Annotated in this window: 96 protein-coding genes, 1 tRNA gene and 4 pseudogenes (2 of these 101 running past the window's edge); 37 read left to right on the top strand and 64 right to left on the bottom strand. The window is 70.0% G+C overall.

Annotated elements, in window-relative coordinates; genetic code table 11:
- On the bottom strand, positions 1 to 533 hold the beginning of the coding sequence (locus ACFVKT_RS32530) for an NADH-quinone oxidoreductase subunit D (RefSeq protein ID WP_385738199.1). Its footprint begins 619 nt before the window's first position; 533 of the gene's 1,152 nt are visible here — the first part of the coding sequence; its start codon is at positions 531 to 533; the stop codon falls past the left edge of the window.
- 31 nt (positions 534 to 564) lie between these two features.
- On the opposite strand from ACFVKT_RS32530, the gene ACFVKT_RS32525 reads away from it, so the two are divergent.
- Together ACFVKT_RS32525 and ACFVKT_RS32520 are read left to right on the top strand one after the other, a co-directional pair.
- Positions 565 to 1,068: a PH domain-containing protein gene (locus ACFVKT_RS32525; RefSeq protein ID WP_385738197.1), complete on the top strand. Its 504-nt coding sequence runs from the start codon at positions 565 to 567 to the stop codon at positions 1,066 to 1,068.
- Between the two features lie 20 nt (positions 1,069 to 1,088).
- On the top strand, positions 1,089 to 2,408 hold the full coding sequence (locus ACFVKT_RS32520; protein WP_385738296.1) for a PH domain-containing protein: 1,320 nt from the start codon (positions 1,089 to 1,091) through the stop codon (positions 2,406 to 2,408).
- 103 nt (positions 2,409 to 2,511) lie between these two features.
- Here the strand turns inward: ACFVKT_RS32520 and ACFVKT_RS32515 are convergent, their stop codons facing one another.
- Together ACFVKT_RS32515 and ACFVKT_RS32510 are read right to left on the bottom strand one after the other, a co-directional pair.
- Positions 2,512 to 4,110 (bottom strand): hypothetical protein, encoded by a 1,599-nt coding sequence (locus ACFVKT_RS32515; protein ID WP_385738195.1) that lies wholly within the window; start codon positions 4,108 to 4,110, stop codon positions 2,512 to 2,514.
- A gap of 246 nt (positions 4,111 to 4,356) precedes the next feature.
- Positions 4,357 to 4,723: pseudogene (locus tag ACFVKT_RS32510) on the bottom strand (esterase); the annotation flags it as partial.
- A 275-nt stretch (positions 4,724 to 4,998) separates the two neighbouring features.
- Between ACFVKT_RS32510 and ACFVKT_RS32505 the strand changes: the two are divergent.
- From ACFVKT_RS32505 to ACFVKT_RS32480, 6 genes are all read left to right on the top strand, one after another.
- Positions 4,999 to 6,795: a phosphatidylglycerol lysyltransferase domain-containing protein gene (locus ACFVKT_RS32505; protein ID WP_385738193.1), complete on the top strand. Its 1,797-nt coding sequence runs from the start codon at positions 4,999 to 5,001 to the stop codon at positions 6,793 to 6,795.
- Between the two features lie 150 nt (positions 6,796 to 6,945).
- Positions 6,946 to 7,806, top strand: coding sequence for a dihydropteroate synthase (folP, locus tag ACFVKT_RS32500; protein ID WP_385738191.1), 861 nt, complete (start codon positions 6,946 to 6,948; stop codon positions 7,804 to 7,806).
- Complete coding sequence (locus tag ACFVKT_RS32495; protein WP_385738190.1) at positions 7,803 to 8,312, top strand: nuclear transport factor 2 family protein; 510 nt, start codon at positions 7,803 to 7,805, stop codon at positions 8,310 to 8,312. The genes folP and ACFVKT_RS32495 overlap by 4 nt, the downstream gene beginning before the upstream one ends.
- Positions 8,313 to 8,599: 287 nt before the next feature.
- Positions 8,600 to 8,959 (top strand): dihydroneopterin aldolase, encoded by a 360-nt coding sequence (gene folB / locus ACFVKT_RS32490; RefSeq protein ID WP_385738188.1) that lies wholly within the window; start codon positions 8,600 to 8,602, stop codon positions 8,957 to 8,959.
- Positions 8,956 to 9,567, top strand: a complete 612-nt coding sequence (folK, locus tag ACFVKT_RS32485) for a 2-amino-4-hydroxy-6-hydroxymethyldihydropteridine diphosphokinase (RefSeq protein WP_385738186.1) — start codon at positions 8,956 to 8,958, stop codon at positions 9,565 to 9,567. The genes folB and folK overlap by 4 nt, the downstream gene beginning before the upstream one ends.
- Positions 9,568 to 9,703: 136 nt before the next feature.
- Complete coding sequence (locus ACFVKT_RS32480; RefSeq protein ID WP_385738184.1) at positions 9,704 to 10,189, top strand: DUF3180 domain-containing protein; 486 nt, start codon at positions 9,704 to 9,706, stop codon at positions 10,187 to 10,189.
- 177 nt (positions 10,190 to 10,366) lie between these two features.
- Here ACFVKT_RS32480 and folE read toward each other — a convergent pair whose 3' ends face one another.
- The 6 genes from folE to dacB all read right to left on the bottom strand — a co-directional run bounded on the left by folE (position 10,367) and on the right by dacB (position 18,179).
- The gene (folE, locus tag ACFVKT_RS32475; protein ID WP_385738182.1) at positions 10,367 to 10,972 is read right to left on the bottom strand and encodes a GTP cyclohydrolase I FolE; all 606 of its coding nucleotides are present in this window, start codon (positions 10,970 to 10,972) and stop codon (positions 10,367 to 10,369) included.
- 145 nt (positions 10,973 to 11,117) lie between these two features.
- A complete protein-coding gene (gene ftsH / locus ACFVKT_RS32470) occupies positions 11,118 to 13,145 on the bottom strand; it encodes an ATP-dependent zinc metalloprotease FtsH (protein ID WP_385738180.1) in 2,028 nt (675 codons plus the stop codon).
- A 187-nt stretch (positions 13,146 to 13,332) separates the two neighbouring features.
- Positions 13,333 to 13,893, bottom strand: a complete 561-nt coding sequence (gene hpt / locus ACFVKT_RS32465) for a hypoxanthine phosphoribosyltransferase (RefSeq protein WP_261704688.1) — start codon at positions 13,891 to 13,893, stop codon at positions 13,333 to 13,335.
- A gap of 109 nt (positions 13,894 to 14,002) precedes the next feature.
- Positions 14,003 to 15,121, bottom strand: coding sequence for a tRNA lysidine(34) synthetase TilS (tilS, locus tag ACFVKT_RS32460; protein WP_385738178.1), 1,119 nt, complete (start codon positions 15,119 to 15,121; stop codon positions 14,003 to 14,005).
- Positions 15,122 to 15,313: 192 nt separating this feature from the next.
- Complete coding sequence (locus ACFVKT_RS32455; RefSeq protein WP_385738176.1) at positions 15,314 to 16,453, bottom strand: zinc-dependent metalloprotease; 1,140 nt, start codon at positions 16,451 to 16,453, stop codon at positions 15,314 to 15,316.
- 163 nt (positions 16,454 to 16,616) lie between these two features.
- The gene (dacB, locus tag ACFVKT_RS32450) at positions 16,617 to 18,179 is read right to left on the bottom strand and encodes a D-alanyl-D-alanine carboxypeptidase/D-alanyl-D-alanine-endopeptidase (protein ID WP_385738174.1); all 1,563 of its coding nucleotides are present in this window, start codon (positions 18,177 to 18,179) and stop codon (positions 16,617 to 16,619) included.
- Positions 18,180 to 18,258: 79 nt separating this feature from the next.
- On the opposite strand from dacB, the gene ACFVKT_RS32445 reads away from it, so the two are divergent.
- On the top strand, positions 18,259 to 18,750 hold the full coding sequence (locus tag ACFVKT_RS32445; RefSeq protein ID WP_168529311.1) for an inorganic diphosphatase: 492 nt from the start codon (positions 18,259 to 18,261) through the stop codon (positions 18,748 to 18,750).
- A gap of 135 nt (positions 18,751 to 18,885) precedes the next feature.
- Entirely contained in the window at positions 18,886 to 20,547 is a 1,662-nt protein-coding gene (locus ACFVKT_RS32440; RefSeq protein WP_385738294.1) for a threonine/serine exporter ThrE family protein, read from the top strand.
- Positions 20,548 to 20,595: 48 nt separating this feature from the next.
- Here ACFVKT_RS32440 and ACFVKT_RS32435 read toward each other — a convergent pair whose 3' ends face one another.
- On the bottom strand, positions 20,596 to 21,444 hold the full coding sequence (locus ACFVKT_RS32435) for a VTT domain-containing protein (protein ID WP_385738172.1): 849 nt from the start codon (positions 21,442 to 21,444) through the stop codon (positions 20,596 to 20,598).
- A gap of 158 nt (positions 21,445 to 21,602) precedes the next feature.
- Between ACFVKT_RS32435 and ACFVKT_RS32430 the strand changes: the two genes are divergently transcribed.
- Entirely contained in the window at positions 21,603 to 21,968 is a 366-nt protein-coding gene (locus tag ACFVKT_RS32430; RefSeq protein ID WP_385738170.1) for a YbjQ family protein, read from the top strand.
- A 93-nt stretch (positions 21,969 to 22,061) separates the two neighbouring features.
- On the opposite strand, the gene ACFVKT_RS32425 is transcribed toward ACFVKT_RS32430, so the two are convergent.
- Complete coding sequence (locus ACFVKT_RS32425; RefSeq protein ID WP_385738168.1) at positions 22,062 to 22,829, bottom strand: MerR family transcriptional regulator; 768 nt, start codon at positions 22,827 to 22,829, stop codon at positions 22,062 to 22,064.
- A 179-nt stretch (positions 22,830 to 23,008) separates the two neighbouring features.
- On the opposite strand from ACFVKT_RS32425, the gene ACFVKT_RS32420 reads away from it, so the two are divergent.
- Complete coding sequence (locus tag ACFVKT_RS32420; protein WP_385738166.1) at positions 23,009 to 24,289, top strand: ion channel protein; 1,281 nt, start codon at positions 23,009 to 23,011, stop codon at positions 24,287 to 24,289.
- Between the two features lie 10 nt (positions 24,290 to 24,299).
- Complete coding sequence (locus ACFVKT_RS32415) at positions 24,300 to 25,706, top strand: glutamate decarboxylase (protein ID WP_385738164.1); 1,407 nt, start codon at positions 24,300 to 24,302, stop codon at positions 25,704 to 25,706.
- 68 nt (positions 25,707 to 25,774) lie between these two features.
- On the opposite strand, the gene ACFVKT_RS32410 is transcribed toward ACFVKT_RS32415, so the two are convergent.
- The 7 genes from ACFVKT_RS32410 to ACFVKT_RS32380 all read right to left on the bottom strand — a co-directional run bounded on the left by ACFVKT_RS32410 (position 25,775) and on the right by ACFVKT_RS32380 (position 32,893).
- Positions 25,775 to 26,938, bottom strand: coding sequence for a WD40/YVTN/BNR-like repeat-containing protein (locus ACFVKT_RS32410; RefSeq protein ID WP_385738162.1), 1,164 nt, complete (start codon positions 26,936 to 26,938; stop codon positions 25,775 to 25,777).
- Between the two features lie 182 nt (positions 26,939 to 27,120).
- Complete coding sequence (locus ACFVKT_RS32405) at positions 27,121 to 27,933, bottom strand: ABC transporter permease (protein WP_385738161.1); 813 nt, start codon at positions 27,931 to 27,933, stop codon at positions 27,121 to 27,123.
- Entirely contained in the window at positions 27,930 to 28,943 is a 1,014-nt protein-coding gene (locus ACFVKT_RS32400; RefSeq protein WP_385738159.1) for an ATP-binding cassette domain-containing protein, read from the bottom strand. Before ACFVKT_RS32400 ends, ACFVKT_RS32405 begins: the two co-directional genes overlap by 4 nt.
- A 93-nt stretch (positions 28,944 to 29,036) precedes the next feature.
- Positions 29,037 to 29,678 (bottom strand): PadR family transcriptional regulator, encoded by a 642-nt coding sequence (locus tag ACFVKT_RS32395; protein WP_385738157.1) that lies wholly within the window; start codon positions 29,676 to 29,678, stop codon positions 29,037 to 29,039.
- A gap of 63 nt (positions 29,679 to 29,741) precedes the next feature.
- Entirely contained in the window at positions 29,742 to 30,287 is a 546-nt protein-coding gene (locus ACFVKT_RS32390; RefSeq protein ID WP_385738155.1) for a DinB family protein, read from the bottom strand.
- Between the two features lie 141 nt (positions 30,288 to 30,428).
- The gene (locus tag ACFVKT_RS32385; protein WP_385738154.1) at positions 30,429 to 31,889 is read right to left on the bottom strand and encodes an aldehyde dehydrogenase family protein; all 1,461 of its coding nucleotides are present in this window, start codon (positions 31,887 to 31,889) and stop codon (positions 30,429 to 30,431) included.
- 179 nt (positions 31,890 to 32,068) lie between these two features.
- A complete protein-coding gene (locus ACFVKT_RS32380; protein ID WP_385738293.1) occupies positions 32,069 to 32,893 on the bottom strand; it encodes a helix-turn-helix domain-containing protein in 825 nt (274 codons plus the stop codon).
- A 337-nt stretch (positions 32,894 to 33,230) separates the two neighbouring features.
- Here ACFVKT_RS32380 and ACFVKT_RS32375 point away from each other — a divergent pair, with 337 nt between their 5' ends.
- Positions 33,231 to 33,746, top strand: coding sequence for an ATP-binding protein (locus tag ACFVKT_RS32375; RefSeq protein WP_385738152.1), 516 nt, complete (start codon positions 33,231 to 33,233; stop codon positions 33,744 to 33,746).
- Positions 33,747 to 33,824: 78 nt separating this feature from the next.
- Here the strand turns inward: ACFVKT_RS32375 and ACFVKT_RS32370 are convergent, their stop codons facing one another.
- From ACFVKT_RS32370 to rpmG, 5 genes are all read right to left on the bottom strand, one after another.
- On the bottom strand, positions 33,825 to 34,097 hold the full coding sequence (locus ACFVKT_RS32370) for a DUF397 domain-containing protein (RefSeq protein ID WP_385738150.1): 273 nt from the start codon (positions 34,095 to 34,097) through the stop codon (positions 33,825 to 33,827).
- A gap of 384 nt (positions 34,098 to 34,481) precedes the next feature.
- Positions 34,482 to 34,715 (bottom strand): 30S ribosomal protein S18, encoded by a 234-nt coding sequence (gene rpsR, locus ACFVKT_RS32365; RefSeq protein WP_385738148.1) that lies wholly within the window; start codon positions 34,713 to 34,715, stop codon positions 34,482 to 34,484.
- A 4-nt stretch (positions 34,716 to 34,719) separates the two neighbouring features.
- Positions 34,720 to 35,970, bottom strand: coding sequence for a GTP-binding protein (locus tag ACFVKT_RS32360; RefSeq protein WP_385738146.1), 1,251 nt, complete (start codon positions 35,968 to 35,970; stop codon positions 34,720 to 34,722).
- A complete protein-coding gene (locus ACFVKT_RS32355) occupies positions 35,970 to 36,233 on the bottom strand; it encodes a type B 50S ribosomal protein L31 (protein ID WP_385738144.1) in 264 nt (87 codons plus the stop codon). The genes ACFVKT_RS32360 and ACFVKT_RS32355 overlap by 1 nt, the downstream gene beginning before the upstream one ends.
- Before the next feature lie 5 nt (positions 36,234 to 36,238).
- Positions 36,239 to 36,403: a 50S ribosomal protein L33 gene (gene rpmG / locus ACFVKT_RS32350; protein WP_385738142.1), complete on the bottom strand. Its 165-nt coding sequence runs from the start codon at positions 36,401 to 36,403 to the stop codon at positions 36,239 to 36,241.
- 62 nt (positions 36,404 to 36,465) lie between these two features.
- Here rpmG and rpmB point away from each other — a divergent pair, with 62 nt between their 5' ends.
- From rpmB to ACFVKT_RS32335, 3 genes are all read left to right on the top strand, one after another.
- The gene (gene rpmB, locus ACFVKT_RS32345; RefSeq protein ID WP_365429668.1) at positions 36,466 to 36,702 is read left to right on the top strand and encodes a 50S ribosomal protein L28; all 237 of its coding nucleotides are present in this window, start codon (positions 36,466 to 36,468) and stop codon (positions 36,700 to 36,702) included.
- On the top strand, positions 36,702 to 37,007 hold the full coding sequence (gene rpsN, locus ACFVKT_RS32340; protein WP_365429670.1) for a 30S ribosomal protein S14: 306 nt from the start codon (positions 36,702 to 36,704) through the stop codon (positions 37,005 to 37,007). Before rpmB ends, rpsN begins: the two co-directional genes overlap by 1 nt.
- A gap of 65 nt (positions 37,008 to 37,072) precedes the next feature.
- Complete coding sequence (locus ACFVKT_RS32335; protein ID WP_385738140.1) at positions 37,073 to 37,585, top strand: hypothetical protein; 513 nt, start codon at positions 37,073 to 37,075, stop codon at positions 37,583 to 37,585.
- A 3-nt stretch (positions 37,586 to 37,588) separates the two neighbouring features.
- Here the strand turns inward: ACFVKT_RS32335 and ACFVKT_RS32330 are convergent, their stop codons facing one another.
- A complete protein-coding gene (locus tag ACFVKT_RS32330) occupies positions 37,589 to 40,144 on the bottom strand; it encodes an FUSC family protein (RefSeq protein ID WP_385738138.1) in 2,556 nt (851 codons plus the stop codon).
- A gap of 165 nt (positions 40,145 to 40,309) precedes the next feature.
- Between ACFVKT_RS32330 and ACFVKT_RS32325 the strand changes: the two genes are divergently transcribed.
- Entirely contained in the window at positions 40,310 to 40,873 is a 564-nt protein-coding gene (locus ACFVKT_RS32325; RefSeq protein WP_385738136.1) for a DUF4232 domain-containing protein, read from the top strand.
- Positions 40,874 to 41,032: 159 nt separating this feature from the next.
- Here the strand turns inward: ACFVKT_RS32325 and ACFVKT_RS32320 are convergent, their stop codons facing one another.
- Positions 41,033 to 42,148 (bottom strand): DUF2786 domain-containing protein, encoded by a 1,116-nt coding sequence (locus ACFVKT_RS32320; protein ID WP_385738134.1) that lies wholly within the window; start codon positions 42,146 to 42,148, stop codon positions 41,033 to 41,035.
- Positions 42,149 to 42,533: 385 nt separating this feature from the next.
- Here ACFVKT_RS32320 and ACFVKT_RS32315 point away from each other — a divergent pair, with 385 nt between their 5' ends.
- The 3 genes from ACFVKT_RS32315 (at position 42,534) to ACFVKT_RS32305 (ending at position 47,635) form a co-directional block, all read left to right on the top strand.
- Positions 42,534 to 44,738: an FtsX-like permease family protein gene (locus ACFVKT_RS32315; protein WP_385738132.1), complete on the top strand. Its 2,205-nt coding sequence runs from the start codon at positions 42,534 to 42,536 to the stop codon at positions 44,736 to 44,738.
- A 339-nt stretch (positions 44,739 to 45,077) separates the two neighbouring features.
- Positions 45,078 to 45,842 (top strand): Clp protease N-terminal domain-containing protein, encoded by a 765-nt coding sequence (locus tag ACFVKT_RS32310; RefSeq protein WP_385738130.1) that lies wholly within the window; start codon positions 45,078 to 45,080, stop codon positions 45,840 to 45,842.
- Positions 45,843 to 45,928: 86 nt separating this feature from the next.
- On the top strand, positions 45,929 to 47,635 hold the full coding sequence (locus tag ACFVKT_RS32305) for a bifunctional 3'-5' exonuclease/DNA polymerase (RefSeq protein WP_385738128.1): 1,707 nt from the start codon (positions 45,929 to 45,931) through the stop codon (positions 47,633 to 47,635).
- Positions 47,636 to 47,665: 30 nt separating this feature from the next.
- Here ACFVKT_RS32305 and ACFVKT_RS32300 read toward each other — a convergent pair.
- The 4 genes and pseudogenes from ACFVKT_RS32300 to ACFVKT_RS32285 form a co-directional block, all read right to left on the bottom strand.
- Positions 47,666 to 50,104 (bottom strand): annotated as a pseudogene (locus tag ACFVKT_RS32300) (tetratricopeptide repeat protein); the annotation flags it as partial.
- A gap of 441 nt (positions 50,105 to 50,545) precedes the next feature.
- Positions 50,546 to 51,532 (bottom strand): annotated as a pseudogene (locus tag ACFVKT_RS32295) (BTAD domain-containing putative transcriptional regulator); the annotation flags it as partial.
- A gap of 342 nt (positions 51,533 to 51,874) precedes the next feature.
- Positions 51,875 to 53,548, bottom strand: a complete 1,674-nt coding sequence (locus ACFVKT_RS32290; RefSeq protein WP_385738126.1) for a family 2A encapsulin nanocompartment cargo protein cysteine desulfurase — start codon at positions 53,546 to 53,548, stop codon at positions 51,875 to 51,877.
- A gap of 415 nt (positions 53,549 to 53,963) precedes the next feature.
- Positions 53,964 to 54,902: a family 2A encapsulin nanocompartment shell protein gene (locus ACFVKT_RS32285; RefSeq protein WP_385738124.1), complete on the bottom strand. Its 939-nt coding sequence runs from the start codon at positions 54,900 to 54,902 to the stop codon at positions 53,964 to 53,966.
- Between the two features lie 214 nt (positions 54,903 to 55,116).
- On the opposite strand from ACFVKT_RS32285, the gene ACFVKT_RS32280 reads away from it, so the two are divergent.
- From ACFVKT_RS32280 to ACFVKT_RS32265, 4 genes are all read left to right on the top strand, one after another.
- Positions 55,117 to 56,019 (top strand): LysR family transcriptional regulator, encoded by a 903-nt coding sequence (locus tag ACFVKT_RS32280; RefSeq protein WP_385738122.1) that lies wholly within the window; start codon positions 55,117 to 55,119, stop codon positions 56,017 to 56,019.
- Between the two features lie 201 nt (positions 56,020 to 56,220).
- A complete protein-coding gene (locus tag ACFVKT_RS32275; protein ID WP_385738120.1) occupies positions 56,221 to 57,462 on the top strand; it encodes a hypothetical protein in 1,242 nt (413 codons plus the stop codon).
- A 382-nt stretch (positions 57,463 to 57,844) separates the two neighbouring features.
- On the top strand, positions 57,845 to 58,768 hold the full coding sequence (locus tag ACFVKT_RS32270; protein ID WP_385738118.1) for a hypothetical protein: 924 nt from the start codon (positions 57,845 to 57,847) through the stop codon (positions 58,766 to 58,768).
- A gap of 351 nt (positions 58,769 to 59,119) precedes the next feature.
- The gene (locus tag ACFVKT_RS32265) at positions 59,120 to 61,381 is read left to right on the top strand and encodes a glycoside hydrolase family 3 N-terminal domain-containing protein (RefSeq protein WP_385738116.1); all 2,262 of its coding nucleotides are present in this window, start codon (positions 59,120 to 59,122) and stop codon (positions 61,379 to 61,381) included.
- A gap of 248 nt (positions 61,382 to 61,629) precedes the next feature.
- Here the strand turns inward: ACFVKT_RS32265 and ACFVKT_RS32260 are convergent, their stop codons facing one another.
- A complete protein-coding gene (locus ACFVKT_RS32260; RefSeq protein ID WP_385738291.1) occupies positions 61,630 to 62,352 on the bottom strand; it encodes an NPP1 family protein in 723 nt (240 codons plus the stop codon).
- Positions 62,353 to 63,236: 884 nt separating this feature from the next.
- Positions 63,237 to 66,035 (bottom strand): RICIN domain-containing protein, encoded by a 2,799-nt coding sequence (locus ACFVKT_RS32255; RefSeq protein ID WP_385738114.1) that lies wholly within the window; start codon positions 66,033 to 66,035, stop codon positions 63,237 to 63,239.
- 515 nt (positions 66,036 to 66,550) lie between these two features.
- Between ACFVKT_RS32255 and ACFVKT_RS32250 the strand changes: the two genes are divergently transcribed.
- Entirely contained in the window at positions 66,551 to 66,964 is a 414-nt protein-coding gene (locus tag ACFVKT_RS32250) for a hypothetical protein (RefSeq protein ID WP_385738112.1), read from the top strand.
- A gap of 180 nt (positions 66,965 to 67,144) precedes the next feature.
- Positions 67,145 to 67,600, top strand: coding sequence for an SRPBCC family protein (locus tag ACFVKT_RS32245; protein WP_385738110.1), 456 nt, complete (start codon positions 67,145 to 67,147; stop codon positions 67,598 to 67,600).
- Positions 67,601 to 67,812: 212 nt separating this feature from the next.
- Here ACFVKT_RS32245 and ACFVKT_RS32240 read toward each other — a convergent pair whose 3' ends face one another.
- Positions 67,813 to 68,259 (bottom strand): SsgA family sporulation/cell division regulator, encoded by a 447-nt coding sequence (locus tag ACFVKT_RS32240; RefSeq protein ID WP_385738109.1) that lies wholly within the window; start codon positions 68,257 to 68,259, stop codon positions 67,813 to 67,815.
- A 328-nt stretch (positions 68,260 to 68,587) separates the two neighbouring features.
- Here ACFVKT_RS32240 and ACFVKT_RS32235 point away from each other — a divergent pair.
- Positions 68,588 to 68,707 (top strand): annotated as a pseudogene (locus ACFVKT_RS32235) (STAS domain-containing protein); the annotation flags it as partial.
- A 71-nt stretch (positions 68,708 to 68,778) separates the two neighbouring features.
- Here the strand turns inward: ACFVKT_RS32235 and ACFVKT_RS32230 are convergent.
- The 8 genes from ACFVKT_RS32230 to ACFVKT_RS32195 all read right to left on the bottom strand — a co-directional run bounded on the left by ACFVKT_RS32230 (position 68,779) and on the right by ACFVKT_RS32195 (position 75,248).
- On the bottom strand, positions 68,779 to 69,009 hold the full coding sequence (locus ACFVKT_RS32230; RefSeq protein WP_385738107.1) for a DUF6479 family protein: 231 nt from the start codon (positions 69,007 to 69,009) through the stop codon (positions 68,779 to 68,781).
- A 147-nt stretch (positions 69,010 to 69,156) separates the two neighbouring features.
- Positions 69,157 to 69,831, bottom strand: a complete 675-nt coding sequence (locus tag ACFVKT_RS32225) for a DUF6766 family protein (RefSeq protein WP_385738105.1) — start codon at positions 69,829 to 69,831, stop codon at positions 69,157 to 69,159.
- A gap of 107 nt (positions 69,832 to 69,938) precedes the next feature.
- Entirely contained in the window at positions 69,939 to 70,376 is a 438-nt protein-coding gene (locus ACFVKT_RS32220; protein ID WP_385738104.1) for a hypothetical protein, read from the bottom strand.
- Between the two features lie 277 nt (positions 70,377 to 70,653).
- On the bottom strand, positions 70,654 to 72,192 hold the full coding sequence (locus ACFVKT_RS32215; protein WP_385738102.1) for an FAD-dependent oxidoreductase: 1,539 nt from the start codon (positions 72,190 to 72,192) through the stop codon (positions 70,654 to 70,656).
- A gap of 299 nt (positions 72,193 to 72,491) precedes the next feature.
- Positions 72,492 to 73,289, bottom strand: a complete 798-nt coding sequence (locus ACFVKT_RS32210) for a hypothetical protein (RefSeq protein WP_385738100.1) — start codon at positions 73,287 to 73,289, stop codon at positions 72,492 to 72,494.
- A 6-nt stretch (positions 73,290 to 73,295) separates the two neighbouring features.
- Positions 73,296 to 73,448, bottom strand: coding sequence for a hypothetical protein (locus tag ACFVKT_RS32205; RefSeq protein WP_385738099.1), 153 nt, complete (start codon positions 73,446 to 73,448; stop codon positions 73,296 to 73,298).
- A gap of 183 nt (positions 73,449 to 73,631) precedes the next feature.
- The gene (locus ACFVKT_RS32200; protein ID WP_385738098.1) at positions 73,632 to 74,516 is read right to left on the bottom strand and encodes an SDR family oxidoreductase; all 885 of its coding nucleotides are present in this window, start codon (positions 74,514 to 74,516) and stop codon (positions 73,632 to 73,634) included.
- A gap of 132 nt (positions 74,517 to 74,648) precedes the next feature.
- Positions 74,649 to 75,248 carry a flavodoxin family protein gene (locus ACFVKT_RS32195; RefSeq protein WP_385738097.1) on the bottom strand — a complete coding sequence of 200 codons (600 nt, stop codon included), beginning with the start codon at positions 75,246 to 75,248 and terminating at the stop codon, positions 74,649 to 74,651.
- Positions 75,249 to 75,678: 430 nt separating this feature from the next.
- Between ACFVKT_RS32195 and ACFVKT_RS32190 the strand changes: the two genes are divergently transcribed.
- Complete coding sequence (locus ACFVKT_RS32190) at positions 75,679 to 76,113, top strand: MSMEG_6728 family protein (RefSeq protein ID WP_385738096.1); 435 nt, start codon at positions 75,679 to 75,681, stop codon at positions 76,111 to 76,113.
- Here the strand turns inward: ACFVKT_RS32190 and ACFVKT_RS32185 are convergent.
- From ACFVKT_RS32185 to ACFVKT_RS32175, 3 genes are all read right to left on the bottom strand, one after another.
- Positions 76,091 to 76,288, bottom strand: coding sequence for a hypothetical protein (locus ACFVKT_RS32185; RefSeq protein WP_385738095.1), 198 nt, complete (start codon positions 76,286 to 76,288; stop codon positions 76,091 to 76,093). The two genes, ACFVKT_RS32190 and ACFVKT_RS32185, sit on opposite strands and share 23 nt — an antisense overlap.
- A gap of 247 nt (positions 76,289 to 76,535) precedes the next feature.
- Positions 76,536 to 77,009, bottom strand: coding sequence for a hemerythrin domain-containing protein (locus tag ACFVKT_RS32180; RefSeq protein ID WP_385738094.1), 474 nt, complete (start codon positions 77,007 to 77,009; stop codon positions 76,536 to 76,538).
- A 163-nt stretch (positions 77,010 to 77,172) separates the two neighbouring features.
- Complete coding sequence (locus ACFVKT_RS32175) at positions 77,173 to 77,715, bottom strand: isochorismatase family cysteine hydrolase (protein ID WP_385738093.1); 543 nt, start codon at positions 77,713 to 77,715, stop codon at positions 77,173 to 77,175.
- Positions 77,716 to 77,903: 188 nt separating this feature from the next.
- Between ACFVKT_RS32175 and ACFVKT_RS32170 the strand changes: the two genes are divergently transcribed.
- Both ACFVKT_RS32170 and ACFVKT_RS32165 read left to right on the top strand, forming a co-directional pair.
- Positions 77,904 to 80,201 carry a catalase gene (locus tag ACFVKT_RS32170; RefSeq protein ID WP_385738092.1) on the top strand — a complete coding sequence of 766 codons (2,298 nt, stop codon included), beginning with the start codon at positions 77,904 to 77,906 and terminating at the stop codon, positions 80,199 to 80,201.
- A 259-nt stretch (positions 80,202 to 80,460) separates the two neighbouring features.
- Positions 80,461 to 81,645, top strand: a complete 1,185-nt coding sequence (locus tag ACFVKT_RS32165) for a zinc-dependent alcohol dehydrogenase (RefSeq protein WP_385738091.1) — start codon at positions 80,461 to 80,463, stop codon at positions 81,643 to 81,645.
- 146 nt (positions 81,646 to 81,791) lie between these two features.
- On the opposite strand, the gene ACFVKT_RS32160 is transcribed toward ACFVKT_RS32165, so the two are convergent.
- Complete coding sequence (locus ACFVKT_RS32160; protein WP_385738090.1) at positions 81,792 to 82,661, bottom strand: alpha/beta fold hydrolase; 870 nt, start codon at positions 82,659 to 82,661, stop codon at positions 81,792 to 81,794.
- Positions 82,662 to 83,044: 383 nt separating this feature from the next.
- Here ACFVKT_RS32160 and ACFVKT_RS32155 point away from each other — a divergent pair, with 383 nt between their 5' ends.
- Positions 83,045 to 83,716, top strand: a complete 672-nt coding sequence (locus ACFVKT_RS32155) for a LysE family translocator (protein WP_385738089.1) — start codon at positions 83,045 to 83,047, stop codon at positions 83,714 to 83,716.
- A gap of 689 nt (positions 83,717 to 84,405) precedes the next feature.
- Here ACFVKT_RS32155 and ACFVKT_RS32150 read toward each other — a convergent pair.
- Entirely contained in the window at positions 84,406 to 84,600 is a 195-nt protein-coding gene (locus ACFVKT_RS32150; protein WP_385738088.1) for a hypothetical protein, read from the bottom strand.
- 584 nt (positions 84,601 to 85,184) lie between these two features.
- Between ACFVKT_RS32150 and ACFVKT_RS32145 the strand changes: the two genes are divergently transcribed.
- Both ACFVKT_RS32145 and ACFVKT_RS32140 read left to right on the top strand, forming a co-directional pair.
- Positions 85,185 to 85,823, top strand: a complete 639-nt coding sequence (locus ACFVKT_RS32145; protein ID WP_385738086.1) for a hypothetical protein — start codon at positions 85,185 to 85,187, stop codon at positions 85,821 to 85,823.
- 52 nt (positions 85,824 to 85,875) lie between these two features.
- Positions 85,876 to 86,493, top strand: coding sequence for a class F sortase (locus ACFVKT_RS32140; RefSeq protein WP_385738084.1), 618 nt, complete (start codon positions 85,876 to 85,878; stop codon positions 86,491 to 86,493).
- A 1,288-nt stretch (positions 86,494 to 87,781) separates the two neighbouring features.
- Here ACFVKT_RS32140 and ACFVKT_RS32135 read toward each other — a convergent pair.
- From ACFVKT_RS32135 to bldG, 13 genes are all read right to left on the bottom strand, one after another.
- Positions 87,782 to 88,426 (bottom strand): nucleotidyl transferase AbiEii/AbiGii toxin family protein, encoded by a 645-nt coding sequence (locus ACFVKT_RS32135; RefSeq protein WP_385738082.1) that lies wholly within the window; start codon positions 88,424 to 88,426, stop codon positions 87,782 to 87,784.
- Entirely contained in the window at positions 88,426 to 88,749 is a 324-nt protein-coding gene (locus tag ACFVKT_RS32130) for a hypothetical protein (protein WP_385738080.1), read from the bottom strand. The genes ACFVKT_RS32135 and ACFVKT_RS32130 overlap by 1 nt, the downstream gene beginning before the upstream one ends.
- 243 nt (positions 88,750 to 88,992) lie before the next feature.
- A tRNA-Thr gene (locus tag ACFVKT_RS32125) sits at positions 88,993 to 89,066 on the bottom strand.
- A 106-nt stretch (positions 89,067 to 89,172) separates the two neighbouring features.
- Positions 89,173 to 90,801 carry an alpha/beta hydrolase gene (locus ACFVKT_RS32120; protein WP_385738078.1) on the bottom strand — a complete coding sequence of 543 codons (1,629 nt, stop codon included), beginning with the start codon at positions 90,799 to 90,801 and terminating at the stop codon, positions 89,173 to 89,175.
- A 286-nt stretch (positions 90,802 to 91,087) separates the two neighbouring features.
- Entirely contained in the window at positions 91,088 to 92,293 is a 1,206-nt protein-coding gene (locus ACFVKT_RS32115; protein WP_385738076.1) for a DNA polymerase III subunit delta', read from the bottom strand.
- Positions 92,294 to 92,513: 220 nt separating this feature from the next.
- Complete coding sequence (gene tmk, locus ACFVKT_RS32110) at positions 92,514 to 96,035, bottom strand: dTMP kinase (RefSeq protein ID WP_385738074.1); 3,522 nt, start codon at positions 96,033 to 96,035, stop codon at positions 92,514 to 92,516.
- 154 nt (positions 96,036 to 96,189) lie between these two features.
- Positions 96,190 to 99,003 (bottom strand): type I DNA topoisomerase, encoded by a 2,814-nt coding sequence (gene topA / locus ACFVKT_RS32105; protein WP_385738072.1) that lies wholly within the window; start codon positions 99,001 to 99,003, stop codon positions 96,190 to 96,192.
- A 236-nt stretch (positions 99,004 to 99,239) separates the two neighbouring features.
- Entirely contained in the window at positions 99,240 to 99,437 is a 198-nt protein-coding gene (locus ACFVKT_RS32100) for a hypothetical protein (RefSeq protein WP_385738070.1), read from the bottom strand.
- A 394-nt stretch (positions 99,438 to 99,831) separates the two neighbouring features.
- The gene (locus ACFVKT_RS32095) at positions 99,832 to 101,358 is read right to left on the bottom strand and encodes a methyltransferase (protein ID WP_385738068.1); all 1,527 of its coding nucleotides are present in this window, start codon (positions 101,356 to 101,358) and stop codon (positions 99,832 to 99,834) included.
- Between the two features lie 284 nt (positions 101,359 to 101,642).
- Entirely contained in the window at positions 101,643 to 102,251 is a 609-nt protein-coding gene (locus ACFVKT_RS32090; protein ID WP_385738067.1) for a small secreted protein, read from the bottom strand.
- Between the two features lie 248 nt (positions 102,252 to 102,499).
- Positions 102,500 to 104,905: a sodium-translocating pyrophosphatase gene (locus ACFVKT_RS32085; protein WP_385738065.1), complete on the bottom strand. Its 2,406-nt coding sequence runs from the start codon at positions 104,903 to 104,905 to the stop codon at positions 102,500 to 102,502.
- A 318-nt stretch (positions 104,906 to 105,223) separates the two neighbouring features.
- A complete protein-coding gene (locus tag ACFVKT_RS32080) occupies positions 105,224 to 105,661 on the bottom strand; it encodes an ATP-binding protein (protein WP_365429731.1) in 438 nt (145 codons plus the stop codon).
- A 126-nt stretch (positions 105,662 to 105,787) separates the two neighbouring features.
- Positions 105,788 to 106,141: an anti-sigma factor antagonist BldG gene (bldG, locus tag ACFVKT_RS32075; protein ID WP_266457251.1), complete on the bottom strand. Its 354-nt coding sequence runs from the start codon at positions 106,139 to 106,141 to the stop codon at positions 105,788 to 105,790.
- An 80-nt stretch (positions 106,142 to 106,221) separates the two neighbouring features.
- Between bldG and ACFVKT_RS32070 the strand changes: the two genes are divergently transcribed.
- From ACFVKT_RS32070 to ACFVKT_RS32060, 3 genes are all read left to right on the top strand, one after another.
- A complete protein-coding gene (locus ACFVKT_RS32070) occupies positions 106,222 to 108,675 on the top strand; it encodes a DEAD/DEAH box helicase (RefSeq protein WP_385738062.1) in 2,454 nt (817 codons plus the stop codon).
- A gap of 185 nt (positions 108,676 to 108,860) precedes the next feature.
- Positions 108,861 to 110,024, top strand: coding sequence for a 4-hydroxybenzoate 3-monooxygenase (locus tag ACFVKT_RS32065; protein ID WP_385738289.1), 1,164 nt, complete (start codon positions 108,861 to 108,863; stop codon positions 110,022 to 110,024).
- Positions 110,025 to 110,209: 185 nt separating this feature from the next.
- Positions 110,210 to 111,907 (top strand): methyltransferase, encoded by a 1,698-nt coding sequence (locus ACFVKT_RS32060; protein WP_385738060.1) that lies wholly within the window; start codon positions 110,210 to 110,212, stop codon positions 111,905 to 111,907.
- A gap of 255 nt (positions 111,908 to 112,162) precedes the next feature.
- On the opposite strand, the gene ACFVKT_RS32055 is transcribed toward ACFVKT_RS32060, so the two are convergent.
- From ACFVKT_RS32055 to ACFVKT_RS32030, 6 genes are all read right to left on the bottom strand, one after another.
- A complete protein-coding gene (locus tag ACFVKT_RS32055) occupies positions 112,163 to 112,654 on the bottom strand; it encodes an Rv3654c family TadE-like protein (RefSeq protein ID WP_385738058.1) in 492 nt (163 codons plus the stop codon).
- Between the two features lie 95 nt (positions 112,655 to 112,749).
- Positions 112,750 to 113,226, bottom strand: coding sequence for a TadE family type IV pilus minor pilin (locus tag ACFVKT_RS32050; protein ID WP_385738056.1), 477 nt, complete (start codon positions 113,224 to 113,226; stop codon positions 112,750 to 112,752).
- The gene (locus tag ACFVKT_RS32045; protein WP_385738055.1) at positions 113,213 to 113,422 is read right to left on the bottom strand and encodes a DUF4244 domain-containing protein; all 210 of its coding nucleotides are present in this window, start codon (positions 113,420 to 113,422) and stop codon (positions 113,213 to 113,215) included. Before ACFVKT_RS32045 ends, ACFVKT_RS32050 begins: the two co-directional genes overlap by 14 nt.
- Before the next feature lie 82 nt (positions 113,423 to 113,504).
- The gene (locus ACFVKT_RS32040; RefSeq protein ID WP_385738053.1) at positions 113,505 to 114,287 is read right to left on the bottom strand and encodes a type II secretion system F family protein; all 783 of its coding nucleotides are present in this window, start codon (positions 114,285 to 114,287) and stop codon (positions 113,505 to 113,507) included.
- A complete protein-coding gene (locus tag ACFVKT_RS32035) occupies positions 114,284 to 115,159 on the bottom strand; it encodes a type II secretion system F family protein (RefSeq protein WP_385738051.1) in 876 nt (291 codons plus the stop codon). Before ACFVKT_RS32035 ends, ACFVKT_RS32040 begins: the two co-directional genes overlap by 4 nt.
- Before the next feature lie 48 nt (positions 115,160 to 115,207).
- Positions 115,208 to 115,343: the 3' portion of a TadA family conjugal transfer-associated ATPase gene (locus ACFVKT_RS32030; RefSeq protein ID WP_385738049.1), read on the bottom strand. 1,073 nt of this gene lie beyond the right edge of the window; only the last 136 of its 1,209 coding nucleotides appear in the window; its start codon lies beyond the right edge, outside the window — the gene reads right to left on this strand; its stop codon occupies positions 115,208 to 115,210.

Here is a 115,343-nt window from a genome sequence, read left to right as displayed (position 1 = left end):
GCCGGAAGGTCCTCCTTGAGGCCGCCGACCCGGTTGAACATGTAGTGCATACGCCCGCCGGAGACCTCCTCCATGACGTGCTGGAGCTCCTCGCGTTCCGTGAAGGCGTAGAAGATCGGGGTGATTCCGCCCAGCTCCAGGGGGTACGAGCCCAGGAACATCAGGTGGTTCAAGACGCGGTTCAGCTCGGCGAGCAGGGTGCGCGTCCACACCGCGCGCTCGGGGACCTCCATGCCGAGCATCCGCTCGACGGCGAGGACGACGCCCAGTTCGTTCGCGAAGGCGGAAAGCCAGTCGTGGCGGTTGGCGAGCATGATGATCTGGCGGTAGTCGCGCGCCTCGAAGAGCTTCTCGGCGCCGCGGTGCATATAGCCGATGACCGGCTCCGCGCGCTGGATCCGCTCGCCGTCGAGGACGAGCTTCAACCGCAGCACACCGTGCGTGGACGGGTGCTGGGGCCCGATGTTGAGCACCATGTCGGTGCTCTCCGCGGCGCCGCCGATACCGACCATGGTCTCCGTCGTGGGAGTCATGGGCACAGTGTCTCGTACGTACGCTTGCCAAATGGAGACGGGGAGCATGGACACCACCGGAAACACGGCGACCGAGCCGGTCTGGAGCGGGCTGCCCCGCGGGCTGCTGCGGATGCGGCGCCTGCTGCTGGTGGTGTGGCTGGGGCTGCTGACCCTCGCGGTGGGGCTGCTGCTCTGGCTGTTCGCCGGACCCCTCTGGGCCGCCTTCGCCCTGCTGCCGCTGGCCCTGCTGGCATGGGGCTGGCGGATGCTGGGGCGCAACTGGCAGTCCTGGCGGTACGCCGAGCGCGTGGACGACCTGCTGATCAGCAAGGGTGTGCTGTGGCGCGAGGAGACCGTGGTGCCGTACGGGCGGATGCAGTTGGTCGAGGTGACCTCCGGGCCCGTGGAGCGGCACTTCGGGCTTGCGAGCGTGCAGCTGCACACGGCGGCCGCGGCGACCGACGCGCGCATCCCCGGCCTCGACCCGGCCGAGGCCGAGCGGCTGCGCGACCGGCTCACCGAGCTGGGCGAGGCCCGATCGGCCGGGCTGTGACGACGCCGCCCACGGCGCCGCTGGACGCCGACAAGGGCATAGAGGACGCGAACCCGCTCATCATCGAGCGGCGCCTGCACCCGGTGACGCCCCTGCGGCGCGCGTGGGCGCCGATCGCGGTGGTCGCCGGATGGGCCGTGCACGACCCCAACCAGGCACAGGAGCAGCTCACCAAACTCGCCACCACCACGCTCCTCCTCGGGTTCGCCGCTGCCGTCCTGGGCGGCACCCTCTACGGCTTCCTGACCTGGTGGTTCACCCACTTCGCGGTGACCGACACCGAACTGCGTATCCGCACCGGCCTGTTGTTCCGGCGCACCGCGCACATCCGGCTCGACCGGCTCCAGGCCGTCGACGTCACCCAGCCGCTGCTGGCCCGTGTCGCGGGCGTCACCAAGCTCAAACTCGACGTCATCGGGACGGACAAGAAGGACGAACTGGCCTACCTGGGCGAGGCCGAGGCCCGCACCCTGCGCGCCGAACTGCTCGCCCGCGCGGCCGGTTTCGCCCCCGAGACCGCGCACGAGGTCGGCGAGGCACCCGTACGGCAACTCCTGCACGTACCGGCGGGCAAACTCGTCATCTCCCTGCTGCTCACCGGCGCCACCTGGGGAACACTGGCCGCCGCGCTCCTCGTACCGTCGCTGCTGTGGCTGGCCACCCACAGCGTGTGGACGGTCCTCGCGACCGCGCTGCCGCTGCTCGGCGCGGCGGGCGCGAGCAGCCTGGGACGGTTCGTCAGCGAGTACGACTGGACGGTGGGCGAATCGCCGGACGGGCTCCGGATCGACCACGGGCTCCTGGACCGTACGCACGAGACGGTGCCGCCGGGGCGCGTGCAGACCGTCCGGATCGTGGAACCACTGCTGTGGCGGCGGCGCGACTGGGTGCGGGTGGAGCTGGACGTGGCCGGGTCCTCCAACTCCGTGCTCGTGCCGGTCGCCCCGCGCGAGGTCGCCGAGGCGATGATCGCGCGGGTGCTGCCGGGGGTGACGGTGCCGGCCCTGTCACGGCCGCCGCGCCGGGCCGGATGGTGCGTGCCGTTCTGGTGGCGGGGGTACGGACTCGCGGTCACCGACACGGTCTTCGTGGCCCGTCACGGACTGCTGCGCCGCAGCCTCGCCCTCGTGCCGCACGCGAAGGTCCAGAGCGTACGGCTGGAGCAGGGGCCCTGGGCGCGCCTCAAGGGGCTCGCCGACGTCCATGTGGACACGGGGGCCAACAAGACGGTGACAGCGCGGCTGCGGGACGCACCCGAGGCCGCGGAACTGCTTCAGTCCCAGGCCGACCGGTCCCGCACGGGGCGGCGGGAGGCCCGGCCGGACCGGTGGATGGCATGAGTGGTCGTACGGGCTGAGTGTGGGGGTCCCACGACGTGCGGGTGGGCGGTGGCTTGTGTGCCACCGCCCACCCGCACGTCGTAGGACGACCGTTGGACCGTCGTCAGGAAACCGCGCTCCGCAGCTCCCCCATGTCGATCCGCTCGGTCTCGTCATGGACGGTCAGGTCGATGACCTGGCCGACGCCGCGAGAGTCCTCGTCCGCGGGCTTGAAGCCGGCCTCGGCCTCGGCCTTGTGCAGGGCGAGCGCCTCCTCGCCGACCACGTCCGCGAGGTCCTCGTTGTGCACCGCCTCCAGCGTGTCCGGGGACTCCTTCTGCGTACCGAAGAAGTCGAAGCCGCCCTCGACCGACGGACGCCGCTGGGGCGCGGCCGGTACGACGGCCACCGCGGTCGGCACGGTGAAGTGCCCGGCAGACGGGGCGGGCTTCACGGGCTTCACGGGCTTGACCGGCCTCGGGGGCGCCGGGCGGTCGGGGGGCGTCGGGCGGTCCGAAGGGGTCGACGGGTGCGTGTGACCCGCGGGATCCGCGCTCTCGTGTGAGGCCGAGGCGGGAGCCTCCTGCACGGGCGATGTCGGTGCAAGTGTCGGTGCCGGTGCCGGTGCCGGTGCCGGTGCCGGTGCCGGTGCAAGTGCCGGTGTCGGTGTCGGTGTCGGGGAGGGCGTCGCCTCGGCGGCCGTGCCCTCATGTCCGTCGACCGCCTCGGGCTTCCCCGCTGCTTCACCCTCCTCCGCGGGAGTGCCTTCGGACGCAGTCGCCGCGGTCTCGGCGCGGGTCTCGGTCTTGGCGTCGGTCTTCGCCTCGGCGTTCGCGTCGGTGTTCGCCTCGGTAGCGGCCTCGGCCTCCGCGGAACCGGCGTGCACCACCCGCTCGCTCGGCTCCGGGGTGTTCTCCGTCTCCGGGGCCGTCTGCGGATCCGTCTCCGGGCCGCCGCTCGCGATCCGGTTCAGCGCCGCGTTGGCCCGCAGGAAGAGCGACGAGCCGGTCGGAGAGAAGACCTCCGGAGACTCGGGGGACTCGGAGGCCTCGGAGGCGTTCGGCGCATCGGTCTCATCCTGAGCCTCATCGCCCTGGCCCTCGACGGGCTCATCGACCGCGTCGGCGTCCGGTCCGGCGGAAACCGCCTCAGAGCCCTCAGCCGCACCGGAAGCCTCAAGCGTCTCAATCGCCTCGGGCGACTCGGGTGACTCGGCCGTCTCGGAGTCCTCCGACTCCCCCGAAGCCGTCAGCTCGGTAGCCGGCTCCGAGGTCTCTATCGCGAGCAGCCGGCGCCCTTCGAGGGCGCTGGCCCGCTCCGCCTCCGCCGTGGCGTACCGCCTGAGCAGCGCCGCGTGTTCATTGCGCAGGCCCGCCAACTCGGTCCGCTTCGCACGCAGCTTGTGCTCCAGCTTGACCCGCAGCTCGCGCGACTCGTCGAGGTCCGTCTCCAGTTCGGCGACGCGCTCCTCGAAACGCCACTCGTCGCTCACTCGCGCGCGCTCGAGGTCAGCGACCTGTTTGCCCGCGGACCAGTCCCAGCGGCGCAGGACGACCGCACCGACGACCGCCGTCAGCGCGGCGCCCCCGGCCAGCCCGCGAAGCACCATCGGCTCCGTGAACAGCCAGGGCCCCACGGCGCAGACGAGCGAGACGGCCGCGATCGCCGACGGAGGCAGCAGCCTGTGCAGAGGAGGGGAATGACGGTGACGTCCACGTGGCATGGCCAGAAACTTACCGCGCGTAGGCGAATCTTGGTGCCCCGCCCGGTAAAAACACAACCAGCTCGCAGCCTTCACAGGACTCCGCAGCCCCTGCGGTCACCCGCCCCCGCTTACTTGATCAAGCCCTTCGCCCCTTTTCTCCATGGTTTTCTCCACGATGGGGAATTCCGTGAACATCACGGTGTATCCCCGAAGGCGGCCGCCCTATCGGTGAACGCGCCGCCGCGCATTCGACCGGAGATCGATAAGAAGCTCTATGAGCTCCAGCGTGTCCTGGTAGTTGGCCTCGCCCGCCCTGCTGCTGCTGACGAGGAGCGCGGTGTCCGGCGCGGGCCGGTACTTCGGGCACCACCGCAGGTCGGCGCTGTACCGCAGCTCCTCGTTCCCGTGGAGCGCAACAGCCGCCCGTGGAGTCGCCGATGACGCCCCAACCGCCGGTTTTCTCCCACCCTGTAGTGGGCCGGTACGGCGTCAGCATGACCAGGATCATCGGCTGCATTGCGCCGTCCCTGGTCAACTCATGGGCAGTCCGCGGGTAATGCGGTCCCTTGATGAGCGCCTCTGCGGTACCCGGGTATCCGGTGAGGACGGTGACGGCCGGGAAGGTACGGGTGCCTGCCGAAGAGGTCGGCCCGACTGGCGTAGAAGCGGAACGGCCCCACAGCTTCGCGAGCGCTTGCCCCGCGCTTTCCCTGACCTTTGGACCGGCTTTCCCGCAAGGAGTGAACCTGGCCCCCCAAGACACCGTCCTAGAGGGCGCAATGTCGCCGGATGCCGGAATGGCCCCGGAAACCAAGGTCTCTCGCAGAACCACAGGGTGCGATGTCTGTCAGGGTAGAGGGTGAATTGTCGGGCGGGGTTCCGGACCGAACGGGGTACGCGCGGCGGATGGTCCGTGGCTCGCTGGTCCGTGGTCCGCGTCCTGACGCGGTGCCCGCCCTGATCGCCAGGGCCTGCACGTTCGTGGGGCTCGTGGACATCGCCGCCGGGGTCTTCCCGCGCTTCAGACACAGCCGTATGCACACCGTCGCCGAGGTACTGCCGGGCGCCCTCGGCCCGTTCGCCGCCGCGCTGTCGCTCAGCACCGGCGTACTCCTGCTGCTCCTCGCCCACGGGCTGCGGCGCCGCAAGCGTCGGGCATGGCGGGCCGCCGTCATCCTGCTCCCGGCAGGCGCGGTCGCGCAGTTCGCGTACCGGCATTCGTTCCTCGGCGTCGCCATCTCGCTGGCGCTGCTCGCGCCACTGCTGCGCCACCGTGACGAGTTCACCGCCCTGCCGGATCCGCGCAGCCGCTGGCGCGCGCTCACCAACTTCGTTCTCATGGGCGCAGGTTCGCTCGTGCTCGGACTGGTCATCGTCAGCGTCCACGCGAACCGGATGATCGGCGACCCGAGCCTGGCCGACCGCATCGCCCACGTCCTGTACGGCCTGTTCGGCATCGAAGGGCCCCTCGACTACACGGGCCCCACCTCCTGGACGGTCGCCGTCTCGCTCGGAGCGCTCGGTCTGCTGACCGCGATCACCACGGTCTACCTCGCCCTCCGCCCCGAACACCCGGCCGCCCGGCTCACCCAGGACGACGAGACCCGGCTGCGCGCCCTCCTGGAGAAGCACGGCGGCCGTGACTCGCTCGGGCACTTCGCGCTCCGCCGCGACAAGGCGGTCGTCTTCTCGCCGAGCGGCAAGGCGGCGGTGACGTACCGCGTAGTGTCGGGAGTGATGCTGGCGAGCGGCGACCCCGTCGGCGATGTGGAGGCCTGGCCCGGCGCCATCGAGCGGTTCATGGACGAGGCCAAGGCGCACTCCTGGACGCCCGCCGTGATGGGCTGCTCCGAGACCGGCGGCGAGGTGTGGACCCGCGAGACCGGGCTCGACGCCCTCGAACTGGGTGACGAGGCGGTGGTGGACGTCGCGGATTTCTCCCTGGCCGGGCGCGCGATGCGGAACGTGCGCCAGATGGTGAAACGCATCGAAAGAGCCGGCTACGAGACCCGCGTACGGCGCGTCCGCGACCTGAGCGAGGGTGAGCTGGAGCGGATCCGGCGCGCCGCGGAGGACTGGCGCGGCACGGACACCGAACGCGGCTTCTCCATGGCACTGGGCCGCGTCGGCGACCCGGCCGACGGGGACTGCCTGATCGCCACCGCCCACAAGCCCGACGAGCTGCCGGACACCGCAGCGGAGCCCGGCCCGTACGGTGACCTGAAAGCCGTCCTCCACTTCGTCCCCTGGGGCACCGACGGCGTGTCACTGGACCTCATGCGCCGGGACCGCTCCGCCGACCCCGGCATGAACGAACTCCTCATCGTGGCCGCGCTCCAGGCGGCGCCCCGCCTCGGAATCAAGCGGGTCTCGCTGAACTTCGCGATGTTCCGCTCGGCGCTCGCGCGCGGCGAGAAGATCGGCGCGGGCCCCGTGCTGCGCGTCTGGCGAAGCCTGTTGGTCTTCCTCTCCCGCTGGTTCCAGATCGAGTCCCTGTACAAGTTCAACGCCAAGTTCAGCCCGCGCTGGGAGCCCCGCTTCGTCGTCTACGGCTCCTCCCGCGACCTCCCCCGCATCGGCCTCGCCGCCATGCAGGCGGAGGGCTTCGTCAGCCTCGCCCTGCCACGCCTGCTGCGCCGCCGGAGGGCGGCTCCGCGTCCCTGCGCGCACGCGGCGGCGGAGCGCGGGGTCCGGGCGGCGTAGGGCGGCCCATGACCCGGGCGGGCGGAGGGGAGACGGGGGCCGCGAAGCGGTCAAAAGACCCCTGCCCTCGGCGACCCGTACCCGCCGGCCGGGAGCAGCCCTTGTCCACAGGGGCGAAACCGCCCCCGGCCAGAGGCCTAGGCTGGACGTATGAGCATTGAGCGCGGGCGCGGCCAAGTCGCGGGACTGCCGACGTGGGACCGCTGCGCGGTCATGGGAGTCGTGAACGTGACCCCCGATTCCTTCTCCGACGGAGGCCGCTGGTTCGACACCACGGCAGCCGTCAAGCACGGCCTCGGCCTGGTCACCGAGGGCGCCGACCTGGTGGACGTCGGCGGGGAGTCCACCCGCCCCGGCGCCAGCCGCGTCGACGAGGCGGAAGAGCTCAAGCGTGTCATCCCCGTCGTGCGGGAACTGGCCTCCGAGGGCGTCACCGTCTCCGTGGACACCATGCGCGCCAGCGTCGCCGAGCAGTCGCTCGCCGCAGGCGCCGTCCTCGTCAACGACGTCAGCGGCGGCCTCGCCGACCCCGCGATGATCCCGGCCGTCGCGGCGACGGGCGCCCCCTTCGTGGTCATGCACTGGCGCGGTTTCCTGGCCGGCGGAAACGTGAAGGGGGTGTACGAGGACGTGGTCTGCGAAGTCGTGGACGAGCTGCACGCACGCGTGGAGGCCGTGCTGGCCGGCGGCATCGCCCCCGACAAGATCGTCGTCGACCCGGGCCTCGGCTTCTCCAAGGACTCCGAGCACGACCTGCTGCTCCTGGCCCACCTCGACCGCCTGCGCGAACTCGGCCACCCCTTGCTGGTCGCCGCGTCCCGCAAGCGTTTCCTGGGCCGCGTACTGGCGGGCCCGGAAGGCGCCCCGCCGCCCGCCCGCGAACGCGACGCCGCCACCGCCGCCGTCTCCGCCCTCGCCGCCTACCAGGGCGCGTGGGCCGTCCGTGTCCACGAGGTCCGGGCCACCGCCGACGCCGTGCGCGTCGCGAGGGCCGTAGAAGGAGCCCGGTGAGCGCCCCCCGTACCGACGTCGAGCAGGTCGAGCTCGCCAACACCGCCTTCTACGAGGCTCTGGAGCGGGGTGACTTCGAAGAGCTGTCGTCGCTCTGGCTGGCCCCGCTGGACACGGCCGACGAGGTCGTCGAAGGCGGCCCGGAGGACGAGGGCGGCCCTGGAATCTCCTGTGTCCACCCCGGCTGGCCCGTCCTCAACGGCCGCGGCGAAGTGCTGCGCTCGTACGCGCTGATCATGGCGAACACCGAGTACATCCAGTTCTTCCTCACCGACGTGCACGTCTCCGTCGTCGGCGACACGGCGCTGGTCACCTGCACCGAGAACATCCTCAGCGGCGGACCCGCTCCCGACGACAGCGACGAGCTCGGCCCGCTCGTCGGCCAGCTCGTCGTCGCCACGAACGTGTTCCGCCGCACGGCCTACGGCTGGAAGCTCTGGTCGCACCACGCCTCCCCCGTCCTCGCCGAGTCGGGCGAGGAGGAGGACGAGGACACCCCCGGCTGAGACAAGGACACCCCGGTTGACACGGGGACACCCGGTCGGGTGGGCGGGCGGTCCGCGAGCACCAAGGCGTGGTTGGAATCACGTACCCCTGGGTAGGGGCGGCTACCAACCCGTGAGCCGCCGTGTTCCCCAAGGGAAACACCCGATGAAGCCTCATGACCGCCGACCGGGCGGGCGGCCCCACGGACCAAGACTGTCAGTGGCCGCAGGTAGATTCGTTTGAGGCCGGTGTACCGACCGCACTCGGTACATATCTGCCCCTACCGACGATTGCAGGAGTGATTCGCGTGGATCGTGTCGCGCTGCGCGGCCTCAAGGCCCGCGGGCACCATGGCGTCTTCGCCAGGGAGCGAGAAGAGGGCCAGACCTTCATCGTGGACCTGACGCTGGGCCTGGACACCCGAGCGGCCGCGGCCGACGACGACCTGGCGAAGACCGTGCACTACGGCGTCGTGGCGGAGGAGGTCGTGGCCGTCGTCGCGGGCGAGCCCGTCGATCTCATCGAGACGCTGGCCGAGCGCATCGCCCAGACGTGCCTGAAGCACGACGGGGTCCAGGAGGTCGAGGTCTGCGTCCACAAACCGGACGCGCCGATCACGGTGCCCTTCGACGACGTGACCGTCACCATCATCCGGAGCCGAGTATGACCGCCTTCTTCACCGAGGGTCAGAGCGACCCGACCGTCCAGCCGGTGCCCGCCTCCGTGACGCAGCAGGTGGACGCCGCCGACACGACCCTGCAGAACCCGAAGCGAGCGGTGATCTCCCTCGGGTCGAACCTTGGCAACCGTCTGGAGACCCTCCAGGGCGCCATCGACGCCCTGGAGGACACCCCCGGCGTCCGCATCAAAGCGGTCTCCCCCGTCTATGAGACGGAGCCCTGGGGCGTCGCCCCGGACAGCCAGCCGTCGTACTTCAACGCGGTGGTGGTCCTCAAGACGACCCTGCCCCCTTCGTCCCTGCTGGAGCGGGCCCACGCGGTCGAGGAGGCCTTCGACCGGGTGCGCACGGACCGCTGGGGCCCGCGCACGATCGACGTGGACATCGTGGCGTACGCCGATCTGGTCTCCGACGACCCGGTCCTGACCCTCCCTCACCCGCGCGCCCACGAGCGGGCCTTCGTCCTCGCCCCCTGGCACGACGTGGAACCCGAGGCACAGCTCCCCGGCCGCGGCCTCGTGGCCCAGCTCCTGGCGACAGTCACCCGGGACGGAGTCGCGCCTCGCGCGGATCTGGAACTCCGGCTGCCCGAGTAGTCGTTAAGGTCAGGACGACCATCGGGCGGTTGACCGAAGGGGCATTGTGGCTGCTGCTGCGGCTTCCCGGGGGCAACCCCCGGCCCCCCGGCCGATACCTGTGGCTGCCGGGATCCGTAATCGCGAGGGGAACTGAGTGAAAGAGCTGCGCATCAGGACGCTGGCCGCGGTGTTCGTCATCGCCGGAGCGCTGTCCTGGGCAGGTGCCCGCCTGTGGAACTCGGTGGGCACGCTCCCCTCGGTCCCGCTGGCCGCCCCCATCGTCCTGGCCCTGATCGCGGTCGTCCTGCTGGCCACGGCGCTCTCGCTGCGCGGCCGCCTCAAGGCCCAGCGCGAGCGCCGCCCCGGCGCAAAGGGAGTCGACCCCCTGATGGCGGCCCGCGCCGTCGTCTTCGGCCAGGCCAGCGCCCTGGTCGCCGCGCTGGTCGCCGGTATGTACGGCGGCACGGGCGTGTTCCTGCTCGAATCCCTGGACATCCCCGCCCGCCGCGACCAGGCCATCTACGCCGGCTTCTCGGTCCTCGCCGGCATCGGCGTCATAGCGGCCGCCTTCTTCCTGGAGCGCGTCTGCAAACTCCCGGAGGACGACGACGAGAACGGCGGCACGGCCCCGGCCCTCTGACCGCGGGCCGGCGCCCGTAGGGGCGCGGGGAACTGCGCGACCAGCCACGACGCACCCACAGGCGGAACACCGGCAGGCGGCGCACCGCGTTCAGCGCACCCACAGGCGGAACGCCGGCCAGTCGGCGCACCGCGTTCAGCGAACCCGCAGGCACCCCACCCGGCACCCAGCGGAGCGCTACCGCGCCATGATGAGGCTCATCGCCTCATTGCGCGTAGCTGCATCCCGCAGCTGCCCCCGCACCGCCGACGTGATCGTCTTCGCCCCGGGCTTGCGGATACCGCGCATCGACATGCACATGTGCTCGCACTCGACGACCACGATCACGCCACGCGGCTCCAGGATCTCCATCAGGGAGTCGGCGATCTGTGTCGTCAGCCGCTCCTGCACCTGCGGCCGCCGGGCATAGACGTCCACCAGCCGCGCCAGCTTGGACAGACCCGTGATCTTGCCACTAGTGGCCGGAATGTAGCCCACATGCGCAACACCCCGGAACGGCACCAGATGGTGCTCACACGTGCTGAACACCTCGATGTCCTTCACGAGGACCATCTCGTCGTGCCCCAGATCGAACGTCGTCGTCAGGACGTCCTCGGGCTGCTGCCACAGACCCGCGAATATCTCCCGGTACGCCCGTGCCACCCGCCCCGGGGTCTCCCGCAGACCCTCGCGGTCCGGATCCTCTCCGACCGCGATGAGCAGCTCTCGTATGGCGTTCTCGGCTCGCTTCTCGTCGAACTCGCCGATCACACCCTCGCCGTCCAGCGTCACGGGGTCGGTCATGTGGGTCCTCGTTCCTGTGCCTCTCGCGCGCGCGGGTCGACGCGTCAAACGTACGGGCATACCGAAATGCCGCGCCCCCCAGGCTAGAACCTGGGGGGCGCGGCATCCATTCCGGGCCTGGTGGGGCCACCGGGAGCCGTGGAGGTCAGCTCTCGGGACGCTCCTCCGGGACTGCTTCCGTCGCCGGGACGGACTCCGTCGCCTTGGCGATGGCCGGCGTCGCGCCGTTCGCCCCGTTCGTCAGTGACAGCTCCTTGGGGGAGAGCACCGGCGGGCGGGTGGACGGGGTGCGCCGGGAGGAGCCGGTCCACGCGGGGCGGGCCGGGCGCTTCACGAGAGGAGCGAAGACCTCGGCGATCTGCTCCTTGCTCAGCGTCTCCTTCTCCAGCAGCTGGAGCACCAGTGCGTCGAGGACGTCGCGGTTCTCGACCAGGATTTCCCAGGCCTCGTTGTGCGCGTTCTCGATGAGCTTCTTGACCTCTTCGTCGACGAGCGCGGCGACCTCTTCCGAGTAGTCACGCGGGTGCGACATCTCCCGGCCCAGGAAGGGCTCGGTGTTGTCGCCGCCGAACTTGATGGCGCCAAGACGCTCGGTCATGCCGTACTGCGTGACCATCGCGCGGGCCGTGGCCGTGGCCTTCTCGATGTCGTTCGCAGCGCCCGTGGTCGGGTCGTGGAAGACGAGCTCCTCGGCCGCGCGCCCGCCCAGCATGTATGCAAGCTGGTCGAGCATTTCGTTGCGGGTCGTGGAGTACCTGTCCTCGTCCGGCAGGACCATCGTGTAGCCGAGGGCACGGCCACGCGACAGGATGGTGATCTTGTGGACCGGGTCGGAGTTCGGAGACGCCGCCGCTACCAGGGCGTGGCCGCCCTCGTGGTACGCGGTGATCTTCTTCTCCTTGTCCGACATGATCCGGGTCCGCTTCTGCGGGCCCGCGACCACACGGTCGATCGCCTCGTCCAGCATGTCGTTGTCGATCAGCTTCCCGTTGTTGCGCGCGGTGAGCAGCGCAGCTTCGTTCAGCACGTTCGACAGGTCCGCGCCGGTGAAGCCCGGTGTACGCCGGGCGACGGCACCGAGGTCGACGCCGGGGGCGACCGGCTTGCCCTTCTGGTGAACCTTGAGGATCTCCAGACGGCCCTGCATGTCCGGGCGGTCGACCGCGATCTGGCGGTCGAAGCGGCCGGGGCGCAGGAGGGCCGGGTCGAGGATGTCGGGCCGGTTCGTGGCGGCGATCAGGATGACGCCGCCCTTCACGTCGAAGCCGTCCATCTCGACGAGCAGCTGGTTGAGCGTCTGTTCGCGCTCGTCGTGACCGCCGCCGAGGCCGGCACCACGATGGCGGCCGACCGCGTCGATCTCGTCGACGAAGACGATCGCCGGAGCGTTCGCCTTGGCCTGCTCGAACAGGTCACGGACTCGGGAGGCACCGACACCGACGAACATCTCGACGAAGTCGGAACCCGAGATCGAGTAGAAGGGGACGCCGGCCTCACCCGCGACAGCACGCGCGAGGAGCGTCTTACCGGTTCCAGGAGGCCCGTAGAGAAGCACGCCCTTGGGGATCTTCGCCCCGACGGCCTGGAACTTCGCCGGCTCCTGGAGGAACTCCTTGATCTCGTGGAGCTCCTCGACCGCCTCGTCCGAGCCCGCCACATCGGCGAAGGTCGTCTTCGGGGTGTCCTTGGTGATGAGCTTCGCCTTGGACTTCCCGAAGTTCATGACCCGGGAGCCGCCGCCCTGCATCTGGTTCATCAGGAACAGGAAGACGACGACGATGAGGACGAAGGGCAGCAGAGAAAGCAGGATGCCCAGGAACGGGTTCTGCTTGGACGGCGCCACGGTGTAGCCGTCCGGGATCTGCTTGTTCTGGAACTTGTTCTGGAGTGTGTCGGCCAGGGTCACGCCCTGGTTGCCGATGTAGCTCGCCTGGATCTTGGAGCTGCCGTCGACCTTCTCGCCATCCTTGAGAGAGACCTTGATGATCTGCTCGTCGCCGGTGGTGATCTTGGCCGACTCGACCTTGTTGTCATTGATCGCCTGGACGACCTGGCCGGTGTCCACTGTCTTGTAGCCGCCGGACGAGCCGACGACCTGCATCAACACGACCACGGCAAGGACGGCCAGCACGATCCACATGACCGGCCCACGGAAGTATCGCTTCACGTCCATCCATACGGAGCGGTGACGCCCCGTCCCTCCTGCCATAGTGAGATTGATAAAGACTTTTAAAGACTGTGCTTCGGACGGTACCCCAGCATTGTCACCCGAAGCCGCAGGGGACTGCTGGCAATCCCGTCTACGCATGCTCCAACGGCGCGAACCCCGCTGGGGTTCCCGGTTGTCTTAGACAGCTGTGCTAGCCGCCGTACACGTGAGGCGCGAGCGTACCGACGAACGGGAGGTTGCGGTACTTCTCCGCGTAGTCGAGGCCGTAGCCGATGACGAACTCGTTCGGGATGTCGAAGCCGACCCACTCCACGTCGATCGCGACCTTGGCCGCGTCCGGCTTGCGCAGCAGGGTGCACACCTTGAGGGAGGCGGGCTCCCGGGAGCCGAGGTTGGAGATCAGCCAGGACAGCGTCAGCCCGGAATCGATGATGTCCTCGACGATCAGGACGTGCTTGCCCTTGATGTCGGTGTCGAGGTCCTTGAGGATCCGCACCACGCCGGAGGACTGGGTGCCCGCGCCATAGGACGACACCGCCATCCAGTCCATCGTGACGGGGGTGGACAGCGCACGCGCCAGGTCCGCCATGACCATCACGGCGCCCTTCAGGACACCGACGATCAGCAGGTCCTTGCCCGCGTACTCCGCGTCGATCTTCGCGGCCAGCTCAACCAGCTTGGCGTCGATCTCTTCCTTGGTGATGAGCACCGACTTGAGGTCGGTGCCCATGTCTTTCGCGTCCACCCGCATCACTTTCGGTCGTCCGTCCGAACCTTTTCGGCGGCCGCTCGAACCGCTCGCGACCCGCGTGAGCGGGCCCCCGGGAACCGCGTGGGCGGTCCCGGTGGAGGGTCCGGATTCAGCCTTGCCGAATCACCAGTCTGCCACCCTGGCGCTGGGCGACGACCTTGCCCGGGAGATTGATGGCTCCCTGGCCGCGCCAGCCGGTGATCAGCCGGTCGACTTCCTCGATGTGCCGGGCGAACAGCGAACCGGCCGGGGCGCCCGCCTCGATGGCGGCACGGCGCAGGATGCGGCGGCGGACGGCGGGCGGCAGGGCGTAGAGCTTCGCGCACTCCAGAAGGCCCGCTGCGTCCCGTACGGAGGCCTCTGCCTGGCTGGCCCAGGCGTCGAGGGCGTCGGCGTCGTCGCGGGAGAGCTGGGCGGTACGGGCGAGCGCCTCGACGACTCCCTTGCCGAGCGCCTTCTCCAGGGCGGGCAGGCCCTCGTGGCGCAGCCGGGAGCGGGTGTAGGCCGGGTCGGCGTTGTGCGGGTCGTCCCAGACGGGCAGCGACTGGACCATGCACGCCTTGCGGGCGGTCTGCCGGTCCAGGAACAGGAACGGGCGCCGGTAACGGCCGTCAGCCCCCGAGACTGCGGCCATTCCGGACAGGGAGCGGATGCCGGAGCCACGGGCGAGACCGAGCAGGACGGTTTCGGCTTGGTCGTCGCGGGTGTGGCCGAGCAGGATCGCGGTGGCGCCATGGCGTTCGGCGGCGGCGTCCAGGGCGGAGTACCGGGCGTCGCGGGCGGCGGCCTCGGGCCCGCCTTCGCGGCCCACGGTGACCGCGATGGACTCGGCCGGGTTCAGTCCCAGCTCGGTGAGGCGCAGCACGACCTCGTCGGCGCGCAGGTCGGAGCCGGGCTGCAGACCGTGGTCGACGGTGATGCCGCCGGCGCGGATGCCGAGTTTGGGGGCTTCGAAGGCGAGGGCGGAGGCAAGCGCCATCGAGTCGGCGCCACCGGAGCACGCGACGAGCACCAGCGGTGACGGCTGGTGCGGGGGTGCCGGAGGGATGTCGGGTGCGGTCGAGCGCCTTGTACCCGGAGCGGGTACGCGCTCGGCGGCGGACGGGCGCGCGGCCTCGGGGGCGGGCGTGCGCCTGGTGTCGGGGGCGGGCGTGTGCTCGGTGAGGATGTCGTGGAGTACGCGGCGAACCGCCAGGCGTATCGCCGCGACCGCAGGATGGGGACCCATGTCCGGTTCCCTTCATGAAGTTTTCGGGGGGTTAACCCGGTATCGGTCACTCAGAGTGTGTAGATGGTGACAGAACCGGGCCGTTCCCCGAGCATTGCACGCCTACCCAAGGCTCACGGTCCCTCGGACGGGTGATTGGAGGGGCGTTTGCCTGCCGTCGGCCGGATTCGCTTCACGACCCCCACGCAGGGTTCACGACTCCGCCTTGCGGTGCACCCGCGCGACCCAGTCCGCCGGTTTGGCGATCTCCGTCTTGGTCGGGAGGGTGTTCGGAGAAGTCCACACCCGGTTGAACCCGTCCATGCCGACCTCTTCGACGACGGACCGCACGAACCGCTCGCCGTCCTTGTACTGCCTCAGTTTGGCATCCAAACCGAGCAGCTTGCGCAGGGCGAGGTCCAGCCGGGAGGCCCCCTTGGCACGGCGTTGCTGGAACTTCTCGCGGATCTCGGCGACGGACGGCACGACGTCGGGACCGACGCCGTCCATCACGAAGTCCGCGTGGCCCTCCAGGAGCGACATCACGGCGGTCAGCCGGCCGAGGATCTCCCGCTGAGCGGGCGTCTGCACGATCTCGACGAGCGAGCGGCCGCCGTCGTCCTCCTCGCCCTCGGGCCGTCCGCCCGCCAGCGACTGGGCGGCTTCGCGGATACGTTCGAGGACTGTCATGGGGTCGACCTCGGTCTCCCCCAGGAACGACTGGATTTCGCCCTCCAGGTGGGCCTGCAGCCAGGGCACGGCCGTGAACTGGGTGCGGTGCGTCTCCTCGTGCAGGCAGACCCAGAGGCGGAAGTCGTGGGGCTGTACGTCGAGTTCGCGCTCCACGTGCACGATGTTCGGCGCGACCAGGAGGAGCCTGCCGCCGCCACTCGGTGAATCAGCGGGGCCCCCTGCGGGCAGCTCACGCGTCGCCGGGGCGAAGGTCTCGTACTGGCCCAGGACCCGCGACGACAGGAACGACAGCAGCATCCCCAGCTCCACGCCGGTCACCTTGCCACCGACGGCGCCGAGGACGGCTCCGCCCGGGGTGCTCGACCGCCGCTCCTGCATCTTCTCCAGCAGGGGCTTGAGCACCTCCCGGAACCCTGCGACGTTCGCCCGCACCCAGCCGGGCCGGTCCACGACGAGGATGGGGGTGTCGTGGGTGTCCTCCGTACCCATCCGGGTGAAGGCCCGGACGTGCAGCTCCGAGGCTTTCGCGTGCCGCCTCAGCTCCGCGACGACCTCTCTGGCCTCGTCCCGGCTCACCTCGGGGCCCGGACGTACAAGCCGTGTCGCGGTTGCCACCGCGAGATTCCAGTCGACCATCTCGGCACCACCGATGCTCGTCATGCGTCAACCGTACGTGAGCGTGTCCGACTGCGGTTAGAGGTACGAGGTCCTGGTCGCCCTCCGCCTTGGGGCGGGCGGTGCGCTTGATGCCGTCCGGGTCGGCAGGGGCCGGGGTGTGTTCGGTCGGTGCCCGGCGCAGCACTGGCGACCCCGGTGAGGGCGGCTACCTGCAGCCGCAGCCCGCCAGTGCCGTGGCCGCGCGGTCCAGGGCTGCCTGGGCCGCTTCCTTCTGCGGGGGGTGAGCCTCGTCGGAGGTCAGGAAGGCAAAGGCGAGGAGGCGGCCGTCGGCGTCGACGACCGTGCCCGCCAGGGTGTTGACGCCGGTCAGGGTGCCGGTCTTGGCGCGTACGACACCGGTGGCGGAGGCGTCGGTGGCGTAACGGTCGGTGAGGGTGCCGGTGAAGCCTGCGATGGGGAGGCCGGTCAGGACGGGACGGAGTTCGGGGTGGGCGGGGTCGCCGGCCTTCGCCAGCAGCGCGGTGAGCAGGCCGGCCGTCAGCTTGTCCTCGCGGTTCAGGCCGCTTCCGTCGGCGAAGTCGACGCCGGACAGGGCGAATCCGAGCTTCTCGAGCTGCAGGCCGATCGCCTTCCCGCCGCCCTCGAAACTCGCCTTCCCGCCCGTCGCGAGAGCGACCTGGCGGGCCAGCGCCTCCGCGATGTCGTTGTCGCTGTTCGTCAGCATCCGCTCCACGAGGGCGGACAGGGGCGGTGAGGAGACTGAGGCGAGGGCCTGCGAACGGCTGGTCGCCTTGGAGAGGCCGGGCGATGTCGTCTTGATTCCCTTGGCCTGGAGCAGCTTCGCGAACTCCCCTGCCGCCTCCCCCGCCGGGTCCTCGCTGCGCTCGGCGGTGCCGCTGTCCGAGTCGTCGGTGCGGGCCTCGTCGACCATCAGGGCGGTGACCGGTGCGAGGTTGGGGTTGTCACCGATGGGGTGCACCGTGGGCCCCGAGTACAGCGAGGTGTCGTACGAGAGCGTCACCTGGGAGAGATGACGCGCCTTCAGGGCGCTTGCCGTCTCGTCGGCCAGGGTGCGCAGGCTCGCGTAGCCCTTCGCGTCCTCACGGGCGGTCAGGGTCGGATCGCCGGCACCGACGAGGACGACCTCCTTGGTGTCGGGCTCCAGGACCGTGCGTGTGGTGATGCGGTGATCGGGGCCGGCCGCCGAGAGCGCGGCGACCGCGGTGGCGATCTTCGTGGTGGAGGCCGGGGTCTGGGCCTCGCCCGCACCCTTGTCGTACAGCCGCTTGCCGGTCGCCACGTCGACGACCACGGCGGTCCGGTCCGCGCCCAGGGCGGGGTCGTTCAGGAGCGGGTCCAGGACGTCCGCGAGGGCCTTCCCGGCGGGTGCGGGCACCGAACCCGCGGCCGTGGAGCCGCCGAGTCCGGTGAGCACGGAGGCGGCGCTGGGAGCGGGGCGGGGCGCCTTCGCGGACGTACCGGAGGTAAGGCCGTGATCTGTGCCACCCTCGCCCTCCCGCGATGCCGCCCAGTCGCGCTCCGCCGTACGCTGACCGGAGGAGTCCCAGGGACCGGCCGCGGCCACCGCCCCGGCCGCGAGCGCCAGGCCCACGGTGGCGGCGACGACTGTGAGCTGCGGTGTCGTGAACTTGACGGGACGCGGCCGCACGGCTTGGGTGATCCGCGCCACGTGCGGTTTCACCGAACTCGCGATCCGCACCACATGCGGTCTCGCGGCCCGCCAAGCCCTCGCCTCTGGCACGACCACCAGCCCCTTTCGCGATCACACACCTGCGTGAGGGACACTTAACCACCAGAACTATGTGCTGATCATGGAGGAGCCACCGGTGGAGTTCGACGTCACGATCGAGATTCCGAAGGGTTCGCGGAACAAGTACGAGGTGGACCACGAGACCGGTCGGATCCGCTTGGACCGTCGACTCTTCACCTCGACCAGTTACCCGGCCGACTACGGATTCGTCGAGAACACCCTCGGCGAGGACGGCGACCCGCTGGACGCGCTGGTCATCCTGGACGAGCCGACCTTCCCCGGCTGCCTCATCCAGTGCCGCACGATCGGCATGTTCCGTATGACGGACGAGGCCGGCGGCGACGACAAGCTGCTGTGCGTCCCGGCGCACGACCCCCGGGTGGAGCACCTGCGCGACATCCACCACGTGTCGGAGTTCGACCGCCTGGAGATCCAGCACTTCTTCGAGGTCTACAAGGACCTGGAGCCCGGCAAGTCCGTCGAGGGCGCCAACTGGGTGGGCCGCACGGAGGCCGAGGCCGAGATCGAGCGCTCGTACAAGCGACTCAAGGAGCAGGGCGGCCACTGAGCACGCCCGCTCCGGTTCGGGCCGCGTGATCCTCATGGGTCGCGCGGCCCGTTCGTGTGTCCGTACGCATACTGAGGGCACAGGGCATACAGACGGTACGCAAGAAACGCATGTGCACGAAAGGCAAGGCTGGAGCTGGTGGCGGACCCGGAGGCGGAAGACCGCAAACCGCAGTCGGACGAGGCGAGGAGTGCTTTCTCCCAGCCGGCCGGTGTGGCACCGCCGCAGCCCCCGGCGGTCGATGACGAGTCGTCGACGACGTCCGAGTTCGCACTCCCGAAGGGGCTGGGCGTAAGCCAGCCGTCCGTGGCCGACGCCGAGGGTTCGGCGTTCAGTACGCCGGCCTCGTACAGCACGCAGACCGCCTGGCCCGCGTTCACGCCTCCGACGGGCATCCCCATGGTCAAGCTGACCAAGGACGTGCCCTGGCAGGACCGGATGCGCGAGATGCTGCGCATGCCGGTGACCGAGCGGCCCGCGCCCGAACCGGTCCACAAGGAGGACGAGTCGGGGCCCGCCGTCCCGCGCGTGCTCGACCTGACCCTGCGGATCGGCGAGCTGCTGCTCGCGGGTGGTGAGGGCGCCGAGGACGTGGAGGCGGCGATGTTCGCCGTGTGCCGCAGCTACGGCCTGGACCGCTGCGAACCGACCGTCACCTTCACGCTGTTGTCCATCTCGCATCAGCCGTCCCTGGTGGAGGACCCGGTGACGGCGTCCCGGACCGTACGCCGCCGGGGCACCGACTACACACGCCTCGCGGCCGTCTTCCGGCTCGTGGACGACCTGAGCGACCCGGAGACCGCGATCTCCCTGGAGGAGGCCTACGGGCGGCTCGCCGAGATGCGGCGCAACCGGCACCCGTATCCCGGCTGGGTGCTGACGTCGGCGACCGGGCTGCTGGCCGGCGCGGCCTCGGTACTCGTCGGCGGTGACGCGCTCGTGTTCGTCGCCGCCGCGCTCGGCGCGATGCTGGGCGACCGGCTGGCGTGGCTGTGTGCGGGGCGCGGACTGCCGGAGTTCTACCAGTTCACGGTGGCCGCGACGCCGCCCGCCGCGATCGGTGTCGCGATCCAGCTCGCGCACATGGACGTGAAGGCGTCCGCCGTGATCACCGGTGGGCTGTTCGCGCTGCTGCCCGGGCGGGCGCTCGTCGCGGGCGTCCAGGACGGTCTGACGGGCTTCTACATCACGGCGGCCGCCCGCCTGCTGGAAGTCATGTACTTCTTCGTGGGCATCGTCGTCGGCGTGCTTCTGGTGCTCTATTTCGGCGTGAAACTGGGCGCGGAGCTCAATCCGGACCAGGCCCTGAGCATCTCCGAGCGGCCTCTGCTGCAGATCGCCGCGTCCATGCTGCTGTCGCTCACCTTCGCGATCCTGCTCCAGCAGGAACGGTCCACCGTGCTCGCGGTGACCCTCAACGGCGGCGTGGCCTGGTCGGTGTACGGGGCGATGCACTACGCGGGCGGCATCTCACCGGTCGCCTCCACGGCCGTGGCGGCGGGTCTGGTCGGCCTGTTCGGGCAGCTGCTCTCCCGCTACCGGTTCGCGTCCGCGCTGCCATACACGACGGCCGCGATCGGCCCGCTGCTGCCGGGTTCGGCCACCTACTTCGGCCTGCTGTCCATCGCCCAGAACGAACTCGACGAGGGGCTCGTGTCCCTGACCAAGGCCGCCGCCCTCGCGATGGCCATCGCCATCGGCGTGAACCTGGGGTCCGAGATCTCCCGGCTGTTCCTGCGAGTGCCGGGCGGGGGCGCCGGGGGCCGCCGCGCGGCCAAGCGGACGCGCGGCTTCTAGTCGTACGGGAATCCAGTCCTGACGGTGTTACCGCTTACCGCTTACCGCTTACCGCTTGGCGTGACGGCCGCCGCGCGGAGGCTGGTTCGGGTCCTGGTACGTGTCCTGGTTCGGGTACGGGCCCTGGCCGTGGTTCGGGTTCTGACCCTGATACGGGTCCTGGCCGTCGTTCGGGTTCTGACCCTGGTGGTGCTGGAACGGGGGCACCCGGAGCTGCGCCGTCTCGTCGTCGGCCGGTCCGGAGGGAGCCTGCTCAGGAGCCTGGGCGGCTTCCTTCTTGGACTTGCCACGCGCCCGGAGGTACTCGATGACGATCGGGATCACCGAGATGAGGACGATCAGGATCAGGATCGCCTCGATGTTCTTGTGCACGAACTCGATGTTGCCGAGCCAGGCGCCGAGCGCCGTGACACCGGCGCCCCAGAGGACACCACCGATGACGTTGTACGTGATGAACGAGCGGTACTTCATGCCGCTGACGCCGGCGATGATCGGCGTGAACGTGCGCACGATGGGCACGAAGCGGGCCAGGACCAGGGACTTGGGCCCGTGCTTCTCGAAGAACTCGTGGGCCTTGACCACGTTCTCCTGTTTGAAGAGGCGGGAGTCCGGGCGGGTGAAGAGCGAGGGTCCGACCTTCTTGCCGAAGAGATAGCCCGCCTGGTCACCGAGGATCGCGGCGACGCAGATCAGCGCGATCGCCGCCCACAGCGGGAAGTCCAGCGTGCCCGCGGTGATCAGCAGTCCGGCGGTGAACAGCAGCGAGTCACCCGGCAGGAAGAAGCCGATGAGCAGGCCGGACTCGGCGAAGACGATGAGCAGCAGGCCCCAGATGCCGAAGTTGTCCAGGAGCGTGTTCGGATCCAGCCAGCTTGGTCCGAGGGCAAGCGTCGTCACGGTTCCGGGCTCCTGTGGGGTGAAGGAAGGGACGGCGGTCCAGATGCGGCCGACCAAAGCTATCAACGCAATGCGTCGCGCCCAGGTTCCACCGACGCCTACAGGATGCACTGTGCGCCGACTGGTACAAAGCTGTGAGCCGTACAAAGCTGGGCGTCATGGGCATAGAAGAGTACGGCGGCGGTCAGGGACCCCACTCGGACGTTCTGGTCGTGACGACGAACGACGCGCCCGGTTACCGGGTCCAGGAAGTCATCGGCGAGGTCTTCGGCCTCACCGTGCGCTCCCGGCACCTGGGCAGCCAGATCGGTGCGGGCCTGAAGTCGATGATCGGCGGTGAGCTCAAAGGGCTCACCAAGACGCTCGTGGAAACCCGTAACCAGGCCATGGAGCGGCTCATCGAACAGGCACGCGCGCGGGGCGCCAACGGGGTCCTGATGTTCCGCTTCGACGTGACGGAGGCGGCGGACGTGGGCACGGAGGTGTGCGCGTACGGGACAGCGGTCGTGCTGGTCAAGGAGTAGTGATCTGGAACAGGGCTGGTCCTCGGGGATCAGGACTGGGCGAAGAAGTGCACGTCGGTAAGGGGCGTCGCCAATTGGCGACGCCCCTTACCGTCAGGCTCCCTGGGAGTGCCGGGCCGCGTTCGCCCCGATCGCGTCCCTCAGGTGCTCGGCGAGCCCGGGGCGCATGGAGTCGTAGAACGCCTTGAAGCGCTCGTCGGAGATGTACATCCCGGCGAGTCCCTGGTGGGTCTCGTACGAGCACTCGTAGAACCACTTGGTGATGTGCCGGCGGTGTTCCTCGGCCATGTCCATGGCGCGCTCACCGGCCGGCGGCTCACCGGCCTCCATCAGGGCGTCGTAACGCTCGCCCCAGGAGGCCACTTCGGCCTGCATGCGCTGCCAGTCGTCCTTGGTGTACCGGGCGGCGCGGCGCTGCGACTCGGCGTACGCCTCCGTGCCGCCCCAGCGCCGCTCGGCCTCTTCCGCGTGTGCTTCCGGATCCTTGTCCCCGAAGACCTCGAACTTCTCCTCGGGCGTGAGGTTGATGCCCATCTTGCGTGCCTCCATGGCGTGTTCCACGGCCGCGGCCATCTTCTGCAACTTCTCGATCCGGGCGGTCAGCAGCTCGTGCCGGCGGCGCAGATGCGCGCGCGGGTCCGCGGCCGGGTCGTCGAGGAGGGCGGCGACCTCGACGAGGGGGAAGCCCAGTTCCCGGTAGAACAGGATCTGCTGCAGGCGGTCGAGATCGGCGTCGCTGTAACGCCGGTGGCCCGCCCGACTGCGTCCGCTCGGTGCGAGCAGGCCGATCTCGTCGTAGTGGTGCAGCGTGCGCACCGTGACTCCGGCGAAACCTGCGACCTTGCCCACTGGATAGCTCACTTCCGCTCCCTTCTCCGTACGCCTCCCAGGCTGCTGCCTCACGTGACGTGAGGTGCAAGTCCCGAATCCCGGAGTCATGAAATCCCGGGGTCGGTCCTGCGGACTGGAGCAGGCCTGCTGGAGTTCTGGACCGGACCCCCTGGGGTGTTATGTCGGTTTCGCCCACTTAGGGTGAGCGCGTGACCACAGAAGCCACGGCGGGACCGGACCCGGAACAGGTCCCCGCGCCGCGTCTGCTTCCGTTGATCGTGCCCTCGGTGGTGGTCGGCGTGGCGGCGGCGCTCGTCCTGCTGGGCATCAGTCTGCTGGCCGAGCAACTCCAGGACGTTCTCTGGGAGACCCTGCCGGACGCGCTGGACGTGGGCCGGTACTCCGTGCTCTGGATGATCGTGATACTCACCGCCACCGGTGTCGCGGTGGGCCTGGTGGTGTGGAAAGTGCCGGGGCACGCGGGTCCGGACCCGGCGACCATGGGCCTGGTCGACCCGCCCCTGCCACCCCGCCTGCTGCCCGGGCTGCTCCTCGCCACCATCCTGGCGCTGGCGGGCGGGGTGAGCCTGGGCCCCGAGAACCCGATCACGGCCGCCAACATCGCTCTCGCGTACTGGCTGGGCAGGAAGGCGGCCCCGGACTCCCCCGCCACCCTGTGGATGATGCTGGCGGCCGCGGGCACGATCGGCGCGCTGTTCGGAACGCCGGTGGCCGCCGCTCTGATCTTCTCCGAGGTGCTGGCCGGGCAGCCGGGACCCGGCGCCCTCTGGGACCGGCTGCTGCCGCCGCTCCTCGCGGGCGGCACGGGTGCGCTGACCATGACACTGCTCGCCCACCCGAGCTTCGACCTCTCCCTGCCGGACTACTCCGGACCGCGCTGGGGCGACCTCCTGTCCGCCTTGGTGGTCGCCTCGGCCGGGGCGACGGTGGGGATGGCCGCGGTATACGCCTTCCCTTACGTCCACAGCGCCTTCTCACGGCTCGGGCACCCCATGCTGGCGATTCCCCTGGGCGGGCTCGTCCTGGGCCTGCTGGGCGCCCTGGGCGGGCATCTGACGCTCTTCAAGGGGCTGGACGAGGTGAAGGCGCTCGCCGGCAACCCGGAGGGCTGGTCGGCCGGACGGTTCGCACTGATGGCCGTGGTGAAACTGGCTGCACTCCTGATCGCCGCGGCCTGCGGCTTCCGGGGCGGCCGGATCTTCCCCGCCGTCTTCGCCGGGGTGGCCGTCGGCCTGTGCGCGCACGCTCTGGTACCCCAGGTCCATCCCACGGTCGGTGTGGTGTGCGGTGTCCTGGGCGTACTGCTGGCCGTCACCCGGCAGGGCTGGATCAGCCTGTTCACCGCGGCGATCCTGGTGTCCGACCCGGCCGTGCTGCCGCTGCTGGTGCTGGCGTCGGTTCCGGCCTGGCTGCTTGTCACCGGGCGCCCGCAGATGCAGCTTCACGACGACGGAACCCCGATCCGCTAGGAGAGATGTCATGCCGCTCCACCAAGGCCCCGAGAAGCGCGACGAGCGTCCCATGTCCGTGAACCCCTTCTTCGGGGAGGCCAATCCGGTCGGCGGCATGACCGAGGCCCCGCCCAAGCACCGGCTCCCGGACGGGCCTCTGCCGCCCACGACCGCGTATCAACTCGTCCATGACGAACTGATGCTGGACGGCAACTCACGGCTGAACCTCGCGACCTTCGTCACCACCTGGATGGAGCCGCAGGCCGGGTTGCTGATGACCGAGTGCCGGGACAAGAACATGATCGACAAGGATGAGTACCCCCGCACCGCCGAGCTGGAGCGGCGCTGTGTGGCCATGCTCGCCGACCTGTGGAACGCCCCCGATCCGGCTGCCGCCGTGGGCTGTTCGACGACCGGGTCCAGTGAGGCGTGCATGCTCGCGGGGATGGCGCTGAAGCGGCGCTGGGCCCAGCGCAACGCCGACCGCTATCCAGCGGCTCGCCCGAACCTCGTCATGGGTGTCAACGTCCAGGTCTGCTGGGACAAGTTCTGCAACTTCTGGGAGGTCGAGGCACGCCAGGTCCCCATGGAGGGCGACCGGTTCCACCTCGACCCCCAGGCGGCCGCCGACCTGTGCGACGAGAACACCATCGGGGTCGTCGGCATCCTCGGGTCCACCTTCGACGGGTCCTACGAGCCGATCGCCGAGCTGTGCGCGGCCCTGGACGCCCTTCAGGAGCGGACCGGGCTCGACATCCCGGTGCATGTGGACGGCGCGTCCGGCGGGATGGTCGCTCCTTTCCTCGACGAGGACCTGGTCTGGGACTTCCGGCTGCCGAGGGTGTCGTCCATCAACACCTCGGGGCACAAGTACGGCCTCGTCTACCCGGGTGTCGGCTGGGCGCTGTGGAGGTCGGCGGTCGAGCTGCCGGAGGAACTCGTCTTCCGGGTCAACTACCTGGGCGGCGACATGCCGACCTTCGCGCTCAACTTCTCCAGGCCCGGCGCCCAGGTCGTGGCGCAGTACTACACCTTCCTTCGGCTGGGCCGCGAGGGATTCCGGGCCGTGCAGCAGACGACCCGGGATGTGGCGCTCAGGCTCTCCGAACGCATCGAGGCGCTGGGCGACTTCCAACTCCTCACCCGCGGCGACGAGTTGCCGGTCTTCGCCTTCACCACGAAGCCCGACGTGACCGCGTACGACGTCTTCGACGTGTCCCGGCGGATGCGCGAGCGGGGCTGGCTGCTGCCCGCGTACACCTTCCCGGCCAACCGCGAGGACCTGTCCGTGCTGCGGGTGGTGTGCCGCAACGGCTTCTCGGAGGACCTCGCCGAGCTCTTCGTGGAGGACCTCGGGCGGCTGCTGCCTGAACTGCGCCGGCAGCCCCATCCGTTGACGCGCGACAAGGACGCGGCGACCGGCTTCCACCACTGATCCGCCGCTGCGGCCCGTCCTGGCCTGGACGGGCCTCGACGGGACGGGCCTGGACGGGACGGGCGTGGTCAGTCTCCGTCGCCCAGGACGAAGCTGTGCCAGTGGATCCCGTCGGCGGATATGCGGTAGCTGCCGACGCCAAAGCTGTCGCTCGCCAGATAGCCGAGCGGCGTCAGGGTCACCGAACCTCCCAGGCCCTGTGAGCCGCTGGCCGCCTGGAAGGACCGGCCGCCGTCGGTGCTGCGCCAGACGCCGTCCTCGCCCTGGATGGTGAGGCTGCCGTCGGCGGCGGCCACCGGATCACCACTCGTGGAGAGCGGGTGCACGCCCTTGCGGTACCTCCAGACCCGCTCCCAGGTGTGGCCTCCGTCGGTGCTGCGGTGCAGTGCGCGCAGGCCGTTCTTCACGCCCTCCTCGGCGGGCAACCCGCCCGACTGAGCCGCGTACAGGACGTCCCCGGACGAGACCACCCCGATTCCCCAGCCGCGCTTGTCGGAGCTGGCGAACGGGGACAGACGCCAGGTGCGCCCGCGGTCCTCGCTGACGGCGAGCGCCGGGCGGCCGGAGTTCGGGTCGGTGCCTGAGGCGAAGAGCAGCCCGCTTTCCGTCTGCCCCGCCGGGCCCAGCCGACCCGCCAGCGGGGGCTGGCTGGCCAGGACTTCGAAGTGGCCCGTGTCCGGGAGGACGACGATCAGCCGGGACGCCTCGCAGTTGTTCCCCTCCTTGTCCAGCCGGGAGCAGTCCTGCACCAGAACGCCTCCTTCGGGTACCTCGGGAGTCGTGCCCGAGGGTTCGTCGGTGCCGCGCCGCCAGGTGCGTCCGCCGTCCTCCGTGAACCAGGTCCGGTCGGGCACCGTCCGCCCCTCGGTGATCAGCGCACGGCCGGGGCCCAGCACCACGAGCCCCGCCGTGATGCCGACGCCCCCGGGCAGGTCGGCCAGCGGGGAGCGCCCGAGGCGCCAGGAGTCGGCGCCCTTGTCGAGCACGGCGACGTGCTGGCGGCAGGGCGCCTTCCCGAACTCCGCGAGCAGGGCGAACCCGCCGGCGTCCGACGCGAAGCCGACGGCGTGCGGAACGCCGGGGAGGTCCGGTGCGGACGGGATCCGGGGTGGCGCAGACCCCGTCCGGGCGGGGGCGCTTCTGCCCGCCCCCTCAGCCGCGCCTCTGTCCGCGCGCGCCCCGGCGTCGACACATCCGGCCAACAGCGCCAGTACGGCCAGTACCGCGGCCACGACCGCCTTGCCCCTGCCCCTGCCCCTGCCCCTGCCCCTGCCCTTGCCCCACTTCATGAGAATCCCCCGATCCCGCGACGCACCGTCATTTCTGGTACACCGCTCGCCGCGCTCGGGTTCCCATTTCCTCGCGACGACTTTTCGGGCGAAGGGCCGAGGGCGCCGTACGCCTGCTGACTCAGCTACCTACTCAGCGCCCCGAACCTCCGTACCGCCAGCGGAAGGAACACCGCCAGCAGGGCCAGCGGCCAGGCCACCGCCGCCCAGACGTGCCCCGGCTCTCCGCCCGGCCCGCCGAACAGGTCCCGTACCGCCGTGGCCGTCTGGGACATCGGGTTCCACTCGACCGCCGTGCCCAGCCAGCCCGGCATGGAGTCGGGGGTCGCGAACGCGTTGGACAGGAAGCCGACCGGCCAGACCAGGATCTGCACGGCCTGGACCATTTCCGGTTTCCCGGCGACCATCGCCAGGTGGATGCCGATCCACAGCATGGCGAACCGGAAGAGCAGCAGCAGTCCGACGGCGCCCAGGAACGCCGCGAACGTGCCGTGGGCGCGCCAGCCGATCGCGTACCCGACGCCGATCATCACCACCAGGGACACCGCCGACTGGAGCATGTCGGCGGCCGAACGGCCCACCAGGACCGCTCCGTTGGTCATCGGCATCGACCGGAAGCGGTCGATCACTCCCTTGTTGAGGTCCTGGGTGACGGCCAGCATCGTGCCCTCCAGGCCGAAGGCCATGGTCAGCGCGAGCATGCCGGGCACCAGGAAGTCGACGTAGTCGCCCTGGACGCCGCGGCCGCCGCCGATCAGATAGCCGAACATCAGCAGCAGCATCACGGGGAAGACCAGGCCGACGAGCACCTGGACGGGTTGCCGTGCCCAGTGGGCGAGTTCGCGGCGGGTCATGGTCCAGCAGTCGGTCAGGACGTACGCCCCCGAAGCCCGCGAGTCCCCCGAAGTCCCGGGACGGGCCGCCTCGTACGTACTCATACGGTCTCCTCCATACGGTCCGTGCGATCCGTACGGTCCATACGGCCCGTGCGGCCCGTGCGGTGCTCGTCCGCACGCTGTATGTCCCCGGTCAGGTCCAGGAACACCTCGTCCAGCGTCGGCCGTCGCAGCGCGATGTCCTCGGCCTCTATGCCGGCCTCGTCCAGGGCGCGGACGGCTCCTGCGAGTGCCGCCATGCGGTCGGTGACCGGGGCGCTGAGGAGACGGCGGTCGGTGTCGACGGAGACTCCGTCGGCGGGGAACGGCAACAGGGCCACGGCGGCGCCCAGTTGGCCGCCGTCCCGGAGGACCACGTCGATCCGGTCGCCGCCGGTGCGTGCCTTCAGCTCGTCCGCCGTGCCGTCCGCGATGACCCGGCCGTGGTCGACGACGGAGATGCGGTGGGCGAGCTGGTCGGCCTCCTCCAGGTACTGCGTGGTGAGCAGGACCGTGGTGCCGCCGCCGACCAGGGAGCGGACGGCGGCCCACACCTCCGCCCGGCCGCGCGGGTCGAGGCCGGTCGTCGGTTCGTCGAGGAAGAGCACCTCCGGCTCGGTGATGAGGGACGCGGCGAGGTCCAGGCGGCGCCGCATGCCGCCGCTGTACTGCTTGACCGCCTTGCGTCCGGTGTCCGCGAGGCCGAAGCGCTCCAGGAGCTCGTCGGCCCGCACGCGCGCGTGGCGGGCGCCCAGGTGGTGGAGCCGGCCGAACATCTCCAGGTTCTGGTGTCCGCCGAGCTCCTCGTCGAGCGCGGCGTGCTGGCCGAGCAGGCCGATGCGGTGCCGCACCCGGCCGGCCTCGCGCACCACGTCGTACCCGGCGACCTGCACCCGGCCCTCGTCGGGCCGCAGCAGAGTGGTCAGCACGCGCACCATGGTGGTCTTGCCTGCGCCGTTCGGACCGAGCAGCCCGTGCACGGTGCCGCGGCGCACCGTCAGGTCAAGGCCGTCCAGGGCCGCCTTGTCGCCGTACCTCTTCCGTACGCCCTCAGCGACGATCGCGTCGGTCATCCGATCCCCTTCGCCCAGTAGTCAAACTTGACTACGCCTCGAAAGTAATCCCCGGGCACCCATTCGTCAAACTTGATTAGCCGCGAGACCCGACTAGACGCGGTCCCCGGGGTGCGGGGTCCCCGTCGCGTACGGGTTCTCCTCGCCCTCGGCCAGGACGCCGACGAACGGCTCGCCCTCGCCCGCGAAGGCGTACGCCCCGCGCTCGATCCGTGCGATCAGTCCGCGCGTCCACTCGGCGTCGGAGTCGGCGGTGTGGACCCAGAGGTTCATGATCTCGCCGATGTGGCCGAGCTGTTCGGGGCCGTCCTCGGGCACGTAGTGCTCGGTGACGGCCCTCCGCCATTCCTCGATCCTGCGGATCCGCTCCTCCAGGAGGGCCACCGCCTCGGCCCTCGGCAGGTCGACGATGAAGCCGATGCCCGCAGACTGGGCGTCCATCTTCTGGTCGTACGACGTCAGGGACTCGCGCAGGAGCGACAGGAACTCCTCGGTTCCCTTGTCCGTGATCTCGTACTCGGTGCGCGGCGGGCCGCCTGCCGTGGACGGCGCGATCTCGTGCGCGTGCAGCAGTCCCTGCTTCGCCATCTGCTTGAGCGCGTGGTAGATCGAGCCGGGCTTGGCGTTGGACCACTCGTGCGCGCCCCAGTACTCCAGGTCGTTGCGGACCTGGTAGCCGTGGGCCCGCCCGTGCTGGCGGACGGCGCCGAGCACCAGGAGACGGATCGCTGACATGCGGTCCACATTAGGACCCGGCGCCTGCCTCCTACGACGTGCCCTGCCCCCGGGCGGACCGGCTCACCCCCAGGACGTGCCCTGCTCCTTGGCGACCAGTTGGAAGGCGGTCGCGCCGTCCAGGGACTCGCGGATGATGTCGGCGTGGCCGGCGTGCCGGGCGATCTCCTCGACGAGGTGGAGCAGGAGCCAGCGCATCGAGACGTCGCCCTTGGGGAACCAGGGTGCCTCGGGCAGCGGGAAGGTGTCGTCCAGGGAGCCGACGGAGCGGATGAACTCCTCGGTCTCGCGGGCCACGCCGTCCCAGAACGCGAGGGTTCCGGCCACCGTCTCGCCCTCGGCGAGCCGGAAGCCGTCTCCCCAGGTCTCCTCGGTACGCGCCCGCTCGTTGGGCTTCTGCTGGGCCAGCCGCAGCCAGTTCAGCTCGCACTCGGCGACGTGCTTGACGAGCCCGGACAGCGACAGCTCGCTGGCGCTGGGCGTACGCGCCGCCTGCTCGTCGCTCAGTCCGAGCACCGCGCGCCGCAGGCCGCCGCGCTGGGCCTCGACGAAGGCCAGGAGGGCCCCGCGCTCGTCTCCGGGTGCCTCTGCGGGAACGTGAGTGACCATGACCGGCCGCCTTTCATCGGGTCTTCCTGCCGGGCACCTTCTGCCTGACACCGATGAAGCTACGGGCCCTTGCGGTCAGGTTCTGTCCGCAAGGGCCCGTCGAAAAACAGAAAGCCGGAAGACTCGGAAAAGCCGGAAGGCTCAGAACGGGAAGAAGCTCCGCCCGTGCTGCACCGAGATCCACTTCATCGTGGTGAACGCGTCGACCACCGCTTCGCCGTTCAGGCGGCCGATGCCCGAGTTCTTCTCGCCGCCGAAGGCGACGATCGGCTCGTCGTGGACGGTGCCGTCGTTGACGTGGAACATGCCGGTGTCGATCTGCTTGGCGAAGGCGACTCCGCGCTCGACGTCGGCGGTGTGGACGGCGCCGCTGAGCCCGTACGGGGTGTCGTTGGCGATACGGACCGCCTCCTCCTCGCCGTCGAAGGGCACGATGATGGCGATCGGGCCGAAGATCTCCTGCTGGAAGAGGGCCGACTCGGCGGGCAGGCCGGTCAGGACGCTCGGCGAGACGAGGTTGTCGGTCGAGGTGCCGTGCACAAGCGCGGTGGCACCCTCGGCGATCGCCTGGTCGACCACGCCCGTGAGCGCGTCCGCCTGCGAGGAGTTGATGACCGGGCCGATGATCGTCGTCGGGTCGGTCGGGTCGCCGACCTTGAGCGTCTTCACCTTGGCGACGAACTTCTCGGTGAACTCGGCCTCGATCGAGCGGTCCACCAGGACGCGGTTGGCGGCCATGCAGACCTGGCCCTGATGGACGTACCGGCTGAAGACCGCCGCGTCGACCGCGTAGTCGATGTCCGCGTCCTCCAGGACCACCAGGGCGCTGTTGCCGCCGAGTTCGAGGATCGAGCGCTTGAAGTTCGCGGCGCAGACGGTGGCCACATGGCGGCCGACCTTGTCGGAGCCGGTGAAGGAGATGACCTTCGGGACCGGGTGCTCGATGAAGGCGTCGCCGATCTCGGCGATGTCGGTGATCACGACGTTCAGCAGGCCGGCGGGCAGGCCCGCGTCCTCGAAGAGCTTGGCGACCAGGGAACCGCCGGCGATCGGGGTGTTCTGGTGCGGCTTGAGGACCACGGCGTTGCCGAGGGCGAGCGCCGGGGCGACGGACTTGATCGACAGCAGGAAGGGGAAGTTGAAGGGGCTGATGACACCGACGACGCCGACGGGAACCTTGTAGACGCGGTTCTCCTTGCCGTCGACCGGCGAGGGGACGATCTTGCCCTCGGGGCGCAGCGCCCACTGGACCGACTCGCGGAGGAACTCCTTGGCGAGGTGGAGCTCGAAGCCCGCCTTGGTGTGGGTGCCGCCGATCTCGGCGATGATCAGCTCGGTGATCTCCGCCTCGCGCTCCTCGATGATCCGCAGGGCGCGCTCGAAGACGCCGCGGCGCGCGTACGGATTGGTCGCGGCCCATGCCTTCTGGGCACGCTCGGCCGCGCGGTAGGCGTCGTCGACCTGGTCGACCGTGGCTATCGTGATCGACGCCAGCTTCTCGCCGTCGTACGGGTTGAAGTCGATGATGTCCCAGGAACCGGTTCCCGGGCGCCACTCACCGTCGATGTACTGCTGGGCCAGGTCGGTGAAGTAGGACGACATGTACTCCCTCTATCCCTCAATCCCTGCGCTGCCGAAGCAGACATCTGATCAACACCTGATCGGACGTCATCGTACTTGCGTTTCAAGGGACTTGGAGAACAGCTCGGGAGATCCTGTGAAGAGTCCCAGGAATTCCCGGAAAGTCCCCACACGGTTCCCACGGGGTTCCCACAGGACCCTCAGGAGAGCTGGAGCAGTCCCCTGAGCAGGTCGCGGCTCTCCGACGGTCCCGGGCTGTCCTGCTGCAACTGCTTCAGTGCGCTTTCGTACTGCGTGACGTCCTCGCGCTTGTCCAGGTAGAGCGCGCTGGTGAGCTGCTCCAGATAGACGACGTCGGAGAGGTCGGACTCCGGGAAGCTGAGGATGGTGAAGGAGCCGCTCTCTCCCGAGTGGCCGCCGAAGCTGAACGGCATGACCTGAAGTCGTACGTTCGGACGCTCCGACACCTCGATCAGATGCTGGAGTTGCCCGCGCATCACCTCGCGGTCGCCGTACGGGCGGCGCAGTGCGGCCTCGTCGAGGACGATGTGGAACTCGGGGGAGCTCTCGGCGACGAGGTACTTCTGGCGCTCCAGGCGCAGTGCCACGCGCCGGTCGATGTCGGCGGCGCTCGCACCCTTCATGCCGCGCGTGACGACCGCGTGCGCGTACGCCTCGGTCTGGAACAGGCCGTGGACGAACTGCACTTCGTACGCACGGATCAGGTGGGCCGCGCCCTCCAGGCCGACATAGGTCGGGAACCAGCTGGGCAGGATGTCGGAGTAACTGTGCCACCAGCCCGCGACGTTGGCTTCCTTCGCGAGGGACACCAGGGACGTGCGCTCGGCCTCGTCCATGATGCCGTAGAGCGTCAGCAGGTCCTCGACGTCGCGCGTCTTGAAGCTCACCCGTCCCAACTCCATGCGGCTGATCTTCGATTCGGAGGCACGGATCGAGTAACCGGCCGCTTCACGGGTGATTCCACGCGCCTCTCGCAGGCGCCTGAGATGCGATCCCAGCAGCATGCGCCGCACCACCGAGCCGCTCGACTCACCAGCGCTCACGTTCGTCCGCCTCCCCAACCGTCTCCAGGGGCCGCAGTCTGCCACTAAAACACTTCGAGCTGTACTCGTTCGGTTACAGAAATGGAAAGGATTCAAAGGACTGCCACAGGAACAGACCACTGGACGGACAACAAGAGTGAAGAAGGTGACAGAAGAAATGAGCAAGAACCGGTAGAGGAAGGTCCAATTCGGGCGCGTGCACGTGCATCTGCCCTTGCATCTGCTCTGCGCATTCGGAACCATGGTCCTCGCGCCACCGCTGCATCGCAACGACCGCGAACACCCGGGAGTGCCTCGCATGGGGACGAATGGATCGACCATGCTCGAGCCCTTACGGCAGGGACTTCCGCCGCTCGATCCTGCGGCCGTGTCCAACGCCGCTTCCTGCGCCCTGCCCGCCCGCTACGAAGCGGTGCGCGAGGCGCGGCAGTTCACCCGCAGAACGCTCGACCAGTGGGAGATCGGCGACCGCTTCGACGATGCCTGTCTGGTGGTCTCCGAGCTCGTCACCAACGCGCTGCGGCACGCACTGCCCTCGGACACGCCCCGCCCGGAGGACCAAGGGCCGCCCGTGCGGCTGCACTTGATGCGGTGGACCGAGCGTCTGGTGTGCGCGGTGCGCGACCCCAGTCACGACAGCCCGGTCGCGGGTGACTCGGAGGACTTCTCCGCGGAGTCGGGCCGCGGCCTCTTCCTGGTCGACTCGTTCTCCGACAGCTGGGGCTGGCACCCGCTCGCGGGCACCCTCAACGGCAAGGTCGTGTGGGCGCTGTTCCGGCTGCCGTCGGCTCCGCCCGCGACACCCTGCGACTGAAGAACCGCGGCGCCTTCCGGCGCCGCGGTTCTACGCGCGTTACTCCCTGATCTACGGCGATCACACTCGGTTGCGTGATCAGGCGCCCGCGATCAGATGGTCGAACTCGCCGTCCTTGATACCCAGGAGCATGGCTTCGATCTCGGCGCGCGTGTAGACGAGCGCGGGCCCGGTGGGGAACCGCGAGTTCCGCACGGCGACGTCGCCGCCCGGCAGCCGCGCGAACTCCACGCAGGAACCCTGCGAGTTGCTGTGCCGGCTCTTCTGCCAGGCCACTCCGTTCAGCTCGGTCGCAGCCATGCCGTTGTACACGTCATCCACGAAATCCACGTCGTACACGTCGTGGTCCACAGGTCGCTCCCCGGTCGTGCAGTGGCTGATGTGGCCATTGATGCAGTGGTCAACTGACCCGGATCATAGCTCTGTTCATGTGCAGATGCATGGGCAGATGCACGTGCACGCGGGGTGGTCCTGTGGTTACAGCTTTTACCGGCCTTTTGACTACAGGCGGTTGTGCAAGCGATTACTGCTGGTCCCCAGCGCATTCCCGGAAGATCGCATCGCACACGATCTCCAGCCCCCGTGCCTGTAAGTAAGAGACGCACGAGACGGCCACTGTGTTCCAACCTCCTTGAAACCTCGACAAATAGGTAGCGGATAAAGCTGGGGGTTCCCTACGTATGACACATAGGGAACCCCCAGCCACATGTGCCCCACAGCGGGCCGGACCGCCGGTCAGCGGCTCGAGTACGGCAGCAGCGCCATCTCCCGGGCGTTCTTGATCGCGCGGGTCAGCATCCGCTGCTGCTGCGCCGTCACGCGGGTGACACGGCGGCTGCGGATCTTGCCGCGGTCGGAGATGAACCGGCGCAGCAGGTCCGTGTCCTTGTAGTCGATGTACGTGATCTTGTCGCGGTCCAGCGGATTGGGGCGGGACTTCGCGGGCTTGCGCTCGGGCTTACGGGCCATGGGGTCAGACCTCCAGGAGGGTGTCGAAGGCGGGCGGGAGCCGCTTCCAGGCGGCGCGCCCGGCGGCGTACTCGGCATCGGTCAACAGGCAGGACTCCAGGAGCAGTTCGAGGCCGTCGCGGTCCAGACCGGGGGACGTGAAGACCAGGTGCTGGCAGCAGTCGCCGTGCTCCGGGTGCCAGTCGAGGGCTGCGGCGGCGCGGCGCACCGGCGGGACCATGTCCCATGCCGCGTCCGGCAGCGAGGCGAGCCACGGACCCGCGCTCTCCACGCAGAGCGCGCCCCCGGCCGCGTCCCAGTGCAGCAGCGTGTCGGGCCGGTCGGCGAGCCAGAACCGCCCCCTGCTGCGCGCGGCCGCGCAGCACAGATCCTCCAGCGCCTCATACAGCCGCTCCGGGTGGAACGGACGCCGACGGTGCCATACGAGGGTGGCGACCCCGCACTCGTCGGCCTCGGCCGGGAGCCGTGCGGAGGCGGGGTGCTGGGCGGCGGCGGCCGCCTCTACGTCGAAACCGGCGAGGGCGGCTTCGGCGAGGGGGGAGCGGGGAGCCGGCGTCATCTTCGACAGGGGCATCGGCATCGCCTTCGACGGAGGCATCGGCATCGGCCGGGCGAAGTCGCCCTCTCCGAGGGGCACTTGCCGGGCCGGCGGATGCTCCCCGATCGGCACCTGTCGCGCCGTCGGATGCAACTGCGCCAGCAGCGCGCGGTCCTCTTCGTCGGCCTCCTCGGAGGGGGCGATGGCGAGGACGGGCGCGTACTCCAACTGGCGGGCGAAGGTGTCGGCGACCGTGCGCTGGTCGGAGGCGGCCGCGGCGAGGCCGCCGTCGGCGAGGTCGTCGCCGTTGCCGAGGTAGGGCAGCAGGAGGGCCGGGTCGACAGCGGTGATCACGCCGGTCAGCGTGAGACCGCCGGCCGCCACGACCTCGGCCATGGCCTTCGGCTCGACCGAGTCCCACAGCTCCACGATCGCGAGCGGCGTGAGCCCCGCGTCAGAGAGTCGCTCCAGCTCCGGCACCAGGTCCTCGCGCAGGGCGCAGCACGCGCAGTCGTTGACGAGGGGTGCCTCGCCGACGGACAGCACGCCGGTGGCGTCCCGGATCGTACGGACGACCGTGCCCGCCGCGGCCGTCGCCAGGTCGTGGTGGAGCGCCACGCTCCCCGGCACGTCCGCCAGCAGCCGCTCGACGGCAGCCCTGCGGGCATCGGCGTGCAGTCCGCCGACGATCGCGACGGACAGCCCCCCGCCCGCCATCAGCGGCCCCCGCGCTTGCCGAACCGTCGCTCGAAGCGCTCCACGCGGCCCGCGGTGTCCAGCACACGCGCGTTGCCTGTGTAGAAGGGGTGGCTCACGTCCGAGATCTCGACGTCGAAGACCGGGTAGGTGTTGCCGTCCTCCCACTCGATCGTCTTCCCGCCCGCCGTGGCGGCGAGCGTGGAGCGGGTGAGGAAGGTGTGGTTGGCGGCGCGGTCGCGGAAGACGACGAGGCCGTAGGACGGGTGGATTCCCTCGCGCATGACGGTCAGCGCTCCTCTCGGAAGTCGACGTGCCGGCGGACGACCGGGTCGAACTTGCGCAGGACCATGCGGTCCGGGTCGTTCCGGCGGTTCTTGCGGGTGACGTACGTGTAGCCGGTCCCGGCCGTCGAACGGAGTTTGACGATCGGACGGAGTTCGTTGCGTGCCATGCTGATATCTTACTGAACATGAATCCCATTACCAACCAGCAATCTGGAGAGGTGCGTCACCCTTGTCCGCCCACTGCATGCTGACCGGCGCCCAGCCGGGCTTCGGCAATCAGATCTCTCACTCACACCGGCGCACCGCACGCCGGTTCGACCCCAACATCCAGCGCAAGCGCTACTGGCTGCCGAGCGAGGGCCGCCATGTACGGCTGCGGCTGAGCGCACGCGGGATCAAGACGGTCGACACGATCGGCGTCGAGGCGGCCGTGGCGAGGATCCGCGCCCGAGGGGTGAAGGTCTGATGGCGAAGAAGAGCAAGATCGCGAAGAACGACGAGCGCCGGCAGATCGTCGCGCGGTACGCCGCCCGGCGGGCCGAGCTGAAGGAGGTCATCCGACGGCCGTCGTCGAGCGAGGCCGAACGGCTCGCCGCCCAGGAGGAGTTGCGCAGGCAGCCGCGCGACGCCAGCGCCACCCGCGTACGCAACCGGGACAGCGTGGACGGGCGCCCCCGCGGCTATCTCCGTACCTTCGGCCTGTCCCGGGTGAATCTGCGGGAGCAGGCGCACGCGGGATTTCTTCCCGGGGTGCGAAAGTCCTCCTGGTAACTTGCTGCGGTCGTTCCGGCGACCCCGGCATCTTCTCCACCCTTTTCTCCACCTTGGGGGCTTCAGTGACTTCGGCGACCTTCCCGCGGCGGCGGGCGCGTATCGCGGCGGCCGCCGCGGTCACGGGCCTGACGGCCGCGCTCGTGCTGACCGGTTGCGGCAGCGGCGACGGCTCCACGGACGACTCCGCGAGCCCCAGCGAGTCCGGGAGCGGATCGGCCTCGGCCGACACGGGAGGTGGCTCCGGCGCCGCCACTCCCTCCGGCGGCAAGCTGGAGGGCAGTTGGCTGGCCACGACGGACGGCAAGGCCGTGGCGCTCGTCATCACCGGCACGCAGGCGGGGCTCTTCGAGACCGGCGGCACGGTGTGCAGCGGCAGCGCGGGCGAGGATTCGGGCATGCAGATGATCCGTCTCACCTGCACGAACGGCGACAAGGACCGCGCGGTCGGGATGGTCGACTCGGTCAGTGGTACGACCTTGAAGGTCACCTGGGAGGGCGACCTCGGGGCGGAGTCGTATACGAAGTCCGAGGGTGGACAGCTGCCTTCGGGGTTGCCCACGGCGAGCTTGGGCTGACCTCTAGGTGGTTTCTGGACGGGCCGCGGAATCCTTCGGGTTCCGCGGCCCGTCCGCGTTCGTGGACCCGTCGACGGTCATGGGAGGTTCGGCGGTGTCGAGGGCCTCGGAGAGTTCGGTGAGGGAGTTCAGGAGAAGACCGGCGCTCCGCCGGACCGCCGCCCCGGGCCCGCCCTCCGGGACGCCCGCGCTGTCCCAGGCCTCCAGTGCCTCGCGTACGGCGTCCCAGCGCGGGACACGGCCCTCGCGTACGGCCTCCGCGCCCTGTTCCGTCGCCGCCCGCAGCGCCTCGGCGAAACGGGCTGCGGCCGGGACGGGGGCCGCCCCCCGGTCCGGGAGGTGTGCCTCCAACAGCATCGCAACGCGGCCCATCTGCTCGAGGGCGTCCTCCGCATCGTCGGCCGCGGTCCGGGACAGGCCCCGGTGCCGCACCGGCTCGTCCTGGGCACGGGCCAGGGCCGCGTACCAGGCCGCACGGGCGGCACGGGCGGCCAGGAGGGCCTCGCGGACGTCGGGGGGTTCGGTGGGGGTGGAGGTGGGGGTGGGGGTGGGGGTGGGGGTGGGGGTGGAGGTGGGGGTGGGAGTGGAGGTGGGGGTGGCGCTGTGGGTGGGGGCGGCGATGGGGGCGGCCGGGGTGCCGGCGGCGGGCTCGGCGGTGGGGGCGGCCGGGTCGGCTGGGGAGGCAGCCGGATTGGCGGTGGGGGCGGCCGGGTCGGCGGGGGAGGCAGCCGGATTGGCGGTGGGGGCGGCCGGGTCGGCGGGGGAGGCAGCCGGATTGGCGGTGGGGGCGGCCGGGTCGGCTGGGGAGGCAGCCGGATTGGCGGTGGGGGCGGCCGGGTCGGCTGGGGAGGCAGCCGGATTGGCGGTGGGGGCGGCCGTGTAGGCGCTGATCACCGTGGCGGCGTAGCGGCCCTGGGCGGAGAGCCAGTCGGCGAGGCGGGTGCGTAGTCGGGGGGTTTCCCAGGCTGGGTAGACGGCGTACGCGGTCATCGCGAGGACGCCGCCCAGCAGGGTCAGCAGTACGCGTTCGGGGACCGTCTGTGCCCAGCCCTCGCCGCCCATGCCGAGGAGGAAGACGACGTACGCGGCGATGCAGGCCTGTGTGGCGATCTGGCCGGTGCTCACCAGCAGGTACATGAGCGCCGCGCTGGCGACGGCGAGGGCGGCCGAGAGGTACGTCCCCGGGTGCGCCGCCTGTACGACGCCCGTGGCCAGGGCCACGCCGACCAGGGTGCCGCCGAAGCGGGCGACCGCGCGGCTGTACGTCAGGGAGAAGTCCGGGCGCATGACCATGACCGAGGTCAGCGGGGCCCAGTAGCCGTGGCCCAGCGGGAGCCAGCTGCCGAGGAGGTAGCCGGTGGCGGCGACCGCGCTCACGCGGGTCGCGTGGCGGGCGATCGGGGAACCCCGGTGGAGTTCTCGTCGCATGGAGGCGAGGGCCACAGGGACCAGTTGAGGGAGGGTGGGGCGCAGGCGCGGCCCGGGCACCGTGCCGCCGTCGGATTTCTGGGTACCCCCCGCCGTCTCCACCACGTCCTCCAGGAGAGTCTTCAGGCGTCTCGCCGCGCGGTACGGCGGACCCGTGAGGATCGACCCCGTGTCGGGGGTCCGGAAGGTGGCGACCGCGGCCGGCGGCACGGACACCGGCGTTCCGTGGCGGACGGCGTGGGCGGTGGCGTCCAGGGTGGTGGCCGCGGCGGCGAGGAGTTCACGGACACGGTCGATCTCGCGGCCCTCGGACGGCAGGCCCGCGGCCGGATCGGCGAGGGAGGCGAGGACGGGGCGGACGATCTCGCGGCCCTCGGACGGCAGGCCCGCGGCCGGATCGGCGAGGGAGGCGAGGACGGGGCGGATGCGTTCGGCGAGGCCGCGGGTGCCGTGGAGTTCGGCGGGGCGGGTGCGGGCCTGGCGCGGGGTGACGGCCGCCGCGTCGCGGGCCGCCATGAGCGGGAGCGGGTCGAAGGGCGCCACCGGGTCCTGGCGCAGACGGCGTGCGTAGTCGGCCTCGGCGGCAAGGGCGTCGGCCAGCGCGTCACGGTGGGCACCCCAGCGTCGTACCGGAAAAAGCACGACGAGCACCGCCTGCACAAGGCCGCCCACGATCATCATCGCCGCGTGGCCCGCCGCCTGCGCGACCGAGGTCGGCAGGGTGACCGTGATCAGCATGATCGCGACGTTCGAGGAGGCGATCAGGCCGATGGTCGGGCCCGCCGCCCAGCTCATCCCCGCCAGGAAGGTCCACGCCACCAGCAGCGTCAGGAACAGGAACAGGTGGGAGACGGTGAGGTAGCCGAGGAACGTGGAGACGGCGAGGCTCGCGCCGGAGGCCAGGGCAAGTTCGGGGCGCGGGCGCCAGCTGCGCTGGAACGTCGCGATCGCCGCCTGGAACGCCCCGAACGCCGAGCTCGCCGCCGCCACCGGCCCGAACGCCCACATGCTCACCGCGATCACCAGCGCGAGGCCGGCGGCGCCGCGCAGCGCGACCAGGGGTTCGAGACGCTTCCGCTCGACCACCAGGCCCGAGCGCGTGGTCTTCCTCAGCGCCCGGAGCCAGCTCATCCCGTCAGCGTACGGAGATTTCCGGGCGTTCGCGGTCCGGGAGGGGTGGCTGACAGGAGAGAGGAGGGGCTGAGAGGAGATGAGCCGAGTGGGGTGGTGGAGCGGGAGTACCGCGATGTGCGTGATGATCCTCGGAGCACCGTCACGATCTCAGGGGAACCAAACATGCGCGCCATACCGATCGCCGTCACCGCCCTCGTCGCGGCCCTCACTCTGACCGCCTGCGGTGACGGCGGCGACGGCGACAGCGGAGGTGACGGCGGTACGAAGGCCACCGCCTCCTCCGCCGCCGATGCCTCCACCTCCTGCAAGGTCGGCCAGGTCGGCATGGAGGTCGAACCCGCCAGTGCCGCCCCGGCCGCGGGCGACACCGGCATCGTCCCCGTCACGATCACCAACACCGGGACCCAGTGCACGCTGGAGGGCTTTCCCGGCATCGGCCTCGCGGCCGGTGAAGTCTCCGCGACCGTGGCCGGTGACGAGGCCGCGCAGCCGGAGAAGCTGACCCTGGCGAAGGGCGACACCGCGACGTTCACCATCACCTACGTACGCGGCGAGGCGGCCGACGCCAACGGTCTCGACGCCAAGACGGTGAAGATCAGCCTCCCCGGCGACGCCGCCACCCAGGACTTCCCGTGGTCGTACGGCCCGGTCGCCGGCAAGGCGGGAAAGAGCGGGGCGGACGACCCGGACGCCTCCGTGAGCCCGTTCCAGCACGCGGGCGACTGAGCGACGGGGGCTGGGTCGGCAGGCCCTCGGGGGAATCGGACGCCGCCCCCTGGCTTCCGCGAACTCGGGGGACTGGACCAACAGGCCCTACGGGATCTGACCGGATCGGGCCCAGCCCCCTGACCTGCGGCTGAGCTCAGCGGGCCTGGCCAACAAGCCCTACGGGATCGGGCGCCGCCCCCTCACCTGCGCCCGGTCCGCCGCCGCGGCCCCTTCCTGCCAGCCGGCCGCGTCGGTCACCCCGCGCAGCCGGGTGGTCACCGTCTCGGGGAACATCCGCTCCATGTGGTCCGTGACGGCCACGTCGCGAGCCACCAGAACTGGCAGCAACTCGCCCTCCGCGGAAGCCACTTGGCTCTCCGCGGCGGACGCGAGCCGGTCGCCGATCCGGTGCGCGTACGCGGCCAGGAACGACTGCCGGAAGGTCTTCGTACGCTTCCGTCCCCCCGCCCGCTGCGCCGCCTCCGCCTTCGTCATCGCGGCCGTGGCCTGCACCAGCAGTGAGGTGTAGAGGAGTTCGACCGCCTCCAGATCGGGTTCGAAGCCGACGACGGTCGAGAAGCCGAGGGCGTCGTTCCAGACGGCGCGGCAGCGGTTCGCCCCGGCGACCGCGTCCAGGAGCACCGCCTTGGCCGTCTCGTACGGCGGCTCGACCCCGATCCGGCAGGCTCCGGGCGCGTCCTTGGCATGCGTACGGGCCGCCAGCAGCGCCTCGTCGATACTGTGCCGCGCCATCAACTCCTGCGCCTTGGCGCTCAACGCCTCGGCCTCCTCCGGGAATCCGGTCGCCTCCGCCTTCGCCAGCAGGGCGCGGATACGGGTGAGCATGCGGGAGTCCTGCGGGGCGGCGGTGGTCCCCTCCGGTACGTCGTCCAGCGGCTCGATGGTGGGGAGGCGGAGGAGCAGTCGGTACAGCTCCAGGGCTGCCGTGGCGTAGGAGAAGCGGTCGGTGCGGGGCGGCCGTGCGTCCAGGTCTTCGAGCTGGGCAGCCCAACGGGGCCCGCGGGGCTCGTGGTTCTCGCTCACGATCAGCGCGGACACCAGATGTACGTGTACGTCCTCCAGCTCGCGGCGCACGAACCGTACGAGATCGGCGGGCTGCCAGCCGCGCCGCCACGCCCCCGCGACGAACTCCTCGCCACGCCAGGCGAGTTCGGCATCGCAGGCGGGGTCGGCGGCGAGCATCGAGGCGCCGGTGTCGAGGGCCGCGTCGGAGTCGGCATAGAGGGCGGCCTCGAAGGCGCGCTCCACGGTGGTGGACGTACTGCTGCTCATCCCTCGATCGTGCCACGGGCGGGGCCGCGCCTTCCCTCGAAGGCCCTGGTGGTCGTACCGGCCCACCCCCTCGGAGGGCCCTGGCGGTCGTACCGGCCCTACGTCCGGAGACCCGCCGCTGGTCGTCGTACCGGCCCACCCCCCTCGGAGGGCCCTCGCGGTCGTACCAGCCCTACGTCCGGAGACCCGCCGGTGGTCGTCGTACCGGCCCACCCCCCCTCGGAGGGCCCTGGTGGTCGTACCGGCCCTACGTCCGGAGACCCGCCGGTGGTCGTCGTACCGGCCCTTCCCTCCCAGAGACCCCCTGATGGTCGTACTGGCCCTACCCCCGGGAGACCCCCTGGTGGTCGTGTCCTGGCGGCCTCCGGACGGTTCGCTGGAGGGCATGGACACCACCACAGCCGTACGTATCCGATCTCCGCGCCGCGAAGTGCTGACCTTGGTCATGTCCTCCCTGCGGGTTCGCTGGGCCTCCTTTCTCGGCTCCTTCGTCGCCGTCGCGCTCGGGGCCGCCGTGATGACGGCGATGGGGCTGGGGCTCGCCGCCTCCCTCGACGCGCCCGCCCGGGCACCGGAGCGGTTCGCGTCCTCGCCGGTGGTGGTGATGGGCCAGGACATGCTGACGGTGGAGGTGAAACGCGGGCCGGGCACCGCCCTCGTGTCGAAGAAGCTCGCGCATCCACACCCTGTGGACAGTGAACTGATCGGCGAGCTGGGGGAATTGGGGCAGGTGCGGCTGGACGGGGCGGCGCGGGACGGCGTCGGTGTCGATGCTCCCGCCGCGGCCGTACGAGAGCTGGTCGGGGACCGGGCCCGTGTCCTGACCGGCGACGACCGCCACCAGGCCGACCCCTCCGCCGCGCGTGACGCCGAGGCGCTGGTTGGGGTCAACTCCCTGCTGGGCACCGCGGCCGGGGTCGCGGCGTTCGTGTCGGTCTTCGTGACGGCGTCGACGTTCGCGTTCGTGGTGGCCCTGCGGAGAAGGGAGTTCGGACTGCTGCGGCTGATCGGGGCGCTGCCCGGGCAGGTGCGGCGGCTCCTGCTCGGCGAGGCGCTCGCGGTGGGGCTGACGGCCTCGGCGGTGGGCTGCCTACTCGGGTCCTGGGCGGCGCCCCGGCTCGTGCGGGCGCTGGTGGACGGCGGGGTGGCGCCCTCGTGGTTCACACTGCGGGGGTCGGAGAGTTGGCCGTATCAAGTCGCCTGCGGAGTAGGCGTGTTGGTCGCGGTCACCGGAGCGTGGTCGGCCTCGCGGCAGGCCTCCCGTGTCGGCCCCCTCGAAGCGTTGCGCGAGGCGTCCGTGGACACAGGCGTGATGCCGCGGTCCCGACGGGTGATCGGTTTCACGCTCCTCACAGCCGGACTCGGGCTGCTGGCCTGGACGTTGGGGACGGACCCGGCCGCGCTGCTGAAGCGGAAGACGTACGTGACGCAGCCGATGATCCTGATCACGGCGGTGGCCGCGCTGGCACCGGTCCTGGTGCGTCCGGTCGTACGCCTGGTGCGGCTTGACCGGCTCCCCGGGGCCGTCGGGGCCGTAGGTCTGCTGATCCGCGCGAACGCCTCCGCCTCCGTGCGGCGAACTTCCGCCGTGGCGGCCCCCGTTCTGGTGACGGTCGCGCTGGCCGGCTCGCTGCTGGGGTCGGCGGCGACGGTGACGGAAGCGAAGGCGGCGGAGGCGCGGGAGCAGACGCGGGGCCAACTCATCGTGACCGGGGAGGGGTTGGAGGTGGCGCGGGTGGCGGGGGCGACCGTCTCCGGGACCGCCTCCACCGCCGTCTTCGTACGGGAGGAAGGAACCGCTCTCATACGGTCCGACGCGCGGGCGGTGAGCGATGTGGCGGCGTTCGCGTCGCTGACCCGGCTCCCGTTGGTGGCGGGCGACGTACGCGATCTCGACGACCGCTCGATCATCGTGAGCGAGGAGTGGGAGCGGCACAAGGTCGGTTCCTGGGTCCGGGTCTGGCTCGGGGACGGAACTCCTGCCCGGCTGCGTGTGGCCGCGGTGCTGGCGCGCGGGACGGGTAAGAACGGGGTGTACGTGACCTCGGCGAACGCGCCGGGCGCCACGGTCGACCGGCTCGATGTGCGCGTGGCGCGCGGCGCGGACCCGGCGGCGGTCGCGGCAGCACTGGGGCCGACGGGCGGGACTGTGCGGTCCACCTCGGCATGGCTCGCCGCCACCCATCCGCGCACCGGCCCGCAGACCCGGCTGGGGCTCCTGGTCGTCCTCGGCATCACCCTCGCCTACGCCGCTCTCTCACTCGCCGGAACCCTGCTGATGGCCACCTCCGCCCGGCGCGCCGAACTGCGGTCACTGCGGCTCGCAGGAGCCACCCGCGGACAGGTGCTGCACGTGGTCTCCGGCGAGGCCGCGCTGGGCATCGGCGTGGGGACCCTCCTCGGCGCCGCGGTCGCCGGCGTGAACCTCGCGGGGCTGGCCGCGGCACTGGGCCGGTTGTCGGCACCGGTGGGGATGGAGGTGCCGTGGGCAGAGCTCGCCGGGTGCGTGGGGGTGTGTTTGGTGGTGGGGGTGGGGGCGGCCCTTTTCGGCGTGGGGCGGGGAGGGTCTTTCAGCCCACCGGGTGTTTGAGGACGAGGCGGTCCCCGAGGCGGTCCCGTCCCGATCCCCCACCCACCCACGAGGGCGAGATTCAGCCCGCCCGGCGCTTGACGACGAAGCAGTCCCGTCCCGACCCCCTCACCCGCCCACGGAGGCGGCACCCTTCAGCCCCCGGCCGGGGAGGGTCTTTCAGCCCGTCCGGCGTTTGAGGAGGAGGCCGTTCAGGCCGATGGGGGGTCTGGGGGCGGCAGCCCCCAGGAAGCAAGGGACGGGTAGGGGCGGAGGGGGCGAAAACCCTCCCCTCACCGACTCCCACAGGGGTGTCAACCCAGGGTTGACACCCCCCGGCTGCCAACCTACGGTTGACACATGACGACGAATCAACCCGCCACGACACCCACATCCACATCCACATCCACATCCATCCGTCTCGACGACCTCATCGACGCCATCAAAAAGGTCCACACAGACGCCCTGGACCAACTCCAGGACGCGGTGATCGCCGCGGACCACCTGGGCGACGTCGCCGACCACCTGATCGGCCACTTCGTGGACCAGGCCCGCCGCTCCGGCGCGTCCTGGACGGACATCGGCAAGAGCATGGGCGTCACCCGCCAGGCCGCCCAGAAACGCTTCGTCCCGAAGGCCGAGGCAGACCTCGACCCCAGCCAGGGCTTCAGCCGCTACACCCCCCGCGCCCGGAACGTGGTCATCGCCTCGCAGAACGAGACGAAGTCCGCTGGCAACGCCGAGATCCTCCCCGCACACCTCATCCTCGGCCTCCTCGTCGAACCCGAAGGGCTCGGCGCGAAGGCGATCACCGCACAGGGCGTGACCCTGGACGCCGTACGCGAGGCGGCGACGGCGACGCTCCCGCCGGCCGGCGCCGACGTGCCGGCACTCATCCCGTTCGCCCCTCCGGCCAAGAAGGCCCTCGAACTCACCTTCCGCGAGGCGCTCCGCCTCGGCCACAACTACATCGGCACCGAACACATCCTGCTGGCCCTCCTGGAGTTCGAGAACGGCGAGGGAATCCTCAGCGGAGCCGGCGTGGACAAGGCCGCGGCCGAGGCCCACATCAGCCATGTGATCGGGGAGATCGTGAAGGCGCAGAAGGGGTCCACCTCCGACTGATCGGACCCGCAGTCGCCGCCGGAGTCGGCCCCCGGAGCGTCGCCGGGTGCGTCCCGTTGTCAGACCCTCCTGCGAGACTCGGATTCATGACCGACCGGTGGGCTCTCGCACCGGCCGAGGACGGCGGCGCGGAGGTCGCCCCCCTCGGCCCGGACGGGCTGCCCGCGGGCCCGGTGCGCAGGGAGCCGGATCTCGTCGACGCCGTGCGCACACGGCCGGACGTGACCCGGTGGGTCTGGCGGTCCACGGCCGACGTATATCCGCGACTGCTCGCCACGGGGGTGCGAGTGGAGCGGTGCTACGACATCGAGGCCGCCGAGACACTGCTCCTCGGCCACGAGGGACGGCTCGGGGAACCCAGGTCGGCAGCCGCCGCGCTCGCGAGACTGCGCGGCGGCCCCGTACCGCCGGACCCGCCCCAGCGCTCCGCCGAACCGGGCTCGCAGTCGTCCCTCTTCGAACCGCGCCCGGTCCACGTACCCCTGGCGGACCTCCTGGAGGTGTACGCGGACCAGCGCCGCCGACACGAAGCGACCGCGCTCCCCGAGCGGATGCACCTGCTGACGACGGCCGAGTCGGCGGGGATGCTGGTGGCCGCCGAGATGAACGAGTCGGGACTGCCGTGGAGCGCGGACGTCCACCGGGAGGTGCTGCACGAACTGCTCGGCGAGCGGTATGCGGGCGGGGGCGAGCCCCGGCGCCTGGCCGAGCTCGCGGAAGAGGTCTCGGCCGCCTTCGGGAGACGGGTCAGACCCGACCTGCCCGCCGACGTCATAAAGGCCTTCGCGCAGGCCGGGATCAAGGTCAGGTCCACCCGGCGCTGGGAGATCGAGTCCATCGACCATCCGGCCGTGAAGCCACTGATCGAGTACAAGAAGCTGTACCGGATCTGGGTGGCGCACGGCTGGTCCTGGCTCCAGGACTGGGTGCGGGACGGACGGTTCAGACCGGAGTACCTGCCGGGCGGGACGGTCACCGGCCGCTGGGTGACCAATGGCGGCGGGGCCCTGCAGATCCCCAAGGTGATCCGCCGCGCCGTGGTCGCCGACCCCGGCTGGCGGCTCGTCGTGGCCGACGCCGACCAGATGGAGCCCCGGGTGCTCGCGGCGATCTCCCGCGATCCGGGGCTGATGGAGGTCGCGGGCCGCGAGAGCGACCTCTACCAATCGGTGTCGGACCGGGCGTTCTCCGGTGACCGGGCACAAGCGAAGCTCGCGGTGCTGGGCGCCGTGTATGGGCAGACGTCCGGTGACGGGCTGAAGAACCTCGCCCTGCTGCGCCGCCGTTTCCCCAAGGCAGTCGCCTACGTGGACGACGCGGCCCGCGCGGGCGAGGAGGGACGGCTCGTCCGGACCTGGCTCGGGCGGACATGCCCTCCGGCGGTCGGCGCCTCCGACGCCGCGGACGCCGCATCGGAGGAGGCCGGCATCCCGCAGGACGACCCCGCCGAGACCACCGGCGACCAGGCGTCCGCCTGGGGCCCCGGCTACGCATCCTCCAACTCCCGTGCCCGCGGCCGCTTCGCCCGCAACTTCGTCGTCCAGGGCAGCGCCGCCGAATGGACCCTGCTGGTGCTCGCCGCCCTCCGGCGCACCTGCGCCGGCCTCACCGCCGAGCTGGTCTTCTTCCAGCACGACGAGGTGATCGTGCACTGCCCCGCCGAGGAGGCGGAGACCGTGGTGACCGCGATCCGCGCGGCGGCCGACCTCGCGGGCCGCCTCACGTTCGGCGAGACACCGGTCCGTTTTCCGTTCACGACGGCGGTGGTGGAGTGTTACGCGGACGCGAAGTGAGACGGGCAGACGTCGCTCAGGAGCAGGGCATCAGGTCACCGCGGCCGACTGGGCCAGGAGTTCCCGCAACTCCCCCACCACCGAGGTGTCCGTCCCGTCCAGCGCGTCGAGCGCCGACCGCCACAGCTCGCAGGCCCCTTCGGCGTCCCCCTCCAGGCGCAGCAGCAGCCCGCGCTGGTGGTGTGCGAGCCCTTCGGTGTACCGGTCGGCGCGGCTGTCGGCGCGGCGCAGCAGACGGTCGCACTCGTGGGCGGCCCTGGCGCTGAGGCCCGCTCCACGCAGGGCGCGCACCAGTCCGAGCCGGGTCTGGGCTTCGCCGTGCCAGTCGCCGTGGCTGCCGAGAATGCGCAGGCTCTCCTCGAAGTGCGGCAGGGCGGCGACCGGTTCACCGAGGGTGAGACGGGCGTAGCCGATGTTGCAGTGTGCGGAGTGCCGGATGATCACGTCCTCCAGCGCGTCGCCGATCGCGAGGCTCCGCCGGTGATGGTCGATGGCGGCGCGGGGGTCCGTGTGCCCGTACAGGTTGCCGAGGTTGCTGTAGGTGATGGCCTCGGTGTGCCGGTCTCCCAGTCTGCGTGAGAGTTCGAGGCTCTGCAGCAGTGCCTCGCTGGACTCGTCGTGCCGGCCGAGCCCTTCGAGGAGCATGCCGCGGTTGTTCAGTCCTCGCCGCACCCACGACAGGACGCCGAGCCGCCGCCAGATCACCAACGCCTCGTCGTTGAGCGCGAGTGCCTCGCCCGCGCGCCCGGTCATGAAGTGCAGCCCCGCGAGGTCCCCGAGCGCGTACGCCTCGGCGGCCTCGTCCCCCAGCCGCCGCGCGGCGCCGAGCGCGGCCCGCTGGAGCACCTCGGCCTCGGCCACCCGGCCGCTGCGCTGGGCGTACGGGTGGAGCAGCCGCACCAGGACGGGGACGTACGCGCACACCTGCGCGTACCGCTCCACCAGCGCCACCACGTTCTCCAGCTCCAGATCGCCCCAGGCGAAGGCATCCCTTGCGGAGGCGAACGGCACCGTGTCCGCGATGTCCGCCGCGTGCGCTGCCGGCTGCGACGCGGTCGGCCTGCCGCGGTCGTCGCGGTCGAGGCCCGGTTCGACGATCGCCGCGAGGGTGCGCGCGGCGACGGCGGCGTACCAGCGGAGGGCGCGCTCCGCGGGGAGGGGGACCTCCTCACCGGAGACCGTGCGGTCGCCGATCACCTCGGTTGCCGTGCCGTCCGCCTCCTCGGCAGCCGTGGTGCCGACCTCCACTGTTGCCGTCTCGCCGGCTGTCTCAGCAGCCGTCTCGCCGGCGTCCTCGTGCCCCAGCGGCGCCCCCGCGATCTCGCGGGCGAAGTCGCGGACGAGGTCGTGCGGTGCGTAGCGGCCGTACGCGGTCTCCTCCAGGAGGGCGACGTCGACGAGGCGGTCGAGGGCGGCCTCGGCGCGGCGTTCGTCGGTGCCGGTGAGCCGGGCGAGGAGGTGAATCCCGTACGCCGGGAGATCGAGCGCGCCGATACGGCACAGGGCGAGCGCCGCGTCCCGGTCGGCCGGCCGCTCCGAGGCGCGCAGCGCGTCATGGGCGACGGCCAGTGACCTGCGTACGCTCAGGTCGTCGTACTCGAGGTGGTGCAACCGTCCTTCTGTGGCGGCCAGTTGACCGGCGAGTACGTCCGGGGTGAGCGCACGGCGGGCGGCGAGGCGGGCCGCCACGATACGGAGGGCGAGAGGCAGCCGTCCGGTGAGTTCGACGAGCGGGTGTCCGCCGTCGAGCCCCTCCTCGCGTCCGGAGATCGCGCGGAGCAGCGCCGCACTGTCCTCGTCCGACAGCGGCGCCAGCGGGAAACGGTGCGCGCCGTCCAGGGCCGTGAGCGGCGAACGGCTCGTCACGATCACCGCGCACCCCGCTCCCGCGGGGAGCAAGGGCCGTACCTGCCCGGCGTGCGCCGCGTCGTCGAGCACCATCAGCGTACGGGTCGGCGCGAGCGTCGACCGGAGCAACGCGGCTGCCGCGTCCGGGTGTTCGGGGATACGCCGGGGCTCCGTACCGAGGTCCCGCAGCAGCGCGGCCAGTGCCTGGCCAGGCGTGAGCGGGGCCATTCCGGGCGTGGCCCCATGCAGGTTGACGTACAACTGCCCGTCGGGGAAACACTCCCTCGTCCTGTGCGCCACATGCAGCGCGAGCGCGCTCTTGCCGACGCCGGCCATCCCACTGATGACTGCGACGCCGGGTCCGGAACCGGGCCCGGAACCGGGTCCGGCGGCGGCCCGGCGATCCGCGTCCAGGATCAGGCGCAGCGACTCTTGTACGTCGCTTCGGCCGGTGAAGTGAGCGGGTGGGGGCGGGAGTTGGGCAGGGCGGGGGGTGCTGGTTACTTGAGGGGTGGTGGGTCCGGGAAGGGTGGCGGAGTCGGGAGAGGTGGCGGGTCCGAGAGGAGTGGCGGAGTCGGGAGAGGTGGCGGGTCCGAGAGGAGTGGGCTCCACGGGGCCGGGCCCCGGGGCGACGGACCCCGGGGAGCCTGCCTCTGGGAGACGTGACTTCGGGGAGACGGGCCCGGGGCTTACGGGTTCCCGGTTGCCCGGGCCAATGCTCGGGCCCGGGCCCGGGCTGACGGTCCCTCCGGAGCGGGACCCTGCGATACGGGACCTTGTGGCGCCGGGCCCTGAGGAGTCGGGGCCTGTGGCGAAGGGCCCTGAGGAGTCAGGCCCTGAGGAGCCAGACCCTGAGGAGCCAGACCCTGAGGAGCCAGACCCTGAGATGCCAGACCCTGAGATGCCCGCCCCCGTGGAGTCGAACCGTGAAGCACCCCGCCCTGAGGAGCCAGGCCCCGAGCCACCGCCCCCTGAAGAGTCGGCTCCCGAGGCACCCCGCCCCGAGGAGCCAGACCCTGAGATGCCCGCCCCCGAGGAGTCGAACCGTGAAGCACCCCGCCCTGAGGAGCCAGGCCCTGAGACGCCGCCCCCCGTGACACCCACCCCACCGCGCTCAGCCCCATCGCGCCCGGCAGCTCCTCGGTCCGCCTCCTCCTCCGCCACGGCATCCTCCCCCGCCCCTGCCCCTGCCCAGCCCGGGTTGCGGGCAGACCTCGGCGCCCGCTCCCCTCCCTGCTCAGCCTCCCCGTCTCGCTCCCCCTCTCCCTCCCGAAGGATCTCCAGATGTGCCTCCCGCACCGCCGTGCCCGGCTCGACGCCGAGTTCCTCGATCAGGCGGGCTCGCAGGTCGCGGTGGACGGCCAGGGCTTCGGCGCGGCGGCCGGTGCGGTGCAGTACGAGCATCAGCAGCCGGTGGAAGGACTCGCGGAGGGGGTGCTCGGCGACGAGGGCGGCCAACTCCGGGGCGAGACGGCACAATCGGATAGACCCGGCACCCCCGGTCCCCGCTCCGACAAGGCTCACCTCAGCCTCGTACCGCCATTCCAGGACAAGCAGCCGTGCCTCAGTGAGCCGCTGGACGAGCGCGTAGGCACCGCCCTCGGGCGGGAGTCCGCTCAGCGGCTCGCCGCGCCACAGTGCGAGCGCGTCCGTGGACTCGCTCAGCGCGCGCTGCCACTCACGCCCGGCGTGCGCGGCCCGCGCCGCGGTGACGTGGCTGTCGAAGACGGAGACGTCCAACTCGTCCTCGTCGACGCGCAGAACGTACCCCGGCGGTACGGCACGCAGCCGTTCCGGATCGTCGAGAAGGCGCCGCAGCCGTGTCACATGGTTCTGCAGCGAGGCCTGCGCGGACGCCGGCGGCACCTCGCCCCACAGCGCGTCCTTGAGCGCGTCGACCGGAACGACCCGGCCCGGTTCCAGCAGCAACGCGGCCAGCAGCGCGCGCATCTTGCCGCCGCCGACCGACCGGGCCTCGCCGTCGGCGCCGTACAGCACCGGTGGCCCCAGCAGCCCGAACCGCAGTCCACGGCGCAGCCCGTCCCGCATCACGCCGCCCCACTGCCTTCCCGCGCGGCCACTCCACGCCGCAGCACATCCAACCCGCGCACGCCCACGGCGGGTTCCCACCGCCCGGCGCTCGGCTCCCCCTGGAACCGTTGGCCGTTATGTTAGCGATCTGTTGGCGCGACCTGATGTGATCATTACATCGGATCTGGCCCCGACGGCGCGCGCGTACGACGCGTAACTCGGGGGAGTGTCGCCGCCGTGGCCGGATCCGGGAACGCGAGAGGTCCCGGTCGCCGGAGGTGAGCGACCGGGACCTCCGTCTGTCGTGGCGGACTGACCCGTACGCGATCTCAGGCTCCCTTTGGCCTGGAGCCCCGCAGGTTAGTGGCGCCCCCCGCGGCGGTCGGCGAGCCGGTGCACGGCCGCGACCAGCGTGTCCACTTCCTCGTGCGTGTTGTAGAAGGCGAACGACGGCCGGACAGTGGCCTCCAGGCCGTACCGGCGCAGGATCGGCTGCGCGCAGTGGTGGCCCGAACGCACCGCGATTCCTTCCTCGTTGAGGGCGGTGCCCACCTCGGCCGGCTCGTAGCCGTCCAGTACGAACGAAACGATGCTCGCCTTGTGCGGGGCCGTGCCGATCAACCGGAGCCCGGGCACCCCGCGCAGCCCTTCGGTGGCGTGCTCGACCAGGGTGTGTTCGTACGCGCCGATGTTCGGCAGGCCGATGCGCTCGACGTAGTCGATGGCCGCGGCCAGCCCCACCGCGTCGGCGATGTTGCCGGTGCCGGCTTCGAAACGGCCCGGCGGGGGCTGGTAGCTGGACTTCTCGAAGGTGACGTCGGTGATCATGTTGCCGCCGCCCTCCCAGGGAGGCATGTCCTCAAGCACCTCCCGCTTGGCGTAGAGCACGCCGATCCCGGTCGGCCCGAACAGCTTGTGCCCGGAGAAGACCAGGAAGTCCGCGTCCAGCGCCCTGACATCGATCGGCAGATGCGGGACGGACTGCGCCGCGTCGACCAGGACGCGTGCCCCGGCCCGGTGCCCGAGCTCGATGACCTGCTCGATCGGTACGACGGTGCCGAGCGCGTTGGACATCTGGGTGACCGCGACCAGCTTGGTGCGGTCGGACAGCAGCGCGGTGTACTCGTCGAGCAGCAACTGCCCGTCGTCGTCGACCGGAATCACCTTGATCACCGCACCGGTCTGCTGCGCCAGCATCTGCCAGGGCACGATGTTGGCGTGGTGCTCCAGATACGAGATGACGATCTCGTCGCCCGCGCGGATGTTCTGGGGTCCCCAGGCCTTGGCCACCAGGTTGATCGCCTCGGTGGTGCCCCGGACGAACACGATCTCCTCGGCGGAGCCCGCCCCGATGAACCGGGCGACGGTCTTCCTGGCACCCTCGTACGCGTCCGTCGCCCGGGCCGCCAACTCGTGCGCCGCGCGGTGGATGTTGGAGTTCTCCCGCGAGTAGAACTCGGCCAGCCGGTCGATCACCGCCTGCGGCTTCTGCGTGGTCGCGGCGTTGTCCAGCCAGATCAGCGGACGGCCGTTGACCAGTTCGGACAGGATCGGGAAGTCCCGCCGGACGGCCCGCACGTCGAACGCCGGATGCGGGTCGAAGGGCAGCCCCACCGGCGCGGCGGGGGCACCGGGTGTGCCGGGTTCCTGGATGAAGTAGTACGGCGCCGTCGTGGCCGCCGGTGGCACGGGCTCGGAGAGGCGCGGCAGCCCCAGGTGCCCGAAGCCGGGCAGCTCCGGCGCCTGTGCGGGGAACCCGGGTGCCTCGGTGAGGAAGTAGTACGGCCCGGGGTCCGGGAGCCGGACCGGTGCGGGCGCCGACGCCGCAGGCGGCAGTGTCGGGGTCACCGGCAGCTCCGGGGCGGCTCCGGCAGCACCGGGCGCACTCGCCGCGTAACTGGCCGGAGCACTGGTCGGCGGCGGCCCGGCCGGCGGGCTCATCCCCGCGGTGGGCGCCGGGGGAGGCGGATCCCCGGCGGGCAGGCCGGTCGGCACCGGAGGAAGCGGGTTCGCGGCCGGCGTGCCGGTCTGCACCGGAGAAGTCGAGTTCGCGGCAGGCATGCCGGTCGGTGCAGGCATGCCGGTCGGTGACAGAGGAGACGAACCCGCGGCAGGCGGGCCGGCCGGCACCGAGGGAGACGAGCCGACGGCCGGCAGTCCGGTCGAAACCGGAGGAGGCGAGTCCGCACCCGGCGCACCCGTCGACACCGAAGGAGACGAACCGGTCGCAGGCAGGCCGACCGGCACCGAGCCCGCACCCGGCACACCCGTCGGCGCCGAAGCAGACGAACCCGCGCCCGGCGGCCCGGCCGGCGACGGCCCTCGCGGCGACCGGCCGTCGGGGCCGGAAGCCTCCATGCCGGCCGGCTGCCCAGGGAGCGCTCGGAAGAACTCCCCGGCCAGCCGGCTCAGCGTCTCCTCGTCCGGCAGCCACGCCGGGGCGCCTTCGTTACCGGTAACTGGGGGCGTAGTCATGGAACTTATCCACCTCGACGTCGTCGAGCACGGCCAGCGCGTCCTCGGTGAGCACCGCGAGCGAGCAGTACAGGGAGACCAGGTAGGAGGCGATGGCACTGCGGTCGATCTGCATGAAGCGCACCGACAGACCCATCCCCTGCTCCCCCGAAAGCCCGGGCTGGAACAGTCCGACCACGCCCTGGCGCGACTCGCCCGTGCGCAGCAGCAGGAACTTCGTCCTGCCGTTCTCCAGCGGGACCTTGTCCGAGGGGATGATCGGCAGGCCGCGCCAGGTCAGGAACTGCGAGCCGAACATGCTCACCGTCGCCGGCGGAACACCGCGCCGGGTGCACTCCCGGCCGAACGCGGCGATCCCTTCCGGATGGGTGAGGAAGAAGGCGGGCTGCTTCCACACCTTCGTGATGAGGGCGTCCAGGTCGTCCGGCGTCGGCGGCCCCGCCAGCGTGGAGATCCGCTGCGTGTCCGCCACGCTGGCCAGCATCCCGTAGTCCGGGCTGTTGATCAGCTCGCCCTCCTGATGCTCCTTCACCGCCTCGATGGTCAGCCGCAGTTGCTGTGCGGTCTGGTTGTGCGGGCTGGAGTACAGGTCGGCGATCCGGGTGTGCAGGTCAAGGACCGTCTGGACGGCCTTGAGCCGGTACTCCCGGGGCTCCTGTGAATAGTCGACGAAGGTGTCGGGCAGCGGCGACTCGTCGTAGTTGTCGCACTCGATGCGTACCGACTCGGGATGAACGACCTTGTTCACCCGGTAGATGCCCGCCTCGACCGGCACCCAGGACATCAGGTGCACCAGCCAGCGAGGCGTGATGGAGGCCATCTGCGGAACGGTCTTGGTGGCGTTCGCCAGGGTCCGCGCAGCGTTGTCGCCGACCGACATCGATCGCGACGGTGGATTCACAGCCGTGGTCATTCAACGTCTCCTTTCCGCGCCCGGGGAGCAGGCACGTTTCCGCACCCGAGAGGCAGGCACGCGTGGTGGGAGGCGAGATCGTCGACGGTGATGTGCGCGGTCGAACTCACTCGCAAGGTCTCGCACGAACTTTCCCACTCACCCTCCCAGCGGCCCTGGTAGCGGTCCAATGCGTGTTTTCGAGGCTGTCATCGAAGCGGTCTATGATTCACAAATGATCGACTTGAGTCGGCTGCGTGTGCTGGTCGCCGTCGCCCGTGAGGGTTCGATCACGGCAGCAGCCGAGGCGCTGCACTACGCCCAGCCGTCGGTGAGCCATCAACTCGCGAAACTCGAGGCCGAGGTCGGCGTACCGCTGTTGCAGCGGATGGGGCGCGGTATCCGGCTCACCGAAGCGGGCCGGCTCCTGGTGGACCGCGCCGAGTCGATCCTCGCGCAGGTCGAATCGGTCCACGCCGAACTGGACGAGCTGGCCGGGCTGCGCACCGGCCGGGTCCGCCTGGCCGCCTTTCCCTCCGCGCTGGCCACCCTGGTGCCGCTTGCGGCCGCGCGCGTCTCCGACCGGTACCCCGGCATCGAGCTCACCCTCGTCGAGGCCGAACCGCCCGACGCGCTCAGCGCCCTGCGCAACAACGACGTCGACGTGGCGCTGATCTTCGAACACGGGGACCCGCCCCAGCGCGACCGCCGCGACACCACCATGACACCGCTTCTCGAAGAGCCGTTGTACGTGGTCACCCCGAAGGACCGCTCCTGGGACGGCCCCCGGGCGGAGCTGGCCACCTACGCAGGGACTCGCTGGATAGCCGGTTGCGAACGCTGCCGCGAGCATCTCGTCGCGGCCTGCGGACGGGCCGGGTTCTCGCCGATCGTCGAGTTCGAGACCGACGACTACGTAGCCGTACAGGCACTGGTCGCGGCCGGGCTCGGCGTGAGCCTGCTGCCCGGCCTCACCCTCCTCGCCAACCGGCACCCCGGAGTCAGGCTCGACCCCATCGCCGGCATGCGCAGACAGGTCGTGGCCGCCGTACACGGCAAACCGCCCGCGTCCCAGCCCGCCCAAGTGCTCCTCGACGCCCTCCACGCGACCGTCTCCGAACCGGAATGGCCGTCCTGACGACGCATGCGAGTGGCGGGTGCGGTCGGAAGGAGGGGCTCGGGGAACGCGCGACGCCGATACGGTCGTACGCCGCCCAAGCCGTGTCCCTCCGCAGGCGGCAGCGGAGGTTCACCACCCCCTCGGCCCGCGGCCCGCATTGTCCATAGCCGCATTGCCCATACTGGAAGGGCACACCGCTCCCCAGCCGCGAAGTGACCCATGCCCAAGCGCCCCACCCCCCGTCCGACCGCCCCGGAAACAGTCTGGCTGGCAAGCGGACATCACACCGGGCCCACCCCGGAGGACATCCTTAGGAACAACCTGCGGAGGCTGAAGACCAGCGGCACGATCCAGGACTTCCTGGAGCCCCGGCCGTCCTCGGACTCGGTATCGGAATCGGAATCGGCGTCGGCGTCGGCGTCGGCGTCGAACCCCGAGTCCGGGTCTGAGTCCGAGTCCGAGTCCGAGTCCCCATTGGCCGAGCATGTGTTCGAGGCCCGCTGGCACGTCGCCGACGCCGTCACCGTGCGGGCGCGGCTCACCACCGGTGAGCGTGAGCGCCCGGACCAGGAGCCGCGATGGACACTGGCGGCCGAGGCGGAGCGGCCCTGGGACCCCGCATGGCCCTCCCCCGCGACGATGTTCTGGCCGGAGACGAGCGCCGTGTCCTGGGACCACGACGTCGTGGCCGGACTCCGCACGCAGGACATCAACCCCCTCCCGCAGGACGACGCGGCCCTGCGCCGCCTGCTCAGGGAAGCGGGACGCCGTAGCTGGAGCATCAACGTCGTCGTCCATGAGGCCATGACACCCGACGAGCGCGGGCTTCTCCCGCTGGCCCGTCTGCTCCCGCCCGGACTGCGGCACCGCGTCGTGGAACACCGCGCCGCACCCGAACAGTTCCAGGCCGTCAACTGGGCTCTGTACGACCTGGGCGTACGGGTACCTCGGGGCGGCGCCGTGATCCTGCCCGGCACGCCTGCCCGGATCGGGTACGAGGCGCAGGACTTCTCCGTGCGCAGCGTGTTCCTCGACGGCTCGGAGCCGACGGAGCTCCTGGACAAGGTCGTACGGTTCGCCGCGCTGCCCTGGCCGCTGCCGGAAGACGCGGAGAAGGCCCTCACCGCCCTCCGGCAGAACTGGCACCTGGTGACCCTCGAAGAGGAACTGGCGCACGCCCGCGCGCTGGTGGACTCGTACGCCGAAGCGCTCGACGCCATGACCAAGTCGCGCGACCGGTACCGCGAGGCGACCGAACTCGCCCATGAGGCGCTGGCCGAACTGAAGGAGCTCCGGCGGACCGCACCCTCGGAGCGTGAGACGTCGTACGGACTGCACGAGCGCCCGGCCACGGGCAACCCGCTGACGACCGCGATCCAGCGGCTGACCGGTCCCCTGAGAGCACGGCGCGTGTCAGGCGACGAGGCGAGCGAAACCAGGGAATCCGACGGCGGCCGCTGATTGTCGTGCCTCCCTGCGCGGATTTCGGGTGGCGGGACACGGGAGGGGCGATTACAAAGGTTCAAAGTTCACATGACATGACATAAAGGTCCTCATCATGTCCAGCGCCCCGAAGTGGAGAAAACACATGGCCACCGAGCCTTTCTCTCCCGGTCCGGAACAACCCGGGACACGCCGACACCTCGATGCGACCTCACTGCACTGGGGAATCACCGGACTCGGCGCCCCAGCCACTGCCCCGGCACCTCCCCCAGCGCCTGCTCAGGCGCCTGCCCAGGCTCCTGCTCCGGCGCCTGGTCCCGCGCCTGCTCCGGCCGCGACCCGCCGGCTGATATCCGCGGACGGCACCCACGGCCAGGTACTTCAGGCGGCCGACGCCGCCATGGACGAGCTGGTGCGCACGGCGGTCGTATCGCGGTCCCTGGACGACGTCGTTCACCTCGTCACTCTGCTGGAGCAGACACCGGACGGCGTACCGGTCGCGGCGAAGGTGCTGCGGCTGGCCGCGGTGGCACGTTCCGTGGACGACGTCACGAGGCTCGTGGAACTGCTCGGCAGCCCGCCGCACCGCGCCGACCGGATGGACGAGGCGATCCGGGTCGCCGCCGAGCAGCGCCCGGTCGCCGAGGTCGGCCGCCTGCTGTTCCTCCTGCACCGGCCACCGCACGACCCGCACACCGGGACCGAGGCGGTACGCGCTGCCGCCACCGGCCGCCCCCTCGAAGACCTGGTGGAGCTCCTGGGCCACCTGGGCGAGGACCGGGCCACCGGCCCCGGCACCGTCGGCGCCGAAGTACCGGACACGGACACGAAAGCCACCGGCCGTGCCACGAACGGCCCCGGGGCGGCCATGGATGGAAACCTGTCCGGGCACTCCCTGGCCCCGGGAACGTCCAGCGGCTCCGAGCCGGTGACGTGGCTGCGCCTTCTGGCCGGCGTTCTCGTCCTGCTCTGCGCAGCGGCCCACTTCCCCCTGCACTGGGCGGATGCGCCGTCCCGCGGACTCGTCGCCGCCGTCGGCGTCGCCGCCTGCTGCCTGGCTCTTGGGGTCGCACTGATCCTCAGCGGGAAACCGGCCGTGGCCGCCGCGGCCGCCGTCGTGACCGGTGCGCTGGCCATCGCTCCCCTGGTGGACGGCAGGGTCGGTTCCGTGACGCTGTCCTACGTGCTCAACCCCGGCGGGGTGGCCCACCCCCTCCCGGCGCTGTCGGCCGGGATCGCCGCACTCGCCGCGCTGATCGTCCTGACCGTGACCGTCACGCGACGGCAGACCACCGGTAAGCGCCGGATGAGCCTGCCCGAGTAGCCAGGCCGTCGCCGCGCACAACCGTCCGGGCCAGACGACCATCGGCGTGTGTCCCCTCCTGCAGTAAGGAGGGGACACACGCGTCTTCATGCCGCCGCGGGAACGACCGGCGCAAGAACGACCGGCGCAGGAACGACCGGCGCAGTATTGGTACGGACCTTGACCCCGTATCGAGCGACTTGTTCAATGCCTCTGAAACCTTCTGGAACCGTCTGGAACCTTCTGAAGCCTTCTGAACACCTTTCGAATGCCCCCACACCACTGCTTCCCGGGGATATCCGACGTCTCGTACGCCCCAACGGGAGCGCCTTCACCGCTCACGGGCATTTCCTCACGAGACGGAGACCCACTGTGCGAACAGCCGTCCTCAGAATTCCCAGATCCGCGGCGACGCTGGTCTTCGCGGCGTCCCTGGTCGTGACGGGCTTACAGATCCGGCCGGCCCACGCCGCCGGCGAGCCGTACCGCGATCCGACTCTGCCCGTGCCGACCCGCGTGGAGGACCTGCTCTCCCGGATGACCCTGGACGAGAAGATCGGCCAGATGACCCAGGCCGAGCGGGCATCCGTCACCACCGCCAACGTGCCCGCCTACGGGCTCGGTTCGCTGCTCTCCGGCGGCGGTTCCGCGCCCTCGCCCAACAACGCGACCTCCTGGGCGAACATGTACGACGGCTTCCAGAACGCCGCGCTCACCAGCCGCCTCGGCATCCCGGTCATCTACGGCGTCGACGCCGTGCACGGCCACAACAACGTCTACGGCGCCACGATCTTCCCGCACAACATCGGTCTCGGCGCCACCCGGAACCCCGCCCTCGTCCAGCAGATCGGCCAGGCCACGGCCCAGGAGGTCTCGGGCACCGGTATCGACTGGGACTTCGCGCCCTGCCTCTGCGTCGTACGCAACGACAGATGGGGCCGCAGCTACGAATCCTTCGGCGAGAAGCCCGAGTTGGCCACGATGATGACCAGCTACATCAACGGCATGCAGGGCAGCGCCCTCAACGCACCCGGTTCCGTACTCGCCACCGCCAAACACTTCATCGGCGACGGCGGAACCGACAACGGCGTCAACGCGGGCAACGCGACGCTGACCGAGGCCCAGCTGCGCGCCATCCACCTGCCGCCCTTCCAGGAGGCCCTCCGGCGCGGCGTCGGCTCCGTGATGATCTCGTACAACAGCTGGAACGGCGTGAAGGACCACGGCAACCAGTACCTCATCACCACCCTGCTCAAGGGCGAACTCGGCTTCTCCGGCTTCGTCGTCTCCGACTGGAACGGCATCGACGAGATCGACGGCCAGGCCGGCTTCACCGCGGCCGAGGTGAGCCAGGCGATCAACGCCGGCATCGACATGGTCATGGTGCCCACCGCCTGGCAGCAGTTCATCTCCACCCTGCGCGCCGAGGTGCAGAACGGCCATGTGCCGATGTCGCGCATCGACGACGCCAACCGGCGCATCCTCACCAAGAAGTTCCAACTCGGCCTGTTCGAGAAGCCGTTGACCGACCGTACGTATACGCCGACGGTCGGATCCGCCGCCAACCGGGCGCTCGCCCGCCAGGCCGTACGTGAGTCACAGGTCCTGCTGAAGAACTCCGGGAACATCCTTCCGCTGGCGAAGACCAACAACAAGATCTTCGTGGCCGGCAAGAGCGCCGACAACATCGGCTACCAGTCGGGCGGTTGGACCATGTCGTGGCAGGGCGGCAGTGGCGCCACCACGCCCGGCACCACCGTCCTCCAGGGGATCCGGTCCGCCGCCGGCACGGGCACGACCGTCACCTACAACGCCAACGGCACGGGCATCGACAGCTCCTACAAGGCGGCAGTCGCGGTCGTCGGCGAGACGCCGTACGCCGAGAGCGCCGGAGACCGGCCCGGCGCGATGGGCCTGGACACCACGGACCTCAACACCATCGCCACGCTGCGGGCGTCCGGGGTGCCGGTGATCGTCGTGCTCGTGTCCGGCCGCCCGCTGGACATCGCCGCCCAACTGCCCAACTGGAACGCCCTGCTGGCGGCCTGGCTGCCGGGAACCGAGGGCAACGGCGTCTCCGACGTCCTCTTCGGCGACTACGCCCCGACCGGCAAGCTCCCCAGCACCTGGATGCAGTCGGCAAGCCAGCAGCCCATCAACGACGGCGACGGCAAGACACCCCTGTTCCCCTTCGGGTACGGCCTCACCTACGGAACAACGCCCACCCGCAGCGCGTACGACGTGACGCAGGCGGAGAGTTACACGTCCCAGTCCGGTACGCAGACGGAGACGACGACGGACACCGGCGGCGGCCAGAACGTGGGCTACATCACCGCGGGTGACTGGCTTTCCTACGGTGCGGTGGACTTCGGCTCGACGACCGCGGCCTCGGTCACGACACGGCTGGCATCCGCTTCCGCAACAACCGGGACGATCCAGTACCGCCTGGACAGCACGACGGGCCCGGTCATCGCGACCGTCCCGGTGACCAGCACAGGCGGCTGGCAGACCTGGACGAGCCCCAGGGTCAACCTGTCCGCCACCGCGACCGGCGTCCACACCCTCTACACCACCTTCACCACCACCGGCTCCGGAGACCTGACCAACCTCAACTGGTTCCAGTTCGCCCGGTAGGCGCATCCGATCGACCGGGCCCTGGCTCGCCACAGCTCGGTGTGCGGGGCCGGCGCCACGATGCGGCCCTTCTCCAGCCCACCGCCGGAAACAGGACTACGGCCGCACAACCCCAACGGGGCCGTGCGGCCGTAGTCACGAAGGCCCTCGCGGATTCACCAACAGCGTCCGGCGTTCGCACGGGGCCCACAGCGTGTGGCTCGGGGGAATGATCGGGCGGAGTTCGGAGTACGGAGCGCGGGTTCCGGCTAGGCGTTGGGGTCGAACGGGATGCCCGCGGGCTCGGTCAGGGAGAGGTTGTACTGGAAGTCGCCGTCGTCGATCTTCAGCGTGGCGTCACCGAAGTCGGCGCTGATCAGCTTGTCGCGGTAGCCGGCCGGGTAGCCGTCCCAGCCGACCAGTCGCGGGTAGAACCAGCCGCCGGTGGCGTTCTCCGGCGGTTCGTCACCGGTGCTCGCGAAGCGGAAGTCGTGGGACCCGATCGAGTCCTTGTGGTAGACGATCTTCGGGTGTGTTCCGTCGAAGAGGATCGAGGAAGCGGGGAGGAGTTGATAGGTGTCGTGCTGTGACACCGCGACGTATTGGACGGCGTTGTTGTAGATCCAGACCACGACGTGCTCCCAGTCATGGGTGTGCCCGATGGGCAGCACATCGACGTCCTGGTCCTTCTCGAAGTAGCTGGCGTACATGACCGCGCACCAGCCGTTGTTGCACTTCTCGCGCGAGTACGTGTTGTCGTTGTTGAGCTGGGCCATGTCGTGGCAGTTGCCGTTCACTGCCCCGCCGAGCGGCAGGCCGGAGTTGATGCTGCTGTCGGCGCCGATGGCAGCGGTGGAGTAGCAGCCGTCGGTGTCGAAGTCGTAGGCCGGGGAGAACGTCTGCTCCACACCGCTGGCGTTCTGCGGCAGAGCCGTGAGGACGTTGGCGCTCGCGGTGCCCGGTGCGACCAGGACGAGGGCGGCGGCGCCCATGACGGTCGCGATCGCGGACCGGTGGAGCGACCGTCCCCGGCGCTCGGGGCGGGGCGTGGCTTCCCCCAGGTCCTGCTCTGGGTTCACGGTCGATGACAGCTTGTAACGCACAGCGGACTCCTCAATATCAGCGGGGTGAGCAAGGCCCCTCGCCCGGGATGCCTTGCATCGAGATCCATGAATTCCGTGCGACGAAAAGGGAAACGCCCGCCGTGCCGGAGGGGTCCTTTTCATCCGACATGAGCACGTCATCCACTTAGCGCGGCGTTAAAGTACCCCGAGCCGATGCCGGGGGCAAGAGAAATCCCCGGGTTAATTAATTCCCCGAATGCGGTATTACGGATATTCCGGAACCGGAAGCGGGGATACGTCGCGATGCGCGTCACGTATGCCCAGGTCAGACACGGCCTCAAACCTGGAGGGACAGACCAAGCGGAGAGCATCGGCAAGGCGGGGGATCTGACGGCTCGCAAGGCGGGGGACCTGACGGCTCAACCCTCAAAGAGAATACACAGATATCGCTCACCGGCATTACGCGGAGACGCAGCGCGAAGCTTGCATTCCTGTGAGAATTCAGTGACCCGTGGATGAGCCAATGACGATGATCGTAAAGGGAACGGATTGGTGTCGGCCTTGCCACCGCCCCGTCCGCCGACTGGCTGGCTGGCTGAGGGAGTGAGTGAGTGGCCGAGTCTTTGCCGGTATCGGACCGGGGCGACACGCACCTGGCCCCAAGGGCGGCGACAACAAGCAGCTCCTGTCCCCTGGCCCCTAGCTACCGGCTCCTAGCTCCCGGCTCCCGCTCCCGCTCCCGCTCCCGCTCCTAAGCAAGCGATGCCCGAACCCCCGCAGCGGGGTTCGGGCATCGCGTAGCCGTGCTGGGATCAGGACGCTTGCGGGGACAGGAAGAAGGACTGCGCGGTGCTGCTGTCGCAGGTGCTGACCTGGAACTGGGCGCCGTTGGCGGTACTGGGGGCGGTCAGGCACAAGCCGCTGTTACGGGCGACGAGGGTGAAAGTGCCGCCCGTCTTGGCGACGGCCTGCCACTGCTGGTTGGTCTCCGCGTGGTAGGACCAGGTCTGGACCTTGGCTCCGGAAGCGGTGGCCGTGGCGCTGCCGATGACGTCCCATGCCTGGGTCTGGGCGGAGGCGTTGCGGTTCAGCACCTCGTAGTAGCCGGAGCCGGCCGAGACGAACTGCCATTCCTGGTTCACGACGGCGGCGACGCAGGTGTACTGCTGGACGACGGTGCCGTTGGCGGTGCCGGAGCCGGTGGCGTCCACGCACTTGCCGCTTTTCTGGTTGACCAGTTCGTACCACGCCGAGGAGTTGACGGCGGACGCGCTCTTGTCGGCGAAGGAGAGGGAGTTGATGTTCCAGCCGGCCTTGTCCTCGTTGAGGGTCAGGACCTGCTGGCCCGCCGGGAGGGTGACACTCGCGGTGACCGTGGTCCACTTCTGGTAGTCGCCGGTGGCGGGGATGTCGACCGCGCCGCTGAGGTTGGTGCCCGACGCGTTGGACAGGTGCAGGGCGCCGGTCACGGCGGAGGGTGCCGCCACGCGGAAGCTCACCGTGTACGTACCGGCCGTCAGCGGCTTGACGGTGTAGCGGAACCACTGAGTGCCCGCTGTGAAGCCCAGGTTGTAGCCGCCGCCGGTGTCGGTGGTCGTCATGACGTCGACGCCGTCGGAGCGGTAGGTCTCGCTGTTGTTGACGGAGGAGACGCTGTAGCCGACGCCCTGGCCGCCGGTGTCGTAGTTCTCGGCCTGCACGGTGCCGGGCAGCGCGGCGGCGGTGCCGCCGTACGGCGTCTCAGTGGTGGGGGTGGCGCCGGTGCCTCCCTGCCAGCTGTTGTTGCTCAACGTGGCGGTGAAGGTGCTGGAGTTGTTCTGGTACGCGGTCATCCCGGACTTGAGACCGCTGACGGTGTTGCTGGTGATGCTCGCCGATCCGATGGGCGCGGGGAAGTTCGGCGGTGCGATCACGATGCCGTTACGTCCGGGGTTCGTGACCGTGTTGTTCTGCAGCTTCGAGTTGTTCGAGTTGGTGAAGCCGATCGCGTCGAAAAGCGAATCGGAGATGGTGTTGCCGGTCATGGTGATGTTGCTGATAGCTCCGTTGTTCACGCCGGCGGCGCCGTCACCGATGATCACCGCGGGCGTTCCCTGGCCCCAGGAATTGCCGCCGGACCGGACGATGACGTTGTCCTTGATCGTGGCGGAGGTCAGGTCGCTGCCGTTGTCGCTGAACACGCCGGCGTTCAGGGCCATCATCCGCCCGGAGTCGGCGAGGTAGTTGTCGCTGATGACGTGGCCGCCACCGCCGTAGATCCCGATGCCGTGGGCACCCCAGGGGGCGATCGCGGTGTTGTGGGTCATGGTGACGTTCGACATAGGCGGGTAGGTCTGCGACGGGTCGCTGGCCTTGAAGGCGACGGAGTTGATCGCCAGCTCGTCGTCACCGGTGCCGCGGATGTAGTTGTTGGTCACCGTCAGGTTGGACCCGGTGAACGTGTTGAGCGCCTGGTTGTTCACGTTGATGCCGTCGGCCCAGATGGAGGTCAGACGGTTGTTCTCTATCGTGCCGCCGGTGCCCGAGGCCCAGAAGCCGGACATCGTGTGCTGCGACCACAGACCGCTGGCGGACCAGTCGGTGCCGGTGGTGTCCATCGCGCCGCCGTCACCGTTGTGACGGCTGGTGGAGTTGGAGTCGATGTGGAAGTTCTGCACGGTGCACGAGGTCACCGAGAACAGCGCGCTCATGCCACCGGTGAAGGGCAGGGGCACGTCGCGGTAGATGTTGCTGTACCACTGCCCGGCGCCGGCGATCGTGATCCCCTTGGCGGTCAGCCCCGTGGTGCCCTTGACATAGAAGGTGCCCTCCGGGATCCAGAGGATCTTCTTCTCTGTCTGCGCCTGGTTGATGCAGGTCTGGATCGCGGCGCGGCTGTCCACCGACCCGCTGGCGGCCGAGCCGTTGGTCGGGACATCGCTGACGACCGCGCCGCAACTGGTGATGGAGATGGAGTTGGCCGGCTGCGCGATGGGCGCGGGCGGGTCCTCCACGTCGATCACGTCGATGTTGTAGTAAGACGCGGTGTTCGCCGAGCTCTTCTTGAGCTGGATGGTACTGCCGGCCGCGATGGGAGTGCCGGTGACGAATGTGCGCGACTCGTCCCAGAAGACCCGAGGGTCGCCGTTTGCGGGATTCTCGTCAGTGCTGCTGTTGTATGAGCCGCCCTCGTATATCCAGGTCTGCTTGGAATTGAGGTTCAGCGCTTGCCGGAACGTGCCGTTGACGTACAGATCGAGGGTCGCGGTGGTCCCGGCGCCGTCGGAGGAGTCCGGGATGCTGGCGCGGACGTTGACGTAACTGACCGGCTTGCCGGTGTTGTTCGTCCACTGCACCGACTGATTGGTCGCGGCGAGGTGCGCGTAGGCGAGCCCGGACGCCTCAAGGGCGGCACTGGAGTACTTGCTGGTGGGCGCGGAGGTGACCGCCACCTTTGTCGCACCGCCGGCGAGGGTGCCGTCTTCAGCCTCGTAGCTGGTGAACGCGGTGGTGGCGCCGGCCGCGGTGGCCGTGGTGGTCGCCGCACCGGCTTCGGGGGCGGCACTTACCGGGCCGAAGGTCATCCACGCCAGGCCGCCCACAGCGACGGCGGCGGCAGCGGTCACCGCCATCACGCGGCGCCTGGTGCGCGACAGACGGCGTAGCCCCTTCGACCTTCCGACGCGTTTTGGACGTGATGGGGCCTCATGCACAAGAAACTCCTCGAAAGTGGGGGGAGGACGGGCTCAGCAATCCGCCGAAATCCGAACGCGGGCCTGGGACATGGGAGTCGGCCCGGCGCCCGGACGCCCCGAACTTATAGAGCACCTGGACGCAGGCACAAACTCTCAGCCGATGGCGCGACGGGAAATCACGCATAACAAAAAGCGGCAAGGAAAAGGAGCGCGGCTGGGGAGGCTGTGACCTGAGGTCCTCTCACCGAGCGCCGGGATATCACTTATTCAACGTGACTTGATTCACTTCGGCGCGAGGTGCGGCCGCGCCTGTTCGCGCCTCGCCACGGCGTGGTCGGCACCTTCCCGTACAGCCGGTTGCCCTGTGACAGCCGGTTGCCCTGTGCCGCCTGGATGACGTCGTCCAAAGCCGTTCCGTCACCGAGCGGCCACCGTGAGCGCCACCGACGCAAGTGCTGCCGTCCCACGTCCCCGCCCCACCGATTGTGGCACCCCTACAAGCCCCAGAGAGCCCCAGAGAGCCCCAGAGGTTTCGCCCTCCGGCGCTCGGCCTACGAAACTTTCAGGGAGCGCCCCTTCCCGGACGCGAGGCCAGGAACCGGCCGGTGGGCTCCGCCGGCGACCCCCGGCTGCTGCTCCTGCTGGACGAGGCGTTCCGCCACGGCAAGGTCATCGGCGGCTGGGCGGGGGCGGACCGCGTCCTGGACACCGCTTCCATCCCGGCCGATGCTCCGGGCGTTGTCGTCGGGGACGTCCGGACGGCTGCGCGGCCAGGTGAAGGACCTGCTGGGCACACCCCGCTCCTGGGAGCGTTTCAGCATGATGCGACCTTCTTTCCGCCACGCGTACGGGGTCGGTCCGCCTGACGCTGCGAGAGGCTGGCCGCCGGCCGCGCGGCCCTGGAGCTCCGGCTCCTCGGGCGCGCCAAGGCTCCGCCACCGAGCACTCGCTCGCGAGGCCTTCGACTTCTTCCCGCCTCAGATGGTGTCGAGGAGGCAGAGGCGGGCACTCGAAGATCGTCCACAATCGCAACGGAGAAGGGCGACATGTCGAAGATCGAGGAATCCATCGAGGTGGACGTCGCTGTTTCCACCGCCTACAACCAGTGGACCCAGTTCGAGGACTTCCCCCAGTTCATGGAAGGCGTCGAGCGGATCGAACAGCGAACCCCGACCCTCACACACTGGGTGACCAAGGTTGATGGCGTGGGCCGGGAGTTCGACGCGGAGATCACCGAACAGATCCCCGACGAGCGCGTCGCCTGGACCACCGTGGGCGGCGAGGTCAAGCAGGCCGGCGTGGTGACCTTCCATCACCTCGCCGAACAGCGGACCAAGGTCATGCTCCAGCTCGACCACGACCCCGAGGGCATGATCGACACGGTCGGAGACAAGCTCGGCTTCGTGAAGCGCCAGGCCGCCGGTGACCTGAAGCGGTTCAAGACCTACATCGAGTCCCGCGGCAGCGGCAAGGAGACCGGCGCCTACCGCGGCCGCATCTGACGTCCTCCGCAAGAGCAGCACTGGAGCCGCCCCCCGGGGGGCGGCTCCAGTGCTGTCTCGGACCACTGCCTGCTCGAACATCGCCCGGCGGCAGGAAGTGCTGCGACGCCGGGCGGGAGAAGCAATGATCAGCACATTCGCTGAAGGCGATGGCGATTCCGTGCCCCGGCGCCGCTGGCGCGGGTCGACGGGTGCGGCAGCCGTCGGCCTGTTCAGCTCTTGTCGAGCAGCGGCAGGAGAAAGTCGTCCCAGTGCAAGTGATCGCTCTCCGCACCTCGCGGAAGAAGCCGCAGGGTGACGTCCAGCCAGTCGGATATCACGGCGCGTTCCGCCTGGAACACAGCGCAGCCCCTGGGTGGCCCGAGCCGGATGCTGAGCCGCTCAGGCCCCGCGGGAGGCCGGACGGGCCACACGGCCACGTCGCCCAGTCCCTCATGCCGACGAAGCCCGAGCAGAAGCGCCTCCCGGGACAGCGACCAGCGTACTGAGGCGCCGTCCGCCAGCAGGGTGATACGGACGGCGAAGGGGTCCACCGCGGTGTAGTGCAACTCCAGGTCGAGCGACACGGGAGGCTGACCGTTGCGCAGCAGGTGCGCGCGGTGGCGGAGTGTGGTTGTCGGGTGCGGGTGCACCTCTACGTGAGTGACAGGCTGCGGCACGTGTGATCACCTTCGAAGCTGGGTGAGCGACGGACCGATGACCATCGGCCCTCCTGCGTACCTGCCCCCTCAAGTACCGGGGTGGTACAAGTACCCCGGCTTTTACGCGTCATGTCAGAGGGGTAGCGCGCTCGACTCCTGGCTTCAGGACAGCGGTACGGAGAGTTGGTCGTCCTGCGCCATGCAAGCGCTGGGCGTGGGTGCTCGACCGGCCGTCCACCCCATGAGACCGCGAGCAGAAGACGAGACGCCGTATGCCGTCCCCCGTACCGAATTCCTGGCCCTGGCGTCTCACTCGGCGTGGGCAGCATGATGGGCTTCCTGCTGTTCAGGCGTGACATTCATGGACTCCAGCGGGATCAACGTCTTCGTCACCGCCCACCAACGCCCGAGCGACGCTCAGGGATGGCTGCGCATCGCCGGCGCCCAGGACTCCGTCGTGCGCCTGCCACGCGAGTCGCGGCCACCGGGTCCGGCTTGCCGGCGCGAGATGAGTACAGGGGCGACAAGGGCGACCGGTCAGCGCCGCGTCTGCCCATCGCCGCTCTCGTCGGGTGTCGTCCAGGAGTCCTGCCGCGGCGCCGCCTGCGGCCTCTCGCCTGCTGGATGGGCGCCCGGAGTCCTGCGGTTCGCCGCGCGACGGCTGCCGTACCAGAACGCGCCGATCAGGAGAGCGACCACCACCACGCCGGCGACGATCAGGAAGAGCGATGCCGAGCTTTCGGCCGCGAGGATCTGGGAAGCGATCATGCTGGCCGAGTACCCCGCTGCCGCGTTCCTACCGGAAACGAGTAAATCGGCGTGAAACACAAACGCGATCGGCTCTGGGCCATCGACCTGACATGCGGCCTACGGGCCGCCGACTGAGTGCTGAAGCAGAGCGCGGTCTAGGGGCCCCTAGCCCTCGACGCCGGTGGAGGTGTGGGCGGTGCCGACGGGTTTGGATTCCGGGGAGCCTCGCTGGCGGAGGTAGACGGAGAGGATCACCATCGAGGCGACGGCCAGCAGTTCCGACTGCCAGTTCTGCAGCGAGCGGCTCCAGAAGTCGGCCGACATCACATACTCTCCCCAGCCGATGGGCGCCTGGAGTTGGCGCAGCCGCTGTTCGTCAAGGGCGGCCACTCCCGCGATGGACTGCGCGAGCCAGGAGAGGAAGAAGATCGTTGCCATGACGAGTCCGAGCGAGCGGGAGAAGACCGCCTGGCGCCAGTCCCGCGTACCCGCCCAGCGCGGTGAATCAGGACCGGTGTGCTCGCCCATCCGCTGATCCTTCTCGGATTCGATGCCCGCCTTGTGCATTTCCTTCGACTCCGGCGAGCCCCGCTGCAGCAGATAGACGGTGCCGAAGATATAGAGGAAGAACTGCAGATACTCCGACTGCCAGTTCTCGGATACATCCACGGCGAAGTCCGATGACATGAGGTAGTCACCGAATCCGAGCGGCGCCAGCCCGTCGACCACGAGCTGCTGGTTGAACTCGGCACGGCCGGCCACCGCCTGACCGGCCAGAGCGAGCAGGAACGCGACGCCGAAAGCCAGCGTCAGACTGTTGTCACGAACGAACCGGCGCATGCTCCCCCCATCCGTCCCTCATCGGTGCAGCAGTCCCAACGTGATGAAATAGGTCAACCCGCCGAACACCGTCACAAGACACAGCGCGAACAGCGCTCTCACCGGTCTCAGGCCCCCTTGACCTGGCACTTGTACGGCCTGTCCCGCTCGGGTTCACAGCCGGCCGCGACCACTCTCCACCCGCCGGGGAACTGCGACAGGAACAGCGTGTCGTTCCGAAGGGTGACCATCGCCTGTCTGCCGTACACATCCACGCTCCGCACCGGGCCTCCTTCGGGAAGCTGCTCCTCTCCGAGCGCGGCGACGCACGTCATGCGCCCGGAGTCCTCGAGCTCATCGCGTGTCTCCGGAGCGAGGAGGGCGCAGGCGGCCAGGGCCCTTCCGCTCGTCACCGCACGCTCGAACGCCTCGACCGCCGTCGTGGCGTCAGCGCCGCGAGCGCCGGTGCCGCCACAGCCGCTCAGGACGAGCAGGGCAACGAGCAGCCCCGACCCCCTGCGTACCTCTCGACCGTGCAACCCCGGCTCCCGCCGCTCGGTGACCAACAGCGTCATTGTGACCAGGAGCCAGACCGTTGTGGCTGCGCAACGCCATGCCGCCAGGCGGGAAAGGGCCGAAGCATCACGGTCGGGTGTCTGGGACAGGGGTCTGCCATGCCTTGGAGTACAACGTCCGAACCGCGTCGGCAGATCACCGTGGCCCGGTCTGCGCGGAATCCGCCATCGGGCCCAGTGCTCGCACTGAGGACGGTCACACGCAGCCCGGCTGTGCGCGGCGGCAATCGGCTGCTGCCCGGTCTCGGCGGTCCCCCTCGGCTGTCCGTCACGCGTTCTTGCCGATGTCTCTGCGCTCGAGGGGCCGGGTGGCCGGGCCCTGGAGAATCTCTCCGTCGGAGCTGAAGCGGGAGCCGTGGCAGGGGCACTCCCACGCTCCTTCCGCCCGATTGAAGGCGACCAGACACCCCAGGTGCGTGCACCGTGCGTCAACGGCATGCAGCTGACCGTCCGTGTCACGGTGAACCGCACAGCGGTGACCTCCTACGCGGACGACAGCACCGTCCCCAGGGGCGATGCTGTCCACGGAGGCACCCGATATCGCAGGCAGCCGGTCCCCGACGAAATGCCCGGCCACGTGGGCCTGGTGTTTGAGGAAGGCCGGCGCCTCACGCACGGCCGAACGCACCCGGCGGGGGTCGTACAGTTCGCTCCACGAGGGCTGCCTGCCGGTGATCAGGTCCGAGAGGAGACGGCCGGCCATGATGCCGCCGCTCATGCCCCAGCCGCCGAATCCGGTCGCCACGTAGGTGTGACGGCTCCCGACGTGCAGGGGTCCGACAAGCGGGACGGAGTCGGTGGAGTCGTTGTCCTGGGCGGCCCACCGGTTCGTGAAAGTCAGCTTTCCGAAGTGCGCCTCGGCCCAGTCGGCGAGTCGCGCGAACCGCTCCTCGACATCACCGGTGCCCGGGGTGAAGTGCTCACCGGTGACGATGAGCAGCCGCTGCCCGTCCGTGTACGGGGCGGTGCGCACGGAGCGCGTCCGCTGGTCGAGCGTGATGAACATGCCGTGCGGATCGCGTTCGGAGGGGATGGGCGCGGCCACGACGAGTTCACGGCGCGGGGAGAGCCGGGTGAAGAGCAGCGCACGGTCGAAGACCGGGTAGTGCGTGGCGACCACGACGTCGGTCGCGGTGACCGTCACTCCCGCTTCGGTCGTCAGCCGACAGGGCTCACCCTCCTTGAGGGCGACGACCCTCGTGCCCTCGTGGATCACCGCGCCGGCACGGACCAGATCGTCGGCGAGCGCCAGAAGGTACTTCCGTGGATGGAACTGAGCTTGCTCCGTCACACGGACGGCGCCCGCGACCGGGAACGGCAGACCCGTCTCGGTCACGAACTCGGCAGGCAGCCCTGCTTCCCGCGCGGCGTCCGCCTCGGCCTTCAGCTGGTCGACAGCCCCGGTGTCCTGGGTGTAGGTGAAGGCCGCCTTTTCCTCCCAGTCACAGTCGATGTCCAGTTCCCGCACGATCGCCGCGGCGTGCTCGATCGCTTCCAGTTGTGATCGTCCGTAGAGCTTCGCGGCCTCGGCGCCCCTGGTGTGCCGAAGCCGGTCGTAGATCAGGGTGTGCAGAGCGGTCAGTTTGGCTGTGGTGTGGCCGGTGACCCCCACGGCGATCCGGTCGGCCTCCAGTACGGCGACGCTCCGACCGCTCCTGGCCAGCTCCCAGGCAGCGCTGAGCCCCGCGATACCCGCGCCGACCACGGCCACGTCGACTGTGAGATCAGCGGTCGCCGGCGGATGAGGAGGTCCGGTCGGAGCTGTCTCGATCCAGTACGACCCGTGCTCGCCCATAGCCTTGTCCATGCAGGCCGAGTTCCCGCGGCGAGTGGAACGAAGCGTGTCGAGGCACTTCCGCGGACACTGGGACGACAGGCCGCTGACCAGCGGGGCGAGGCAGGCGTGGGACGCGGGAAGCGGCCGCACCGCTGGAGTTCCGGACGCAGCGAACGGCCGCAGTTCAGCCGCCCGCACGCGCGGTCGCGTGCCGGCGCGCTGAAGGCCCCGGCATGAGCACCGCTTCAGGATCCGCGATCCGCAGAAGGGCTGACAGAAGCCGTCTGGTGTCGGCCAGGAGCCCCGCGGTCGTCGATGCGACCGCCCGGTTACCGCTGGCGGATATGACGGACAGACGCCGGTGAGCCGCGGAAGCGTGAGCCAGGGGGTGTCGAAAATCCCTGGCCGGAACGACATCGTCGACGGCGCGGCGGTCTTCGACTCGATGCCAGTAGTCGTCGGACCGGCAGGCGTCTCCGGCCGTCCGCAGCAGCACGGTCAGGCGGTCCCTCGCATCGGAGGAGAGCGCGGGCCGCCGGGCGGGCTCGGCCAGCGTCCGGACGGTCGTCGCGATGTGCTCGGTGACCTGGTCCCATACGAGATCCCAGGCGGCCTTCGGACGCGCGGGCGCGGCCCCGTGCCGCAAGCCGCAGGCCCCGGTTGACGCGGTAACTCTCGTCCGACCGGCGGCGCTGCTCCCTGAGGTCGGTCACCACATCGGCGAGCCGCAGTGCCCGGTCGTACCAGTCGCGTGCCTGCGCCTCGCTGTATCCCTCGGCGAGGCCGTCGGCGACATCGTGCAGCAACTCGGCTGACTGGAGGGGTAGTTGGGCGCTCAGGTGGCGTATTCGACGAGAGTGGACGGGAGGGAACACCAGGGCGTTGACAGCGCTGCCGACAGCCGCTCCGAGCAGGGTCTCCAGGAACCGGTGGGCGATCTCTGGGCCCGTGTAGGAGCCGTAGGCGAGAACGAACAGCACGGCGGTCGGCGCGTAGAGGCCCTGGGTGCCGAAACGGGCGTAGTCGCGGAGGAGGACAGTCAGGGGGAGCGCCAGCGCCATCGCCGCCATGGTGTTATCGGTCAGCACGCCGGCCGCGGCGGCGAGGAACGTGCCGACGACAACCATGGCGAACTACTGCAACGCGGACAGCAGCGAGCGGTAGACGGTGTTCGGCACGAGGAACAGTGCCGTCCAAGGCGCCGGCAGCGCCATCGGAGCATCCCACCACCAACCGGCCACGGCCCAGGCGAGCAGTGCCGCGCCGGCAGCCTTGAGAGACTGCACCGCCGTGTCGCGCTCGGCTCCCGACTCGGTGACGGCACGGCGGACGGAACGCCAGACCGCCCTGGTCTCCCAGGTCAGGACATTCGCGACGACGGGGAACCTCCTTCGTTGTCTCGTCTGCCGGTTCGGTCTCCTTGCTCTGTTCCGTCTCCTTGCTCTGTTCCGTCTCCTTGCTCTGTTCGGTCAGGGCAGGGGTGTGCCGCCGGTGGCGTTCATGATCTCCGCCGTGATGAAGCCGGCCTGTTGGGAGGCGAGGAAGACGTAGGCAGGAGCCATCTCGGCCGGTTGCGCGGGCCGCCCCATCGGCGACTGCTTACCGAACTCGGTGGTGTCCGGCATGGTCGCGGGAATCAGCGGCGTCCACACCGGGCCGGGGGCCACCGCGTTGACACGGATCCCGTCGGAGGCGACCATCTGCGCCAGCCCCTGAGTGAAGGTCACGATCGCACCCTTCGTCATGGCGTAGTCGAGAAGGTGCGGACTCGGCTTGTAGGCCTGCACGGACGTGGTGTTGATGACCGAGCCGCCGGCCGGGATGTGCGGCAGGGCGAGCTTGCAGAGCCAGAACATGCCGTAGAGGTTCGTGCGCACCACACGGTCGAACTGCTCGGTGGAGATGGCGCCGATGCCGTCGGGCTGCGACATCTGGTACGCGGCATTGTTGACGAGAACGTCAATGCGCCCGAACTCCGCCACAGCGCGTTCGATGAGTCGGCGGCACTGCTCCTCGTCACGGATATCGCAGGGCACCGCGACCGCCTTGCGCCCGGCGTCCTCCACGAGCCGGGCGGTCTCGCGGGCCTCCTCGGCTTCCTCGGGCAGATAGGTGAAGAGGACGTCCGCCCCCTCGCGCGCGTAGGCGAGTGCGACGGCCCGGCCGATACCTGAGTCGCCGCCGGTCAGGACCGTCTTCCGGTCGGTCAGCTTTCCGCTGCCCCGGTAGGAGTCCTCGCCGTGGTCCGGCGGCGGATCCATGGGGCCGGTCCATCCCGGATGAGCCTGGTCCTGCTGCGGGAAGTCCGGCTGAGGATGACGTTCGACAGGGTTCTGCTGATCGGTGTCCTTCATGAGCACTGCCTTTCTCGCTCTGAGGTCGGGTCCTTTGTGGGCCAGGGGCACGGCGTCAGACATCGGGCCTCCTCGGACGGACGGTCGACAGCGGCCGACTCGGTGACGCCATCCAGGCGCTTACCTGTGATTTCAGCTCGGCGGATAGGGGCGACCGGTGAGTTGGCGCGCCAAGTGCACGGCGTTCACGGCGAGCGTGTGTGTCGTCGCCTTCACGGCGTCGGGGGTCTCCTTGAGGTCCTGGTAGTCCGTGCCCTGCTGGGCTTCGCCGACCCAGTAGGTGACCGCCCCCGGCGCGAGGGAGAAGCCGATGTCGTTGAGGCCCTGGAAGACATCGGCGCTCACCTTGTGGGCACCGTCCTCGTTGCCCACCACAGCTACGGCCCCGACCTTGCCGTAGGTGAGAAGGCGGCCCTCGTCGTCCGTCTCGGACAGCTCCGCGTCCAGGCGCTCCAGGACCCGCTGGCAGATGCTCGAGGGATGCCCCAGCCAGATCGGCGTGGCGATGACGACGATGTCGGCCCGCATCACTTTCTCGCGTAGCAGGGGCCACTGATCGCCCTCGCCCATGTCCAGTTCCACTCCGAGCCGGACATCGAAGTCAGCCACGCGCACGGCCTCTCCCTCCACATCGAGATCGCGGAATTCGGCCATCACCTGCTCCGCGAGCAGGTGACTGCTGGAGGACGTGGGCGAGGTGTTCAGCGAACAGACGAGAGACAGTGCGCGCATGACGGTCAAGCTCCTGACGTGGATTGGCCACAGGCCCGGGGTCCATGGCGTGGCGCCTGTGTCAGAGTTCCCAGGTTGGACCGTTTCACCCCGGCCGCATCCGCGCATCCCCTGAGCCTGGGCGCGCCCAGGGCCGGCACCTCAGTCGCCGCGACCGGAGTGGCCTGGCCGTCGCTGAGGCCGCGTGGGGAGCCCGGGCACACGGCGTCGGTAGGCCGGGTCAGCGCTCTGTGAGCGCCTCAGTCCCGCCTCGGCCGGATGCCCCACGTCGCCCCCTGCCGACGCCTCCATATGGGCGAAGAGTCTCCGGACGGACGCCTTGCGCAGCACCTCAACAGCAGGAAGCGATTACCCGTGCCCACGCGTGAAAGCACAGGAGGCCGCACCGGTCGCCCGTACGGGAAAGGGTCGGCCGCGGTAGGCATCCTGTGTGCAGACCTTTCTCCCGTATGCCGACTTCACCCGATCCGCCGCGGTCCTGGACCGGGCACGACCGGGCAAGCAGCGGGTCGAGTCCCTCCAGGTGCTGCGCGGCCTGACCGTGCCCGGCTACGGATGGCGGCACCATCCCGCGGTTCGCATGTGGATCGGCTACGAGGAGGCCTTGGTCCGCTACGGCTTGGACGTGTGCGCGGTGTGGGTGTCGCAAGGGCACGCCGATACCTGCTCCTCCAGGCTCGCCGTCGACTTCGCCCCTGCGGCAGCGGCCAGGAGGGCCGCGGCGGCGCGGAGACGGTGGAGGGTGCCTGCGAGGGCGATGGCCGCCGCCCAGGCGGTTACGGCGATGGCCGGCGCCCGGCCCTGGCGGCGAACGCGCCCGATCCACCCGCTGAACAGCCCCGCTAGGGCTGCCCGATGGCGATAGCGATGGCGATGGCGATGGCGATGGCGATGGCCGAGTACAGCGGCCACGTTCCTCCGCCGAAGCGCACTTGTGCCGCTTGAGGGAAGGGGGCGGTGGGCATGGCCAGGGTCATCGCCCCGAGGTCGACCACGAAGGACATCCCGAGCTCGGGGCGGCAGCGATGAAATGCAGCCATCGAAGACCGAGCGCAGCCCACCGGTCCGGGCCCCCGATCCGGTCGGCATGATCGGGGGCAGGTGCGCGGCCGAGTCCAGCAGGAGAGAGAACAGCACGGCGACGGCGCCGTATGCCCAGCAGTAGCCGTTCGGCAGCGAGATCAGAATGCCCGACACAAGCGGCCCAGCGACCCGCCCGATATTGCCGACGGTGAAGTACAGCGTGTTCGCGGTGGGTAGCAGCCGTGCATTCTCGTGCCCCGAGACCTACTGGTCTGCGCTGGGTACGGCCAAGGGGTCACCCGGAGCCTGTTTCTTCGCCTCGCTCATCTGCTCGCCGAGGTCGGTCAGACGGTTGCGGCCCATGGCCTTGCGGACCTCCGGGAACCACTCCTTCTCTTCCTCCTCGACGTGGTGACGCACATTCTCGATGAGGACGGACATCTTGGCGTCGAACCGCTCATCGGCCGGGTCGAGACCCTTGATCTCGGAAAGCATCCACAGCACCACATGGTGCTCCTCGACGCTTTCCAGCACGTGGTCCCTGGTGTCCGGTGCGGACTCCCGAGCAGCCGGGTAGAAGATCTTCTCCTCGATCCAGGTGTGGGTGGTGAGTTCCTCGATCACCTGATCGGCGATCTTCCGCTTCTCGACATAGGCCTTCTCGCCGGCCTTCTCGAACTGCTTGAACAGCTTCTCCACCGTTTTGTGGTCTTCCTTGAGCAGTACGATCCCGTCCACCAGGTTCTCCTTCGAGTACGTCAGGGGGTGGAACGCTCTCCCACCCTCACGCCGTGTACCCAAGGCGGTGACGGGGACACCGCGCGCCACCCGCCTGTACCCCCGACGGGCTCCTGCCCTACTCCAAGCGCGCGGGTTACGCCTCCACCACCCAGCGCCCCGGTCAGAGCCGAACCGCGGAACTGCGCACGACGGAAGCGTTCATGTTGATCCGCATCATCTTGAGTGCCGCGTCGGCCAGGTCAGCGTGGATATGCGCCACCGCGTCCCTGACCACGGTCACTCGCAGGTGACGGATGTGGGCGTCGAGAGCGGAGTACAGGACGCACTGTTCGGTGACCTGCCCGCACAGGATGGTGTGGTCCACCCGTAGTTCCCCGAGCAGGTAGGCCAGTGGCGTCTCGAAGAAGATGGAGTGCCGCGCTTTGACGACGAACAGGGAGTCCTCGTCGGGGCGGACGGGGTCGACCAGATCGGATCGGGGACCAGCCAGCGCCGTTTCGAGAAGCTCGCCGTGGTGCGAGCGCCACTGCCCGAAATTGTCGTTGACGTAGATGACCGGAACCTCGGATTTCCGGGCCCGATCAATGAGACGCCCAATCGGTGGGAGAGCCTTTTCCACCGAAGGGATCAGCAGCTTCGCATCGGCGTGGTCGTACGTATTGATCATGTCGATCACGATGACGGCGCTCTTCCTGTGGCTCATGCGCTCATGATCCCGCTGTCCCCTTTCGCTCGCAGTACCCGCCTGCAGAGCCCGGGGAAATGTCCCAGCGGGTGAACCTCCGGCGCGGGCGGGCGGGCGGCTGCGTCGCGGTCGCGGAAAGGGGTACTCACGTCCTGCGGATCACGCGGCTCGTCCCTCTGACAGACAAAACCGTCCCGTCCTCTCTCATGATCGGAAGCCCTGTGAGCGCAAAAAAGAAGAACCCTGTGACGGCAGCCGCCGACAAGGTCGCCGAGAAGGTGCAGGAGGTCACCCGCCCCGGCAACGAAATCCCCGGCGCCCCGGCCCCCGCGCCGGTGCCGGTGGACGAACCGACCGAGCCGACAGGTCCGCTGCCCCCCAAGCCCGACCAGCGCGGTCCGGATACCTACAGCCCCACCGGACAGGCGACGGGAACCCCGCAGGAAGACGTCGCGCAGGGCGGCGAGTTCCTGACCACGGCGCAGGGTGCGCGGTTGTACGACACCGACCACTCGCTGAAGGCCGGAGCGCGGGGACCGGTGCTTCTGCAGGACCACCATCTGCGCGAGAAGATCACGCACTTCGACCACGAGCGCATCCCCGAGCGGGTGGTGCACGCCCGCGGCGCCGCCGCCCACGGCGTCTTCCAGGGGTACGGCACCGCAAAGAAGATCAGCAAGGCTGCGTTCCTCGGCAAGGACGTCGAGACACCGGTCTTCGTACGCTTCTCCACGGTGCTGGGCTCCCGCGGCTCCGCCGACACGGTGCGGGACACCCGCGGATTCGCGACGAAGTTCTACACCAGGGAGGGCGTCTTCGATCTGGTCGGCAACAACATCCCGGTGTTCTTCATCCAGGACGCGATCAAGTTCCCCGACGTCATCCACGCCGGCAAGCCCCACCCGGACCGCGAGATCCCGCAGGCCCAGAGCGCTCACGACACCTTCTGGGACTTCGTCACCCTGCACACCGAGGCCACTCACCACACTCTGTGGAACATGTCCGACCGTGGCATTCCCCGCTCCTACCGGATGATGGAGGGCTTCGGCGTCCACACCTTCCGGTTCGTCAACGCCAAGGGTGCGACCACGCTGGTGAAGTTCCACTGGAAGCCGAAACTCGGTGTGCACTCCCTGGTCTGGGAAGAAGCGCAGATCACCGCCGGCGTGGACCCCGACTTCCACCGCCGTGATCTGGCGGACGCGATCGAGTCCGGCGCCCACCCCCAGTGGGAACTGGGCGTCCAGACCTTCCCCGACACCGAAGACCAGATGTTCGAGGGCATCGACCTGCTGGACCCGACCAAGATCGTGCCGGAGGAGCTGGCCCCGGTCCAGCCGATCGGCCTGCTCACCCTCAACGCGAACCCCTCGAACTACTTCGCCGAGACCGAGCAGGTCGCCTTCCACCTCGGCCACCTCGTGCCCGGCATCGACGTCACCAACGATCCGCTGCTCCAGGGCCGCCTGTTCTCCTACCTCGACACCCAGATCAGCCGGCTCGGTGGCCCCAACTTCGGTCAGCTGCCGATCAATCGCACCCACGCCCCGGTGAACGACATGCTCCGCGACGGCATGCACCAGAGCGCCGTCCATCGCGGGGTGGCGCCCTACCGGCCCAACTCACTCGACGGGGGATGTCCGTTCCTCGCCGGCGCGGACACGGGTGCTTACATCGAAGTTCCCGAGCAGGTGCCCGCTGCCCGCAAGGTCCGCGAGGCCGCGGCCTCTTTCGACGACCATTACAGCCAACCCCGGCTGTTCTGGCTGAGCATGACGCCGACCGAACGTGAACACATCGTCGCGGCCTACACCTTCGAGCTGAACAAGTGCTGGGAAACGGCGATCAAGGAGCGGGCCCTGAAGGTACTCGCCAACATCGACACCGAGCTGTGCGCACAGGTCGCCACCGGACTCGGCCTCCCCGCACCCGCGCCGTCCGTGAAGCCGGCCGACCCGGCACCGAGCCCAGCGCTCTCCCAGCTCGGCGGCACATGGCCGCTGGACGGGCGGATCGTCGGCATCCTCACCGCGGGCGACCAGGAACTGTCCGGCGTACGGTCGGTCCGGGAGGCCGCCCTGGCCACCGGCCTGGTGCCGCTGGTGATCGCCCCGACCGGCGGCGTGCTCGACGGCGACGGCGAGCCCGTCAGCGTACAGCGGACCTTCGCCACCGCCCGCTCCACCGAGTTCGACGCCATCCTCGTGGCCGGCGCGCCCGCACCGGGTGTCGACGCCTACGGGGCCCGCGACGCCAAGGTGGACGACGACGTCGCCGCGACCGCGGGCATCGACCCACGTGTGCTGCTTCTGCTCACCGAGGCGTACCGCCACGGAAAGGCGATCGGGGCGTGGGGCGATGGAACCGAAGCGCTGGAAGTCGCCGGTATCGCACCTGACGCCCCGGGCGTGGTGGTCGCCGAAACCGCCGATGCGGGGCTGGAACAGCTCGTCGGTCTGCTGGCCGGCCACCGTGCCTGGGACCGCTTCTCCCCTGCGGTCTGACCCCGGCCCCCGGGCGGCTCCCACCTTTCTCAGGTGGGAGCCGCGGCACCACCGTGCCTCCCACCGCGCCGATTTAGCGCTGGTCCCGCACAGCACCTCCGAAGGCGCCCGGAATATTTCGTTCCGTCCTTTATGAATCAGCTGGATTCCAGGGGTACTCGTCAGGGGCGCCTCCCGTCCAGGACGAACGCGGATGGCAAGCGCGGCGGAATCGAATCCGGCCCGAGGGGCCGGGGTACGCAGCGACTGAGGAGGACGCGTGAGGGCGTTGACGTGGCACGGCAAACGTGACGTACGGGTGGACACGGTTCCTGATCCCACGATCCAGGATCCGACCGATGTGATCATCAAGGTGACGACGACCGGGCTGTGCGGCTCCGACCTGCATCTGTACGAGGTCCTGGGTCCGTTCCTCGACGCCGGTGACATCCTGGGCCATGAGCCGATGGGGATCGTGGAGGAAGTCGGTCCCGAGGTCGTGAACGTGCGTCCGGGCGACCGGGTCGTTGTGCCGTTCAACGTCTCCTGCGGCACCTGCTTCATGTGCGACCAGGGACTGCAGTCCCAGTGCGAGACGACCCAGGTCCACAGCCAGGGAAGCGGTGCGTCCCTGTTCGGGTACACCAAGCTCTACGGCCAGGTTCCCGGCGGACAGGCCGAGTACCTGCGTGTACCGTTCGGCAACACCCTGCCCATCGCCGTCCCACCGGGGCCGGCGGACGAGCGGTTCGTCTATCTGTCCGATGTCCTGCCCACCGCCTGGCAGGCCGTCGACTACGCGGCCATCCCTCCCGGCGGCACCGTGGTGGTGCTGGGTCTGGGACCGATCGGAGACATGGCCACCCGCATCGCGGCCCACCGCGGCGCCGGGCAGGTCATCGGAATCGATCTCGTGCCGGAGCGGCTGGAACGGGCGAAGGCGCACGGGGTGCACGTCCTCAACCTCGACGAGTACGGCGACGACCTCGTGGAGGCCGTCCGCGACCTGACCGACGGACGCGGCCCCGACTCCGTCATCGACGCAGTCGGCATGGAGGCCCACGGCAGCTCCGCCGCACAGGCGGCCCAGCAGATGACCACCCTCCTGCCCAACAAGCTGGCCGCCAAGATGATGCAACGCGTCGGTGTGGACCGTCTTGCCGCCGTGTATCTGGCCATCGAGCTCGTCCGTCGCGGTGGCACCGTCTCCCTGTCGGGCGTCTACGGCGGGATGGCCGACCCCCTGCCGCTGCTGACCATGTTCGACAAGCAGATCCAGTTGCGCATGGGCCAGGCCAACGTCTGGCGATGGGTGGACGACCTGCTGCCCCTGCTCACCGACGCCGACCCGCTGGGCGTGGAATCCTTCGCAACTCACCGCCTGCCGCTGGAGCAGGCACCCGACGCCTACGCCATGTTCCAGAAGAAGCAGGACGGCGCCGTAAAGATCCTCTTCAACCCGTGACCGGCTCACCGGCCTGCTGATCGCCTCCGACGGGCTGCCCTTCTGCACGACCGCGATATTCCCCAGCCGCTGCGCCGGAGAATTCCGCATGGGGATCCCGGTGTTGGGCCTGCGCGAGCATCTGCTGAAAGCGGCCCAGAGGTTTCCTACTCAGGCCGTTCGGCGAAGAAGCCCGCAAGGGAGGACGCGAGCGCTTCTGGAGCTTCTTCGGCCACGTGGTGCCCGGAGTCGATGCCGTGGCCCCGTACATCCGGTGCCCACTGACGCCAGATCTTCACCGGGTTCCCGTACAGGTCCTCGAGATCGTCCCGGAGCGACCAGAGGATCAGTGCCGGGCACCGGATCCGTACCCCGGCGGCGCGATCTTCCTCCTCGTGCCGCCGGTCGACTGTGAGGCCGGCCCGGTAGTCCTCCAGCATCCCCCGCACCACGGCGGGGCTCCTCGTGGCCGCACGCCACTCGTCGTAATTTTCCTGTCCCATGCGCTGGGGATCGCCGCGGTACCAGTTGTCCGGGTCGGCGTTGATGACTCGCTCGGGGATGTCCGGCTGAGCGAAGAAGAACCAGTGCCACCACTGCGTGGCGAACTCGGCCGTGATGCGGGACAGGTGCTCGGTGAGGGGCAGACAGTCGATCAGCGCCACCCGCGAGACCGCGTCGGGATGATCGAGCGCGAGACGCAGCGCGGCACTGCCTCCGCGGTCGTGCCCGGCGAGTGCGAACCGGGCATGGCCGAGGGAACGCATCACCTCGACCACGTCACCGGCGACGGCCCGCTTGGAGTACCCGGCGTGGTCCGCGGCAGGCGCCGGGCCGGTGGACCGGCCGTATCCCCGGAGATCGGGACAGACCACGGTGAAACCGCGCCGGACGAGGAGTGGGGCGACGCGATGCCAGGTCGCGGACGTCCGGGGGTGGCCGTGCAGCAGCACCACTGGCGGCCCTTTCCCGCCGTAGCGAACGAAGATCGATGCTTCATCGATCTGAACCCGCGTGGTCTCAAAGTCCTCGAACAAGACCTGAACCTCCCGCCCTCGTTGACACACCGCCCACCGCGCCTACCGGCCCAGGACAACCCTGCGCCGGCCCGCGAGGCCCAACGGGCCAACAGCTTGCGCAAGCTGAACCTCCTCGTCGGCGAATGCTGGACCGACGCGGCCTTCCTCTTGCCCCCCGTGGGTGCCCGTACACAACCGCCTCTCAGGACACGGCCAGGAACAAGGCACACGGACAACTGGAGCAGGGCCTCGGGATACTCGACGAGGCCGTCGCTTCAGTCGTAGAGGTACGGACCTTCGCGGCCTGACATCGGATTCAACGTCCCAGCTCCAGGCACTCGGCTCCTGGACGAACCATCCCCGGCGGCAGCACGCCCACGGGGCTGACGAACGGAGAGCGGATGTCGGTCGACCTCATCGGGTTCCTTGGTGTGGTGCTGGTGGCGTACGTCGTGCCGGGGCCGGACTTCCTCGTGGTGCTCCGGTCTGCGACCGAACATCCCTCGAAGGGCCGGGCCGCAGGGCTGGGCGCCCAGGCCGGGCTGTGCGTGCACATGCTCGCCGCCGCCACCGGGCTGTCGCTGATCGCCGCCCGGTCCCCCATGGTCTACGACGCCATCAGGCTGCTCGGCGCCGCCTACCTCGTCTACCTCGGCGTACGGACCGTGTGTGCAGCCCGGCGGGCCGCCCGCCGACGGTCCCCCGGGCGAGCAACGCCCAGCCCAGAGGACGGCCCAGCGCCGGAGGACCCCGAGAAGCTCGGCCCCGCCCGAGACCAGTGGCGGTCCGGCTTCACGCAGGGCTTCCTCACCAATGTGCTCAACCCCAAAGCGGCGCTGTTCTTCATCAGCATCCTGCCGCAGTTCGTCAACGGCAGCGGATCGATGACCCGGCAGATCTTCTTCCTCGGCACCTTGGACATCCTCATCGGCATCGTCTACTGGCTCGCCCTGGTCGCCGTCGCCACACGCCTACAGGCGCTCTTCGCCCGGCCGAAGATCCGTCACCGCTGGCAGCTGACGGCCGGATGGCTGTTCATCGGCATCGGCATCGGCGTCGCCGCAATCGCCTGACACACAGGTTGTCGATCTTCTCTGTAGCGACGACGGAGTTCACCGGAAACGCGACTCCAAGAGATCCCCGCCTACGACGGCTTCTTCTTTGCCACAGACTCGTAGTCGCAGGGGCCACCGACAGCGCACTGGAGAGATCGACTGCCAGTGATGGCCACCCGGTTGAAGGCCGACGCTGACGGTGGAGCGCACCAATGAGGTAGCCCGCCGCGCCTCAACTTCCGCGTGCATCCCCGGCCGACGACTACCAAGTACCGACGGCGACTGGACGGGCGTCGCCTTCACCGGCGTTGGCCTCGACTGCTTCGCCCTCGCGGTCCGGGCCATCGGCCGGCGCGGACCACTTCTGCCCTCAGCGCCTCCCTGAGCAGCAAGTCGACGGTTCAGAAAGCCGGGCGACTCCTGCCCACGCCTGCCCACGCCTGCTCACCAGAAGGCACACCACCCCATCCAGATCGACTGGATAGGCACATCTGCGCGGGCTTGACTGTCGAGATCGCACAACCCGCACGCCGGTCGCCCCGACCGAGTGCAAGGCCGACAGGGATGCCCCCGCACGCTCGCCGCACACTTGGCCACCAGGCCGAACCGGGCAGACAGGAGGCTGCTTCGCTCGCCTCGGCCGGCCCGCGACTACGAGCGGCGCCCCGACTCCAGCGAGGCGATGATCATGTGGTCGATGACCCGGCTCATGAGCCGCCGCCTCGCAGCCCCGGCGCGAGCGCGAACCGCCCCGACGGCTCCTTGACCAGCCAGCCCCTCGCCACCAGCCGGTTCGTCTTCGACCGCACCCCCTCGGTCTTCGCGTGCACCGGCGCCACCCCGACTGCCGACACGATCTCCTTGCAGCTCAACGAGCCGCCCTGGACAGGCAGGGCCGCCATCAGCCGCTGATAGTCCGCCGACAGCACCGACGCCTCGCGCCCCTCACACCACACCGGCACCACCGGCCTCACAACCGGCGTCGGCGTCGGGTTCCCGGTCGCTGGACCGTCACTCCCGGCCGCAACGTCGTCATGGTCGGGACCAGCGAGGACCTTCGACCACAGTCTCCCGTGAGATCACGAACCGCTCCCAGTCCCGTTCCCAGTCCCGTTCCGCGTCCCGCAGCTGGGCAAGGATCCGGTCCGCCTCCTGGCGCAGCACTCCACCCGCCGAGCGGCTTCCCGTTCCCGCTCCTCCAGCAGACCGATCACCGAAGGCATCCCTGGACCTCCACCACCGCGACAACACGACGCCCTCTGCCTGCCACCGAACCCACGACGCCATGCCTGACCAGCGGAAAATCAGCTGTCACGTCCGGAAAGACCCCCCTAGGTGGGACGGACTCAGTTGAGGGCGGCGTGGGCCATTCGAGTTGTATCCGATGACTTTTACGGTTTCTCAACACATCCTTTGACGTTTTATGACATTCATTACGAGCTCGGACAATAAGTACGACAATCATCCCGGCTTGAAGGAGTCCCCCATGCTCATGTCCTCTCTCCTCCACTCCCCTGGCGTCCGTGGGGGTGCCGCGGTGGTCGTCCTCGCTGGTGCCACCTTCGCCGGGGCAGGAACTGCCTACGCCGCTCCCGGTGACAGCGGCGGCATCGACGTCCGCTCGGTCGACTGGCACTCGCGCGGCGGCGACGGAGTCGAGGTCTGCGAATTCGTCCTCTCCGCGAGCAACTTCGAGTCGTTGCCGGCGGTCGCTTGGACGATCACTGCGCAGCCCCCGACCATGCCACCCGGCGACACGCTGCAGAGCACGCTGCCGCTGGTCAACGGCTCAGCGAACAGCGCGAAGTACCGGCTCCCGCAGGGCACGTACCAGCTGGTGTGGATCACCCCGGCGGGCCCCAAGCAGAAGAGGTTCTCGGTCGACTGCCAGCGCCAGGAGAACCACCGCCGCGGCCCGGCGGAAATCACCCCGGGCAAGGGCTACCACAAGCCCATCGGCGCGGTGCCGGCAGGTGGCGGAGGCGTTCCGGACCTGGAGAACGTCAGCTCCCAGAGCGACTTGAACGCCGGACCCGCCGTCGCCCTGACCGCCAGCGGGATCGCCGTCGCGGCGCTGGTCATGACCCGCCGAGCCGCGCGCCGCCGTGCCCGCAACGAGGCATAGCCAAAGCCGACGGCCACGGCGGCGGGGACCCAGTCGTGCGTGCCGTCTGTCGATGACGCTATGTGCGACCTCCTCGCTGGTGACCGGCGTCGTCTGGGCGGTTTCAGACTCCTCCGACGGGCCCCAGGTCACCGACGCCCGCGCAGGTGACGCCGAGGGCGGCGGTGACCCGCCGCCCCAACAGTCCGCGCACGCACCCCTGGCGCGCTCCCGCCCGGTCAAAATCGCCATTCCCGCCATCTTCATCGAGGCCCCGGTCATCGACCTCGACCTCGACAACAAGGGCCGCCTCGGCGCTCCTCCACTGAGCAGGCCGAAAGTGGTGGGCTGGTTCCGCAACGGCCCGTCACCCGGCGAGGCAGGAACGTCCCTGATCGTCGGTCATCGCGACACCAGGACCGGACCGGCGATCTTCCTCAATCTCAACACCCTGCACCGAGGTGACACGGTGAAGGTCACCCGGGCCGACCGGGCAACCGCCATCTTCACCGTCGACGAGGTGAAGAAGTACGCGAAAGACAAGTTCCCCGACAACAAGGTGTACGGAACCACCAACCGTCCCGAACTTCGACTCATGACGTGCGGCGGAAGCTTCGACAAGAAGCACGGCTATTCGGCCAACGTCGTCGTCTTCGCCCACCTGGCCTCGCTCAAGAAGCAGACAGCCTGAGCACGGAAAACGCTGCGGAAACGGCGACCCTGGTGACCTCCACCGTCGATGGCACTTCGCAACAGGTCAACGAAGGCCACGTCACCGAGCCCGTCGATGAGCAGCTCCATGTCCCGGTAGCCAGCCTGGAAACTGTGCGCCGGCATCTACAGCCATCACTCGGGAACGTCCACTTCCTCGGCCCCGTCCCTCGGCGCCAGTTCCCACTCGTCGGTGAACGCCCACTGACACTCCCCGCCGGACAGATCGAACCAGCCGCCGGACCCACCGCGTCAGGCGTGTCAGGCGTGTGCGTGTCAGGCGGCTAGCGAATACGCGACTCCTCAACATGCGAGCCCACCAGTCCCACGGCCAAAATCGAGCCCGTACGCCGCAAACGGACACTGCCTCTGCCGGTCCAGATGCAATGCCGCGCGTCGCCTCAACCCGGGCATGCGACTGCCGCACCCGGGTCGGCGATTTGCTGTCGGCTGGGACGCCTGCTTGGCGGGATTCGGCTCTCGGCCTGGCTGTCGATTACCTACAAGGGAGCTGTCAGCGCTGAGCCCGGAAAGATGGCCCCTGAAGGCCGTCTCAGCACTGTTGCTGCACGCATGGCCGCACATTGGCCGCACTTGATCCTTGACAGCTCATCAGCTAAAGCCGCCGCGACCACAGAAGCCCAGCTCAGGGGCAGGACCCTGGACATCATTACAGAAGCTGCACCTTGGACCTACGCATTGCGATGCACAGGCTGCCTGCGTCCGATTAGCCCGGATTCCAAGGTCAACGAAAACAAGAAACCCCAGGTCACGGCGAGTGAGTCCTGGGGTTCCTCAGAGCCGCCTTCGGGATTCGAACCCGAGACTTACGCATTACGAGCAATAACGGGCGCCGAACGCGATCATGAGGCTCACCTGCGGCTTTGGGGATCTGAACCCCCGGCGCGCCTGCTGACCTGCGGCTATTCCGGCCCCAAGGTTCCCGACCGGTCCCCGCCACTCCTGATCGCTCTCGAACACTCCGTCCCCTGGGTGTCCCCGTGGGTCCTGTTGCCCCCGGAGCGTCCCCGATGATCCCGCATGGAACCGGGGGCGATGACCTGCCGGGAAGGGGTCCCGACGAAGCCGCAACTGTCAGGCGTGGCCCGGTTCTCGAGACCTACGCACTGCCACTCGGGCGCTGCATACTTCTCTGTCCCCGGAAGCCTGCCGCCCAGCAGGCGTGTCCAACTGACTCGCTGCCGCAGCCCGGGCACGGCCGCCGTCTCAGCACCAGCAACTGCCTCGCCCGCCCAGCCCCACAGCGATCAGCGGGTGAGCTCTTGGTGCCAGTGGGCGAACTGTTCACGGATGGCCGCTGCGGCATGAGAGTCAAGGCCGTACACGGCGAACTGCCTGTCGCTGTATCGCTGGATGCGGGCAAGCGCGTCGGCGAACATACGCCGGTCGAACCCTGCATCGTTCTGCGCAGCGAGCTCGATCAGTTGCTCCCGGGTGTACCCGGCTCTGAGCAGTCCGTCGACATCGACCGCATCCCGCACCTCCGCCCGGCTGAACAGGGCTCCTGTCTTGCCTGCGGCCACGTCATCCGGGTGCAGCACAGGGCCGAGTTCGGAGTCCACTGGCGGGTGGTGCAGAAACTCGGCGACCAGTTCGACCTTGCTGTGTGAACCGGTGGCCGGGTCCGTGACGCTCAACCGGGTGTACGTGGGCACCTGTTGGGTGATCTCGACCAGGTACCCGGCAGCCTCGTAGGCGGCAGTCACGCGCGCCGCGGCGGCCGTCATTTCACCAGTTGCCCGATCGATCGGCGCGAACAAGTCCACATCGTCACTGATGCGGTTGGTGAACTGATGAGCCTGGACCGCGTATCCGCCGGCCAACGCGTACCCGAAGTCCTCCGCCAGTGCGTCCAGCCCGATCCGGATGAGACGGCGGTGCAGTGCGTCCACTACGCGGCAGCGCCCATGGCGCCGAGTTCGGGAAACCTCGCCTGCCAAGCGGCACGCAACGGAAGCGGAAGGAACAGATCCGTCCACAGGCGCCGCAGCAGCGCTCCATTCAGATACGTCCGCAGATCGTCCTGTGTCGGAGCCTCGCGGATCACCCGCTCGTACATCAACAACACATCGGCCTCGTCCGCAAGGTCGTAAAGATAGCGAGGACCCCAGTCGATGTGCCGAGGAAGCTCGACAGAGCCACTCGTCGGGCCATCCAGGTCGGCGAGCGACGTCGGCAACGCATACGGCTTCGCCTCGGCGTACCTACTGCTCATGTCCACCAGCATGCCCTACCCGCGAACCGGGCGGTACCGGATACGCCCTCTGACCGACCTCCACAATGATCTACACATAGCAGATAGATCACGACAAAGTGATGCACCGTGTCCCCGGCACGTCCCCGGAAGCCACCCATCACTCACGCAAGAGGCCCCGTGACCCCTCAGCCACAGACCCCTGAAGGTCAAGGAAAAGCAAAAGCCCCAGGTCACGGCGAGTGAGTCCTGAGGCTTTTACAGAGCCGCCTTCGGGATTCGAACCCGAGACCTACGCATTACGAGTGCGTTGCTCTGGCCATCTGAGCTAAGGCGGCGCGCTGTCCGCACTATGGTGCGATCAGCAACGCCGGTAAGTCTACACAGTTTCCGAGGGTGCTCAGAACACTCCCGGGGAGGTCGCTTCCGGGGCCTGCGGCAGGGCTATGAGCAGCGCTTTCCCTTGGTGGAGGGGGTGCCCTGAAGGAGGTAGCGGTTGATCGTGGAGTCGATGCAATCGCTGCCGCGACCGTAGGCGGTGTGGCCGTCACCGACGTACGTGAGCAGGGTGGCGGAGGAGAGCTGGGAGGCGAGTCCCTGGGCCCACGGGTACGGCGTCGCGGGGTCGCGGGTGGTTCCGACCACGAGGATCGGGGCGGCACCCTCCGCCTCGATGCGGTGGGGTTCGCCGGTCGGTTTCACCGGCCAGTACGCACAGTTCAGGGAGGCCCAGGCCAGCCCCTCCCCGAAGACGGGGGACGCCTTCTCGAAGGAGGGCAGCGCCTTCTCCACCTGGTCGGGGCGGGAGAAGGCGGCCGGGAGGTCGAGGCAGTTCACGGCCGCGTTGGCGTACATCAGGTTCGCGTACCTGCCGTCGGCGTCGCGCTCGTAGTAGCTGTCGGAGAGGGAGAGCAGGCCCGCGCCGTCCTTTTCCTTCATCGCCGAGGTCAGAGCCTCGCGCAGCTGCGGCCAGGCCGCCTCGTCGTACATCGCCGCGATCACGCCCGTGGTCGCGAGCGCCTCGCCGAGCTCACGGCCGTCCGCGTCGCCCGCCGGGATCGGGTCAGCGTCGAGCTGCTGGAAGAAGGCCTTGAGGTTCTTGCCGACCTGGTCGGCGCTGGTGCCCGCACCGCCCAGCGGGCAGTCGCTCTGGCTTACGCAGTCCTTCGCGAACGACTGGAAGGCCGTCTCGAAGCCCGCCGTCTGCCCCTCGGTCAGCTTGCGGGCGCTGAGCGACGGATCCATCGCACCGTCCAGAACCAGCCGCCCCACCCGATCGGGAAAGAGCCCGGCGTACGTCGCCCCGAGGAACGTTCCGTATGACGCCCCGACGTACGTCAGCTTCTTGTCGCCCAGCACCGCCCGCAGCATGTCCATGTCGCGGGCCGTCTCCACCGTGGAGACATGCCTCAGCAGACCGGCCGACCGCTGCCCGCACCCCTCGGCGAACTGCTTGTAGGCGTCGACCAGTTGGTCCGTCTCCTTCTCGTCGTCGGGTGTGCTGTCCGTTTGCGTGTACGTGTCCATCTCACGGCCGGTGAGGCACTCGACCGGCTCGCTGCGGGCCACGCCGCGCGGGTCGACGGCGACCATGTCGTACCGGGCGCGGACCTCCGCCGGGTAGCCGATCCCGGCGTACGCCTGGAGATAGCCGACCGCCGAGCCGCCCGGCCCACCCGGGTTGACCAGCAGCGAACCGAGACGCTTCCCCGGACCCGTGGCCTTCTTGCGGGAGACGGCCAGCCTGATGTCGCCCGAAGCCGGCTTCGCGTAGTCGAGCGGCGCCTTCATCGTGGCGCACTCGAAGCCGGGCACACCGCAGGTACGCCAGGTCAGCTTCTGCCCGTAGTACGGCGCCAGCGTCGACGGCGTGGAACTGGGCAGCGCGGCCAGCACCGCGTCCGCCGTCGCCGCGCTGGTCGAACTCCCCGAGGAACAGGCCGACACGAGCAACGCGGTGGCGGCCAGCAGCACGCCGCTCGCACGGAGGGTCCGGGACGGTGTACCGGACCGCCTAGGGGAACTGATCGGCCGGCCGGACCGGGCCGGCCGAGGAGTGCGCCTGATGTACATCCCGCGAGCGTAACCTTGCGCGATCAATTGATCACCATCAGTTGTGGATGGAGCTCGTACGAGTGACGCGGTCAACTGGTCACGCGGGGCAGGCACGAGGGCATCACCGGCCACCCCGATCACGCCGGTAGCGGTCAGAGGCCCGGAACCCGAAAGCCCGGCTCAGAAACCCGGAGAACCAAGAGCCCGAGGGTCCGGAGAACCGGATGCCCGACTCGGAAGCTCGGAAGTCCCGATCCCAAAAGCTCAGAAGCCCGGAGCCCGGGAGACGCAAAGCCCAACCCCGTCACCCCGCCCGCAGCGCCATCGTCATCGCCTCCACCGCGAGCAGCGGGGCCACATTGCGGTCGAGGGCCTCGCGGCAGCCGCCGATCGCGTCGATGCGCCGCAGGGTCGCCTCCGGCGAGCTGCCGCGGGCCAGCCGCTCCAGGGTGTCCTCGGCCTCCGTGTTGGCGAGGGCCACGCGGGAGCCGAGCTGGAGGGCGAGGACGTCGCGGTAGAACCCGGTGAGGTCGATCAGGGCCAGGTCCAGTGCGTCGCGCTGCGTCCGCGTTCTTCGGCGCTTCTGGTTGTCCTCCAGCTCCTTCATGACACCCGCCGTACCGCGAGGCATGCGACCGCCCTGGGCCGCGCCGAGGGCCGCCTTCATCTCCTCGGTCTCCTTGACGTCGACCTCCTCGGCGAGCTGCTTGGCGTCCTCGGATGCCGTGTCGATCAGCTCCTGGGCGGCCTTGAGGCAGCCGCCGATGTCGTCGACCCGGAGCGGGAGTTTGAGGACGGCGGCACGCCGCTCACGGGCGCGCGGGTCCGTGGCAAGGCGGCGGGCCCGCCCGATGTGGCCCTGCGTCGCGCGGGCGGCCACCGCTGCCACGCCGGGCTCGATGCCGTCACGCCGTACGAGGATGTCGGCGACCGCTTCCACGGGCGGGGTACGCAGGATGAGGAGGCGGCAGCGGGAGCGGATGGTGGGCAGGACGTCCTCGATGGACGGAGCGCACAGAAGCCAGACCGTACGGGGAGCCGGTTCCTCCACGGCCTTCAGCAGGACATTGCCCGCACCCTCCGTGAGGCGGTCCGCGTCCTCCAGGACGATGACCTGCCAGCGGCCGGTCGCCGGGGAAAGCTGGGCGCGCCGGACCAGGTCGCGGGTCTCCTTCACGCCGATGGAGAGCATGTCGGTGCGGACGATCTGCACGTCGGCGTGGGTGCCGATCAGGCTTGTGTGGCAGCCGTCGCAGAAGCCGCAGCCGGGGATGCCGCCCAGCGCGCGGTCGGGGCTCACGCACTGGAGCGCGGCCGCGAACGCCCGCGCCGCGGTGGAGCGGCCCGAGCCGGGCGGGCCCGTGAACAACCAGGCGTGCGTCATCTTGGACGCCTCGGGCGGCGGGGTGCCCGAGGCGATCGCCGTGACGAGGGTGTCGGCGTCGCGCGCAGCGGCGGCGAGCTGCTCGCTCACCTTCTCCTGGCCCACCAGGTCGTCCCACACAGGCATGGGGCACCGCCCTTCCGTCGCACTTCGCCCTACCGCGTCCATTGTGCGGGTCACCACTGACAACGGATCCCCGGCCCGAGGACGAGCGGCGGCGACCGCCGGATCTCAGCCGCGACGACCACCAGATCTCAGCGGCAGCGACCGCCGGATTCAAGCCGCGACAACCACCGGACTTCCGCGGCACCGAACGCCGGATTCAAGCCGCGACAACCGCCGGACTTCAGCGGCGGCGGCCGCCCTTGCCCCGCTCCTCGTCCCATTCGTCGTCATCGCGATCACGCGGGCCCAGCAGTTCGTCCGCCAGCGTCGGGAGATCGTCGAGCGGGGTCTCCTCCGCCCAGTCGGGGCGAGGGCGTCGGCGCGGGGTGCCCTCGGCGTCGACCTGGGGCAGTTCGCGCGTACGGTCCGCGGAATCGTCGGACGGCTGCGCCTGCGCCTGCGCCGGTCGCTCGTCACGGAAGAAGCCCGGGGGCACCCGATCCGCAGGATCACCCGCGGAACCGCCGCCAGCACTGGCACCGCCGCCCGCACCCGCGTCCCGGACCGGAGGCAGCACAGCCGTCTCATCAGCCGCACCCGGAGCCACCGGAGGCAGTACCGCCGTCTCGTCCGCCGAACGCGGGGGAACCGGAGGCAGCACGGCCGTCTCGTCCGCCGCACCCGGAGCCACCGGTCGCAGTACCGCCGTCTCCTCCGCACCCCGCTCAGGCGCGGGCGGCTGCGGCAGCTTGGCCGTCTCCTCGGCGTCGAACCGGGAACCACCACGGGTCCCTGACCCAGAGCCACCACGGGTCCCTGACCCAGAGCCGGCACGAGTCTCCGCCCCGGAGCCGGGCCGCGAACCGGAACGAGCGTCCGCCCCGGCCTCGGACCCCGCACCACCCGGACCACCCGGACCGCCCGGACCGCCCGGACGATCATCAGCCCGCACCGCCCGCAACACCGCCGTGTCGTCCACCGCCCCGGCCGACCCGCCCGACGGCGCCACAACCGGCGTAGGCACGGTCGTCTCGTTGTCGGGCGCGGCCGGAACAGAAGCCGACGAGACCGAACCCGCAGCCGAATCCGCCCCGGAAGCCGGGGCCGAAGCCGACGTCGAAGCTGACGTCGAAGCCGAAGCCGATGCGGCCGCCTCCGCCGCCGCAGCTTCCGCCGCCGCAGCCGCCGCTTCCTCCGCCCCCCTCCGAGCCTCCTCCGCCCGCAGCAACGCCTCCTCGGCCTTCCGCTGCTTCTCCAGGCGGCGCTCCTCCGCCTCGGCGCGCAGCCGCGCCTCCTCGGCGGCCAGCTTGCGCAGACGCTCCTGCTCCACGGCCCGCGCCTGGTCCTCCGCGAGCTTGCGGGCGCGCTCCTCCTCGGCGCGGCGGCGGGCCTCCTCGGCGCGCTGCCGGGCCTCCTCCGCCTGGCGCTCGGCCTCGCGCCGCTGCGCCTCCTCCAGCTCGCGCTGCTTGCGCTCCTCTTCCTCCGCGCGCAACCGGGCGAGCTGCTCCTGGCGCTCGCGCTCCAGCCGCTCCTCCTCGGCCTTGCGCGCGGCCTCCTCCTCGGCCTTGCGCCGGGCCTCTTCCTCGGCCGCCTTCCGAGCCTCCTCCTGGGCCTTCACCTCGGCCTCGGAAAGCGGCAGCAGTACGTCGAGCCGGTGGCGGACGACGGTGGTGACCGCCTCCGGCCCCTGCGCGGCATCGACGACGAGGTACCGGCCAGGGTCGGCTGCGGCGAGCGTCAGGAAACCGGACCGCACGCGCGCGTGGAACTCGGCCGGCTCGGACTCCAGCCGGTCCGGCGCCTCCGTGAACCGCTCACGCGCCGCTTCCGGAGAGACATCCAGCAGCACGGTCAGGTTCGGGACCAGCCCGTCCGTGGCCCACCGTGAGATCCGCGCGATCTCGGTCGGCGACAGATCACGCCCGGCCCCCTGGTAGGCCACCGAGGAGTCGATGTACCGGTCCGAGATGACGACGGCGCCCCGCTCCAGCGCGGGCCGCACCACCGTGTCGACGTGCTCCGCGCGGTCGGCGGCGTACAGCAGCGCCTCCGCACGGTTCGAGAGACCGGCCGAGGACACATCCAGCAGGATCGACCGCAGCCGCTTGCCGACCGGGGTGGCTCCCGGTTCCCGGGTCAGTACGACCTCGTGGCCCTTGGCGCGGATCCACTCGGCCAGCGCCTCCGCCTGGGTCGACTTGCCGGCCCCGTCACCGCCCTCCAGGGCGATGAAGAACCCGGAGACGGCCGGCACCTGCACCGGATCGTCGCCGCCCCGCAGCGCGTCCCGCAGGTCGTGCCGCAACGGCACCCCGGAGCGGTCGTCGGCCTTGGCCAGTACCAGGGCTGCTACGGGCAACAGCAGCGCGCCGACCAGCATCAGCGTGAACGCGGCGCCCCCGTGCGCGAACACGAACTTGCCGCTTTCCAGACGGTGCGGACCGATCAAGGCCGCCACCAGGGGCGCCACCAGAGCGCCGAGCGCCACGAACAGTCGTACGACCGCGTGCAGATGCTCGGTTGTCCGCGCCCGCCGGTAGTCCTCGGCCTCCTGGTCGAGCAGCGCGTGCCCGGTGTTGGCCGCGACACCCGCGCCGATGCCCGCGAGGCCGACGATCAGCAGCACGGTGGTGACATCCGGGACCAGCCCGGCGGCCAGCAGTGCGACACCGGTGAAGGCGATCGCCAGCGCGAGCAGCCTGCGCCGCGACAGCGTCGGCAGCACGGAAGCAGCCGCACGGATACCGACGACGACACCGCCGGTCAGCGCCAGCACCAGCAGCCCGTACGTCACCGGTCCGCCGCCCAGGTCCTTGGCGTGCAGTACGGAGACGGAGACGGCGGCCGCGATCGCCGCGGCGACGGCGGCACAGGCCAGGACCAGCAGCGGAATCGCGCCCGTACGGCCCGTGTCGACGACCGAACCCGTCCTGGGGCGGCGCAGGCCCTCCAGCGGCGACCGCGCGCGCGGGGTGCGTGCGTCGGGCAGTTCGAGGAAGGTGAGCACCGACAGCGAGGCGGCGAACAGCCCCGCGGCGACGTACGAGGCCAGCGCCGCCTGGTGCTGGCCGAACCAGTCGATCCCGGTGCCGAGCAGGTTGTTGACGAGGGACACGACGACGAGGGCAGCGGCCGCGATCGGCACCGTCAGGAATGCCGTACGCAGCGACAGGCGCCGCAGGGCGTCCATGTGGTCCGGCAACGGGCGCACCGTGGCGCCCTCCAGCGGCGGCGTGGGCAGCAGTGCGGGCGCCGCACTCTCCCGGCACACCGTCCAGAACCGCTCGGCGACTCCGGTCACGAAGGCGACGACGAGGATGGCGGCGAGCGCGTCGTCCGGCGTCCAGTCGATCCACAGGGGCGCGACGATCAGGAGCGCGGCCCGCACGCCGTCCGCGCCGACCATGGTCCAGCGCCGGTCGAGCAGCCCCTCGGAGGACGTCAGCGAGGTGAGCGGACCCAGGAGTACGGCTCCGAAGAGCAGCGTCGCGAGAACGCGTGTCCCGAAGACGGCCGCCACCGCGAGGGCGACTCCGCGGTAGCCACCTCCGAAGGAACCCTCGGAGATCGCCGCCTGGAGTGCCAGGACGACCAGGACCAGCAGGGCCAGGGCGTCACCGACACCTCCCACGAGCTGGGCGCTCCACAGCCGTTTCAGCTGCGGCCGGCGCAGCAGGGCGCGCACGGCGCGCTCCCGGGAATCTGCGACCAGGGCGTCGTCGGGGGCCGGATTGTGGGCCGTTGGCTGCTCGGCTCGCGTCATCCTGACAGCCTATCCGGACCCACTGACTCCCCGAAGAGGTGGCCGAACATACGGACGCCCCCACACCAAAAGGTGTAGGGGCGCACACACGTCGGACACACGAAGGACGGTCGCCGGGAGAGCATCAGGAGGGCACCGGGCTCTCCCCCACCTGCTATCCCTCCGAAGCCGCCGTCTTCTTGGCGACGGCCTTCTTGGCGGGTGCCTTCTTGGCAGCCGTCTTCGAAGTCGTCGTCTTCTTGGCAGCGGTTTTCTTGGCAGGGGCCTTCTTGGTGGCCGTTTTCTTGGCGGGAGCCTTCTTCGCGGTCTTCTTGGCCGGCGACTTGGCGCGCTTCTCGGCGAGCAGCTCGAAGCCGCGCTCCGGGGTGATCTCCTCGACGCTGTCGCCGGACCGCAGGGTCGCGTTGGTCTCGCCGTCGGTCACGTACGGCCCGAAACGGCCGTCCTTGACGACGACGGGCTGCCCGCTGACCGGGTCCGCGCCCAGCTCCTTCAGCGGCGGCTTGGCGGCCGCACGCCCACGCTGCTTGGGCTGGGAGTAGATCTCCAGCGCCTCGTCGAGGGTGATGCTGAAGAGCTGGTCCTCGGCGGTGAGGGACCGCGAGTCCGTGCCCTTCTTCAGGTACGGCCCGTAGCGCCCGTTCTGCGCGGTGATCTCCACGCCCTCGGCGTCCTTGCCGACCACGCGAGGCAGCGACATCAGCTTCAGGGCGTCGTCCAGCGTCACCGTGTCCAGGGACATCGACTTGAACAGCGAGGCCGTACGCGGCTTGACGGCGTTCTTGCCGGTCTTCGGGGTGCCCTCGGGGAGCACCTCGGTGACGTACGGGCCGTAGCGGCCGTCGCGGGCGATGATCTGGTGACCCGTCACCGGGTCGGCGCCGAGCTCGAAGTCGCCGCTCGGCTTGGCGAGCAGCTCCTCGGCGAGCTCGACCGTCAGCTCGTCGGGGGCCAGATCCTCGGGGACGTCCGCGCGCTGGTGGTTCTCGGAGTCCTTCTCGCCACGCTCGGCGTACGGGCCGTAGCGGCCGACGCGCAGCATGATGCCGTTGCCGACCGGGAAGGACGACACCTCGCGGGCGTCGATGGCGCCCAGGTCGGTGACGAGTTCCTTGAGGCCGCCGAGGTGGTCGCCGTCGCCGTTCCCGGCCTCGGCAGCACCCCTCGCCTCGCCCTCGCCGAAGTAGAACCGCCGCAGCCACGGAATGGACTGCGCCTCACCCCGCGCGATGCGGTCGAGGTCGTCCTCCATCTTGGCGGTGAAGTCGTAGTCGACGAGCCGGCCGAAGTGCTTCTCCAGCAGGTTGACCACGGCGAAGCTCAGGAAGGACGGCACGAGGGCCGTGCCCTTCTTGAAGACGTAGCCGCGGTCGAGGATGGTCCCGATAATCGACGCGTACGTCGACGGGCGGCCGATCTCGCGCTCTTCGAGCTCCTTGACCAGGCTGGCCTCGGTGTAGCGGGCCGGGGGCTTGGTGGCGTGCCCGTCGACCGTGATCTCCTCGGCGGACAGCGGGTCGCCCTCGGCCACCTGCGGAAGCCGGCTCTCGCGGTCGTCCAGCTCGGCGTTCGGGTCGTCCGCGCCCTCGACGTACGCCTTCAGGAAGCCGTGGAAGGTGATCGTCTTGCCGGACGCACTGAACTCGGCGTCGCGGCCGTCGGCGGACGTGCCCGCGATCTTGACGGTGACGGAGTTGCCGACCGCGTCCTTCATCTGGGAGGCGACGGTCCGCTTCCAGATCAGCTCGTACAGCCTGAACTGATCGCCGGTCAGGCCGGTCTCGGCCGGAGTGCGGAAACGATCACCCGACGGGCGGATCGCCTCGTGCGCCTCCTGCGCGTTCTTGACCTTCCCGGCGTACGTCCGCGGCTGCGCCGGCAGATAGTCGGCGCCGTACAGCTGCGTGACCTGGGTGCGGGCGGCGGAGATCGCCGTCTCCGACAGGGTCGTGGAGTCCGTACGCATGTAGGTGATGAAGCCGTTCTCGTACAGCTTCTGCGCCACCTGCATGGTGGCCTTCGCGCCGAAGCCGAGCTTGCGCGAGGCCTCCTGCTGGAGCGTCGTCGTACGGAAGGGGGCGTAGGGCGAGCGGCGGTACGGCTTGGACTCGACCGAGCGGACCGCGAAGTTCGTGTTCTCCAGGGCTGCGGCCAGCGAGCGCGCGTTCGCCTCGTCCAGGTGGAGCGTGTTGGCGCCCTTGATCTGGCCGAGCGAGTCGAAGTCGCGGCCCTGGGCGACGCGCTTGCCGTCGACGGCCGAGAGACGGGCGACGAGCTGCGAGGGGTCGGACGCGTCCCCGGTGCGGCCGGTGCCGAACGTGCCCGTCAGGTCCCAGTACTCGGCGGAGCGGAAGGCGATGCGCTCGCGCTCCCGCTCGACGACGAGCCGGGTCGCCACGGACTGCACGCGGCCCGCCGACAGCCGCGGCATGACCTTCTTCCACAGGACCGGCGAGACCTCGTAGCCGTAGAGACGGTCGAGGATGCGGCGGGTCTCCTGGGCGTCGACCATGCGCTGGTTGAGCTCACGCGGGTTGGCGACTGCGCTGCGGATCGCGTCCTTGGTGATCTCGTGGAAGACCATCCGGTGGACGGGAACCTTGGGCTTCAGGACCTCCAGGAGGTGCCACGCGATGGCCTCGCCCTCGCGGTCCTCATCGGTGGCCAGGAAGAGTTCGTCGGAGTCCTTCAGCAGGTCCTTGAGCTTCTTGACCTGGGCCTTCTTGTCAGCGTTGACCACGTAGATCGGCTGGAAGTCGTTGTCGACGTCCACGCCGAGGCGGCGCACCTCGCCGGTGTACTCCTCGGGCACCTCCGCGGCGCCGTTGGGAAGGTCACGGATGTGCCCGACGCTCGCTTCGACGACATAGCCGGGGCCGAGATAGCCCTTGATCGTCTTCGCCTTGGCAGGCGACTCGACGATGACGAGTCGGCGGCCGCCGTGTGCGGTGTCGCTGGTCGGGGACAACTTCGCTCTTCTCTCCGGTCGACGCGGGGAATCTCCCCAGGCCTTGCTCCCGGGGGTCGGGTGGTGCTGACGCTGCGGAGTGTGACGGTACATCCCGCCCCCGTGTCAAACGGGAAAAGCCCGCAACGGCCACTCGAACGGTAACCCGACTACCGCCATTCCTGCCGCCCGGAGTGTCGACCAGCCGTTTCGGCTCTATCCGGAGTGTGACCTACCAGTTACTGAAGTCATCGCCCTCACGCGCGCGTGATGCACCAGATCGCGAGCGCCAACGCCCCCACTCCGGCGACGCTTGCGAGCGTCGCCGATGCGACGCGGTTCACACCGACGGCGACGGGCTCGCCGCGGCGCAGCCTGGTCCCGGTCCAGGCCAGCAGTCCGCCTCCGAACAGCGCGAACACCGCCCCCACGAAGATCGCCGGTCCGCTTTCCACGGTTCAGTCCTTCCGCCCGAGTCTTCAGGGTCGGGACGCTGACAGGTCCCGGCGGCGGACACACGAACCCCTGGTGAACACCGGGCGGCCGACACCCCATGAGCCCCTCGGCCGCGCCGCGCGTGCACCCCGGGTACGGCACGGTGCGTCACGGGGCCGCCTCACCACGCCGCACCAACTCGTCTCGAACTTGTTGCTTCCGGGCTCCGGAATCCCGGGAGCCGTACGCACTCGGCGATCAGGAGCCGTACGTACTCGGCGATCGGAAGTCGTACGTACTCGGCGATCGAAGTCGTACGTACTCAGCGATCGGGAGTCGTACGCAACAGCCGCACGGAGGCGCCTCGGGCACGATGCCGCAGGCTCACCCGCAGCCCGCAGCCCTGATTCCTCATCACCCCGCGGGCTCAAGGAACCCCTGCTCCACCAGCAGCCGGATCTGCGCGGGCGTCCGGTCGCGCAGCAACACCGGATCCTCGCCGACCAGTTGGGCGATGGCGTCCAGAATCCGGCCGGCGCTCAGTGTGCCGTCGCACACACCGGCGAACCCGGCGCCGACCGTGTCGACCTTCGTGGCCCGGCGCATCCCGCGGTTCTGGCGCAGCACCACGTGCTCAGGGTCCTCGGCGCCGGGCAGCCCGACCTGCTCCTGGACGACCTCGACCGCGAGCCTGAAGTGCTCGGCGAGCAGGGCGGCGTCGTCGTGCGCCCGCAGGTAGTCGACCCGGGCGAAGTGTGCGCGCACGGCCTCGCCGAGCGGCTGCTCGACGGGATGCGGCCACTCCTCGACCGTGATCGAGGGCTCGGCGGCCGCGGCCCTGCGCAGCGTGATCCACCCGAAGCCGACCGCCTTCACCTTGCGCGCCTCGAACTCGTCCAGCCAGGCGTCGTACCGCGCCTGGTACTCGGCGGGATCCACCCGGTGGTCGCCCGCGTCACGCAGCCACAACTCGGCGTACTGCGTGACGTCCTGGACCTCGCGCTGCACGATCCACGCGTCACACCCGCGCGGCACCCACGAGCGGAGCCGGTCCTGCCACTCCTCGCCCTCCAGGTGCTGCCAGTTGGCCAGAAACTGCGCGTACCCCCCGTCCCTGAGACGCTCCCCCGCCTGCTGAACGAGCGTCCGGCACAGATCGTCCCCGCCCATGCCGCCGTCGCGGTAGGTGAGCCGGGCGCCCGGCGAGATCACGAAGGGCGGGTTAGAGACGATCAGGTCGTACGTCTCGTCGGCGACCGGTTCGAAGAGGGAGCCCTCCCGCAGATCGGCGGCCGGGGCGCCGGAGAGGGCGAGGGTGAGCGCGGTGATGTGCAGCGCGCGGGGGTTGACGTCGGTCGCGGTCACGCGGGTCGCGTGCTGCGCGGCGTGCAGGGCCTGGATCCCGGAGCCGGTGCCGAGGTCGAGGGCCGACTCCACCGGCGTACGGACAGTGATGCCCGCGAGGGTCGTGGAGGCGCCGCCCACGCCGAGCACGACACCTTCTTCCCGGCTGCCGATGCCACCCGCACCGCCGACGGCACACCCCAGGTCGGACACGATGAACCAGTCCTGCCCGTCGGACCCTCCGTAGGGCCGGACGTCCACGGTCGCGGCGACCTCGTCCCCGCCCACCCGTGCCAGCCAGCCGCTCTCCACACAGTCTCCGACCGGCAGAACGTCCGCCACGCGTGCGTGCGGCACGGGCTGCTGCAACAGGAAGAGCCGTACGAGCGTCTCCAGCGGCGTATCCCCCCGGGTGGCCCGGAGCGCGGGCACGGTCTCGCTGCGCGCCAGCGCCGCGTACGCGGGAGCGCCGAGCAGATCGAGCAGGCCATCGGCGGTGAAGGCCGCCCCGAGCAGGGCATCACGCAACCGGGCGGCGACGTCGGTGCGGTCGGACGAGGGCAAGGGTGACTGGCTGGTGTGGCTCACGCCCCCCATTGTGTCCGCTCCCGCCGATGGGCGCGTGCGCCTGTGGACAACCTCGCCGACCACCACGCACACCTGTGGACAAGTCCGCGCCGCCCCCGCCGTAGGCCTGGTGAACAGCCGGCGCCAACCCCTCGTAGGCCCATGGGCAGCCGTCGCCGCACAAGCCACACAGCCGACGCCCCCAGGGCGCGCCGATGGCCCGGCACGCGCGTGTACCGGGCCATCTTTCGGTTGACGAACGATCGCCCTCCCGGGACCAGGGAGTCAGCCCGGGAGAATCGGCCTCGTCCGGATCAGCCCTCGGTCGACGAAGGCGACGCCGAGGCGGCCGCCGAGGCAGGGGCCGACTTGCAGCTCTCCTGCGTGGCCATGGCCTTGCCGACGTCTCCCTCTTCGAGCTTCTTCAGGGCGTCGTTCCCGCTCTTGCCCAGCTCGCCCAACTGCTCGGCGACCCCGCTGAGTCCGTCCGCGAACTTCGCCTGGTCCTTGGTGTCGAGGGCGTCCGACTGCTTCACCAGGTCGGCGTAGGACGTGGAGAGGCCGTTGAGCTCCTTGACCGCGTCCTCCTGCTTCTTCTGGCCGTCGTCGACGTCCGGGGGCCCGACGTTCTCGATGGCGGTCGCCATCGTCTTGTAGGCGTCGGAGATGTCCTGGAAGCCCGTCGAGTCGGCCTTCTGCACCTCTTCCGGTGTGCTGTCGTCCGAGGTCTCCTGCTGGATCTGGGCGTTGGCCGCCGCGATCTTCTGGATCTGCGGCTGCACCGCGTCACAGACCTGCTTGGCCCAGGAGTTCAGCTTCTCGTTGCTGTCGTCGCTGCTGCATCCCGACAGCGCCAGTACCAGTACCGCACCGCCGGACAGTGCGGCCGCGAGCTTCTTGTTCACCGGATTGGTCCCTTCCATGGCTCTCGGCCCCGGAACATACACGGCATGCGCGCGACATTCCCACGTCGAATGTCCGCTTTAATACTTTCTAAAGCCATTTGCACCAAGCGAGAGAAGGCTCACGGAGAAGGTGTGAACACACACAAGACGGGCGGACGGCACGTGTGTACGCGCCATCCGCCCGCTCCTTGTGCGGAACCCATGAGAACCCTTTGGAACCCTGACCAGGCGTGCGGCCAGGGGCCACCGGACTCCCTAAGGCGCCACTACGACACCACTGCGGGGTCAGCCGGCTTGGTCACCCTTTCCGCGTTGCCTTCGTCACCAACGGCGATCCCGCGCCGCTTGGAGATGTACACCGCGCCGATGATGACAAGGAACGAGAGCACCGCGATCAGCACCCGCACAGCCACGCTCTTGTCGTCGCCGTACGAGAACTTGACGACCGCGGGCGCGATGAGCAGCGCCACCAGGTTCATCACCTTCAGCAGCGGGTTGATGGCGGGGCCCGCGGTGTCCTTGAACGGGTCGCCGACCGTGTCGCCGATCACCGTCGCGGCATGGGCCTCGCTGCCCTTGCCGCCGTGGTGGCCGTCCTCGACGAGTTTCTTCGCGTTGTCCCAGGCACCGCCCGAGTTCGCGAGGAAGACCGCCATCAGCGTGCCGGTGCCGATCGCTCCGGCCAGGAACGACCCGAGCGCGCCGACGCCGAGCGTGAACCCGATCGCGATCGGTGTGAGTACGGCGAGCAGACCGGGCGTGGCCAGTTCGCGCAGCGCGTCCTTGGTACAGATGTCGACGACGCGTCCGTACTCGGGTTTCTCGGTGTAGTCCATGATCCCGGGGTGTTCGCGGAACTGCCGCCGTACCTCGTAGACCACGGCCCCGGCGGACCGCGCGACCGCGTTGATCGCCAGCCCCGAGAAGAGGAAGACGACCGCGGCGCCCGCGATGAGACCCACCAGGTTGTTGGGCTGGGAGATGTCCATCATCAGGTTCATCGGGGCACCGGGTCCCGAGACCTTCTCGCCGACTTCGTTCGCGGCCGTGAGGATCGCGTCGCGGTACGAGCCGAAGAGCGCCGAGGCCGCGAGTACGGCGGTGGCGATGGCGATGCCCTTGGTGATGGCCTTGGTGGTGTTGCCCACGGCGTCCAGGTCGGTGAGCACCTGTGCGCCCGCGCCCTCGACATCACCGGACATCTCGGCGATGCCCTGCGCGTTGTCGGAGACGGGCCCGAAGGTGTCCATCGCCACGATCACGCCGACCGTGGTGAGCAGACCGGTGCCGGCAAGCGCCACGGCGAACAGGGCCAGCATGATCGACGTACCGCCGAGCAGGAAGGCCCCGTACACGCCGAGGCCGATCAACAGGGCGGTGTAGACGGCCGATTCCAGACCGATGGAGATACCGGCAAGGACGACGGTGGCGGCGCCGGTGAGCGAGCTCTTGCCGATGTCCCGCACGGGGCGTCGGGTCGTCTCGGTGAAGTAGCCGGTGAGCTGCTGGATCAGCGCGGCCATGACGATGCCGATCGCGACGGCGATGACCGCGAGGATCCGCGGGTCGCCGTCCTTGGCCGAGATCGCGACGTCCGTGACGCCGTCGAGGTCGGCGTACTTCCCCGGGAGGTAGACGTACACGGCCACGGCCACCAGCACCAGCGAGATCACCGCGGAGATGAAGAACCCGCGGTTGATCGCGGACATGCCGCTGCGGTCGGAGCGCCGGGGCGCCACCGCGAAGATGCCGACCATCGCGGTGAGTACGCCGATCGCGGGCACGATCAGCGGGAACGCGAGCCCGGCGTCGCCGAACGCCGCCTTGCCGAGGATCAGCGCGGCGACCAGCGTCACCGCGTACGACTCGAAGAGGTCCGCGGCCATACCGGCACAGTCGCCGACGTTGTCGCCCACATTGTCGGCGATGGTCGCGGCATTACGCGGATCGTCCTCCGGAATGCCCTTCTCGACCTTGCCGACCAGGTCGGCGCCGACGTCGGCGGCCTTGGTGAAGATGCCGCCGCCGACACGCATGAACATCGCGATGAGCGCGGCACCGAGGCCGAAGCCCTCCAGGACCTTCGGCGCGTCGGCCGCGTACACCAGCACCACACAGGAGGCCCCCAGCAGGCCGAGCCCCACCGTGAACATGCCGACGACGCCGCCTGTGCGGAAAGCGATCTTCATGGCTTTGTGCGAGACGGCGGTGAGATCCTTTTCGGGCTCGCCCTCCGCCGGAGTCGCTTCCCTTGCCGCGGCGGCCACGCGGACATTGCTCCGTACGGCGAGCCACATACCGATATAACCGGTGGTCGCCGAGAACGCCGCGCCGATCAAGAAGAAGATCGACCGTCCGGCACGCTGATTCCAGTCGTCCGCAGGAAGCAGCATGAGCAGGAAGAACACCACGGCGGCGAATACCGCGAGGGTGCGCATCTGCCGTCCCAGGTAGGCATTCGCGCCCTCCTGGATCGCCCTTGCGATCTCCTTCATGCTGTCGGTGCCCTCGCCCGCCGCGAGCACCTGGCGTACCAGGACCCCGGCGACCACGAGCGCCGCGAGCGCGACGACTCCGATGACCATCACGATGAGACGGTTGTCGTCGGTCAGTACTGCGGCTGCGAAGGTTGTGGACTGGTCAAACTTCTGAGGGGTAGAAAGCCCCGCCATTCGTCCTCCTTGACGCTTGGACCGAGCTCAAGATGTGGACGGATTGTAGGTACCGGAACCTGATCAAAACAGTGGGCGGTAAACGGAATTAGCCTTCACATGCTCTTCAGCAAATGATCGCCCCGTGTCCATGGGCCCCAAAAGAGGTAATGCCCCAAAACCGTTGACGCTTGATCAAATAATCGCGGGATTGATCGTGAATTCATTCACGAAAAGGCGCGGGATGGGGCGTCAGGAGTACCGGGGCATGCAAAAGGGCCCTGCTGAGCAGGGCCCTTTTGGTTGCTTGAGCGGTGGCGAGGGGCTACGGGGACGTCCTCAGGGAGCGAGCGTGGCCGGCGGCGTGGTCGGCCAGCTCATCCTGATCAGTCCGCCGTTCTCCCCCGCGGTGACCTCGACGTCGTCCACGAGGCCGCTGATGACAGCGAGCCCCATCTCGTCCTCTTCGGTCTCCGCGTCGGAGTCGCCGTGGGATGCGCCGGGCACCGACTCACCGGGAGCCGTGCGCGGCGCTTCGTCGCCGACCTCGATGGAGAACTGCTTCTCCTCCTCGATCAGCAGCACCCGCACCGGCGCCGAGATGCCGCTGCTCTGGTGCAGTCCGACGGCGCGGGTGCAGGCCTCGCCGACGGCGAGTCTGACCTCGTCGAGTACGGCCTCGTCCACTCCGGCCCTGCGCGCCACCGCTGCCGCCACCAGTCGGGCGGTCCTGACGTGCTCGGGCAGCGCGCTGAAGCGGAGCTCAACGGTGGCCATGCATCCCCCTCAGCTACGGGCGTGCTGTCGGAGGGCCGGGCCGCCGAGGCCCGGTCCCCCCTCTGTTGCTTCTGCCGTCATGGGCGCGCGACTTGTGCCGTGCTTCGGCTCGCGGCCGCGGACGGGTCAGTCGGTGGCGTTCACCGCTTCCTCGACCGAGGTGTGGATCGGGAACACCTTGGTGAGGCCGGTGATACGGAAGATCTTCAGAATGCGCTCCTGGTTGCAGACCAGGCGCAGCGAGCCCTCGTGGGCGCGCACACGCTTCAGACCGCCCACCAGGACGCCGAGCCCGGTGGAGTCGAGGAAGTCCACGCCCTCCATGTCGACGACGAGGTGGAAACTGCCGTCGTTCACCAGCTCGACCAGCTGCTCGCGCAGCTTGGGCGCGGTATATACATCGATTTCGCCACCGACCTCGACGACCGTACGGTCGCCGTTAGGGCCGGACACACTGCGAGTCGACAGAGACAGGTCCACGAATCCTCCAGCACCTTGCTATCGAGCGGTCGCCCCACGGGACACCTCGGCGGAGCCCCCGGGACGGTTCGCCAGCCGCGATGGCATTCAATCACTTACCGGCAGGCGTGCACGACGCCTTGGCTCCATTGTCCGTCATGCCGGTGACACACTCGATGCCGATGGCCAAGAATCACCGATCCGATCGACCCTCGACGGACACCGCTTCCCGACCCTCGCCGAGCACGGTCCTGGACCGGCTCGCCTCGGGGCCGAGCCGGGCTTCGCGCATCACTCATACGGAGCACTTGCCCCCTCGTGCGGGCCGCCATGCCGTCTGGCCCGACCGGATCCGCTCGGAGGTCATCGCCGCCGTGCAGGCCGCGGGCATCGAACACCCCTGGTCCCACCAGGCACTGGCCGCCGAACACGCCTTGGACGGCGAGTCGGTGATCGTCGCCACGGGCACGGCCTCGGGCAAGTCCCTGGCTTATCTCGTGCCGGTCCTCTCCGCCCTCCTGGACGGCTCCGAGGCCCCGAACGGCCGCGGCGCGACCACTCTCTACCTCGCCCCGACCAAGGCCCTCGCCGCAGATCAGCGCCGATCTGTGAAGGAACTTTCACAACCTCTGGGGAACGCAGTCCGCCCAGCCGTCTACGACGGGGACACGCCCTTCGAGGAACGCGAGTGGGTCCGCCAGTACGCCAACTACGTCCTGACCAACCCCGACATGCTGCACCGCGGCATACTGCCCTCCCACCCCCGCTGGTCCTCCTTCCTCCGAGCCCTGCGCTATGTCGTCATCGACGAGTGCCACACCTACCGCGGTGTCTTCGGCTCCCATGTCGCCCAGGTCCTGCGCCGCCTGCGCCGGCTGTGCGCCCACTACGGCGCCTCTCCCGTCTTCCTGCTGGCCTCCGCGACCGCCGCCGAGCCCTCGGTCGCCGCGCGCCGTCTGACGGGCCTGCCGGTCGTCGAGGTCGCCGACGACGCCTCCCCGCGCGGCGAGCTGGTCTTCGCCCTCTGGGAGCCCCCGCTCACCGAGCTGCACGGCGAAAAGGGCGCCCCCGTCCGCCGTACCGCCACCGCCGAGACCGCGGACCTCCTCACCGATCTCACCGTCCAGGGCATGCGGTCGATCGCGTTCGTACGTTCCCGCCGCGGCGCCGAGCTGATCGCGGTGATCGCCCAGGAACGCCTCGCCGAGATCGACCGCTCACTGGCCCGGCGCGTGGCCGCCTACCGCGGCGGCTACCTCCCGGAGGAACGCCGCGCCCTCGAACGCGCCCTGCACTCCGGCGAACTCCTCGGCCTCGCCGCCACCACCGCCCTCGAACTCGGCATCGACATCTCCGGCCTCGACGCGGTCGTCATCGCGGGCTATCCGGGCACCCGGGCCTCCCTGTGGCAGCAGGCGGGCCGCGCCGGGCGTTCGGGGCAGGGCGCGCTGGCGATCCTCGTCGCCCGCGACGACCCGCTGGACACCTTCCTCGTGCACCATCCCGAGGCGCTCTTCGACCAGCCGGTGGAGTCCACCGTCCTCGACCCCGACAATCCGTACGTCCTCGCCCCGCACCTGTGCGCGGCCGCCGCCGAGATCCCGCTCACGGACGACGACTTGAAACTCTTCGGCCCGGCGGCCGCCGGTCTGCTGCCCCAGCTGGAGGCCGCGAAGCTGCTGCGGCGCCGGACGAGGGCCTGGCACTGGACGCGCCGGGAGCGGGCCGCGGACCTCGCCGACATCCGTGGAGAGGGCGGCAGCCCCATACAGATCGTCGAGGCCGGAACCGGCCGGCTGCTCGGCACGGTCGACGCCGGCGCCTCGCACACGACGGTCCACGAGGGCGCGGTCCACCTGCACCAGGGCCGCACCTACCTGGTGCGCAAGCTGGACCTGGAGGACTCCGTCGCGCTGGTCGAGGAGGCCAACCCGCCGTATTCGACGGTCGCCCGCGACACCACAGCCATCTCCGTCCTGGAGACGGACGTCGAAATCCCCTGGGGCCAGGGCCGGTTGTGCTTCGGCTCCGTCGAAGTCACCAACCAGGTCGTCTCCTTCCTGCGCCGACGTGTCATCACCGGCGAGGTCCTGGGCGAGACGAAGCTCGACCTCCCTCCTCGTACGCTGCGAACCCGCGCCGTGTGGTGGACGGTCACCGAGGACCAGCTGGACGCGGCCCGGATCAACCCGGAGATCCTCGGCGGCGCCCTGCACGCCGCCGAGCACGCCTCCATCGGCATGCTGCCGCTCTTCGCCACCTGCGACCGCTGGGACATCGGCGGCGTCTCCGTCCCGCTGCACCCGGACACCCTGCTGCCCACGGTCTTCGTGTACGACGGCCACCCGGGCGGGGCGGGCTTCGCGGAGCGCGCCTTCCACACCGCCCGTGCCTGGCTCACGGCCACCCGTCAGGCCATCGCCTCCTGCGAGTGCGAGGCCGGCTGCCCGTCCTGCATCCAGTCCCCCAAGTGCGGAAACGGGAATGACCCCCTGCACAAACGGGGCGCTGTGCGCCTGCTCACGGAACTGCTGCGGGAGGCGCCGGAGGTCTAGGCGCTCTGTCCGGGGAGGTTGTTGACGGTGCCAGGGCCCCGAGCCTGTCCGGCGCGGTGATCTCTTTGCCGTTCCGGTCGCGCATTCAGGTGATTTCGGTACGAACATCGATTTTCGGCCACTTACTATCTGGTCCCGTGACAGACGGGAAGAATCGGCGGCGACCAGCCGAGCACGTGACCGATGTGGTCGTCCTCGGTGCGGGGCCGGCCGGGCTCGTGCTCGGCAACATCCTGGTGGACCGGGGGATCGACTGCGTCGTCCTGGAGCGGGCCGAGCGCACGCATGTGCAGACGCGGGCACGCGCCGGGTTCCTGGCCGCCAACACCGTGCGGATCCTGGAACGGCACGGTCTCGCCGAAGGGCTGCGGCGGCACGGGCAGACCCACAGCACCTGCGAGTTCCGTACCGAGGACGGCCGGTTCCGGCTGGACTACAGCGGGCTCGGGCAGGGTGAACGGCACACCGTCTACCCCCAACAGGAGCTGGTGACGGACCTGTTGACCCGGTTCCTGGAACGCGGCGGGCAGATTCGTTTCGGCACCGAGGCCGTGGCCGTGCGCGACGCCGACAGCGAGCGGCCCGAGGTGGCCGTGCGCGAGGCCGACGGGCGGCCCGGCCTGTGGCGGGCGCGGTACGTGGCCGGGTGCGACGGGCGGCACGGCGCGGCACGGCGTTCGCTGCCGGCCGGCGCGGTCCGCCACCACCGCGATCACGGCGTGACCTGGCTCGGCCTGCTCGCCGAGGCACCGCCCAGCCTGGACGCCGTCGGGTACGCGGTGCACGGGCGCGGGTTCGCCGGGCACATGGCCCGCACCAGCGAGGTCACCCGCTACTACCTGCAGTGCGAGCGCGGCACCCCGGCCGACGCCTGGTCCGAGGAGCGCATCTGGGACGAGCTGGAGCTGCGGATGCGGGCGCGGGAGTACGGCCCGCTGCGCCGCGGACGCGTCGTGCAGCGTTCCGTCGTCGACCTGGAGTCCGACGTGCTCGAACCGCTGCGCCACGGCGCGCTGTTCCTCGCGGGCGACGCCGCCGGTCTGATCAGCCCGTCCGCCGCGAAGGGCGCCAACCTCGCGGTCCTCGAAGCGGCGGTCCTGGCCGACGCCCTGACCGACGACCTGACCATCGGGGACTCAAACGGCCTCGACGCCTACTCATCGCAGTGTCTGACGCACATCTGGCGTGCGCAGGAGTTCTCGCACTGGATGATCGGGCTGCTGCACGGCCCGTCCGGCGCGGACGGCGAGTCGCTGTTCCACAACTCCCTGCGCCGCTCCCGCCTCACCTCACTGCGCACCTCGCGCAGCCACCAGGACTGGTTCGCCGAGCACTACGTCGGCGTATAGGCCGAGCACTACGTCGGCGTACAGGCCGACCACTGCGTCGGCGTACAGGCCGAGCACCACGTCGGCGTACAGCCCGTCACCCCGCCCAACTCCGCCCCCGCGTACATCCGTATGCGTCCATCCGTATGCACGCGTCCACCGTATGCACGCGTGCATCCGAACCCCGGAATGAGGATCCCCCCGCGATGATCACGGCATTGTCGGGCGATACGTCCCGCCTGCGCGCGACGGTCGACTTCGTCAAGGAACAGGACACCGCCGCGCTGCTCCCGCTCCTGCTTCCCGGGCTCGACGGCCCGGAGCTGCGGGCCCTGGTGGAACGCTGCGACTTCTCGCACGCGGCACTGCTCGTCTTCCCGGCCGACGAGGCGGCGCTGGACGCCACGCTCGCCGACTGCGGGCTCGTCGCGGACGCGCCGCCACGGCCGAGCGTCGTCGTGCGCGAGCGTCTCGCCGTACGGCACAAGCGGCCTGCGGCGGAGCTCGACGTCGGCATCCTGCGCCCCCCGGTCGACTGCCTGGACGGGGTGCGGCGCATGGTCGAGGTGTTCGCGCTGACCGTGCCGCCGGGCTCGGACCTCGACACGGTCGCCGCGCACGAGCGGGCGCGTCAGCACGAGGCCCATGTCGCCTTCGAGGTCGAGGCACCGGACCCGCTGGTGCTGCGCGGCCTGTGCGCGGTCTTCGGACGGTACGGCGCCACCCCCGACGGCGGCGGCTACAACCCCCATGAGAACGGCACGGTGCTGTACTTCACCGCCCCCGCCGAGACCAAGGCCGGCTACGGGCGCGTGGAGCTGTACGTCCCCGGCGACCACCGCGACGTCCTCGCCGCCCACCTCGACGAGCACCGCAGGCGGCAGCCCGCGGAAACCTTGCTGCGCCTGCTGACCGGAGCGTGGACGACACAGGCCCTGGCCGCGTTCGCGCGTCTTGAGGTGGCCGACGCGATGGACGAGGAACGGGGCGTCGGCGTGGCGGACCTGGCGCGGCACGTCGGTGCGCTCGCGCCGAACCTGGCCACCCTGCTGCGCTACCTCACCATGCTCGGCGTGGTGAGCGAGCACCGCGACGGTTTCCGGCTCACGGACACCGGCACCCTGCTGCGCGCGGACGCCGAAGGGTCGATGCGGTCACTGGCCCTGATGTACGGGGGACCGTTCTACGAGTCCTTCGCCGGCCTCGGGCACACCGTCCGCACCGGACAGGTCGCCTTCGAGCAGCGCTTCGGCGAGAACCACTTCGACCACTTCGCCCGCGATCCCGAACTCGCCGAACTCTTCGACCAGTCGATGGCCGCCGGTTCACGGATGTTCGACCCGCTGCCCGCCCACCCGGTCCTCACCGCGGCGGCCGAAGGAGCCACCGTGGTCGACATCGCGGGTGGCAACGGCGAACTGCTCGGACGAATCCTTTCCGCACACCCCCGCCTCAACGGCCTCCTGTTGGAGCGCCCGCACACCGTCGAAACCGCCCGCCGCCTCCTCGGCGCGGCCGGCCACGCGGCGCGGTGCACCTTCCGGGTGGGCGACTTCGCGGACGTACCCGAGGGCGGCGACGTCTACGTCCTGTCCCGCGTCCTGCACGACTGGGACGACGACCGCTGCCTCGAGATCCTGCGCCACTGCGCCCGCGCAATGCCCGAAACCGCCGATCTCCTCGTCGTCGAACGCGTCCTGCCCGCCGACGGCTCGGCCTCCCTGGCCACGGCCTGGGACCTGCACATGATGTGCAACGTCGGCGGCCGCGAACGCCGAGCCGACCACTACGCCCGACTGTTCGCCGACGCGGGGCTCGCCCTGGTGGGCCGGGCACCGCTCCCCCTGGACGGCAGCGTGCTGCATGTCCGCCGGACGGGGGCGGCTAACACCGGGGCCGCTTGAGGCGGTTGAGGCGGTTGAGCCGGTTGAGCCGGTTGAAACGGTCGAGGCGGTCGAGGCGGTCGAGGCGGTCGTGGCGGTCGTGGCACCGTTTCACGATGTCGTGCCGCTTGTAGAGGTCCGAGGTAGAGCGCGGAGCTCCTTGTCGATGCGGGGCGGGTGCCCGCCCCGCATCGAGGCGGGTATCAGCAATCGGACGAACGCCTCCTCCGCATCGGGCAGTTCATGACGGGCGTCATGCCAGCCGTCCATGACCCCCTACTCGCGATCGACATTCGGCGAGCGGGCCAGGCCACCGGGATCACCGAGATAGCCGACACCCCCGGGTCTGCTCTGCGGAAGGCCGCGCCGAACTGGTCCGGAGACCTCCGCCGGCTGCGCGGGTCCCACCGGCCCCGCGGGCCCCGCCCTCGACCTCACCTCCGCGGCGAAGGGCCCCCGGCCCGACGCCGCCGTGACGTCCGAGATCTCACCGCCCAGCGCGCACCGGACGAGCCGCGCGTGCTGGGCCCGTGCCACTCGGTCCGCCTCGCCGCAGGCGGCCGTTGAGCCGTCCATCCAGTGGTCCGCCGCCGCGAGCGCGGCCAAGTCGGCCGCGCCCGCCGCCCGGTGACGGACCAGGACGACCTGCCCCATGGCCAGCACCACCCCGAACACCACACACAGCACGGCGATCACCCCGACCGACCAGACGGTCGCCGACCCTCTGTCCGACCCAGCCGGTATGCCGGGCCTGCGCAACGCGGTCAACCTGTCTGCCGTGCCCGACGGATGCAACCAGCTGACGCGCCCATCCCGCGAACTCTCCCCTGGCCGCTCCAAGCCCGCGGCCCCGCCACCTCCCGTCATCCCCCGCTCACCCCCACCGTCTCCTCCGCCAAAGCGACCGCCTCGTCGCTCAGCTCCAGAGTCAGCGCGTCTGGACCCGGGGCACTCGCCGTGACCGTTACCCGGACGAGATCGCCCTCCCGGCTCACCTCGACCCGCGCTCCCCGAGGCGCCGCGCGGCGCGTCGTCGTCAGGACCGCGTCGGGCGAGTCCTGGCGGGCCGCCGCACGGGCGCCCGCCCTCGCCGCGTCCTGGCACTGGATCTGCGCGGAGGCAGCCAGCAGCGCCCACACCAGCGACATCGCGACCAGCACCAAGGCGGGCAGCACCACGGCTGCCTCCGCGGTCACGAATCCCCGATCCCGATCCCGGTCCCAATCCCAGCCCCAGTCCCGGCAGCGGCGCGGACCGCGGACCGCCCTTCCGGCCCGAACCGGCCCCCTCACCACCGACGCAACCCGCTGCGCCCTCGTCCGCCGTTCACATCTGGACATTGAGCGCCCGTTCCACGATGCCCTGCAACTCCGCGCTGACCTGCCCGCTCGTCAGCACCTTGTAGAGCGCGGCGGCGAAGGCGACCGCCGCGATGATCCCCACCGCGTACTCGGAGGTGACCATTCCCGCGTCCCTCCGCTCCAGCCCGAGAAGCCATGCCCGCATCCGCACCTGTACGCGTACTGCCTTGCCCATCTCAACCCCCGTAAGGTCCAAGCCCATTGGTCATTTGTCGCTCACCGCACACCGTCAGCCGTCACCCGTGACTGGTCTCCCGTCATCCATCACCCCCTCCCAACAGCCCGCCCGCCAGTCCGATCACCACAGGCAGCACACCGATCGCAAGGAACGCGGGCAGGAAGCACAGCCCCACCGGCGCCGTGACCATGACGGCCGCCCGACGCGCCCGTGCCGTGGCGGTACGCCCCCACTCGGCGCGGGCCTCAGCGGCAAGGCGCCCGACGGGCACGGCCGCCGGTACGCCCGACTCACCCGCGCGCTCCAGGAGCCGTGCCAGCGGCCCGGCCCCCGGTATCGACGCCAACCTCCGCCACGCCGCGACCGGTTCACCCCCGAGGCGCACCTCGGCCGCACCTCGTGCGAGCCGCTCCCCCACCGGTCCTCCCAGCGCCTCGCCCACGGCCTGAGCGGCCACCACGGGGCCTGCGCCCGCCGCGATGCACGCCGCCAACAGATCAGCGGCAAGCGGCAGTTGTCGCGCCGCGCGCGCCCTGTCGTACTCCTCCGCAGGGCCAGGTCCCCGCCGCTGCCGCCACCGCCAGACCCCGAACCCGGCCGCCAGACCCACCAGGGCCCCGACGAGGCCCCCGACCAGCACCCATCCGGCGCACAGGGCACCCACCACGGGCAGCCACTTCCGCCCCCCACCTCCCAGCTCGAAACGCCGCGCACTCGACGCCGCCTCCAGGGCCAGCAACTCGGCCAGCCTCCGACGCACCCGCCGTTCGCGCCGCGCCGCCCAGAGCGACCGCGCAAGCCAGCCGAAGGCCAGCACTCCGCACACGGCCACCCCCAGCCTGTGGACAACTTCCGTGCTCATACGGCCTCCGCTCCTCGTACGATCCGCAGCGCCCACCACAGCCCCACGCCCTCCAGCACCCCGCCGATCAGTAGGCAGGCCAGGCCGGGGCCGGTGTGCAGCAGCACGTGCAGCGGGTCGGCGCCCAAGGCGGTACCGAGCAGGAGCCCCAGGACCGGCAGCCCCGCGAGCATCACCGCCGTGGACCGCGAGCCGGCCAACTGGGCCCGCAGATCAGCCCTTTGGTCTCTCTCGGCACGCAATGCCCCCTCCAGCCAGTCGAGCCCCGCGGCAAGCCCCGCGCCCCGGTCCACGGCCACGCGCCAACACGCGGCGAGCCCCACCAGCCCCTCGGCCCCCGGCTGCCGTGCGGCGTCGGTGAGTGCGCCCGGCACATCCCCGCCGAACCGCGCCGCCGCCAGCACCACCGCCTGCGCCTCACCGAGCCCCGGCGATTCGCGCGCCGCCCGGAGCAGCGCCTCACCCGGCTGCCTCCCGGCCCGCACCTCCCCGGCGAGCGCCCCGCACAGCCCGATCACCGCATCTCCCCGGCGCTCCAGCTCCCGCCGAGACTCCGCGGCCCTCCGCACCCTCCCGAGCAGCGGTACTCCGGCCACGCCCAGGATCAGCGGCACCACGGACGTACCGATCAGCGCGATCACCAGGCCGGCGACCAGCGACCACCCCTCGACCCGCAACCGCCCACGCAGTCGCCGCCATCCGACGAGCGCCCTTTCCCAAGGCGGCGGATCGGGCCCCACCACTCCGCCGTCCGCCAACAGCAGCCGCGCCCTTCGCGCCCCCGAGTCCCACCCGCCCGTCAGCCAGGCCGCAGCCCCGGCACACGCCATGGCCGCCCCGAACGACACCCCGGACATCTCACCGATCGCCATCCCACTCCCCGTTCCTGTCCCGACTGCGCCCGTCCCGACATCGAGCCCTCACTGCCGCCCCTCGCTCCCATCCCGAAGCAACTCCTGCAGCCGCTCCCACCCCCGCTCGTACACGAAGGCCTCCGCGCCCCACCGCAGCGCGGGCACCGTCACCACCAGCCCGGACGGGTCCCGCTCCAGCACA

This window comes from Streptomyces sp. NPDC127595 (genome assembly GCF_042671685.1).
Lineage (GTDB): Bacteria > Actinomycetota > Actinomycetes > Streptomycetales > Streptomycetaceae > Streptomyces.
This window is presented reverse-complemented; position numbering and strand designations above follow the sequence as displayed.

Bases quoted from the DNA above. Each gene is read 5' to 3' on its own strand.
- ACFVKT_RS32525 (WP_385738197.1), top strand. From the start codon at position 565: ATGGAGACGGGGAGCATGGACACCACCGGAAACACGGCGACCGAGCCG.
- ACFVKT_RS32515 (WP_385738195.1), bottom strand. From the start codon at position 4,110: ATGCCACGTGGACGTCACCGTCATTCCCCTCCTCTGCACAGGCTGCTG.
- ACFVKT_RS32505 (WP_385738193.1), top strand. From the start codon at position 4,999: ATGGTCCGTGGCTCGCTGGTCCGTGGTCCGCGTCCTGACGCGGTGCCC.
- folP (WP_385738191.1), top strand. From the start codon at position 6,946: ATGAGCATTGAGCGCGGGCGCGGCCAAGTCGCGGGACTGCCGACGTGG.
- folK (WP_385738186.1), top strand. From the start codon at position 8,956: ATGACCGCCTTCTTCACCGAGGGTCAGAGCGACCCGACCGTCCAGCCG.
- folE (WP_385738182.1), bottom strand. From the start codon at position 10,972: ATGACCGACCCCGTGACGCTGGACGGCGAGGGTGTGATCGGCGAGTTC.
- ftsH (WP_385738180.1), bottom strand. From the start codon at position 13,145: ATGGACGTGAAGCGATACTTCCGTGGGCCGGTCATGTGGATCGTGCTG.
- hpt (WP_261704688.1), bottom strand. From the start codon at position 13,893: ATGCGGGTGGACGCGAAAGACATGGGCACCGACCTCAAGTCGGTGCTC.
- tilS (WP_385738178.1), bottom strand. From the start codon at position 15,121: ATGGGTCCCCATCCTGCGGTCGCGGCGATACGCCTGGCGGTTCGCCGC.
- ACFVKT_RS32455 (WP_385738176.1), bottom strand. From the start codon at position 16,453: ATGACGAGCATCGGTGGTGCCGAGATGGTCGACTGGAATCTCGCGGTG.
- ACFVKT_RS32430 (WP_385738170.1), top strand. From the start codon at position 21,603: ATGGGCATAGAAGAGTACGGCGGCGGTCAGGGACCCCACTCGGACGTT.
- ACFVKT_RS32415 (WP_385738164.1), top strand. From the start codon at position 24,300: ATGCCGCTCCACCAAGGCCCCGAGAAGCGCGACGAGCGTCCCATGTCC.
- ACFVKT_RS32405 (WP_385738161.1), bottom strand. From the start codon at position 27,933: ATGAGTACGTACGAGGCGGCCCGTCCCGGGACTTCGGGGGACTCGCGG.
- ACFVKT_RS32400 (WP_385738159.1), bottom strand. From the start codon at position 28,943: ATGACCGACGCGATCGTCGCTGAGGGCGTACGGAAGAGGTACGGCGAC.
- ACFVKT_RS32395 (WP_385738157.1), bottom strand. From the start codon at position 29,678: ATGTCAGCGATCCGTCTCCTGGTGCTCGGCGCCGTCCGCCAGCACGGG.
- ACFVKT_RS32390 (WP_385738155.1), bottom strand. From the start codon at position 30,287: ATGGTCACTCACGTTCCCGCAGAGGCACCCGGAGACGAGCGCGGGGCC.
- ACFVKT_RS32385 (WP_385738154.1), bottom strand. From the start codon at position 31,889: ATGTCGTCCTACTTCACCGACCTGGCCCAGCAGTACATCGACGGTGAG.
- ACFVKT_RS32380 (WP_385738293.1), bottom strand. From the start codon at position 32,893: ATGCTGCTGGGATCGCATCTCAGGCGCCTGCGAGAGGCGCGTGGAATC.
- ACFVKT_RS32375 (WP_385738152.1), top strand. From the start codon at position 33,231: ATGGGGACGAATGGATCGACCATGCTCGAGCCCTTACGGCAGGGACTT.
- rpsR (WP_385738148.1), bottom strand. From the start codon at position 34,715: ATGGCCCGTAAGCCCGAGCGCAAGCCCGCGAAGTCCCGCCCCAATCCG.
- ACFVKT_RS32360 (WP_385738146.1), bottom strand. From the start codon at position 35,970: ATGGCGGGCGGGGGGCTGTCCGTCGCGATCGTCGGCGGACTGCACGCC.
- ACFVKT_RS32355 (WP_385738144.1), bottom strand. From the start codon at position 36,233: ATGCGCGAGGGAATCCACCCGTCCTACGGCCTCGTCGTCTTCCGCGAC.
- rpmG (WP_385738142.1), bottom strand. From the start codon at position 36,403: ATGGCACGCAACGAACTCCGTCCGATCGTCAAACTCCGTTCGACGGCC.
- rpsN (WP_365429670.1), top strand. From the start codon at position 36,702: ATGGCGAAGAAGAGCAAGATCGCGAAGAACGACGAGCGCCGGCAGATC.
- ACFVKT_RS32330 (WP_385738138.1), bottom strand. From the start codon at position 40,144: ATGAGCTGGCTCCGGGCGCTGAGGAAGACCACGCGCTCGGGCCTGGTG.
- ACFVKT_RS32325 (WP_385738136.1), top strand. From the start codon at position 40,310: ATGCGCGCCATACCGATCGCCGTCACCGCCCTCGTCGCGGCCCTCACT.
- ACFVKT_RS32320 (WP_385738134.1), bottom strand. From the start codon at position 42,148: ATGAGCAGCAGTACGTCCACCACCGTGGAGCGCGCCTTCGAGGCCGCC.
- ACFVKT_RS32315 (WP_385738132.1), top strand. From the start codon at position 42,534: ATGGACACCACCACAGCCGTACGTATCCGATCTCCGCGCCGCGAAGTG.
- ACFVKT_RS32310 (WP_385738130.1), top strand. From the start codon at position 45,078: ATGACGACGAATCAACCCGCCACGACACCCACATCCACATCCACATCC.
- ACFVKT_RS32305 (WP_385738128.1), top strand. From the start codon at position 45,929: ATGACCGACCGGTGGGCTCTCGCACCGGCCGAGGACGGCGGCGCGGAG.
- ACFVKT_RS32285 (WP_385738124.1), bottom strand. From the start codon at position 54,902: ATGACCACGGCTGTGAATCCACCGTCGCGATCGATGTCGGTCGGCGAC.
- ACFVKT_RS32280 (WP_385738122.1), top strand. From the start codon at position 55,117: ATGATCGACTTGAGTCGGCTGCGTGTGCTGGTCGCCGTCGCCCGTGAG.
- ACFVKT_RS32275 (WP_385738120.1), top strand. From the start codon at position 56,221: ATGCCCAAGCGCCCCACCCCCCGTCCGACCGCCCCGGAAACAGTCTGG.
- ACFVKT_RS32270 (WP_385738118.1), top strand. From the start codon at position 57,845: ATGGACGAGCTGGTGCGCACGGCGGTCGTATCGCGGTCCCTGGACGAC.
- ACFVKT_RS32260 (WP_385738291.1), bottom strand. From the start codon at position 62,352: ATGGGCGCCGCCGCCCTCGTCCTGGTCGCACCGGGCACCGCGAGCGCC.
- ACFVKT_RS32255 (WP_385738114.1), bottom strand. From the start codon at position 66,035: ATGGCGGTGACCGCTGCCGCCGCCGTCGCTGTGGGCGGCCTGGCGTGG.
- ACFVKT_RS32245 (WP_385738110.1), top strand. From the start codon at position 67,145: ATGTCGAAGATCGAGGAATCCATCGAGGTGGACGTCGCTGTTTCCACC.
- ACFVKT_RS32230 (WP_385738107.1), bottom strand. From the start codon at position 69,009: ATGATCGCTTCCCAGATCCTCGCGGCCGAAAGCTCGGCATCGCTCTTC.
- ACFVKT_RS32225 (WP_385738105.1), bottom strand. From the start codon at position 69,831: ATGCGCCGGTTCGTTCGTGACAACAGTCTGACGCTGGCTTTCGGCGTC.
- ACFVKT_RS32215 (WP_385738102.1), bottom strand. From the start codon at position 72,192: ATGGACAAGGCTATGGGCGAGCACGGGTCGTACTGGATCGAGACAGCT.
- ACFVKT_RS32210 (WP_385738100.1), bottom strand. From the start codon at position 73,289: ATGGTTGTCGTCGGCACGTTCCTCGCCGCCGCGGCCGGCGTGCTGACC.
- ACFVKT_RS32200 (WP_385738098.1), bottom strand. From the start codon at position 74,516: ATGAAGGACACCGATCAGCAGAACCCTGTCGAACGTCATCCTCAGCCG.
- ACFVKT_RS32195 (WP_385738097.1), bottom strand. From the start codon at position 75,248: ATGCGCGCACTGTCTCTCGTCTGTTCGCTGAACACCTCGCCCACGTCC.
- ACFVKT_RS32185 (WP_385738095.1), bottom strand. From the start codon at position 76,288: ATGGCTGCATTTCATCGCTGCCGCCCCGAGCTCGGGATGTCCTTCGTG.
- ACFVKT_RS32175 (WP_385738093.1), bottom strand. From the start codon at position 77,715: ATGAGCCACAGGAAGAGCGCCGTCATCGTGATCGACATGATCAATACG.
- ACFVKT_RS32170 (WP_385738092.1), top strand. From the start codon at position 77,904: ATGATCGGAAGCCCTGTGAGCGCAAAAAAGAAGAACCCTGTGACGGCA.
- ACFVKT_RS32155 (WP_385738089.1), top strand. From the start codon at position 83,045: ATGTCGGTCGACCTCATCGGGTTCCTTGGTGTGGTGCTGGTGGCGTAC.
- ACFVKT_RS32150 (WP_385738088.1), bottom strand. From the start codon at position 84,600: ATGGCGGCCCTGCCTGTCCAGGGCGGCTCGTTGAGCTGCAAGGAGATC.
- ACFVKT_RS32145 (WP_385738086.1), top strand. From the start codon at position 85,185: ATGCTCATGTCCTCTCTCCTCCACTCCCCTGGCGTCCGTGGGGGTGCC.
- ACFVKT_RS32140 (WP_385738084.1), top strand. From the start codon at position 85,876: ATGACGCTATGTGCGACCTCCTCGCTGGTGACCGGCGTCGTCTGGGCG.
- ACFVKT_RS32130 (WP_385738080.1), bottom strand. From the start codon at position 88,749: ATGAGCAGTAGGTACGCCGAGGCGAAGCCGTATGCGTTGCCGACGTCG.
- ACFVKT_RS32120 (WP_385738078.1), bottom strand. From the start codon at position 90,801: ATGTACATCAGGCGCACTCCTCGGCCGGCCCGGTCCGGCCGGCCGATC.
- ACFVKT_RS32115 (WP_385738076.1), bottom strand. From the start codon at position 92,293: ATGCCTGTGTGGGACGACCTGGTGGGCCAGGAGAAGGTGAGCGAGCAG.
- tmk (WP_385738074.1), bottom strand. From the start codon at position 96,035: ATGACGCGAGCCGAGCAGCCAACGGCCCACAATCCGGCCCCCGACGAC.
- ACFVKT_RS32095 (WP_385738068.1), bottom strand. From the start codon at position 101,358: ATGGGGGGCGTGAGCCACACCAGCCAGTCACCCTTGCCCTCGTCCGAC.
- ACFVKT_RS32090 (WP_385738067.1), bottom strand. From the start codon at position 102,251: ATGGAAGGGACCAATCCGGTGAACAAGAAGCTCGCGGCCGCACTGTCC.
- ACFVKT_RS32085 (WP_385738065.1), bottom strand. From the start codon at position 104,905: ATGGCGGGGCTTTCTACCCCTCAGAAGTTTGACCAGTCCACAACCTTC.
- ACFVKT_RS32080 (WP_365429731.1), bottom strand. From the start codon at position 105,661: ATGGCCACCGTTGAGCTCCGCTTCAGCGCGCTGCCCGAGCACGTCAGG.
- ACFVKT_RS32070 (WP_385738062.1), top strand. From the start codon at position 106,222: ATGGCATTCAATCACTTACCGGCAGGCGTGCACGACGCCTTGGCTCCA.
- ACFVKT_RS32060 (WP_385738060.1), top strand. From the start codon at position 110,210: ATGATCACGGCATTGTCGGGCGATACGTCCCGCCTGCGCGCGACGGTC.
- ACFVKT_RS32050 (WP_385738056.1), bottom strand. From the start codon at position 113,226: ATGTCCAGATGTGAACGGCGGACGAGGGCGCAGCGGGTTGCGTCGGTG.
- ACFVKT_RS32045 (WP_385738055.1), bottom strand. From the start codon at position 113,422: ATGGGCAAGGCAGTACGCGTACAGGTGCGGATGCGGGCATGGCTTCTC.
- ACFVKT_RS32040 (WP_385738053.1), bottom strand. From the start codon at position 114,287: ATGAGCACGGAAGTTGTCCACAGGCTGGGGGTGGCCGTGTGCGGAGTG.
- ACFVKT_RS32035 (WP_385738051.1), bottom strand. From the start codon at position 115,159: ATGGCGATCGGTGAGATGTCCGGGGTGTCGTTCGGGGCGGCCATGGCG.